General features: G+C 62.3%; 94 protein-coding genes. 72 read left to right on the plus strand and 22 right to left on the minus strand.

Features of this window, described 5'->3' with window-relative positions; genetic code table 11:
- Positions 1-4: 4 nt before the first annotated feature.
- The 5 genes from BJI47_RS06580 to BJI47_RS06600 all read left to right on the plus strand — a co-directional run bounded on the left by BJI47_RS06580 (position 5) and on the right by BJI47_RS06600 (position 32,779).
- A complete protein-coding gene (locus BJI47_RS06580) occupies positions 5-8,248 on the plus strand; it encodes a non-ribosomal peptide synthetase (protein ID WP_254900430.1) in 8,244 nt (2,747 codons plus the stop codon).
- 310 nt (positions 8,249-8,558) lie between these two features.
- Positions 8,559-15,929: a non-ribosomal peptide synthetase gene (locus tag BJI47_RS06585; protein ID WP_088943057.1), complete on the plus strand. Its 7,371-nt coding sequence runs from the start codon at positions 8,559-8,561 to the stop codon at positions 15,927-15,929.
- A gap of 435 nt (positions 15,930-16,364) precedes the next feature.
- Positions 16,365-22,280, plus strand: coding sequence for a non-ribosomal peptide synthetase (locus BJI47_RS06590; RefSeq protein ID WP_088942991.1), 5,916 nt, complete (start codon positions 16,365-16,367; stop codon positions 22,278-22,280).
- 293 nt (positions 22,281-22,573) lie between these two features.
- The gene (locus tag BJI47_RS06595) at positions 22,574-31,588 is read left to right on the plus strand and encodes a non-ribosomal peptide synthetase (RefSeq protein ID WP_088942992.1); all 9,015 of its coding nucleotides are present in this window, start codon (positions 22,574-22,576) and stop codon (positions 31,586-31,588) included.
- A 192-nt stretch (positions 31,589-31,780) separates the two neighbouring features.
- Positions 31,781-32,779: an alpha/beta hydrolase family protein gene (locus BJI47_RS06600; protein WP_176224706.1), complete on the plus strand. Its 999-nt coding sequence runs from the start codon at positions 31,781-31,783 to the stop codon at positions 32,777-32,779.
- Positions 32,780-32,873: 94 nt separating this feature from the next.
- Here the strand turns inward: BJI47_RS06600 and BJI47_RS06605 are convergent, their stop codons facing one another.
- From BJI47_RS06605 to BJI47_RS06635, 7 genes are all read right to left on the minus strand, one after another.
- A complete protein-coding gene (locus tag BJI47_RS06605; protein WP_088942994.1) occupies positions 32,874-33,764 on the minus strand; it encodes an alpha/beta fold hydrolase in 891 nt (296 codons plus the stop codon).
- A gap of 209 nt (positions 33,765-33,973) precedes the next feature.
- Positions 33,974-34,831, minus strand: a complete 858-nt coding sequence (locus BJI47_RS06610; protein WP_088942995.1) for an ABC transporter permease — start codon at positions 34,829-34,831, stop codon at positions 33,974-33,976.
- Complete coding sequence (locus BJI47_RS06615; protein ID WP_088942996.1) at positions 34,828-35,673, minus strand: ABC transporter permease; 846 nt, start codon at positions 35,671-35,673, stop codon at positions 34,828-34,830. Before BJI47_RS06615 ends, BJI47_RS06610 begins: the two co-directional genes overlap by 4 nt.
- Positions 35,670-36,713: an ATP-binding cassette domain-containing protein gene (locus BJI47_RS06620; protein ID WP_088942997.1), complete on the minus strand. Its 1,044-nt coding sequence runs from the start codon at positions 36,711-36,713 to the stop codon at positions 35,670-35,672. The genes BJI47_RS06615 and BJI47_RS06620 overlap by 4 nt, the downstream gene beginning before the upstream one ends.
- Positions 36,714-36,846: 133 nt before the next feature.
- Entirely contained in the window at positions 36,847-37,800 is a 954-nt protein-coding gene (locus BJI47_RS06625; RefSeq protein WP_088942998.1) for a diiron oxygenase, read from the minus strand.
- Complete coding sequence (locus BJI47_RS06630; protein WP_088942999.1) at positions 37,797-38,693, minus strand: prephenate dehydrogenase dimerization domain-containing protein; 897 nt, start codon at positions 38,691-38,693, stop codon at positions 37,797-37,799. The genes BJI47_RS06625 and BJI47_RS06630 overlap by 4 nt, the downstream gene beginning before the upstream one ends.
- 36 nt (positions 38,694-38,729) lie before the next feature.
- Positions 38,730-39,233: a hotdog fold domain-containing protein gene (locus tag BJI47_RS06635; protein WP_088943000.1), complete on the minus strand. Its 504-nt coding sequence runs from the start codon at positions 39,231-39,233 to the stop codon at positions 38,730-38,732.
- Positions 39,234-39,730: 497 nt separating this feature from the next.
- Between BJI47_RS06635 and rpsJ the strand changes: the two genes are divergently transcribed.
- Genes rpsJ through rpsQ form a run of 11 tightly spaced genes read left to right on the plus strand, consistent with a single transcriptional unit; the run spans position 39,731 to position 45,039 of the window.
- Positions 39,731-40,036: a 30S ribosomal protein S10 gene (gene rpsJ, locus BJI47_RS06640; protein ID WP_003938093.1), complete on the plus strand. Its 306-nt coding sequence runs from the start codon at positions 39,731-39,733 to the stop codon at positions 40,034-40,036.
- Between the two features lie 14 nt (positions 40,037-40,050).
- A complete protein-coding gene (gene rplC, locus BJI47_RS06645) occupies positions 40,051-40,716 on the plus strand; it encodes a 50S ribosomal protein L3 (RefSeq protein ID WP_088943058.1) in 666 nt (221 codons plus the stop codon).
- Entirely contained in the window at positions 40,713-41,390 is a 678-nt protein-coding gene (gene rplD, locus BJI47_RS06650) for a 50S ribosomal protein L4 (protein ID WP_088943001.1), read from the plus strand. The genes rplC and rplD overlap by 4 nt, the downstream gene beginning before the upstream one ends.
- Positions 41,387-41,692, plus strand: a complete 306-nt coding sequence (gene rplW, locus BJI47_RS06655) for a 50S ribosomal protein L23 (protein WP_027496310.1) — start codon at positions 41,387-41,389, stop codon at positions 41,690-41,692. Before rplD ends, rplW begins: the two co-directional genes overlap by 4 nt.
- 39 nt (positions 41,693-41,731) lie before the next feature.
- On the plus strand, positions 41,732-42,571 hold the full coding sequence (rplB, locus tag BJI47_RS06660) for a 50S ribosomal protein L2 (protein WP_088943002.1): 840 nt from the start codon (positions 41,732-41,734) through the stop codon (positions 42,569-42,571).
- Between the two features lie 13 nt (positions 42,572-42,584).
- Positions 42,585-42,866 (plus strand): 30S ribosomal protein S19, encoded by a 282-nt coding sequence (rpsS, locus tag BJI47_RS06665; RefSeq protein WP_008718309.1) that lies wholly within the window; start codon positions 42,585-42,587, stop codon positions 42,864-42,866.
- Positions 42,863-43,294 (plus strand): 50S ribosomal protein L22, encoded by a 432-nt coding sequence (gene rplV / locus BJI47_RS06670; RefSeq protein WP_084348485.1) that lies wholly within the window; start codon positions 42,863-42,865, stop codon positions 43,292-43,294. Before rpsS ends, rplV begins: the two co-directional genes overlap by 4 nt.
- Positions 43,294-44,100 (plus strand): 30S ribosomal protein S3, encoded by an 807-nt coding sequence (gene rpsC / locus BJI47_RS06675; RefSeq protein ID WP_088943003.1) that lies wholly within the window; start codon positions 43,294-43,296, stop codon positions 44,098-44,100. Before rplV ends, rpsC begins: the two co-directional genes overlap by 1 nt.
- Positions 44,101-44,102: 2 nt before the next feature.
- Positions 44,103-44,519 (plus strand): 50S ribosomal protein L16, encoded by a 417-nt coding sequence (gene rplP / locus BJI47_RS06680; RefSeq protein ID WP_084348483.1) that lies wholly within the window; start codon positions 44,103-44,105, stop codon positions 44,517-44,519.
- A complete protein-coding gene (gene rpmC, locus BJI47_RS06685) occupies positions 44,519-44,764 on the plus strand; it encodes a 50S ribosomal protein L29 (protein ID WP_072806568.1) in 246 nt (81 codons plus the stop codon). Before rplP ends, rpmC begins: the two co-directional genes overlap by 1 nt.
- Entirely contained in the window at positions 44,761-45,039 is a 279-nt protein-coding gene (rpsQ, locus tag BJI47_RS06690) for a 30S ribosomal protein S17 (RefSeq protein ID WP_084348482.1), read from the plus strand. Before rpmC ends, rpsQ begins: the two co-directional genes overlap by 4 nt.
- Before the next feature lie 145 nt (positions 45,040-45,184).
- Here rpsQ and BJI47_RS06695 read toward each other — a convergent pair whose 3' ends face one another.
- Genes BJI47_RS06695 through BJI47_RS06705 form a run of 3 tightly spaced genes read right to left on the minus strand, consistent with a single transcriptional unit; the run spans position 45,185 to position 50,057 of the window.
- Positions 45,185-48,361: a DUF87 domain-containing protein gene (locus tag BJI47_RS06695; protein ID WP_088943004.1), complete on the minus strand. Its 3,177-nt coding sequence runs from the start codon at positions 48,359-48,361 to the stop codon at positions 45,185-45,187.
- A complete protein-coding gene (locus BJI47_RS06700) occupies positions 48,361-48,990 on the minus strand; it encodes a hypothetical protein (protein WP_088943005.1) in 630 nt (209 codons plus the stop codon). The genes BJI47_RS06695 and BJI47_RS06700 overlap by 1 nt, the downstream gene beginning before the upstream one ends.
- Positions 48,987-50,057 (minus strand): endonuclease domain-containing protein, encoded by a 1,071-nt coding sequence (locus tag BJI47_RS06705; protein ID WP_088943006.1) that lies wholly within the window; start codon positions 50,055-50,057, stop codon positions 48,987-48,989. The genes BJI47_RS06700 and BJI47_RS06705 overlap by 4 nt, the downstream gene beginning before the upstream one ends.
- A 248-nt stretch (positions 50,058-50,305) precedes the next feature.
- Here BJI47_RS06705 and rplN point away from each other — a divergent pair, with 248 nt between their 5' ends.
- From rplN to BJI47_RS06815, 22 genes are all read left to right on the plus strand, one after another.
- Positions 50,306-50,674 (plus strand): 50S ribosomal protein L14, encoded by a 369-nt coding sequence (rplN, locus tag BJI47_RS06710; protein ID WP_084348479.1) that lies wholly within the window; start codon positions 50,306-50,308, stop codon positions 50,672-50,674.
- Positions 50,675-50,992, plus strand: a complete 318-nt coding sequence (rplX, locus tag BJI47_RS06715; protein ID WP_084348478.1) for a 50S ribosomal protein L24 — start codon at positions 50,675-50,677, stop codon at positions 50,990-50,992.
- A gap of 1 nt (position 50,993) precedes the next feature.
- Positions 50,994-51,566, plus strand: coding sequence for a 50S ribosomal protein L5 (rplE, locus tag BJI47_RS06720; protein ID WP_088943007.1), 573 nt, complete (start codon positions 50,994-50,996; stop codon positions 51,564-51,566).
- 4 nt (positions 51,567-51,570) lie between these two features.
- Positions 51,571-51,756, plus strand: a complete 186-nt coding sequence (locus tag BJI47_RS06725) for a type Z 30S ribosomal protein S14 (RefSeq protein WP_084348476.1) — start codon at positions 51,571-51,573, stop codon at positions 51,754-51,756.
- Positions 51,757-52,189: 433 nt separating this feature from the next.
- On the plus strand, positions 52,190-52,588 hold the full coding sequence (gene rpsH, locus BJI47_RS06730) for a 30S ribosomal protein S8 (protein WP_084348475.1): 399 nt from the start codon (positions 52,190-52,192) through the stop codon (positions 52,586-52,588).
- Positions 52,589-52,602: 14 nt separating this feature from the next.
- On the plus strand, positions 52,603-53,142 hold the full coding sequence (rplF, locus tag BJI47_RS06735) for a 50S ribosomal protein L6 (RefSeq protein WP_084348474.1): 540 nt from the start codon (positions 52,603-52,605) through the stop codon (positions 53,140-53,142).
- Between the two features lies 1 nt (position 53,143).
- On the plus strand, positions 53,144-53,560 hold the full coding sequence (gene rplR / locus BJI47_RS06740) for a 50S ribosomal protein L18 (RefSeq protein ID WP_088943008.1): 417 nt from the start codon (positions 53,144-53,146) through the stop codon (positions 53,558-53,560).
- Positions 53,561-53,594: 34 nt separating this feature from the next.
- On the plus strand, positions 53,595-54,266 hold the full coding sequence (gene rpsE / locus BJI47_RS06745) for a 30S ribosomal protein S5 (RefSeq protein ID WP_088943009.1): 672 nt from the start codon (positions 53,595-53,597) through the stop codon (positions 54,264-54,266).
- Positions 54,266-54,445 (plus strand): 50S ribosomal protein L30, encoded by a 180-nt coding sequence (rpmD, locus tag BJI47_RS06750; protein ID WP_084348471.1) that lies wholly within the window; start codon positions 54,266-54,268, stop codon positions 54,443-54,445. The genes rpsE and rpmD overlap by 1 nt, the downstream gene beginning before the upstream one ends.
- 2 nt (positions 54,446-54,447) lie before the next feature.
- Complete coding sequence (gene rplO, locus BJI47_RS06755) at positions 54,448-54,891, plus strand: 50S ribosomal protein L15 (RefSeq protein ID WP_088943010.1); 444 nt, start codon at positions 54,448-54,450, stop codon at positions 54,889-54,891.
- A 292-nt stretch (positions 54,892-55,183) separates the two neighbouring features.
- Entirely contained in the window at positions 55,184-56,506 is a 1,323-nt protein-coding gene (gene secY, locus BJI47_RS06760) for a preprotein translocase subunit SecY (RefSeq protein WP_088943059.1), read from the plus strand.
- Positions 56,503-57,057, plus strand: a complete 555-nt coding sequence (locus BJI47_RS06765) for an adenylate kinase (RefSeq protein ID WP_088943011.1) — start codon at positions 56,503-56,505, stop codon at positions 57,055-57,057. Before secY ends, BJI47_RS06765 begins: the two co-directional genes overlap by 4 nt.
- Entirely contained in the window at positions 57,057-57,851 is a 795-nt protein-coding gene (gene map, locus BJI47_RS06770; RefSeq protein WP_088943012.1) for a type I methionyl aminopeptidase, read from the plus strand. Before BJI47_RS06765 ends, map begins: the two co-directional genes overlap by 1 nt.
- A 416-nt stretch (positions 57,852-58,267) precedes the next feature.
- Positions 58,268-58,489 (plus strand): translation initiation factor IF-1, encoded by a 222-nt coding sequence (gene infA / locus BJI47_RS06775; protein WP_005140011.1) that lies wholly within the window; start codon positions 58,268-58,270, stop codon positions 58,487-58,489.
- A gap of 106 nt (positions 58,490-58,595) precedes the next feature.
- Positions 58,596-58,709 (plus strand): 50S ribosomal protein L36, encoded by a 114-nt coding sequence (gene rpmJ / locus BJI47_RS06780; RefSeq protein ID WP_025347279.1) that lies wholly within the window; start codon positions 58,596-58,598, stop codon positions 58,707-58,709.
- Between the two features lie 214 nt (positions 58,710-58,923).
- Positions 58,924-59,298, plus strand: a complete 375-nt coding sequence (gene rpsM / locus BJI47_RS06785; RefSeq protein ID WP_084348466.1) for a 30S ribosomal protein S13 — start codon at positions 58,924-58,926, stop codon at positions 59,296-59,298.
- Entirely contained in the window at positions 59,298-59,711 is a 414-nt protein-coding gene (gene rpsK / locus BJI47_RS06790; protein WP_084348465.1) for a 30S ribosomal protein S11, read from the plus strand. The genes rpsM and rpsK overlap by 1 nt, the downstream gene beginning before the upstream one ends.
- Before the next feature lie 21 nt (positions 59,712-59,732).
- On the plus strand, positions 59,733-60,338 hold the full coding sequence (gene rpsD, locus BJI47_RS06795; RefSeq protein WP_084348464.1) for a 30S ribosomal protein S4: 606 nt from the start codon (positions 59,733-59,735) through the stop codon (positions 60,336-60,338).
- Positions 60,339-60,435: 97 nt separating this feature from the next.
- The gene (locus BJI47_RS06800) at positions 60,436-61,500 is read left to right on the plus strand and encodes a DNA-directed RNA polymerase subunit alpha (protein WP_088943013.1); all 1,065 of its coding nucleotides are present in this window, start codon (positions 60,436-60,438) and stop codon (positions 61,498-61,500) included.
- A 34-nt stretch (positions 61,501-61,534) separates the two neighbouring features.
- Positions 61,535-62,125 carry a 50S ribosomal protein L17 gene (rplQ, locus tag BJI47_RS06805; protein ID WP_088943014.1) on the plus strand — a complete coding sequence of 197 codons (591 nt, stop codon included), beginning with the start codon at positions 61,535-61,537 and terminating at the stop codon, positions 62,123-62,125.
- 14 nt (positions 62,126-62,139) lie between these two features.
- On the plus strand, positions 62,140-63,021 hold the full coding sequence (truA, locus tag BJI47_RS06810) for a tRNA pseudouridine(38-40) synthase TruA (RefSeq protein WP_088943015.1): 882 nt from the start codon (positions 62,140-62,142) through the stop codon (positions 63,019-63,021).
- Positions 63,022-63,072: 51 nt separating this feature from the next.
- A complete protein-coding gene (locus BJI47_RS06815; RefSeq protein WP_088943016.1) occupies positions 63,073-63,630 on the plus strand; it encodes an NADPH-dependent FMN reductase in 558 nt (185 codons plus the stop codon).
- Here the strand turns inward: BJI47_RS06815 and eccE are convergent.
- A complete protein-coding gene (gene eccE / locus BJI47_RS06820) occupies positions 63,600-65,267 on the minus strand; it encodes a type VII secretion protein EccE (RefSeq protein ID WP_088943017.1) in 1,668 nt (555 codons plus the stop codon). The two genes, BJI47_RS06815 and eccE, sit on opposite strands and share 31 nt — an antisense overlap.
- Positions 65,268-65,551: 284 nt before the next feature.
- On the opposite strand from eccE, the gene eccB reads away from it, so the two are divergent.
- Positions 65,552-67,003, plus strand: coding sequence for a type VII secretion protein EccB (gene eccB, locus BJI47_RS06825; RefSeq protein ID WP_088943018.1), 1,452 nt, complete (start codon positions 65,552-65,554; stop codon positions 67,001-67,003).
- On the opposite strand, the gene mycP is transcribed toward eccB, so the two are convergent.
- From mycP to BJI47_RS06840, 3 genes are all read right to left on the minus strand, one after another.
- A complete protein-coding gene (gene mycP, locus BJI47_RS06830) occupies positions 66,952-68,391 on the minus strand; it encodes a type VII secretion-associated serine protease mycosin (RefSeq protein ID WP_303393526.1) in 1,440 nt (479 codons plus the stop codon). The two genes, eccB and mycP, sit on opposite strands and share 52 nt — an antisense overlap.
- 5 nt (positions 68,392-68,396) lie before the next feature.
- Positions 68,397-69,863 carry a type VII secretion integral membrane protein EccD gene (eccD, locus tag BJI47_RS06835; RefSeq protein WP_125458667.1) on the minus strand — a complete coding sequence of 489 codons (1,467 nt, stop codon included), beginning with the start codon at positions 69,861-69,863 and terminating at the stop codon, positions 68,397-68,399.
- Between the two features lie 137 nt (positions 69,864-70,000).
- Positions 70,001-70,990 carry an LLM class flavin-dependent oxidoreductase gene (locus BJI47_RS06840; RefSeq protein ID WP_088943061.1) on the minus strand — a complete coding sequence of 330 codons (990 nt, stop codon included), beginning with the start codon at positions 70,988-70,990 and terminating at the stop codon, positions 70,001-70,003.
- A 243-nt stretch (positions 70,991-71,233) separates the two neighbouring features.
- Between BJI47_RS06840 and eccCa the strand changes: the two genes are divergently transcribed.
- From eccCa to glmM, 8 genes are all read left to right on the plus strand, one after another.
- Positions 71,234-75,232, plus strand: coding sequence for a type VII secretion protein EccCa (gene eccCa / locus BJI47_RS06845; RefSeq protein ID WP_176224707.1), 3,999 nt, complete (start codon positions 71,234-71,236; stop codon positions 75,230-75,232).
- Positions 75,229-76,842 (plus strand): type VII secretion-associated protein, encoded by a 1,614-nt coding sequence (locus tag BJI47_RS06850; RefSeq protein ID WP_125458668.1) that lies wholly within the window; start codon positions 75,229-75,231, stop codon positions 76,840-76,842. Before eccCa ends, BJI47_RS06850 begins: the two co-directional genes overlap by 4 nt.
- Before the next feature lie 165 nt (positions 76,843-77,007).
- A complete protein-coding gene (locus BJI47_RS06855) occupies positions 77,008-77,316 on the plus strand; it encodes a WXG100 family type VII secretion target (RefSeq protein WP_088943022.1) in 309 nt (102 codons plus the stop codon).
- A 91-nt stretch (positions 77,317-77,407) separates the two neighbouring features.
- Positions 77,408-77,698, plus strand: coding sequence for a WXG100 family type VII secretion target (locus BJI47_RS06860; protein ID WP_084348455.1), 291 nt, complete (start codon positions 77,408-77,410; stop codon positions 77,696-77,698).
- Between the two features lie 134 nt (positions 77,699-77,832).
- On the plus strand, positions 77,833-78,180 hold the full coding sequence (locus BJI47_RS06865) for a TraR/DksA C4-type zinc finger protein (protein ID WP_088943023.1): 348 nt from the start codon (positions 77,833-77,835) through the stop codon (positions 78,178-78,180).
- Between the two features lie 164 nt (positions 78,181-78,344).
- Positions 78,345-78,788: a 50S ribosomal protein L13 gene (gene rplM, locus BJI47_RS06870; protein ID WP_088943062.1), complete on the plus strand. Its 444-nt coding sequence runs from the start codon at positions 78,345-78,347 to the stop codon at positions 78,786-78,788.
- Positions 78,785-79,321: a 30S ribosomal protein S9 gene (gene rpsI, locus BJI47_RS06875; protein ID WP_084348454.1), complete on the plus strand. Its 537-nt coding sequence runs from the start codon at positions 78,785-78,787 to the stop codon at positions 79,319-79,321. Before rplM ends, rpsI begins: the two co-directional genes overlap by 4 nt.
- A 110-nt stretch (positions 79,322-79,431) precedes the next feature.
- On the plus strand, positions 79,432-80,769 hold the full coding sequence (gene glmM / locus BJI47_RS06880; protein ID WP_088943024.1) for a phosphoglucosamine mutase: 1,338 nt from the start codon (positions 79,432-79,434) through the stop codon (positions 80,767-80,769).
- Positions 80,770-80,806: 37 nt separating this feature from the next.
- On the opposite strand, the gene BJI47_RS06885 is transcribed toward glmM, so the two are convergent.
- Positions 80,807-81,847, minus strand: coding sequence for an LLM class F420-dependent oxidoreductase (locus tag BJI47_RS06885; RefSeq protein WP_088943025.1), 1,041 nt, complete (start codon positions 81,845-81,847; stop codon positions 80,807-80,809).
- A gap of 149 nt (positions 81,848-81,996) precedes the next feature.
- On the opposite strand from BJI47_RS06885, the gene BJI47_RS06890 reads away from it, so the two are divergent.
- The 3 genes from BJI47_RS06890 to BJI47_RS06900 are packed head-to-tail and all read left to right on the plus strand — an operon-like array spanning position 81,997 to position 84,607.
- On the plus strand, positions 81,997-82,317 hold the full coding sequence (locus BJI47_RS06890; protein ID WP_088943026.1) for a type VII secretion target: 321 nt from the start codon (positions 81,997-81,999) through the stop codon (positions 82,315-82,317).
- Positions 82,314-84,293: a hypothetical protein gene (locus tag BJI47_RS06895; RefSeq protein WP_125458669.1), complete on the plus strand. Its 1,980-nt coding sequence runs from the start codon at positions 82,314-82,316 to the stop codon at positions 84,291-84,293. Before BJI47_RS06890 ends, BJI47_RS06895 begins: the two co-directional genes overlap by 4 nt.
- Positions 84,290-84,607 carry a hypothetical protein gene (locus tag BJI47_RS06900; RefSeq protein ID WP_088943028.1) on the plus strand — a complete coding sequence of 106 codons (318 nt, stop codon included), beginning with the start codon at positions 84,290-84,292 and terminating at the stop codon, positions 84,605-84,607. Before BJI47_RS06895 ends, BJI47_RS06900 begins: the two co-directional genes overlap by 4 nt.
- 6 nt (positions 84,608-84,613) lie before the next feature.
- Here BJI47_RS06900 and BJI47_RS06905 read toward each other — a convergent pair whose 3' ends face one another.
- Positions 84,614-85,468: a dienelactone hydrolase family protein gene (locus tag BJI47_RS06905; RefSeq protein ID WP_088943029.1), complete on the minus strand. Its 855-nt coding sequence runs from the start codon at positions 85,466-85,468 to the stop codon at positions 84,614-84,616.
- A 111-nt stretch (positions 85,469-85,579) separates the two neighbouring features.
- Between BJI47_RS06905 and glmS the strand changes: the two genes are divergently transcribed.
- From glmS to tsaD, 8 genes are all read left to right on the plus strand, one after another.
- Complete coding sequence (gene glmS / locus BJI47_RS06910; protein WP_088943030.1) at positions 85,580-87,442, plus strand: glutamine--fructose-6-phosphate transaminase (isomerizing); 1,863 nt, start codon at positions 85,580-85,582, stop codon at positions 87,440-87,442.
- 36 nt (positions 87,443-87,478) lie between these two features.
- The gene (locus tag BJI47_RS06915) at positions 87,479-88,912 is read left to right on the plus strand and encodes an NAD(P)H-hydrate dehydratase (protein ID WP_088943031.1); all 1,434 of its coding nucleotides are present in this window, start codon (positions 87,479-87,481) and stop codon (positions 88,910-88,912) included.
- A 128-nt stretch (positions 88,913-89,040) separates the two neighbouring features.
- Positions 89,041-90,237 carry an alanine racemase gene (gene alr / locus BJI47_RS06920; RefSeq protein ID WP_254900432.1) on the plus strand — a complete coding sequence of 399 codons (1,197 nt, stop codon included), beginning with the start codon at positions 89,041-89,043 and terminating at the stop codon, positions 90,235-90,237.
- Positions 90,234-91,274, plus strand: coding sequence for an alpha/beta fold hydrolase (locus BJI47_RS06925; protein WP_088943033.1), 1,041 nt, complete (start codon positions 90,234-90,236; stop codon positions 91,272-91,274). The genes alr and BJI47_RS06925 overlap by 4 nt, the downstream gene beginning before the upstream one ends.
- Before the next feature lie 19 nt (positions 91,275-91,293).
- On the plus strand, positions 91,294-91,779 hold the full coding sequence (gene tsaE, locus BJI47_RS06930; RefSeq protein ID WP_088943063.1) for a tRNA (adenosine(37)-N6)-threonylcarbamoyltransferase complex ATPase subunit type 1 TsaE: 486 nt from the start codon (positions 91,294-91,296) through the stop codon (positions 91,777-91,779).
- Between the two features lie 47 nt (positions 91,780-91,826).
- Positions 91,827-92,489: a tRNA (adenosine(37)-N6)-threonylcarbamoyltransferase complex dimerization subunit type 1 TsaB gene (tsaB, locus tag BJI47_RS06935; protein ID WP_088943034.1), complete on the plus strand. Its 663-nt coding sequence runs from the start codon at positions 91,827-91,829 to the stop codon at positions 92,487-92,489.
- Positions 92,486-92,962 carry a ribosomal protein S18-alanine N-acetyltransferase gene (rimI, locus tag BJI47_RS06940; RefSeq protein WP_088943035.1) on the plus strand — a complete coding sequence of 159 codons (477 nt, stop codon included), beginning with the start codon at positions 92,486-92,488 and terminating at the stop codon, positions 92,960-92,962. Before tsaB ends, rimI begins: the two co-directional genes overlap by 4 nt.
- Entirely contained in the window at positions 92,959-94,002 is a 1,044-nt protein-coding gene (gene tsaD / locus BJI47_RS06945) for a tRNA (adenosine(37)-N6)-threonylcarbamoyltransferase complex transferase subunit TsaD (RefSeq protein ID WP_088943036.1), read from the plus strand. Before rimI ends, tsaD begins: the two co-directional genes overlap by 4 nt.
- Here the strand turns inward: tsaD and BJI47_RS06950 are convergent.
- Positions 93,999-95,702 carry an Hsp70 family protein gene (locus BJI47_RS06950; RefSeq protein WP_088943037.1) on the minus strand — a complete coding sequence of 568 codons (1,704 nt, stop codon included), beginning with the start codon at positions 95,700-95,702 and terminating at the stop codon, positions 93,999-94,001. The genes tsaD and BJI47_RS06950 overlap by 4 nt on opposite strands.
- Before the next feature lie 219 nt (positions 95,703-95,921).
- On the opposite strand from BJI47_RS06950, the gene BJI47_RS06955 reads away from it, so the two are divergent.
- From BJI47_RS06955 to groL, 3 genes are all read left to right on the plus strand, one after another.
- Complete coding sequence (locus BJI47_RS06955; RefSeq protein ID WP_088943038.1) at positions 95,922-96,461, plus strand: potassium channel family protein; 540 nt, start codon at positions 95,922-95,924, stop codon at positions 96,459-96,461.
- A gap of 224 nt (positions 96,462-96,685) precedes the next feature.
- Positions 96,686-96,985 carry a co-chaperone GroES gene (gene groES, locus BJI47_RS06960; RefSeq protein ID WP_008718149.1) on the plus strand — a complete coding sequence of 100 codons (300 nt, stop codon included), beginning with the start codon at positions 96,686-96,688 and terminating at the stop codon, positions 96,983-96,985.
- Between the two features lie 96 nt (positions 96,986-97,081).
- Entirely contained in the window at positions 97,082-98,695 is a 1,614-nt protein-coding gene (groL, locus tag BJI47_RS06965; RefSeq protein WP_088943039.1) for a chaperonin GroEL, read from the plus strand.
- A 79-nt stretch (positions 98,696-98,774) separates the two neighbouring features.
- On the opposite strand, the gene BJI47_RS06970 is transcribed toward groL, so the two are convergent.
- Positions 98,775-99,068, minus strand: coding sequence for a WhiB family transcriptional regulator (locus tag BJI47_RS06970; protein WP_088943064.1), 294 nt, complete (start codon positions 99,066-99,068; stop codon positions 98,775-98,777).
- 280 nt (positions 99,069-99,348) lie between these two features.
- On the opposite strand from BJI47_RS06970, the gene BJI47_RS24475 reads away from it, so the two are divergent.
- The 4 genes from BJI47_RS24475 (at position 99,349) to BJI47_RS06985 (ending at position 102,417) form a co-directional block, all read left to right on the plus strand.
- Positions 99,349-99,474 (plus strand): hypothetical protein, encoded by a 126-nt coding sequence (locus BJI47_RS24475; RefSeq protein ID WP_254900425.1) that lies wholly within the window; start codon positions 99,349-99,351, stop codon positions 99,472-99,474.
- A 395-nt stretch (positions 99,475-99,869) separates the two neighbouring features.
- Entirely contained in the window at positions 99,870-100,709 is an 840-nt protein-coding gene (locus BJI47_RS06975; protein ID WP_254900426.1) for a hypothetical protein, read from the plus strand.
- A 123-nt stretch (positions 100,710-100,832) separates the two neighbouring features.
- A complete protein-coding gene (locus BJI47_RS06980; RefSeq protein WP_084348435.1) occupies positions 100,833-101,411 on the plus strand; it encodes a sigma-70 family RNA polymerase sigma factor in 579 nt (192 codons plus the stop codon).
- Positions 101,404-102,417 (plus strand): anti-sigma-D factor RsdA, encoded by a 1,014-nt coding sequence (locus BJI47_RS06985; RefSeq protein WP_088943040.1) that lies wholly within the window; start codon positions 101,404-101,406, stop codon positions 102,415-102,417. The genes BJI47_RS06980 and BJI47_RS06985 overlap by 8 nt, the downstream gene beginning before the upstream one ends.
- Before the next feature lie 127 nt (positions 102,418-102,544).
- Here BJI47_RS06985 and BJI47_RS06990 read toward each other — a convergent pair whose 3' ends face one another.
- On the minus strand, positions 102,545-102,949 hold the full coding sequence (locus tag BJI47_RS06990) for a DUF5319 domain-containing protein (RefSeq protein ID WP_084348502.1): 405 nt from the start codon (positions 102,947-102,949) through the stop codon (positions 102,545-102,547).
- A gap of 296 nt (positions 102,950-103,245) precedes the next feature.
- On the opposite strand from BJI47_RS06990, the gene guaB reads away from it, so the two are divergent.
- The 4 genes from guaB (at position 103,246) to guaA (ending at position 109,596) form a co-directional block, all read left to right on the plus strand.
- A complete protein-coding gene (gene guaB, locus BJI47_RS06995; protein ID WP_176224708.1) occupies positions 103,246-104,769 on the plus strand; it encodes an IMP dehydrogenase in 1,524 nt (507 codons plus the stop codon).
- Positions 104,770-104,832: 63 nt separating this feature from the next.
- Positions 104,833-105,972, plus strand: a complete 1,140-nt coding sequence (locus BJI47_RS07000; RefSeq protein WP_088943041.1) for a GuaB3 family IMP dehydrogenase-related protein — start codon at positions 104,833-104,835, stop codon at positions 105,970-105,972.
- Between the two features lie 236 nt (positions 105,973-106,208).
- Positions 106,209-107,939, plus strand: coding sequence for a GMC oxidoreductase (locus BJI47_RS07005; protein WP_088943042.1), 1,731 nt, complete (start codon positions 106,209-106,211; stop codon positions 107,937-107,939).
- 67 nt (positions 107,940-108,006) lie between these two features.
- Positions 108,007-109,596 (plus strand): glutamine-hydrolyzing GMP synthase, encoded by a 1,590-nt coding sequence (guaA, locus tag BJI47_RS07010; protein WP_088943043.1) that lies wholly within the window; start codon positions 108,007-108,009, stop codon positions 109,594-109,596.
- Between the two features lie 8 nt (positions 109,597-109,604).
- Here the strand turns inward: guaA and BJI47_RS07015 are convergent, their stop codons facing one another.
- Together BJI47_RS07015 and BJI47_RS07020 are read right to left on the minus strand one after the other, a co-directional pair.
- Positions 109,605-109,853 (minus strand): hypothetical protein, encoded by a 249-nt coding sequence (locus tag BJI47_RS07015; RefSeq protein WP_088943044.1) that lies wholly within the window; start codon positions 109,851-109,853, stop codon positions 109,605-109,607.
- Positions 109,846-111,213 carry a PspC domain-containing protein gene (locus tag BJI47_RS07020; protein WP_254900427.1) on the minus strand — a complete coding sequence of 456 codons (1,368 nt, stop codon included), beginning with the start codon at positions 111,211-111,213 and terminating at the stop codon, positions 109,846-109,848. The genes BJI47_RS07015 and BJI47_RS07020 overlap by 8 nt, the downstream gene beginning before the upstream one ends.
- A 138-nt stretch (positions 111,214-111,351) precedes the next feature.
- Here BJI47_RS07020 and BJI47_RS07025 point away from each other — a divergent pair, with 138 nt between their 5' ends.
- From BJI47_RS07025 to BJI47_RS07035, 3 genes are read left to right on the plus strand one after another with little or no spacing between them, the layout of a single operon-like run.
- The gene (locus BJI47_RS07025; protein ID WP_088943046.1) at positions 111,352-112,029 is read left to right on the plus strand and encodes an NADPH-dependent F420 reductase; all 678 of its coding nucleotides are present in this window, start codon (positions 111,352-111,354) and stop codon (positions 112,027-112,029) included.
- Between the two features lie 18 nt (positions 112,030-112,047).
- Entirely contained in the window at positions 112,048-113,382 is a 1,335-nt protein-coding gene (locus tag BJI47_RS07030; protein WP_088943047.1) for an ATP-binding protein, read from the plus strand.
- Entirely contained in the window at positions 113,379-114,026 is a 648-nt protein-coding gene (locus tag BJI47_RS07035; protein WP_088943048.1) for a response regulator transcription factor, read from the plus strand. Before BJI47_RS07030 ends, BJI47_RS07035 begins: the two co-directional genes overlap by 4 nt.
- An 8-nt stretch (positions 114,027-114,034) precedes the next feature.
- Here the strand turns inward: BJI47_RS07035 and BJI47_RS07040 are convergent, their stop codons facing one another.
- Positions 114,035-115,252, minus strand: a complete 1,218-nt coding sequence (locus BJI47_RS07040; protein ID WP_176224709.1) for a serine/threonine-protein kinase — start codon at positions 115,250-115,252, stop codon at positions 114,035-114,037.
- Positions 115,253-115,343 lie beyond the last annotated feature (91 nt).

The raw sequence follows: 115,343 nt of genomic DNA on the forward strand, positions 1-115,343 counted from the left end.
GTATGTGATTTTCACGTCGGGGTCGACGGGTCGGCCGAAGGGTGTGGCGGTCTCGCATGAGGCTGTGGTGAATCAGTTGGTGTGGAAGAGGTCCGAGTTCGGGTTGGGTGTCGGTGATGTGGTGTTGCTCAAGACTGCGGCGACGTTCGATTTGTCGGTGTGGGAGTTCTGGTCGGCGTTGGTCTCGGGTGCGGCGGTGGTGGTGGCGTCGGTGGAGGGGCATCGGGATGCGGCGTATCTGCATGAGTTGATGGTGGCGGAGTCGGTGACGACGTTGCATGTGGTTCCGTCGATGTTGTCGGCGTTGTTGGCGGTGTCGGGTGGTGTGTTGTCGAGTTCGTTGGTGCGGGTGTTGGCGATCGGTGAGGCGTTGCCGGGGGCGACTGCGCAGTGGTTCCGTCGGGGTAATGCGGGTGCGTTGTTCAATTTGTATGGTCCGACGGAGGCTGCGGTGTCGGTGACGGTGCATGAGGTGGGGGCGGGTGATGTTGCGGGTGTGCCTATTGGTGTGCCGGAGTGGAATACGGGTGTGTTGGTGCTCGATGAGCGGTTGCATCCGGTGCCGGTGGGTGTGTCGGGTGAGTTGTATTTGGCGGGTGTGCAGTTGGCGCGTGGGTATGTGGGTCGGGTGGATTTGACGGCGGAGCGGTTTGTGGCGAATCCGTTTGTCGGTGTTGCGGGTGTGGGTGTGGGTTCTCGGTTGTATCGGACGGGCGATGTGGTGCGGTGGGGTGGTTCTGGTGAGTTGGAGTATGTGGGGCGTAGTGATTTTCAGGTGAAGGTGCGTGGTTTCCGGATCGAGTTGGGGGAGATCGAGTCGGCGTTGCGTGGGGTGGATGGGGTGGTCGATGTTGCGGTGGTTGCTCGGGTGGATGAGTTTGCGGGGGATCAGTTGGTGGCGTATGTGGTTGGTGGTGTGGGTGTGTCTTTGGATGTGGGTGAGGTGAAGGTGGCGTTGGGTGCGGTGGTGCCGTCGTACATGGTGCCGTCGGCGTTTGTGGTGTTGGATGCGTTGCCGTTGACGGTGAATGGGAAGTTGGATCGGGCGGCGTTGCCGGCTCCGGTGTTCGAGGCTGTGGTGTTTCGGGCTCCGTCGACTCCGGTGGAGGAGGCGGTGGCGCGGGTGTTTTCGGAGGTGTTGGGTGTTGATCGTGTGGGTGTCGATGATGATTTCTTTGCGTTGGGTGGTAATTCGTTGATTGCGACGCAGGTGGTGTCGCGGTTGGGTGTGGCGTTGGATGCGGTGGTGCCGGTGCGGTTGGTGTTCGAGGCGCCGTCGGTGGGTGGCTTGGCGGTTCGGGTGGAGCAGTCGGTGGGGTCGGGGGATCGGGTTGCGTTGGTGGCGCGGGAGCGTCCGGGTGTGGTGCCGTTGTCGTTGGCGCAGCAGCGGATGTGGTTCCTGAACCGCTTCGACACCGAATCCGCGGTCAACAACATCCCGGTGGCAGTGCGGCTGTCGGGGGCACTCGATATCGATGCCCTCAACGCGGCGGTGCGAGATGTACTCGCTCGCCACGAGTCCTTGCGCACCGTGTATCCGGAAACCGATGGGATTGCGGCGCAGGTGATTCTCACTGTCTTGGCTGCGGCACCGACACTGGTACCGCGACAGGTGGATCAGGCCGACATTTCTCGGCGTGTCGAGCAGGTCATTTCCGCTGGATTCGATGTCACCAGCGAATTGCCGATGCGAGGCGAGCTGTTCCAGGTAGGCGCGGACGAATACGTGCTCGTTCTGGTCGCGCACCATATTTCGGCCGACGGTTGGTCGATGGGTCCGTTGACGCGCGATGTGATGGTGGCGTATGCGGCGCGTTCTGCAGGTGAGGCGCCTGGTTGGGCTCCGTTGCCGGTGCAGTACGCCGATTACGCGCTGTGGCAGCGTGAGCTTCTCGGTAGCGAGGACGATCCGGATTCGATTGCCTCGCAGCAGGTGTCGTATTGGAAGAGCGCATTGGCCGGTTTGCCGGACGAGCTGAACCTTCCGACCGACCGATCTCGCCCATCGATTCGCACCTATGAGGGCGGGAAAGTCCCGTTCCGAATCGATGCCGAGCTACATCGTGCGTTACTCGACGTTGCTCGAACGACGGGAAGTACACTGTTCATGGTCGTGCACACCGCGATGGCGGTGTTCCTCGCCCGCATGTCCGGCACCGATGACATCGCCATCGGCGCGCCGATCGCAGGCCGTGGCCAGTCCGAACTGGACGACATGGTGGGCATGTTCGTCAATACCCTGGTATTGCGTACGCATGTCGAGTCGGAGCGGTCGTTCGCTGAAATTCTCGCCCGAGCAAAAGAAGCGGATCTACAGGCCTTTGCGCATGCGGATATTCCGTTCGAGCGGCTCGTGGAGGTGCTCAACCCCGAACGGTCGACCACCCGTCATCCGTTGTTCCAGGTAGCGCTCTCGTTCGAGAATCTGCCCTCGACCGATCTTCAGTTACCGAACCTGCATGTCAGTGGCGTTCCGTTCGAGGCCAACATCGCGAAGTTCGATCTATCGCTCACACTTCGCGAGCATGTCCTCGCAGGCGGCGACCTCGATGGCATCTCAGCCGAGTTCTCCTACGCCACAGACATGTTCGATGAGTCGACGATAAGCGGCTTCGCAGTGAGATTTGTCCGATTGCTCGACGACGCGGTGGCGGATCTGTCGAAGCCGGTCGGTGATTTGGCGCTTCTGGGTGCAGGTGAGGCCGGCGCTCTGACACATGCGCATGGCGGAGCAGTAGCCTCGGCCTCGACGCTGCAGGAGATATTGACGGGTGGAGTCGCCCTCGACCCCGATGCCGTAGCAGTCCGTATATCGGGTCGTTCGGTGACGTATCGCGAACTGGACGAGACTTCCTCGCAGTTCGCGCGCGTGTTGATCGGTCGCGGAGTCGGACCGGATACCGTCGCTGCTCTTGCGTTCTCGCGATCGTACGAAATGCTCGTGAGCGTCTGGGCCGTTGCCAAGGCCGGCGGCGCTCACCTGCCCGTCGACCCGAACTACCCGTCGGAGCGAATCGAGCACATGCTGTCCGATTCGGCGGCCGTCGTACGCATCACGGCGTCGGCGCACCTCGCTGCGTTGCCTGCCGGGAGTTGGATGTTGCTCGACGGAGACGAACTCCGCGAAGAGATAGCTGCGCAATCCAGCGATCCGGTCACCGATAGCGACCGCACCGCGACTTTGACAACCGATCACCCTGCTTACGTGATCTACACGTCGGGTTCGACGGGGCTGCCGAAGGGCGTCGTGGTCACCCACGCGAGTTTGCGAGGGGTACTGGATTCGGCGATCGACTTGTACGGTGTGAGCCCGGAGAGTCGATTCCTGCACATCTGTTCACCCAGCTTCGACCCCTCTGTCCTGGAATGGATGGTTGCTTTCGCTGCTGGTGCGCGGTTGGTGATTGTTCCTTCGGACGTGATCGGCGGCCCCGATCTGGCAGAGATATTGGTCTCGGAGAAAGTGACCCACTCGATCATCACGCCTGCGGTATTGGGGACGATGGATCCCGAGGGCATGGACAATCTTCGGGTTCTCTCCGTCGGTGGCGATGTGACCACCGCCGAACTGCTCGCTCGCTGGGCGCCGGGGCGCCGGTACTTCAACGGTTACGGCCCGACGGAGACCACGATCATCTCCTCGTTCGCCGAGCTCGAACCGGGGCGGCCGGTCACTATCGGTGCACCGGTTCGGGGTACATCGGCGCTGGTCCTGGACAGGCGACTGCGGCCCGTCCCGGCTGGGGTGGCAGGAGAGCTCTATCTTGCGGGCGAAGGGCTCGCTCGTGGCTACCACCAGCGGGGTTCCCTGACTGCAACCAGATTCGTTGCGGACCCGTATTCGAGTACGGGTGCGCGGATGTACCGCACCGGCGACCTCGTCAGGTGGACCGGACCGGAGGTTCGGGAACTCGAGTTCGTCGGGCGCTCGGACTTCCAGGTCAAGATTCGTGGTTTCCGCGTCGAGCTGGGAGAGGTCGACGCGGCACTTGCCGCGCACCCATCGGTGGCGTTCTCGGCCACCCTCGGCAAGGACCTGCCCTCTGGTGCAACAGTTCTCGTGTCCTACGTGATGCCCGCGGTCGGTGCCTCGGTGGATCCGGTTGCGGTAACGGAATTCGTGCGACGGACATTGCCGTCGCACATGGTGCCGTCGTCGATCGTGATTCTGGACGAGGTTCCCTTGACCCCGGTCGGCAAACTCGATCGCCGCGCTCTTCCTGAACCGGTGTTCGAAGAGCAGGCGTATCGGGCTGCCGAAACCGAGATCGAGGAGATCATCGCCGAGGTCTTCGCCGATGTGTTGCGCGTGCCGAGGGTGGGAGTGGACGAGTCCTTCTTCGCGCTCGGAGGCGACAGCATCGTCTCGATTCAGCTCGTGTCGCGGGCCAAAGCTCGAGGTGTCTCCTTCACTCCGCGTGATGTGTTCGAACGCAAGTCGGTTTCCGGTCTCGCTGAAGTAGCGGTCCGACTCGAGGACGCGGACCGTGCCACGGTCTTGTCCGAACTGCCGGGTGGCGGTGTCGGCTCGATGCCACTGACTCCGATCATGCACAAGGTGACGGAAGCCGGCGGGCGCTTGGATCGATTCTCCCAGTCGGTGTCGGTCGGACTGCCTGCAGAAATCGATATGGCTCTTCTTACGGCCACCTTGACCGCAATCGTCGATCACCACGACATGTTCAGGGCGGCATACGCGAACGGTGAAATGGCCGTTCGGGAACAGGGCAGCGTGGATGTGGGCGCGGCCATCGACAGGGTTCGCGTGGACGGTTCGATCTCGGGTGCTGATCTCGAGGCTCTGGCCTCCGACAGACTGTCCGCCGCGATGGGGCGTCTGAATCCGGCCACGGGTGCGATGATCCAGTTCGTCTGGTTCGATTTCAGCACCGGAACACCCACCGCAGGCGACACCGATACCGTCGAGGAAAGTCGACGCGGTGTGCTGCTCATCGTGGCCCATCACTTCGTGGTGGACGGTGTCACGTGGCGGATCCTGCTTCCTGATCTCGCAGTCGCGTGGTCGCAACTCGCTGCAGGGCAGCAGGTATCGCTGCCGGTCGTTGGCACCTCGATGCGTCGGTGGTCGCATGGGCTGATCCAGGCAGCCGCAGTGCCGTCGCGACGTCAGGAACTGCCGATCTGGAAGTCCTTGGCGAACTTCGACGATCCGCTGGTGGGTCGCAGGCCGTTCGATCCGACGGTCGATGTCGCGGGGACCGTCGAGCGTGTCGAGGTAGAGGTTTCGGCCGCCACTACCGATGCGCTACTGACTCGCGTGCCGCGCCTCTACCGAGGGGGCGTCAACGACGGGTTGCTGGCAACCCTGGCATTGGCAGTGGCGCGGTGGCGTCGAGATCGTGGAATCTCAACCACGAGTGCGCTGTTCGCACTGGAAGGGCATGGCCGCGAGGAAGCGGTCGTTCCCGGGGCCGATCTGTCGCGGACCATCGGTTGGTTCACCAGTGCTTATCCCTTGGCGCTCGATTTGGATGGAATCGACATCGACGACGCGTTCGCCGGCGGTGCGACCGTCGGTGCGGTGGTCAAGACAGTCAAGGAGCAAATTCACCGTGTGCCCGATCGTGGGATGGGGTACGGACTGCTGAAGTATCTCGACGACGAGACCGCCGCGGAACTGGAAACGGTCCCGTCCGGTCAGATCAGCTTCAATTATCTGGGCCGGATTTCTTCGGCCGAGATTCCGGCTGAGCTGGCGGACTTCGGATGGGCTCCGACGGGTGCCCTCGGATCTTTGACCGCCTCGATGGACGAAGACATGCCCGCCAACTCGACCATCGATATCAACGCCATCGTGACCGACGGCCCCGATGGTCCGAGATTGGGTGCTACGTTCGCGTTCCCCAACGGGCTTGTGGACCGCGCGGACGTTTCCGAGTTGGCTGCTCTGTGGACCGAGGCGATGGAAGCCCTGTCCGGTCACAGCCGTACCGCAGAGGCGGGTGGCCTGACGCCGTCGGACCTGACGTTGATCGAATCCACTCAGGACGAGATCGATTCGTGGGAGTCTGCCTACCGAGGCGTCGAAGACGTGTGGCCTCTGACTCCGCTGCAGTCCGGGCTGTTGTTCCACGCGATGATGACCGAATCGACGGTGGACGTCTACACGATGCAGGCTGTGCTGGACCTGTCCGGCGTCGTCGATACCGATCGGCTGCGGGCTTCCGGGCAGGCGTTGCTCGATCGCCACAGCAATCTCCGAGCCGCGTTCGTCTCCGACAGTGACGGCCGACCGGTTCAGGTGGTTCTCGGCGCTCTGGAACTCCCCTTCGACGAGATCGACCTGATGGATGTTGCCGAGGACTCTCGACGCGCGGAGGCGAAGCGGATTCTTGTTGCTGCTCAGGCCGAGCGCTTCGATATGTCCGCGCCACCGCTGATCAGGTTCACGCTGATCAAGGTCGCCGCGGACGCATGGCACCTGGGCATCACCAGTCACCACATCCTGCTCGACGGGTGGTCCATGCCGTTGCTCATGCAGGATCTGCTGATGCTGTACGCAGTCCGTGCCGACACGTCGGTGCTGCCCAGGGTACGACCGTTCCGGAACTTCCTGTCCTGGCTCGACGGCCGTGACCGAGAAGATTCGCTCGATCGATGGGCGGCCGCCTTCCACGGGGTGTCGGAACCGACGCTGCTCACCGAAAGCGCACGCCCCTCGGGGGCGGTGCCGGGGATCGGCAAGATCGAGGTCTCCCTGTCCGAGGAGCGCACAGCGGTGCTGACCGCGATGGCCTCGAATCTGGGTGTCACGGTCAATACTGTCGTGCAAGCTGCGTGGGGGATCCTTCTGGGGCGTCTCACCGGACGCGCGGATGTGGTCTTCGGGGCTACCGTTTCGGGACGCCCTGCCGACCTTGCAGGCGTCGAGTCGATGGTTGGACTCTTCATCAATACGCTGCCGGTTCGTGTAGATGTCGGAGACGGACACTCGCGGGCAGAGACTCTGATGCAGTTGCAAGGGCAGCAGGCGGATCTGCTCGATCACCACTACGTGGGTCTGACCGAGATTCAGCAGCGCATCGGTGTGGACCGATTGTTCGACACGCTCCTGGTGTTCGAGTCCTACCCCATCGACCGCGACGCGATCGCTGCGGCGAGTTCGGTCGATGGCTTGCAGATCACCGGGGTGGGCGTCGACGACGCCACGCATTACCCGTTGACGGTTCTGACCGTCGTCGAGGCAAGACTCGAGCTGACGTTCAAGTACCTGGACACAGTCCTCGACGGTCGGTACGTCACCGACCTGAGCCGGTGGTTCCTTCGAATTCTCGATGCGATGATCGACGACCCGACCGCACGAGTGGGGACGATCGACTTGTTGGATGCGAACGAACGAGAGCAGGTCGTCATGGCCTCGACCGATCTGGATTCGGGCACGCAGGGTGCGCGTCGATCCGTGGGCTCGGATATGCAGGTGCTTCCACAGGTCCTCGCGGAGATCGTGGAAGACGACCCGGAGGCTCCCGCGATGGTGTCCGGTGAGGACGAGATCAGCTACCGGGTGCTCGACGTCGCCTCGTCCAGACTTGCTCGATCGTTGATCGATCGAGGCGTCGGACCCGGAATGTCGGTTGTGGTGCACCTCCCTCGTTCGACGACGGCGATCGAGGCCTTGTGGGCAGTAGCCAAGACCGGTGCTGCGGTCATTCCCTCGCAGCCCGGGGCACACAGTTCGGTCGCCGAAGGCACCTTCGGTGTCACAGTCGAGCAGTACCGCGACACGGCACCGGCGGGTCCGACCTGGCTCGTCGTCGACGATCCCGAATTCGCCCGGGAAACAGCTTCCCGACCGCGGCATCCGGTCTCGTACTCGGACCGATTGCAGTCTCTGTCCGGAGATCACACTGCTCTCACGTTGTCTTCGGGTTCGCTCAGTCAGTCGGAATTGATGCTTCGTATCGCGGAGTACGCCGATCGATTCGAACTGGGATACGACGCCCGTAGCTTCCACTACGGGTCGTTCGATTCCGACGCGTCAATCTTCGAGGCCTTCGCGGTGACGTCGAGAGGTGGCGCGCTGATCATGGGCGAGCCGGACGTCGCCTCGGTGGCCGACCTGTTGTTCGACTCGTGGGCGACACACGCGTTCGTGCCGATCGAGGTACTCGAGCAGTCGGGTCCGGAGGATCTCGACGACCTGGTAGTCGTGATCGTCACAGATGGGCCCGCGACGGGTGATGCAGTCGAGGTATGGACGGACGGGCGGACCGTGACTCACATGTGACCCTCGACCTGCGCTGTGGGCTCGTGAGGTAACGGAATACGCCTGAAACCGGATAGATGTCCGAGGCGTGCGAACCCGGTCACGGTCGGCTCGAATCGATCGTGTGGCGGTGAGCTGAGCCGGGCTCGCTAAACTTGCTCTGCGCGTTCTACCCCGGGACGGCCGTTCGACAGTGGGCTGTCAGTTCAGCCATGTCTTTTCGGCGTCTCGGGGAGAGTCCGAGCCGAGACCATCGAACTTTTCGACAACGAAGGTGATCCGCATACATGACGTTCCGTACCCGGCCAGATCGAACACAGGGCTCGACGACATGAGTGCGAGTGAATCCCGCAGTCGGGTCGACGGTGCTACCCGTGGAAGCGGTCGCCGGTCACGAGGAGAACGTCCCAGCCGTCGCCACGGCGTCCGGACAGAGCTACTTCCGCAGCTGCTGACGAGTGCCGTCGAAACAGCAGGCGATTCGATTGCGCTGATGTCCTCAGGAATCTCGCTCAGCTACCGCGAGCTCGACGAACGGTCGTCGAAGCTGGCCAGAGCGCTCATCGAACGAGGGGTCGGTCCCGGCGACCGAGTCGCGCTGGCTCTTCCGAGGTCGGTCGAATCCGTCCTCGCGGTGTGGGCAGTCGCCAAAAGCGGAGCGGCATTCGTACCGGTGGATCCGAATTATCCTCCCGATCGAACACAGCACATGGTGACCGATTCGGGAGCCGTACTCGGTCTCACCCTCGAATCGTTCGCAGCAGGCCTTCCCAGCGGTGTCGACTGGCTCGCGCTGGACGAGCCGAGCCTTGCAGCGGCCGTCGAGTGTTACCCAGCGCACCCGATCTCCTATGCGGATCGGGTGCGACCACTGCTCGAGTCGCATGCGGCCTACATCATCTACACGTCCGGATCGACAGGGCTGCCCAAGGGCGTCGTGGTGACCCATTCCGGTCTCGGACCGCTCGTGGCGGCGGAGCGACCGCACTATGGTCTCTCATCCGACTCTCGGATGCTGCACGTCTGTTCGCCCAGTTTCGACGTGTCGGTCCTCGAATTACTGCTCGCGTTCACCTCCGGCGCGACGCTCGTGGTGGCTCCGCCGTCGATCGGGGGCGGCGAGGAATTGGCCGATCTGCTCCGTGAGAAGCAGGTCACTCACGTACTCATCACGCCGGGAGCGCTGGGTTCGGTCGACCCGAACGGCCTTCCCGACCTCGAAGCGGTCGTCGTGGCCGGCGACACCTTCACCGGTGAACTGGTGACGAGATGGGTCGGCGCCGAACGAGGCGCGGGATTGCCGCAGCGACTGTTCTTCAACGGTTATGGACCTACCGAAGCGACCATCCTGGCAACAAGTACGGTGCCTCTAGTGGTGGGCGAAGCGCCGGTCATCGGCACACCGATCCCAGGTGTCGGTGCATTCGTGCTCGACAACCGGCTCCGTCCAGTTCCGGCAGGAGTCAGTGGCGAGCTCTACCTAGCGGGTGCGCAGCTCGCCGAGGGATACAACAAGCGATCAGCGTTGACTTCGGAACGATTCGTCGCCAATCCGTTCCCCGAAGCGACGGCAACCGGGCAGAATGCCTCGGGAACCGGCACCCGCTTGTATCGCACCGGAGATGTCGTCCGACGTGACTCCGAGGGCATCATCCACTACCTCGGCCGTAGTGACTTTCAGGTCAAGATTCGTGGCTTCCGGATCGAGTTGGGTGAAGTCGACAGCACGCTCGCCACTCATCCGCATGTGCAGTTCGCTGCTACCGTCGGCCGCGAACTTCCGTCCGGTGAAACAGCATTGGTGTCGTACGTACAACCCACTGCAGGTGTGGACTTCGACACCGACGAGCTTGTCGAACACCTCGGCCGCACGTTGCCCGCACACATGATTCCGGCCCAGATCATCGAGCTGGATTCGGTTCCGCTCACTCCGGTCGGCAAGCTCGACCGGGCAGCATTACCGGAGCCGGTCTTTGCCGGCAAGGAATTCGTGGCGCCGGTCACCGAGTTGGAGATAACTGTCGCAGAGATCTTTGCCGAGGTGCTCGGAGTCGAGCGCGTCGGCAGAACCGACTCGTTCCTCGATCTGGGCGGAAACTCCCTCGTTGCAACCCGGTTGGTTGCGCGTCTCGGCGCGGCCCTGGACGTCAAAGTGCCGGTTCCGCTGCTCTTCGGAAATCCAGCTGTCGGTGACCTCGCTCGTGAGATCGAGTTGCGATCACTTGGTGACGCACATGCTGCTCTGGCTCCACGCGACCGGCCCGACCGGATTCCGCTCTCGCTCGCCCAGCAGCGGATGTGGTTCCTGAACAGATTCGATACCGCATCCGCGGTGAACAATATCCCGGTTGCGATTCGGTTGTCCGGCCGGCTCGATACGAGCGCGTTGTTCCATTCCATCCGCGACCTGATCGAACGACACGAATCTCTTCGAACGTCGTACCCGGACCACGACGGCGTCGGATTTCAGAGCATCGGTTCCGTGGACGACGTTCTTGCAGAGCTCACTCCGGTCATCGTCGATCCGGATGATGTCACCGCCGTTGTGATGGATACGGTGTCGAGCGGATTCGATGTCACAACCCAAGTGCCCCTTCGGGTGCGGCTGCTCCAGGTCTCGGCCGAGGAGCACATTCTGGTTTTCGTGGTACATCACATCTCCGGCGACGGAGTTTCGATGGGGCCCCTGACTCGCGACGTAATGACGGCATATCACGCCCGAACGCAGAACACGGTGCCCGACCTCGCGCCGTTACCCGTTCAGTACGCGGACTACACCCTGTGGCAGCGCGACATACTCGGATCCGAACTAGAGTCGGATTCGGTCATCTCCGATCAGATCGAGTACTGGACGAAGGCGTTGGCGGACCTTCCGACGGAGCTATCGCTGCCGTTCGATCGCCCCCGGCCTGCGGTCGCGTCGAATCTCGGTGCCACACATACGTTCACAATCGATGCCGATACGCATCGGCAGATGCGGTCTTTGGCGACGGCATCGGGCGCCAGCGTGTTCATGGTTGTTCACGCGGCACTCGCCGTGTTGCTGTCACGGCTTTCGGACTCCACCGATATCGTCGTGGGCACACCCGTAGCGGGTCGCGGTGACGAGGCCCTCGACAACCTCATCGGCATGTTCGTCAATACGCTCGTGCTTCGTACCGATACCTCGCCGAACCTCCGTTTCCGTGAACTGTTGGACGCCGCACGTGGGGTGGATCTCGAGGCGTTTGCTCATGCCGATCTGCCGTTCGAGCGGCTGGTGGAGATTCTGGATCCAGAACGAAGTGCTGCACGCCACCCGATATTTCAGGTCATGTTGACCTACCAGAACATGGAGCCGTCTCGGTTCGCCCTGCCGGACCTGACCGTGACGGGCGTGGACCTCGACGTCGCGATAGCCAAGTTCGATCTGCAATTGGCTATCACCGAGATGGCGTCGGACACTGGTGGCGAAGGCCCGCTGGCTGTCGAATTGACCTATGCGCGCGAGGTTTTCGACGACGCAACTGCTGTCAGTTTTGCTCGCCGGCTGACCGCGATAGTCAGCGCAGTAGTCGCGGATGCCGATGTGGTGATCGGCGATATCGAGATCGTGGACGAGGCCGAGCGTGCGGCGCTGAGCGCTGAGGGCACCGAACTCGTCGATGTCGGTGATGCAACGCTCGTGGCGCGGTTCGATGCTGCCGTACGCGCGAACCCGGGGGCGCCCGCCGTCACCAGTGGCGATGTCACCCTTACCTATGCGGAGCTGGACGGCAAAGCAAATCGGATTGCACGGGCGTTGTCGGCGACCGGTGTGCGACCGGAAAGCCTGGTAGCTGTGGCGCTGCCGCGGTCGGCAGATCTGATCGCGGCGATTCTCGGGGTTCTGAAAGCCGGTGCGGGGTACCTCCCGATCGACACGAGCAACCCGCTCGATCGCATCTCGTACATTCTCGGGGATGCAGTCCCCGGTGCCGTGATCACGTCACAGGCGGAACTCGACTCGATCGGCGCGTTCGACTGTCCCATGGTCGACGTCGATTCCGCGTTGGTCACCGAGCTCGACGGATCCGCACTCTCCGGTTCCGAGCTGCCGAGAAGTGCTTCCGCCGACAACGTCGCGTATGTCATCTACACATCCGGTTCGACTGGACTCCCGAAGGGTGTTGCAGTCACCCACCGAAACGTCACAACGCTGTTCGCGGCCGCGGCGCAGCGGTTCGAGTTCAGCAGCGAAGACGTATGGACCATGTTCCATTCCTACGCATTCGACTTCTCCGTCTGGGAGATCTGGGGACCGTTGCTGTCCGGTGGACGGCTGGTGACAGTGGACTACTACACCTCTCGCTCGCCCGAGAAGTTCCTCGAACTGCTCGCACGTGAAAGCGTCACCGTACTCAATCAGACACCGTCGGCATTCGCTCAGCTGGCTGAGGCGGAACGTTCGGCGGGGGACCGTGCACCGTCGCTTTCCCTGCGCTACATAGTGTTCGGCGGCGAGGCGCTCGATTTGAGCTCGTTGGAGCGTTGGTATGCCCGTCATCCGAACGGTCCACAATTGGTCAACATGTACGGCATCACCGAGACCACCGTGCACGTGTCCTTCCTGGCTCTCTCTCGGGAGGCAGCGCACAGGGCGCGAGCAAGCGTGATCGGCGACGCGTTGCCAGGGTTGACGGTTCGTGTTCTCGATTCGCGGCTGGGCCTCGCACCCGTCGGCGTGGCAGGAGAGCTGTACGTGAGCGGCGGACAACTTGCCCGCGGTTACCTCGGCAAGTCGGCACTCACCTCGACTCGGTTCGTGGCCGACCCGCTCGGACCGAGTGGAACGGTGATGTACCGGACCGGCGACCGAGGCCGCTGGAATACTGGTGGACAGCTCGAATATGCCGGGCGCAGTGATTCTCAGGTTCAGCTGCGTGGGTTCCGCATCGAACTCGGTGAAGTCGAATCGGCTTTGCTCCGAGATCCCGACGTCGCCCAGGCGGTGGCGATGGTTCGACGAGACCTGCGTCAGGGCGCCGACACCGAAGGCCGTGCGGGTGAGTCTCTCGTCGCGTACGTCGTGCCCTCGGCTGGAGCGTCCATCGACATCAACCGATTGCGTTCTGTTGCAGCACAATTCTTGACCACTTACATGGTGCCGGATCTGATCGAAATCCTGGACGAATTGCCGTTGACGGTCAATGGCAAGCTGGACCATCGGGCACTGCCGGTCCCGGTGTACGCATCGGGGTCACCCTTTCGTGCGCCGGGCACACCTGCCGAAAAGGCAGTCGCCGAAGTATTCGCAACGGTTCTTTCCCAGGAGGTGGTCGGGGCGGACGACTCCTTCTTCGAGCTCGGCGGCAATTCGCTCGATGCAACCCGCGTCATAGCCAGGCTGAATGCGGCACTCGACAGTGATGTGTCCGTTCGAGAGCTGTTCGAAGCTCCGACTGTGGCAGCTCTGGCGTCGTGCGCCAGTCGTCATCTCGGTGTAGGTGGCCGAAGGACGCTGGTTGCTGCCGAACGTCCCGAGCGAATTCCGCTTTCGCTTGCCCAGCAACGGATGTGGTTCCTCAACCGCCTCGATCCAGGCTCGTCGGTGTACAACATTCCACTGGCGATCCGACTGGCCGGTGAACTCGATCTCGAGGCACTCGACAGTGCCATCCGCGATGTGATCGACAGGCATGAGAGCCTGCGAACGAGTTATCCGACCGACGCGGACGGCCCATTTCAGCAGATAGGCGAAGTCGCCGATGTCGGACTCGACCTTGCACCGATTGCATGTGCGAGCGAAACCGAACTGATCGATCGGGTTCGCGGCACCATCTCACGTGGCTTCGATGTGTCCACCGACATACCGGTCAGGGCCGAACTGTTCGCGCTCACCGAAACCGATCATGTGCTTGCAGTATCGGTTCATCACATTTCGGCAGACGGGGTGTCCATGGCACCTCTCGCACGAGATGTGATGACGGCGTACGTCGCACGGATCTCCGGTTCGGCCCCTGCCTGGGCTCCGCTGACCGTGCAGTACGCGGACTATGCGCTGTGGCAGCACGACGTACTGGGTGACGCAGAGCAGGCCGACTCGATCGCAGCCGGTCAACTCCGTTTTTGGACGGAACAACTGGTGGGTGTTCCGGACGAGCTGGATCTGTCTACAGACCGGCCGCGTCCGCCCCAGCAGTCGATGCGCGGACGATCCTGGGCCACGTCGCTGACTCCGGAGCTGACCGATTCGCTGAACCGGATCGCGCGGGCCAACAATGCATCGTTGTTCATGGTGGTGCATAGCGCGCTTGCAGTCCTGTTGGCTCGGATGAGCGGCGGACGCGACATCGTGATCGGCACTGCAGTGGCCGGTCGTGGTGACGCCGCGCTCGATGGGCTGGTCGGAATGTTCGTCAACACGCTCGCCCTGCGGGTGGACGTCGATCCCGCGGATCGATTCGATGACCTTCTCGACCGAGTTCGGAGCGTCGACCTCGGGGCTTTCGCCAACGCGGACGTCCCCTTCGAGAGGGTAGTCGACGCAGTGTCCCCGACCCGCTCGGTCGCCCGACATCCGATCTTCCAGGTGGTTCTGTCGCTACAGAATCAGGAGCAGGCCACACTCGAACTTCCAGGTTTGTCCATCTCGGTTCTCGACGGCGCCGAACTGGCGGCCAAGTTCGATCTTCAGGTCACGGTCGAACGCGTGGGCGATCGGTTACAGGTCGTGTTCACTTATGCGACAGATCTGTTCGACGAAGACTCGATTTCGCGCTTCGGGGAGCGTTTCACCCTGGTGCTCGACGCGATTGCCGGCAGCACCGAGGTGATCGTCGGTGACATCGACATCCAATCCGATACGGAGGTCGAGCAAGGGCATGTTCTGACAGCTGCACCGTCGGTCGATGTCGCAGCAACCGTCGGTGTGGAAGGGGCAGCCCTCGCCCAAGTGTTGCGCGCTGTGGTCGACGAAGACCCCGACGCGCCTGCCATCTCGATCGGCGATGTCGACATCACTTTCGGCGAGGTGGACGAACGGTCTTCGCAGCTGGCACGTGAGCTGATCTCGCGGGGTGTGGGACCTGGGGACGCGGTCGTCGTCGCCATCGAGCGGTCGGTCGAGCAGATTGTCACGCTCTGGGCTGTTGCCAAAAGCGGTGGTGCAGTAGCGGGCCCCATGTCGAGTACCGCGGTCTTGAGTATCGCGTCAACGGTAGAGGCGGTCGAGAGTTCGGTCGGCGAGTGGATCGTGCTGAGTGATGACTCGGTGATCAGGACCCTTGCCGAGCGATCCTCGCGCCCAGTGGCGTATTCGGAACGAGTGCGACTTCTTCGCCCAGATGATCCGTTCGCCTTCTTCGATGGGGTCGACCCACCTCTCTGCCACGGCGAAGTCGTCACGATCGCAGAGTCGCTACGAGGACTCCTCGGGGTGAGTTTCGAATCGCGTACGTACGGGACCGCGAGGTTCGGCACCAGATGGTCTCTGCTGGAGTTTGCGCTTGCAGCGTCAGCAGGCTCGGCGATGGTCGTGTCGGCGCCTGGTGAGCCCGAGGATCCCGCGGCCGTGATCGGCGAGCAATGGGTGACCCATGCGTTCGTCTCTCGTGCCCAGAGTGCGGCCCTGGAAGAAGGTATCGAGGCGGAAGACCTCGTGTCCGTCATTCTCACCGAGAATCCGGTCGATACGGAGCTTCCGGCGTCGGAGTCCAGTTCAGGCTGGACGATCTTCGGCTGACCGGCCGGCCGCCCTGCACGAGCGCATCGCGGCAGCGTGTGAACACTCGCGGAAACCTGCACTGTGATTGTTTCTTGCACGTTTGTCGTGCGTACACTTCTATCTCGGTTGCATTTCGGCCAATAAACCAGTGCAATTCGGTAATAGAAGGCGTCAACATAGTCAGTGGTGCCGATAGCCGAAAATAGTGCGGCCCGCCGCTCGCGCTCAGAACGCATTGCGGGGCCTGTCGGGGTCAGGTGGCCCTGTTCACGCAGGGCGCGAGTGACGGCAGATCGGTGGGCGCTTGGTAGCCTTCAGAGTAGATTCAGGACTTGTAAAACAGACTTTTCATTTTGATTGGGTCACAAATTTCCGCTATAACAGCGCAATCACGACACAATCTCGACGCTGAGTCAGTCCGTATCCCGACCGATTGCGAGGTACTGCCCACCGATGAATGCGAAAAACCCGAACTCGGGCGACATCGAATCCGACGTCGCCCCTGATCTGTCGCCCGCAGGACCGGTGAGATCCGGTCGATCCAGCGGGCGTAACAAGGACAGGCGCAAGCCTCGCACTCGTAGGGCGCGCGTTGCTCTTCTGCCGGATTTGTTGGCGGCGGCGGTGGAGCGGAGCCCAGAATCGTCGGCGGTGGTGTGTGGGTCTGCTGAGATCTCCTATCGGGTGTTGGATTCGCGGTCCTCGCGGTTGGCTCGGGTGTTGGTGGCTTCGGGCGTGGAGGTAGACGGGTTCGTCGGTGTGGCGTTGCCGCGGTCGGTGGATTCGGTGGTGTCGGTGTGGGGTGTGGCCAAGTCCGGTAGTGCTGTGGTGCCGTTCGATCCGGGGTATCCGGCGGAGCGGTTGGAGCGGATGGTGGTGGATTCGGGTGTGCGGATCGGTGTGACGGTGCGTGAGTTCGTGGGGTTGTTGCCGTCGAGTGTGGAGTGGATCGTGCTGGATGACCCGGCAGTGGAGGTGTCATTGGCATCGGTGTCGGGTGATCCGCTCACGGCGGTGGATCGGATCGGTCGGTTGCGGGCGGAGTCGGCTGCCTATGTCGTGTATACCTCGGGGTCTACTGGAGTTCCGAAGGGTGTGGTGGTGACGCAGGCGGGGTTGGCCAATTTCGCGGTGGAGCAGCGTGATCGGTATGGGTTGACCGGGGAGTCGCGGACGCTGCATTTCGCGTCTCCGAGTTTCGATGCGTCGATGTTGGAGTTGTTGTTGGCGGTGGGTGCGTCGTCGACGATGGTGGTGGCGGAGGCGTCGGTGTTCGGTGGGGTGGAGTTGTGGGAGTTGTTGGTTTCGGAGCGGGTGTCGCATGCGTTTGTAACTCCGGCTGCGTTGGCGTCGGTGGACCCGGAGGGGTTGGTCGATCTTCGAGTTGTGGTGGTGGGTGGCGAGGCTTGGTCACCTGATTTGTTGGGTCGGTGGGCGGTGGAGCGTGGTGGCGGTGTTGGTGTTCGTGAGTTTTTCAATGGTTATGGTCCGACGGAGACGACGATCATGTCCAATATTTCGGATGCGTTGGTGGCGGGGGACGTGGTGTCGATCGGTGCGCCGATCCGCGGGATGTCCGCCGCCGTACTCGATGATCGGTTGCGTCCCGTGCTCGGCGGCGCGAAAGGCGAACTGTACCTGTGGGGCCCCGGTGTGGCGCGTGGCTACCACAGTCGCATGGGGCTCACAGCAGGACGATTCGTAGCCAATCCTCTGGTCGATGACGGCACACGGATGTATCGCACGGGCGATGTCATTCGCCGCCTGCCCGATTCGCACGATATCGAGTACGTGGGGCGCAGTGATTTTCAGGTGAAGGTGCGTGGTTTCCGGATCGAGCTGGGCGAGATCGATGCTGTCTTGACCTCGCATCCGGGGGTCGAGTTCGCGGTGACGGTCGCGCGTTCGGGGGAGCAGGGAGTGGCGGGTGCGACGGTGCTGGTGTCGTATGTGTTGCCTGCGGTGGGTACGGATCTGGATGTTACGGAGATTCGGGGGTGGGTGAAGGAGCGGTTGCCGCGACACATGGTGCCTTCGCAGGTGGTCGCTCTCGACGAGTTGCCGTTGACTCCGGTGGGGAAGTTGGACCGTGCTGCTTTGCCGGAGCCTGCCGCTGTGGTGCGCCAGTTCCGCGCGCCGGTGTCGGAGTCGGAGTCCGTGGTGGCGAGTGTGTTCGAGGATGTGCTCGATGTCGATCGGGTGGGGCTCGACGACGACTTCTTCGAGTTGGGCGGCAACTCACTCATTGCAACGCAGGTTGCGTCGCGATTGAGTTCGGCGCTCGGGCGCGCGGTGTCGGTCCGAACTCTGTTCGAGAGCTCGTCCGTGGGATCACTCGCCGCATCGGTGCACGATGCTTCGGAGATCGTCCAGCGGCAACCGCTGACGATGTCCGAACGTCCTTCTCGTATCCCGCTGTCCCTTGCGCAGCAACGGTATTGGTTCCTCAATCAGTTCGACACCTCGTCGGTGGTTGACAACATCCCGATCGCGGTACGGCTGTCGGGAGCTCTCGACGTCGCGGCACTTCAGACCGCCGTCGCAGACGTCGTCGACCGGCACGAGGTACTTCGAACCCTGTACCCGAACGAGCCGCTCGGTCCTTCGCAATCGGTTCTGCCTGCGGGGAGCGCCGTTCCCGACCTGACGCCAGTGTCAGTGCGACCCGAGGACGTTCCTTCCCGTGTGCGCGAGGCAGTGACGAGACAGTTCGACGTCACCGAGGCGCCACCGGTATTCGTCAGGCTGTATGCCGTCGATCAGGCGAGCAGCGATCGCAACGGTGAGTACGTGTTGGTGATCGTCGTACATCACATCAGTGCGGACGGATCCTCTCTCCCCGTGCTCGTGCGGGACGTCATGCTGGCATATTCGGCTCGTGCAGCCGGACATGCTCCGCAGTGGTCGCCGTTGCCAGTGCGCTACGCCGACTTCGCTCTGTGGCAGCGTGAAGTGCTCGGCGACGAGTCCGATCCCGACTCGATGCTCAGTACACAGATCGCATACTGGCAGAAGCACCTACGCGGAGTCGCTCCCGTGATGGACCTGCCTACCGATCGGCGCCGACCCGAACAGCAGTCGTTTGCAGGCGCGGTAGTGCGTACGACCCTCACCGACGAGGTACACCGAACTCTCGTCAGTGTCGCGCACGCGCACGAGGCCTCACTGTTCATGGTCGTCCACACGGCTTTGGCAGCATTCCTGAGTCGGATGAGCAATTCCGGCGACGTCGTCGTGGGTACTCCCATCGCAGGTCGTGTCGATCAAGCGCTGGACGGACTCATCGGCATGTTCGTCAACACCCTCGTGCTCAGGACTCAGGTCGACTCGAGTGCCAGCTTCGCGGAGGCGCTCGCCGACGTACGGGACGTGGATCTCGCGGCATTCGCGCATTCGGATGTGCCCTTCGAGCGCGTCGTCGAAGCCATCAATCCACCACGATCCTCCGAATACAGCCCACTCTTTCAGGTCGGCTTCTCGTTTCAGAACATCGCACAGGAGGCGCTCGAGCTTCCGGATCTGGCCGTTCGGCCGGTAGAATTCGAATCGAACGTTGCCAAGTCCGATGTGCACTTCACCATCACCGAAAGTCCGGCACGCAGTGGCGATTCTGTGTTCGGTATCGAACTGGCATATGCCACAGATCTTTTCGACGAGAGTACGGCGCAATCGATGCTCGATCGATTCGTACGCGTCCTCGACGCCGTGGCCGTAAATCCACTGGTGCTGATCGGCGACATCGCACTGATGACCGAGCCCGAACGTCGATCGATGGTGTTCTCCGCTACTCGGACGGCGCATCCGGTCGGTGAGTCGACTTTGATGTCGATGTACGAGGCGCGAGTGGCCGAAACCCCGGACGCCGAAGCTGTTGTTGCCGAAGGGCAACGAATGACGTTCCGGCAGTTCGATTCGCGGGTCAACGCGACGGCTCGATACCTGATCGATCGTGGAATCGGACCGGAGTCGAGTGTCGCACTGTCGATCCCACGAGGTGTCGACCTGTTGGTGGTTATGTATGCGGTAGTCAAGACCGGTGCCGCTTACGTTCCACTCGATAGTGAGCATCCGGCGGATCGCAACGCCTACATCGTCGAGACCGCCGCGCCTGCGCTTCTCGTCACCGGTCCGGGTGACAGCGGAAACTGGCAGAGCACGGCACCGACGGTGTCGGTGGACGAGATCGACTCCTCCGAGTACTCCGACGGGCCCCTCGACGACTCCGAGCGTCCCGCGCCGGTGCGACCGGACAACACGGCTTACGTTATTTTCACCTCTGGGTCGACCGGAAAGCCCAAGGGCGTGGCGGTCTCCCACCGAGCGATCGTCAATCAGTTGCAGTGGCTGCGTGCCAACTTCCATACGGGGCCCGGCGATGTCGTGCTGATACACACCGCGGTCACGTTCGATGTATCCGTGTGGGAATACTGGGGTGCGCTCGCTGCAGGAAGCGCGGTAGTCATTGCCGCTCCCCGATCACATCCGGATCCTGCTTATCTTCTCGGCTTGATGCGCTCGGAGAATGTGACGACCCTCGGTGTGGTGCCGGCGATGCTGAACACCCTTCTGATGCAGGCCGAAGGTGTACTGCCCCGATCCATCCTGCGCGTCTACGCTATCGGGGAGGAGCTTGCCGCGGGGCTCGCACAGTGGTTCCGCCGAGGCAACGAGGGAAAGCTCTTCAATCTCTACGGGCCGACCGAGGCCGCGGTGTCAGTGACCTGTCACGAGGTTGTGTCGGAAGATGTCGGCGGCGTGCCGATCGGCCGTCCGATGTGGAACACCGGCACTCTCGTGTTGGATTCCCGAATGAACCTCGTTCCGGCAGGAGTCGGCGGAGATCTGTACCTCACCGGCGTCCAACTGGCGCGCGGATACACCTCACGAACGGCACTGACTGCCGAGCGTTTCGTCGCCGATCCGTTCGGACCGAACGGATCCCGAATGTACCGAACCGGTGATCTCGCCCGATGGAATCGCGAAGGTGAGCTCGAGTACCTCGGTCGATCGGACGAGCAGGTGAAGGTACACGGCTACCGGATCGAGCTGGGCGAGATCGAGTCGGTACTTCGCACCCACCCTGACGTGACCGAGGCAGCCGTCGTCGCGCGAGAGGACGGAAATTCGGGTCACCGGCTGGTTGCCTACGTCGTTCCGGGGGCAGATCGATCGATCGATCGAGACTCGCTGCAGGCGCTGGCAGCCGAGGAGTTGCCGTCGTACATGAAGCCCGCAGCCATTGTCGTTCTCGATCGACTTCCATTGAATCCGAGCGGCAAGGTGGATCGTCGGGCCCTTCCCGATCCCGTATTCGACAAGGTGCACTACAAGGCGCCGAGCAGTGAGACCGAAGCTCTGGTTGCACGGGTGTTCGCCGATACTCTCGGCACCGAGGACGTCGGCGTGGATGACGACTTCTTCGATCTCGGTGGCAACTCGATGGTCGCCGTCCGAATTGTGGGCGCGCTGAGTTCGGCGGTAGGTCACGATGTACCTCTTCCCTGGGTTTTCGGAAGTTCGACACCCGCAGAGCTGGCCGCACGCATCGACCGCGAACCTGCGACGTCGAGTGCCGGACGCGTTACCGGCGGACCACTCGACGTTCTCGTCACGCTCCGTGAGGGAAGCGCGGACCAGGCGCTTTTCTGCTTCCATCCGATCACGGGCACCGCGTGGGCGTTCGCAGGATTGGCGCCGCACCTCGATGCCGATCGGCCTGTCTACGGTCTTCAATCTCCAGCTCTGTCCGGTGCTGCACTCCCGACCTCGATCGAGGACTGGGCCGAGCTGTACGTAAACGAGATTCGCGCCGTACAGCCGGTCGGGCCCTACCACCTGCTCGGATGGTCGATGGGTGGTGTGATTGCGCACGCAGCTGCGGTTCGGCTTCGTACCTTGGGGGAGAGCGTCGAGACGCTCGCCGTGATGGATGCGACCCTCGGTACGGCCGAAGGTCGTACGACGGCGATACCGACAATGGCCGATCTTGTGGGTGAGTTCGGTGGGGAAACAGATCGCGATGTCGCAGATTTCGATGTACAGGCCGCGGTGGATCTGGTTGCGACCCTGCCGCCACCTTTCGACTCGTTGACCCGAGAACGGATCCAGATCATTTTTGGCGGGATTCGGCACTCCGCCGAACTCTTGGAGGCATATCGGCCGAGTAGCTTCGACGGGGATCTGCTGTACTTCACCGCCGAACTCGACGACCCCTCGGGCGAGTCGGGCGCGTCTACCTGGAAGTCGGCTGTCGACCCCGAAAATATCGTCAACTACCCAGTGGAGACGACCCACTGGAAGATGGCCTCGCACACATCGTTGGAGTTGATCGGACCGATACTGAACAAGTGGGTCCTCGGCGGTCGCTGATTCGCCGGGGGACTTCGTGCACGATCGCGGGGGCACGTACTCTGGTTTTTCATTCGAGTGAATGATTTTTCCGGCCATAACAGCCTTCGTGCCCGTTATGACCCTCGGTAACATCTGCTTGTCCTGAGCGATGGGGTATACATGGACGACAATTTGTCGTTGTATACCTGTACGGGGCGACTGGAGGAACTCGGTCTTAACGAGTACCCGGCTTGTCCTCGGATCGAGATCAAAGGGTGAGTCTTGTTCAAGTCTGAGTTGTCGATTTCTGTGACCGTCGAAGTCGAGCTTCGATGAGTGGCGACGGCCAGAACAGCTCGGCCAGCACTACATCCCCAGGGACCTCGCGCTCGAAGGCCCGGCCTCGGCGAGCTTCGCGCGTCCGACGTCCGCGTATCCCACTTCTGCCCGACATTCTGCTTGCTGCGGTCGAGTCCGACCCGTCGGCTTCCGCACTGTCTTCCGACGGAACCGACCTCTCGTATGCCGAGGTGGACGCGTGGTCGAGCCGTCTGGCACGTGCCCTGATCGGGCGCGGTCTCGGCGCCGACGACGTCGTGGCCGTTGCTATGACGAGGTCGGCGTCTTCCGTTCGGTCGGTGTGGGGTATTGCCAAATCAGGCGCCACCTTCCTGCCCGTGGATCCGAACTATCCTGCCGATCGCATCGAGCACATGCTCACCGATTCGGGCGCTCGTTTCGGTGTGACCCTGTCGGAATTCGTCGATGCTCTGCCAACGACGGTGGATTGGCTCGTCCTCGACGACCAGGCTTTCGTCGCCGAGTTGGTCGGCAACGACGACTCGCCAGTGCTGGCAGCCGACCGCGTGCGGCCCCTACACGCGACGCATGGCTGCTACATGATTTACACCTCGGGCTCGACCGGAGTACCGAAGGGTGTGGTCGTCACCCATGCGGGCCTGAGTGATCTCGCCGTCGAGTTGCGCGAACTGTACTCCCTCACGAGCTCGTCGCGAACCCTGCACTTCGCCTCGCCCAGCTTCGACGCGTCGGTATTCGAGTTGCTCATGGCAGTGACGGCGTCGTCGACAATGGTCATTGCGCCCCCCTCGGTATACGGCGGACGCGAGCTTGCCGAGCTGTTGCGAGTGGAGCGAGTCACTCACGCCATCATCACGCCGGCGGCACTGGCGTCGGTAGATCCTGACGGATTGGTCGATCTCGAGACCGTCATCTCCGGTGGAGAGGCGTGTCCGCCCGAGCTTGTGAGTAGATGGACCGTGGACCGGCCGGCCGGCCGGCGAAGGTTCTTCAACGCATACGGTCCGACCGAAGTCACTGTCATGGCCACGTGCAGCGATGCACTCGCGCCCGGTACTTCGGTCTCGATCGGTGGTCCTATACGTGGCGTCTCCGCGGCTGTACTGGACGAGCGGTTACATCCGGCTGTTGCAGGCACCAAGGGAGAACTGTATCTCTGGGGTGCGGCACTGGCCCGCGGCTACTACGGTCGAACGTCGCTGACGGCGGACCGATTCGTTGCGAACCCGTTCGCAACCGACGGTTCACGAATGTATCGCACCGGAGATGTGGTCAGGTGGCGCAAGGCGGCCGATGTGCTCGAATATTTGGGCCGTAGTGACTTTCAAGTCAAAATCCGAGGATTCCGTATCGAGCTCGGTGAGATCGATGCGGCACTGACCGCTCACAGTGGAGTCGATTTTGCCGTGACTGTGGCACGTGAGGGTGTCGGCGGCACAGCGGGCGCAGGAGCAGACTCCGGTGGCGGCGCGGGTTCGACCATGCTCGTGTCCTATGTTCGTGGAGTCGAAGGCGTCGTTTTGAACGCGACGGAGTTGACACAGTTCGTTGCTGAAGGACTTCCCCGACACATGGTGCCGACGGCGATTGTGCTGATCGATGAGATTCCCTTGACACCGGGGGGCAAGCTGAATCGCGCGGCATTACCGGATCCGGTGCTCATTGCACGTGAGTTCCGCGCGCCGACGAACCCGGTCGAGGAGACTGTGGCTCGGGTGTTCGCGGAGGTGCTGGGCGTCGAGCGCGTCGGGTTGGATGATGATTTCTTCGCACTGGGTGGTAATTCGTTGATAGCGACACAGCTGGTGGCACGGTTGGGTGCAGCGTTGGATACGCAGGTGCCGGTTCGGGTGATGTTCGAGGCGTCGACCGTGGAGGCATTGGCGGTGCGGTTCGAGGAGCATGTAGGTGAGGGTGCGCAGACGGCGCTGACCCGCAGGGAACGACCGAACCGTATTCCGTTGTCGTTCGCACAGCAGCGGATGTGGTTTTTCAACCAGTTCGATCCGGAGTCGGCGGCGTTCAACATTCCGTTGGCGATGAGGTTGTCCGGTGACCTGGATGTCAGCGCCCTCCAGTCTGCACTGATCGACGTCATCAACCGGCACGAAGCGTTGCGAACGATGTTCCCGGACTCGGACGAGGGTCCGTCGCAGGTGATCGTGCCGGTATCGGCGCTGTTACTGGATCTGGGTCCGGAGTGGGTGGTTCCGGAGCAGGCGCATGCCCGGGTATTCGAGTTCGTCGGCCGCGGTTTCGACGTGGCTAGGGAGGTTCCGCTTCGCGTCAAGCTCTTTCAGCTTGGTGAGCACGACTTCGTGCTCGCGTTCGTCGTGCACCATATCTCCGGCGACGGTGGCTCGACGGCCCCGATGTCGCGGGATATAGCTGTGGCGTATGCCGCTCGCCGCGAGGGGCAAGAGCCGGGTTGGTCCCCACTCGAGGTGCAGTATGCGGATTACACCTTGTGGCAGCAGGAGGTACTCGGTAGCGAGGGTGATCCGGACTCGTTGATCTCACGGCAGCTTCGGTACTGGACGGAGGCGTTGGCGGATCTGCCGGATCTCCTGGAGCTTCCCACGGATCGTCCGCGTCCTCCAGTGCAGTCATCACGGGGCGCAGCCGTTACCTTCACGGTGGCGAAGGACCTTGCTGATCGGATCGATCAGATTGCGCGCGAGAACAACTTGACCCTGTTCATGGTGGTTCACGCGGCGCTGACGGTGCTGCTCGCGCGTCTCAGTGGTGCCGACGATATACCCATCGGAATTCAGGTCGCAGGACGTGGCGAGGCAGCACTCGATGACCTGGTGGGCATGTTCGGTAATACGTTGATTCTGCGCAACCGCGTTCACAGTGCGTCGTCATTCGCCGAGATTCTGAGCGGAACCAGGGAAGTCGGACTGGCTGGTTTCGGTAATCCGGACGTTCCTTTGGAACGACTGCTGGAGACACTCAACCCGACGCGTTCGACTGCCTATTCGGCGCTGTTCCAGGTTCTGCTGGTGGTCCACAACTTCGTTCAGTCCGAGGTGTCGCTGCCCGGTTTGCACATCGCGCCGTTGGAAACGGGCGTCATCGGTGCGAAACTCGATCTCGAGTGGCATCTGACCGAGTTGTTCGATGCCGAAGGACTACGGAGCGGGATCTCGGGCACCATCACGTACGCGACGGATCTGTTCGAGGAATCCACGGTCGCGGGATTCGCTACAAAACTCGTTGCGATCTTCGAGGCGGTGACGCGCGATGCGACGGTCGCGGTCGGCGAGATCGATTTGCGCAGCAACGCCGAACGCGAGGCGATGAAGCTGTGGAACGACACGTCGGTTCCGGTGCCGGATCGAACATTGTCGAATCTGTTCGGCGAGCAGGTACGCCGAACGCCGGGTGCGACGGCGGTGGTGTTCGAGGGTGAGTCGTTGACTTATGCCGACCTCGACGGCCGGGTGAATAGGTTGGCACGCCGGTTGATCGCGGAGGGAGTGGGGCCCGAGTCGTTGGTAGGGCTGGGGATGCGTAGGTCATTGGACTTGATCGTCGGTATCTATGCGGTACTCCGGGCGGGCGGCGGGTATGTGCCGTTGGATCCGGATCAGCCTCGTGAACGAAACGACTATGTTCTGAATACGGCGTCGCCGGTGTGTGTGTTGTCCTCGACCAGAGACGATTTCGATGCCTCCGGCCATCGAGTTCTCAACATCGATGTGTTGGATCTGTCGGAGCACTCGATCACTGAGATATTGGAGTCCGAACTCGTGGCGCCGCTACGCCCGGAGAACGTGGCGTACGTAATCTTCACGTCCGGGTCGACAGGCCGGCCGAAGGGTGTGGCGGTGAGTCATCGTTCGGTGGTGAACCAGATGGCGTGGATGCGGGATCGATACGGGCTCGGGATCGAGGATTCGGTATTGCAGAAGACTCCGGTCACGTTCGACGCGTCGGTCTGGGAGTTGTTCTACCCGTTGCTGGTTGGTGCTCGGTTGGTGGTGGCGGCGCCCGGTGGACACCGTGATCCGGCGTATCTCGTCCGGATGGTGGAGCAGTGGAGCGTCACGATTTTGGAGTTCGTGCCCTCGATGCTGGCGTTGTTCCTGGCGGCGGAATCGGCGTTGCAGTTGCCGGCGTCGTTGCGGTATCTGTCAGTCGGTGGGGAGGCGTTCCCGCCGGAGTTGGCGGCGCGGTTGGGGGACCGAACGGATGCGGTGGTCGACAACACCTACGGGCCGACGGAGGCGACCGTGACCTCGACGGTGTACCGAGTCGAACCGGGGAGTGTGGGTAGGGTGCCGATCGGTACCCCGATCCGGAATACGCAGGCGTTCGTTTTCGACAGCCGCTTGCAGATGGCACCGATTGGTGTTGCAGGCGAGTTGTATCTTGCTGGTGTGCAGTTGGCCCGCGGATATTATGGCCGCGTCGATCTGACGGCGGAGCGGTTCGTGGCGAATCCTTTCGGTGAGCCGGGTGCGCGGTTGTATCGCACTGGTGATCTGGTGCGGTGGAACAACAATGGTGACCTCGAGTATTTGGGGCGGACCGATTTTCAGGTGAAGTTGCGTGGTCTACGGATCGAGCTGGGTGAGATCGAGGCGGCGTTGGTGGCGCAGGATTCGGTGGCACAGGCGGTGGCAATTGTTCATGACGGTGACTTCGGTCAGCAACTGGTCGGATATGTGGTGCCGAAGACTGGCCGGGAGGTCGACACGGAGGCGGTGCGGGCCGCTGCAGGGGAGTTGTTGCCTCGGTACATGGTTCCGGATGTTCTGATGGTTCTCGTCGCGTTGCCGATCGCGGCGTCCGGTAAGTTGGATCGAAAGGCCTTGCCGGTACCGGAGTTCGCGGTTCGGGGGTTTCGGGCGCCGACGAACCCGGTCGAGGAGACCGTGGCTCGGGTGTTCGCGGAGGTGCTGGGGGTAGAGCGCGTCGGGTTGGATGATGATTTCTTCGCGTTGGGTGGTAATTCGCTGATCGCGACGCAGGTGGTGGCCCGGTTGGGTGCGGCGTTGGATACGCGGGTGCCGGTTCGGGTGATGTTCGAGGCATCGACGGTGGAGGCGTTGTCGGTGCGGGTCGAGGAGCATGTAGGTGAGGGTGCGCGGACGGCGCTGACCCGCAGGGAACGACCGGACCGTATTCCCTTGTCGTTGGCGCAGCAGCGGATGTGGTTCCTCAACCAGTTCGATCCGGAGTCGGCGGCCTACAACATTCCGTTCGCGGTCCGGTTGTCGGGTGAGCTGGATGTGGTTGCGTGGCAGGAGTCAGTACGTGATGTATTCGCCCGGCACGAGGCGTTGCGGACGGTGTTCCCGGATTCGACTGAGGGTCCCTCGCAGGTCATCGTGCCGGTGTCGGCGGTGCCGGTGGATCTGACGCCGGTGCCGGTCGCGGGTGAGGAGGAGTTACGCAGCCGTGCGGTGGCGTTGCTGACGCGGGGTTTCGATGTCACCGCTGCGGTGCCGGTGCGTGGAGCGTTGTTCCGGGTTTCGGAGTCCGAGCACGTGCTGGCGATGGTGGTGCACCACATCTGTGCAGACGGTGTCTCGACGGGGCCGTTGGCCCGGGACATTGTGGTGGCATATGCATCGCGGCGGGCCGGGCGCGAGCCGGGTTGGGCGCCCCTCGAGGTGCAATACGCGGATTACACGTTGTGGCAGCGGGAGGTTCTCGGTTCGGAGGATGATCCGGGGTCGCTCCTCTCGCAGCAGATCGAGTACTGGTCGGGTGCGCTGGCGGGTCTGCCGGATGTGTTGGCGTTGCCGACGGATCGGCCTCGGCCGGCGGTGCGGTCTGGGGTGGGTGCGAGTGTGGACTTCACAGTTCCGTCCACGACGGCACAGCGGTTGCGGTCGTTGGCCCGGAAGCAAGGTGCGACACCGTTCATGGTGGCGCACGCGGCGTTGACGGTGCTGCTCGCAAAGTTGAGCGGCACCACGGATATCGCGATCGGATCACCGATCGCGGGCCGAGGTGAGGCGGCGCTGGACGATTTGGTCGGGATGTTCGTGAACACGTTGGTGTTGCGGGCCGAGTACGAGCCCGGTCAGTCGTTCACCGAGTTGGTGGGCCGGGTGCGCGACACGGATCTCGAGGCATTTGCGCGGGCGGACGTGCCGTTCGAGCGGTTGGTGGAGAACCTGAATCCGACTCGTTCGCAGGCGTTTTCGCCGTTGTTCCAGGTGGTGTTGGCGTTCCAGAACTTCACCCGGTCGGGCGTGGATCTTCCGGGGTTGACTATCGCACCGGTCGAGGTCGAGTGGGAAGCGGTGCAGTTCGATCTGTCGGTGACCCTCGCCGAGCGCGACGGTGGCGAGGGCGGGTATGTGGGGGTGTTTTCCTACGCGGCCGACATCTTCGATGCTGCGTCGGTGCAGCGGATCGCGGAGCGGTTCGTGCGGCTACTCGAGTCCGTGGCGGCGGATCCGTCGGCTCCGGTGGGGGACATCGACTTGCTGGAGGTGGAAGAGCGGAAGCAGGTGCTCGTCGACGCGAAGCCTGCGCCGTTGCGGGTGCCGACGCGGACGTTGCCGGAGATTTTTGCCGCGGGAGTGGCGGCGAATCTGTCGGGTGTCGCGTTGACCTCCGGCGGCGTGGAGATGTCGTATTCTGAACTTGATGTCCGATCGAACAGGCTTGCCCGCCTACTGATCTCGCTGGGCATCGGCCCGGAGGTCTTCGTGGCGTTGTCCTTCTCTAGATCCATCGAATCGGTGGTGGCGGTGTGGGCGGTCGCGAAGGCGGGCGGTGGTTTCGTGCCGGTGGATCCGAAGTTGCCGGTTGAGCGGATCGAGTACATGTTGGCCGATTCCGGAGTGGTGATCGGTTTGACCAGCGCCGACACCGGATCGCTTCCAGGTCTGATCGACTGGTTAGTTATCGATTCAAACGAGGTTCGGGATTCGTGCGGCAAATACGCGTCTGCGGTGGTGACCGAATCCGAGCGCACCGCACCGGTCGCGTTGTCGAATACGGCGTACATGATCTACACGTCAGGGTCGACGGGCATCCCGAAGGGTGTCGTCGTCACTCACAGTGGGCTGGAATCGTTCTGTGGAGATGCCCGGGTGGAGCTGGGGTTGTCGGCGACTTCGCGGATGTTGCGGTATTCGTCGTCGAGTTTCGACGCGTCGGTGTTCGAAATGATCGCAGGGTTCAGCGCCGGGGCCACCATGGTGGTGGCCCCGCCGGAGGTCATCGGAGGGAGCGAGCTGGCAGACCTGCTTCGCGAGGAAAGGGTCACGCACGTCATCACGGCACCCGCGGCCTTGGGCACGATCGACCCTGCCGGGTTGGCTGATCTGCGGGCGGTGGTGGTCGGCGGAGACGTGTGCCCGCCGGAGCTAGTGGCGAAGTTCGCGCCCGTCTGCCGTTTCTTCAACAGCTACGGTCCCACCGAATCCACGATCGTGATCACGATTACCGAGGCCCTCGCCCCGCTGCACCGGGTCACGATCGGTACCCCGATCGAGGGTGCCGGGGTGGTGGTCCTCGATTCGCGGTTGCGTCCGGTTTCGGTGGGTGTGGTCGGTGAACTGTATCTATCGGGTGGTGGGTTGGCTCGCGGCTACCACGCGCGGGGTGCGCTCACCTCTGACAGATTCGTGGCCAATCCGTTTGCGGGGCTGGGCGAACGGATGTACCGGACTGGTGATCTGGTGCGCTGGACGACAAACGGAGAATTGGACTTCGTTGGCCGAGGCGACGCGCAGGTGCAACTGCGGGGTCTGCGTATAGAGCTCGGTGAGATCGAGGCGACCCTGAGCAGGTGTGAGGGTGTGGCACAGGCGGTGGCGGTGTTGCATCGTGATCCATCTCTGGGTGAGCAGTTGGTGGGTTACGTGGTGACCGAGACGGACGTCGCCCTGGATCCTGAGATTCTGCGCGCCAGGGTGGGTGTGTCGTTGCCGGCCTACATGGTGCCGTCTCAGGTGATCGTTCTCGACGCGTTACCGATCGCAGCGTCCGGCAAGTTGGATCGAAAGGCGTTGCCGGTGCCGGAGTTCGTGGTTCGGGAGTTCCGCGCACCGACGAGCCCGGTCGAGGAGACTGTGGCTCGGGTGTTCGCGAAGGTGCTGGGGGTGGAGCGAGTCGGGTTGGACGATGATTTCTTCGCGCTGGGTGGAAATTCGTTGATCGCTACACAGGTGGTGTCCCAGTTCAGAATCGAACTGGAGACAACTGTGCCGCTCCAGTGGATGTTCTCGGATCCCACGGTGGAAACACTTGCCCGTCGGATCGAGGCCGGTGTCGCGGGCGCGGCCGAGGAAGGTTTCGGTCCGGTTCTCGCGATACGCGCGGACAGGGGCCAAGGTGCGCCGCTGTTCTGCATTCACCCGATGTACGGATTGGCGTGGTGCTATGCGGGACTTGCTCAATACCTCGGAAGCGATCGTCCGATTTACGGGATTCAGTCACCCGCTCTGTCCGAGGACACAGAACTACCACGTTCGGTCGAAGAGCTGGCATCTCGATACGTCGACGAGATCAGGCGTCTCCAGCCGAAGGGACCGTATCGGTTGATGGGATGGTCTCTGGGCGGGGTGATCGCGCACGCTATGGCCGTCGAACTCGAGAGAGTGGGTGAGAGTGTCTGCACGTTGGCCATGCTGGACGGCCATCTCGACGTCGGTGTCGATGATTTTCGGACGGAGCTGAGAGAGGCGTTGGCGGAGGTGGGAATCGACGTCAGTGGCATCGAAAACGGGAACCTCTCGGAAGGTGATGCCGATCGTTTGCTGCGGGCAATTCCGTCGGATCTGGCAGTGATCGACCGTGATCGTTTGCAGCGCATCTTCGCGAGTGCAGTTCGGTCCGTGGAGTTGATCAGTGAATACCGTCCGACCAAGTTCAGTGGTGACCTGCTGTACTTCGGTGCGACCGAACATCTGCCATCCGAGGTCGGCGCCGCTCAGCGATGGGCGCCCTACGTCGGCGACATCGTTGAACAGTCTGTTTCAGGTTCGCACTCGCAGATGACGTCACCGCAGGCGCTGTCCGAGATCGGACCCGTGTTGGACTCGTTCTTGTAACGGTTGTCAGGATCAACCCGACAAACACCACAGCATTGATCCGTGTCGAGGACGTCGCCCACGTGTGGCTAGTGTGGGTGAACACTCGGGACGAAGGTGAGCTCAATAGATGAAACAGAAGAGGCATAGATGAATCAGAAGCGGCCGAGATCGATCCGGCGTCGTTGTACGCTCGTCGCGGTAGCAGCCGCCATGGCGGCCAGTACATTCGCTACTGCCGCACCGGCATTCGCGGACCCGCTGACCGAGTCCGGTGAGATCGTTGAATCGGCTACCGCCCCGGACGGTTCGCGCATCACCAAGACGGAGGTCCTGGACGACCAGCATTTGATCGTTTACGTGTACTCCGCGGCGATGGACAAAGAGATCCCAGTCGATGTGTGGCGCCCTGCAGACACGAGTGTTCCTCGTCCGACTCTCTATCTTCTGAATGGTGCGGGCGGTGGCGAAGACAGTGCAACCTGGCGCTTCCGCACGGATGCGATCGACTTCTTTGCAGACAAGAACGTCAACGTGGTGTCCCCGGTCGGCGGCAAGTGGAGTTATTACACCGACTGGAAGCAGGCCGACCCAGTTCTCGGCGTGCACAAGTGGACAACGTTCCTCACCGAGGAACTGCCTCCGCTGATCGATGCCGGTCTCGGTACGAACGGCGTCAACTCGATTGCCGGTGTGTCCTCCTCTGGTACCTCGGTTATGCAACTGGCAATCAAGGCGCCGGGTCTGTACAAGGGCCTTGCTGCGTACAGCGGGTGTGCTCAGACCAGCGACCCAATCGGCCAGCGGTTCGTGAAGCTCACCACCGAAACCTGGGGTGGCGGAGATACGCGCAACATGTGGGGGCCGACCGACGATCCGATGTGGGTCGAGAACGATCCCTACGTACATGCAGAAAGCCTCCGCGGTCTCGAGCTCTACATCTCCAATGGCAACGGACTACCAGGGGAGTACGACACTCTGAACGGTCCTGAGATCGAGGGAAAGCCAGACGTGCTGGCGAACCAAATCGTCGTCGGTGGAGTCATCGAAGCCGCAACGAACTACTGCACCCACAACATGGCCAACCGTTTGGGTGAACTCGGTATACCTGCCACGTTCAACTTCCGTGATTCCGGGAGCCATTCGTGGGGTTACTGGCAGGACGATCTGAAGAACTCGTGGCCTGTGCTCGCACGAGCGCTCGGAGTCTGAAAGTAGATTCACACATGAAGAAGGCCCCATCCGGGAAGATTACGGATGGGGCCTTCTTCATGTGAACAGCAGCAGCGGCGACGCTATTGCCTCGTCAGGAACACGGGGCTGCGTTCCTGGCCGAGAAAGTCGGGTCCAGTGCAGATTGGACGATGTAGGTGACACGGTCGTCGAAGGTCAAGCCCTGATGTGGAACTGTGTTGGACTCACAGCCGTCCTGAACCCACATATTGCGGACCTCGGCTGAACCGCTCGGATCGAGGAAAGTTCGCTCGGGAGGAGTGACGACTTTGTCGAACTTAGTGCCCACCACCGTGTACCGCACTCCCGGTTCTACTTCACCGCCCGCATTCAACCGTTGCAAAAACGGAGAGCTGATCAATTGCTGACGACCGGCGGTGCCGAGGCCGGTCAAACCGAAGAGCAGCTCCGAAATGATTGTCTGATCCAGTCCAGCGGCCGCAAGGAGCAGATATATCTGCTCGATGCCACCGAAGTCGGTCCCGTGATTGGTGCCACCGAGCGTGACCAAGTTCTCGACTTTATCGAAGCCACCGTTGAACTTGAGGTACTGGCGGGCGAGGGTTCCACCCTGTGAGTGGCCGACGATGTCTACCTTCGGCGCACCCGTTCGAGCAAGTACCGCGTCGATGAAGGTTGCCAAACGCGCCGCCGAAGTCGGGATGTCACCGAGGCCCCAGATTACTTGGTTCGGGTCGAGTAGCGTCTGCACGGCACCGTAGTCGAGTGCGTACACGCAGTAGCCTTCACCGGCTAGTGCAGGTGCCATCGTTTGCCACGTCGTGGCCATATCCACACCGGTGCCATGTACGAGGACAACTGGACGGGGGTGTGCTTCGGATGGAACGCATGACCAGTCGTTAGCGCCTGCCGGGGCCGGCCCCATGTCGGAGAACTCGGGTGGCAACGGGGAAACAGACTCCTCCGCGACAGCCAACGGAGCCGCAACTGCTGTACTGCCCATCGAGATAAACGCCGCGGACGCGAGAGCTATAGCGACCCTGCCTCTGTGTTTCGGCACGTACAACGACCCTTCGTTCGGTTCGACTACTCGGAAGTAGCGGCTCAAAGCAAAAACCAGAGGCGAGGTTCGTCTCCGGTTCGTCTCTCACGATAACAGCGCCGGTTGCAGGTAAAACAACCTGAAAGCTTAGATAAGTGAACTTTTACCTACTATCCAGACTCGGCCGCACGCTTGTAGCCTCGGATTGCGGGGTACAAAAACACCGCCACCATGCCTACTGCCCAGGCAAGCGTCTGCAACACCGGGACCAATACCGGCCCTCCCAGTGACAAGCCGCGCATTGCATCGACCGCGCACGACATGGGCTGAGCGGCTACGACAGGCTGAAGCCACGGTGGGTACGCAGCGACCGGTACGAAACCGGAATTGAAGAACATCAGCAATGTGCAGGCGATGGACACGACTTCGACGAGCGGGGAGTCGCCGGCGATGGTCGCAAGGAAAGTCACCATCACCGCAAAGCCGATCCCGAACGCGATCGGTAGCAACAAGAGCGCAATAGCAGAAGGAATGCCCTGGTTGAAGCGGAAACCGAGAGCCATGCCCACCGCTACTATGACGATTGTCGTTGTCAACACTCGAATAGCTTCGGCCATCATGCGGCCGACCAGACCGGATGCTCTGTGGGTGGGCGTAGTCGCGAACCGACTGAGCAACCCACTCGTCTTCTCGCCCTTCAGTCCGACGGCACTGACAATCGATCCGAACATCGCGCCGACCAGCGCGATCATGGGAACTGTCCCGTACACGCTCGGTGAGCCCGTTGCCGCGGAAATCGAGTTGCCGAGCACGACCCTGAACATGAGAAGCGTCAAGGCAGGGTAGAGCAGTGCCTGGATCATCGTCGATGGGTCACGAGTCCATCGAATGAGAAGCCGTTTGCACTGAATCAGACTGTGCGCCCAGAGCGCACGCGCAGAATCTTCTGCGTAGTCGAGGGTCGGCTCCGGGAAAGTCAGTCGGCTTACCGGCACTGTGCCACCGGCGTCGACGGTCGAGGTAGTCATGCGCGCCTCGAACTAGCCCACAGGGCCAGGGGAATGAATACCGCCAGTAGGCCCGCTATCCAGATGAGCGAAGGCCACAGCACGTGGAAACTGACGCCGCCCTCGGCCATATCGCGCATCGAGAAGGAGAATTGAGAAATCGGCTGATTTCGCACCCAAGGTCGGATCCATTCGGGAAATCCGGACTCGGGAACGAATCCGCACGAGGCCATGCCGAGGATCAACTGCGGGAGCGTGAGCATTTGGCTGGTGGATTCAGGACTCTTCGACAGAGTGCCGATCGCGTCTGCGCCGACGGAGAGCATCGTGCTGATCGCCAATGCGAATGCGCAGAACAGAATGGCCTGTCCCAGACCCGCGCTGAACCGGAAGCCGATGACGTAACCGAAGCCGAGAGCGGCCGTCAAAGACACCACCGATCGGACGACCCCGGAGGTTATACGTGACAGCAGCGGCACCGCGCCGACTACGGGCATGGTCTGCAACCGTGTGTTGAGCCCACTCAACGATTCGGAAGAAGCACGTTGTGACGCCGAGATGGCCGTGAACGCCATCGCCTGCAACACGATGATCGGCATCAAGAACTGGGCGTAATCGATGCCCTGCAGTTGCATGACGAACTTGAGTGGTAGGTAGAAGCCGACGGTGAAGATGAGCGGGGCAATGACCGCAACGACCAGTTCGCCCTGACGCAACATGGTCCACACGGATCGGGCCGTCAACACCTGCCACTGCACGAATCCGGTTGGCCGGCCCTGTCGCCGGACTGCGGTGGAGGACGCCGAAGAACCGCTGACAAGGTCCGAATCGGTTGCACGCACGCGCGCGCTCGTCGCTGTCATCGGTACTCGACTTCGGTTCCGGATCGGGCAACAGGGGACGTCGGAGGCCCGGTGTCGGTAGAGACCGGTACCTCGCCATCACCTGAATGCGAGTGTCCGGTCAGAGTGAGGAACACATCATCGAGTGACGGTCGGCGAAGCGCGATGTCGGCGAGGGCGATCCCAGCGGTGTCGATGCGCCGCAAAATTTCGGACAAAGTTCCTGCGCCGTCCGGGGCAGGGACCGAGAGTCTCACCGCGTCCGGCCCGAGATCGACGCGATTGGCCGGCGGAAGGAGCTCGCCGAGCACGTTGGCCACATGCTGCAACTGCGACGGGTCGAGGGGGACTACTTCGCAGTAGCTGCCACCGGTTCGAGCTTTCAACTCGTCCGAGGTCCCCTCGGCAATGACGGTGCCCTTGTCGATCACAATGATGTTGTCGCTCAATACATCGGCTTCTTCGAGATATTGAGTGGTGAGCAGGACTGTGATTCCCTGGGCTTTCAGCGCTTCCACGAGCGACCAGACGCCTTGGCGGCTCCGGGGATCGAGTCCGGTAGTCGGCTCGTCCAGAAACACGACCTGGGGACGGACGACGAGACCGCATGCGATGTCGATTCGTCGTCGCATGCCACCGGAATAGCCCCGCACGGGACGCTTACCGGTGTCGGCCAGATCGAACTCTTCGAGAAGTGCGATTGCCCGCGTCTTCGACGCCTTCTTGTCCAAGCCCATCAGGCGGCCGAACAACTCGATGTTCTCTCGGCCGGACAAAGTGTCGTCGAGTGCCGCGTACTGGCCGGTCATCATGATCGACCGACGCACCGATGCGGCATCCGTGACAACGTCGTGTCCGGCGACGAGAGCTCGTCCCGAGTCGGGGCTGAGCAATGTCGAGAGGACCTTGACCACGGTGGTCTTACCGGCGCCGTTCGGGCCGAGTACTCCGAGAACCGTCCCTTTTGGTGCCGAGAAACTGATCCCGCGGAGAGCATGAACGTCACCGAACGATTTGTGGACGTCCTCCACAAGTACAGCTACGTCCTCGGATAGGGGCATCGATACTCCGTGCGGTCGGTTCTGGAGCGGGCAGAAGGGCGGTGGAGCAAATTGGGAGGGGCATCCTTCATGCACTCATCGGGTGCACCCCGTCGAAACGTTACCTGCCGGTTGCTCCGAGGCAATTTTGCGCCTAAGCCCAATTGATACCGATTTCGTCTTTTACGTCGAGTTTTTTGCACAAAGATCGAATGCCGCCGTAGTCCTGAACCAATTGCCTGCGACTACCGTCCGTCTCGACTTCGCGAAGCATGCGATCCCCGCCGACAACGCCTTCTTGGTTGAGAATCGCAGACCACGTCGAGAAATCGTTGCTCGAAAAGGCGTCCATTCCGTCGGCGAGACCGTCGAGAAACACCCGACGATCTCCCGAATTCAGGGAATCGAACACAATGGCAGCCATCTCGTCGGCGATCGACGCATGGCAGTACTCGTCTCGATTGTGTAGCGCGACAGTTGCGCGATTCACCGGTTGGATGAGTTCGTTGTCTTCGATCAGATTCAGATAGGACGTAATCGATATCTCGGCCACCGTCATGAAAGCCAGTGAGTTGAGCGCAGCCTCGTTGGAATCGACGGCTCTCGCCTGAGTGGCGTGCCTTCTGCGGACTGTGCCGCTGAGTGGGAGGTACCGCTCCGGCAGTTTCCACCCCCTCTTGCGGCGCGTCAGCGCGCTCGCATTCAGGTGCATGAGTGTGTGGTATTGCTCGTCCACCATGGCCTGTGTGACGGCGATCGCCAGTACGTCGCCCATGCCGATGTCGAACGCATCCTGAGCCAGCAGGGCAAAACCTGGATGTACGACGTGCTGTTCCACGTCCATGACGTTCTTGTTGAAGGCGATCCAGCCCCACGCTCGCAACTTTGCCCGTGTGGTGTCCGAAAGAGTGCGGTAGACGTCGTGATCGGCGAACGGAATCAAAGCCTCGGGGTAGTCGTGCTTCGAGGTGTCGAAAAGATCGTCCAAGTCCGGCTCACTCTTCTTGACAGTGGCACGCTTGCTCCAGTTACCTGCCAGTCGTGACACGATCGCACTTTCGACGACGTCGTCCGCGTCGAAGTCCGGTAGTGACGGCTTCTCGATCATGATCGATCCCCCTCGCGTGCGGTGCCACGAACGATACCGAAAAGATGGGCGCACAGAGCCCGGTATTCATCGTGGTTCGGGACCGCAGCGCCGGCCTGCGTCATGAAAGCGGTGAAAGCGGTCTCGGACTCCGAGGCGACGATCTCGTTCAATTCACGAAGCGATTCGGCGAGCGCGCTTCTGGCACGCCCGGCGTAGGGGTTACCCGACTGGACATCCCAGTACACCTCCGGTTCGCCACCGGCGACGCGATCGACAAGAGCTAGCAGCGTGGTTGCCGGCGGTGGAGCGAGAGAATCGATCAGTCTCGGGTCCACTTCGAGCTTTGCCAGGGCCGAACCGAACGCAAGGACTGCGGCGTGGGTCAGCGCCTGTGTCGCTGCAGCCAGTCGATCGTGCTGCTCGGCGTCGACGTGCACGACTCGGCCGCCCCAGTCGGAGATCCGTCCGAGGAAGTTTTCGACTGCGCCACCGTCGCGGTGGACCACGGCGGCAACTGGGCGGCCGTCCATCCCGAGAGATGGAGCGAACATGGGGTTGATGCCCAGAATCGAACCGGGCGGGTCGGCGGAGGCGACCTTCCGGGCGAAGGCGGACTTGACGGACAGCGTCTCCACCAGAAGTGAACGGTCGTGGAGGAAGGTCAGTTCGGTCTCGAGTGCCACCGATTCCGGTACCGCGAGCACGACCAGCGGGGCAGCGCTCAGCACGGCTCGTACTTCGACGTCGGGGCTGACGATGTCGCCGAGGAGGTGTTCGATACCGGGCCTTGCCACGCCCGGCGTCGCCGGATCGACGGTGAGCACCGAGTCGCCGTCAGCGGCGAGTAGGGATGCGATCAATCGCCCCACGTCACCGCTGCCGCCGATGACCACTGCGTCGAACCTCGTCATACGAGCAGTATTGCCCCTTCCGGTGACCGGCATCGTTCAACGGTTGCGGGAGATCCAGACCGTGATGTCGGCGTGCACCACTTCGAGTCCGTGGGCATCGGTGATCGACACTGGCACGACGAGATCGAAGCCCCCTTCGGTGGAGTCGTCGATCGCGTCGAAGTCGGGAAGTTCGGCCAACTCTGCGACAGCAATCAACGACGTGGTGGCTTTTGCCAGATAGCGGACGTTCATCTCTTTGGGTATCCAGCGATGGGTTGTCGGTACCGTCGCCTCGGCAAGCATTCCCATCGCGGTTTCGGCAAGATTGCATGCGGCGATGGCATGGAAGGTCCCGAGGTGGTTTCGGATTCCCCACCACTTCGGAGCCGTCACGGTGCATTTGCCCGGTGCCATCGAGCGCACCCGGGGGAGAACAGAGCCGAAGTAGGGCACACGCACACACATCGCGAGCGAGAACACAGCCGATCCCACTGTGTTCCGAGGCAGTCGTAGCCAGGCGCGATAGGCGAGTCCGGTGTTGGGTTGCGTCGTATCCATGGACCTACCTTACTGCTGAGTAAGTTCGACTGGTGAGCGAGCTGTGAGTGTGTACGAGGCCTGATTTGTGCTCGAGTCCTGTCTGCGGCATACTGGTCGGGTTGCCTGGACACGGGCGCGGTCTTTCGCGGCCGCACCTGGGTGAAGTAGTTCCAAGCAGTTGGATCAAGTAGTACGAAGAACCAGCACTCCAAGTGAGTGCGTCCGGTTATGCAGCTTCGGAAGCGAAGACCCCCGGGTCGGACATTGTGAAGTAGCGGTCGAAATGTCAGTAGAAATACGACACGCCCGACCGCGTGGACCGGAGAACCATGACAGATGAACAGCGGCAACGGATCGGGTAACGCCTGATCGCCAACGTTCGGTTCGTCGTGTGAGCACGAAGGCAGTTCGAGTTCGACGGCTCTCGGGTCGGCTGGACTCGGGGACTGTGCATACGAGGTGGAGCAGGCCGAACGGCCGGTTCTACGAAAAGCGGCAAGAAAAGGACACTAAGCGTGGCGGGACAAAAGATCCGCATCAGGCTCAAGGCCTACGACCATGAGGCGATCGATGCGTCAGCACGCAAGATCGTCGAGACGGTCACCCGTACGGGTGCCCGCGTCGTCGGACCGGTGCCGTTGCCGACCGAAAAGAACGTGTACTGCGTCATCCGTTCGCCCCACAAGTACAAGGATTCGCGCGAACACTTCGAGATGCGCACTCACAAGCGGCTCATTGACATCCTCGACCCGACGCCGAAGACGGTCGACGCGCTCATGCGCATCGATTTGCCTGCCAGTGTCGATGTCAACATCCAGTGAGCGCGGAGACAACGATGACTGATAACAAGAATCGGCCTGCGACAGGAATTCTGGGCACCAAGCTCGGAATGACCCAGGTCTTCGACGAAAACAATCGCGTCGTCCCGGTGACCGTGATCAAGGCTGGCCCCAATGTGGTCACCCAGATTCGCACCATGGAACGCGACGGCTACAGCGCCGTCCAGGTCGCATTCGGTGCGATCGACCCGCGCAAGGTCAACAAGCCGATCACCGGCCAGTTCGAAAAGGCAGGCGTCACGCCCCGTCGTCACGTCGTGGAGTTCCGCGTCGCCGATGCCTCCAAGTTCGAGGTAGGCCAGGAGCTCACCGCTGCAGTGTTCGAGGACGGCGCATACGTCGACGTCACCGGCACCAGCAAGGGCAAGGGCTTCGCCGGAACCATGAAGCGTCACGGCTTCAAGGGTCAGGGAGCCAGCCACGGTACACAGGCTGTGCACCGTCGCCCAGGATCTATCGGTGGCTGCGCCACTCCGGGTCGCGTATTCAAGGGAATGCGTATGTCCGGACGTATGGGCGGCGATCGTGTAACCACGCAGAACCTCTCGGTCCACAAGGTGGACAGCGAGAACGGGCTTCTGCTGATCAAGGGAGCAATCCCGGGCCGTCGCGGCAACGTCGTGATCGTCAAGTCTGCATTGAAGGGTGGTGCACGGGCATGACCAGCCTCGACAAGAAGACCGAAACCAACCTGACGCTGAACGTCAAGGAGCTCGGCGGCAAGACCAACGGAACCGTTGATCTGCCTGCCGCGATCTTCGACGCGCCTGCCAACATCGCGCTCCTGCATCAGGTCGTCGTTGCGCAGCTCGCAGCAGCTCGTCAGGGAACCCACTCCACGAAGACTCGTGGCGAGGTTCGCGGTGGCGGCAAGAAGCCATACCGTCAGAAGGGAACCGGTCGCGCCCGTCAGGGCTCGACGCGTGCACCTCAGTTCGTCGGCGGCGGCACGGTCCACGGACCGAAGCCGCGTGACTACAGCCAGCGCACACCCAAGAAGATGATTGCTGCCGCTCTGCGCGGTGCCCTCTCCGATCGGGCTCGCAGCGAGCGCATTCACGTCATCACCGAACTGGTTGCCGGGCAGGTTCCTTCCACAAAGGGTGCCAAGACGTTCCTCGCCGAGCTCTCCGACCGTAAAAAGGTCCTGCTCGTCGTCGGCCGCGAAGACACCGCAGCGTGGAAGAGCGTCCAGAACCTGGACGGCGTGCACCCCATCGCACCCGACCAGCTCAACACGTACGACGTGCTCGAAGCTGATGACGTCATCTTCAGCGTGGAAGCGCTGAATACGTTCATCGCAGGTCCTGCGAAGAACGAGGAGGATAGCAAGTGACCACCATCGCCGATCCCCGCGACATCTTGCTGGCGCCGGTCATCTCCGAGAAGTCCTATGGGCTGATCGAAGAAGGTACATACACCTTCCTGGTGCACCCGGACTCGAACAAGACGCAGATCAAGATCGCCGTCGAGAAAATTTTCGACGTCACCGTGACCAGCGTCAATACGATGAACCGTCAGGGCAAGCGAAAGCGGACCCGATTCGGTTACGGCAAGCGCAAGGACACCAAGCGCGCGCTCGTAACGCTCTCCGCCGACAGCAAGCCCATCGAGATCTTCGGAGGTCCGGTCGCGTAAGCGACTGGGACTCTTCGGATATAGAGGACGAGAAGACTCATGGCAATCCGTAAGTACAAGCCGACCACTCCGGGCCGTCGTGGTTCGAGCGTCTCCGATTTCGCGGAGATCACTCGCAGCACACCCGAGAAGTCGCTGGTTCGCCCCCTGCACGGTCGCGGTGGACGTAACGCACACGGTCGTATCACCACCCGGCACAAGGGTGGCGGACACAAGCGCGCGTACCGTCTGATCGATTTCCGTCGCAACGACAAAGACGGCGTGCCGGCCAAGGTCGCTCACATCGAGTACGACCCGAACCGCACAGCCAATATCGCATTGCTGCACTTCGCAGACGGCGAGAAGCGCTACATCGTTGCACCCAAGGGCATCGCTCAGGGTTCTCCGATCGAATCGGGCGCCAACGCCGACATCAAGCCGGGCAACAACCTGCCTTTGCGCAACATCCCGACGGGTACGACCATTCACGCGGTCGAGCTTCGTCCGGGCGGCGGCGCGAAGATGGCACGTTCTGCCGGTGCGAGCATCCAGCTCCTCGGTAAGGAAGGCGCCTACGCCACATTGCGTATGCCTTCCGGTGAAATCCGTCGCGTCGACGTGCGCTGCCGCGCAACTGTCGGCGAGGTCGGCAACGCCGAGCAGTCGAACATCAACTGGGGCAAGGCCGGCCGCATGCGTTGGAAGGGCAAGCGCCCCTCCGTCCGTGGTGTCGTCATGAACCCGGTCGACCACCCGCACGGTGGTGGTGAGGGTAAGACCTCCGGTGGCCGCCACCCGGTCAGCCCGTGGGGACAGGCCGAAGGCCGTACCCGCAGTAGGAAGAAGGCGAGCGACAAGCTCATCGTCCGTCGTCGCCGTACCGGCAAGAACAAGCGCTAGGAGGGAGTTCAGAATGCCACGCAGCCTGAAGAAAGGCCCGTTCGTAGACGATCACCTCCTCGCGAAGGTCGACGTCCAGAACGATAAGGGAACCAAGCAGGTCATCAAGACCTGGTCCCGCCGCTCGACAATTCTCCCCGACTTCATCGGACACACGTTCGCGGTGCACGACGGCCGCAAGCACGTGCCGGTGTTCGTATCCGACTCGATGGTCGGACACAAGCTCGGAGAGTTCGCACCGACCCGCACGTTCAAGGGTCATATCAAGGACGACCGGAAGGCGAAGAGGCGATGAGTAAGACCGAAACCGCCAATCCGACTGCCAACCCGACCGCAAAGGCAATCGCGAAGCATGTTCGCGTGACGCCGATGAAGGCTCGTCGTGTCGTGGACATGGTTCGCGGGCGCTCCGTCGAGGACGCGCTCAACATCCTGAAGTTCGCGCCACAGGCAGCCAGCGAGCCGGTCGCCAAGGTGATCGCTTCAGCAGCGGCAAACGCAGAGAACAACCTCGATCTCGATCCCAGCACGCTGATCGTGGCGACTGCATTCGTGGACGAGGGTGCAACCCTCAAGCGATTCCAGCCGCGCGCTCAGGGCCGGGCATTCCGGATCCGCAAGCGCACGAGTCACATCACGGTGATCGTCGAGAGCCTGCCCAAGACCGGCGGAACGAGTCGTAACCGTCGTAAGGGCCAGGCGTCCAAGGAAGGGGCTCAGTAGTGGGTCAGAAAATCAACCCGCACGGCTTCCGCTTGGGTATCACCACTGACTGGAAGTCGCGTTGGTACGCAGACAAGCAGTACTCGGAGTACGTCAAGGAAGACGTCGCCATCCGCAAGCTTCTTGCCACCGGCATGGAGCGCGCGGGTATCGCGAAGGTCGAAATCGAGCGCACCCGTGATCGTGTCCGCGTGGACATCCACACGGCACGTCCGGGAATCGTCATCGGCCGTCGTGGCGCCGAGGCGGACCGTATCCGCGGAGCTCTCGAGAAGCTGACCGGCAAGCAGGTTCAGCTCAACATCCTCGAGGTCAAGAACGCCGAGTCCGAGGCTCAGCTCGTGGCACAGGGTGTTGCCGAGCAGCTCAGCAACCGCGTCGCTTTCCGTCGTGCAATGCGTAAGGCCATCCAGTCGGCCATGCGTCAGCCGAACGTCAAGGGCATCCGTGTCCAGTGCTCCGGCCGTCTCGGCGGCGCCGAGATGTCCCGGTCGGAGTTCTACCGCGAAGGTCGTGTGCCGCTGCACACTCTTCGTGCGGATATCGACTACGGGCTGTACGAGGCCAAGACCACCTTCGGTCGTATCGGCGTGAAGGTCTGGATCTACAAGGGCGACATCGTCGGTGGCAAGCGCGAGCTCGCTGCTGCGGCTCCAGCTGCCGGCGGACCCGAGCGCCCGCGTCGCGAACGTCCGTCACGTCCGCGTCGCTCCGGTGCCTCGGGCACCACCGCGACCAGCACTGAAGCCGGTCGCGCAGCATCCGCCGAGGCTCCGGCCTCGTCCGAGCCGAAACAGGAGGGCTGACGATGTTGATCCCACGGCGGGTCAAACACCGCAAGCAGCACCACCCTCGACGTTCGGGTGCCGCCAAGGGCGGAACCGCTGTGACGTTCGGTGACTACGGCATTCAGGCTCTCGAGCCCGCCTACATCACGAACCGTCAGATCGAGGCTGCTCGTATCGCGATCACTCGCCACATCAAGCGTGGTGGCAAGGTCTGGATCAACATCTTCCCGGACCGCCCCCTCACCAAGAAGCCTGCCGAGACCCGCATGGGTTCCGGCAAGGGTTCGCCCGAGTGGTGGATTGCGAACGTCAAGCCGGGCCGTGTGCTCTTCGAGCTCTCGTACCCGGACGACACCGTTGCGCGTGAGGCACTTACTCGCGCCATCCACAAGCTGCCTATCAAGGCACGCATTATCACCCGGGAGGAGCAGTTCTGATGGCTACCGGAACCCCAGCCGCAGAGCTCCGTGAGCTCACCGGTGAAGAATTGGTCAACAAGCTGCGCGAGTCGAAGGAAGAACTCTTCAACCTTCGCTTCCAGATGGCGACCGGACAGTTGGACAACAACCGTCGCCTGCGCGTAGTACGCCACGAGATTGCTCGTATCTACACGGTGCTGCGTGAGCGCGAGCTCGGTCTGGCCACCGGTCCTGCCGAGGACACTGCAGGTGACGCGGCATGAGCGAGGAAAAGACAGTGACTGAAACACGCAACAACCGCAAGATTCGGATCGGCTATGTCGTCTCCGACAAGATGGAGAAGACGATCGTGGTCGAGCTCGAAGACAGGGTCAAGCACCCTCTCTACAGCAAGATCATCCGTCGCACCACGAAGGTCAAGGCTCATGACGAGAACGGTGTCGCCGGTGTAGGCGACCGCGTTCAGCTCATGGAGACCCGTCCGCTGTCCGCCACGAAGCACTGGCGTCTGGTAGAGGTTCTCGAAAAGGCCAAGTAGGTAGCAACACAACAAAGCCCCCGTCCGCTGTGCGGACGGGGGCTTTGCTGTGTGCAGACGAGCACGCTGTATTCACGGTAGGCCGCGCACAGCGGCGCTGTCGTCTTCGTGGGCGGACGTCTCCAGTGCGATTAGTCCGCCTACCTCATCCTCGCGCCAATTGGATGACCTCTTCTTCGGTCGGCGGACTCTTCGGGTGATAGGACAGGCAGAGCCTGGTTTTGGTGCGTACGAACGAGGACTCTTCGACCGCTGCGTAGAACTCGCCGGCGGGGAGCTTGCCGATGTCGGGGATCGTTCCGCCCTTGACCCGCGCAACTTCCTTGGCAGCCTCGATTTGTACCGGTGCGTTGAGTCGACCGTAGAACTGTGTGCCACAGTTTCCCGGGATCTTGTTGTTGAGACCCTTCGGTGCCTGTGTCGCGAAGACCATCCCCAATCCGTACTTCCTGGCCTGCGACACCAGCGCAAGAGTGCTGTGGAGGCAGATCGTCGTACGATCCGATGGGGCGAAGTTCTGAGCCTCGTCGAGCACGAACAATCCACCGAGCGGTCGATCGCCGGCCGGGTTTTTCTTGATCCATGCGAACAGTGCCATCTGAAGCTGATTGACGAAGTTCTCCTTTTGCGATGCCGTCGTCAGTCCAGACATGTTGATGACCGAGATTCGTGCGCCCTTCCCCGCGTTGGGAGTGAGCAGCATGCCTGGATCTGCCGACGATCCCGCACCGCCGAACAGGGGATCGGTAGTGGTGGACGCTTTCAAGTTTTCTGCGAGGTCGGCAGCAATCTTCACGCCGTTCTTGAGGGTGCTGGCACCGTCCGGAAAGTTCTCGAGGAGGTCGATGAAATCGTCCAGACTTCCCTGCGAACGATGGCCGAAGTCGACCAGCGCTTGGCGAAGCACCGCCATCATCTGTCGACTCTTGGCCGTCCCGCCCACTGCCATTGCCTGTGGAGCCAACGAGGACAAGGCACTCTCCACCGCGGAATCGAATTCGTCTGGATCGTCGATGACCTCCGCGAAATTCGGCAAAGGCTGAAAGCTCAGTGCACGACCGGCACTACGACGAGGTGTCCACACGACTACCTCGCTGTCGGAGAAATAGTCCGAGGCCTTGGCTTCGTCGTCGCCCGTCCAGTTGCGAGTACCGCTGGGCCACTCGACGCCCAGCCTCGACAGGTCGTTGTTGGGATCGAGCACTATTGCCGAGACACCTTTGAGAGCACACTCCTCGAGAAGGCGACGGATGAGAACCGTTTTGCCGGACCCGGAGCCGGCGAAGATAGCGGTGTGCTTACGGAGTGTCTCCAGTTCGACACTGACCTCGGGTCCACCTTCTGTCGGTGTCCCCAGCGGAATCGCCGTGTCCGAGATTGGCTGTGCTGGCGGCCCCGGCGCGGCCGGTACCGGAGCCTGTTCTCCGGTTCGCGCGTCGGTGACAGGAAACAGGCTGGGGTCGGTAGCCGGTGGGCGAACGACGGTATTCGCTCCCGCGGTTTCGTCGAGAACCGGCGTCCTCGGAAGCACGTCGCGGAACAGGGCAATCTTGTGCGCGGGCTGCCTGGCAACCAGCCACGCCTGCAGGTTCTCGTCCTTCTCGGCGGCAAGGGTTTTCAAGGCGGACAGTGCGAGGACATCGCTTTCGGTGAACGAGACGACGATCCCGCCCGCATCCTCGAAGGCTTGCACCGTCTTTGCGGTCTTGGGCCCACTAGGCCAGGGCGAAGAGCGCAGGATCACCAGACGTCGCTTGTCGGTTCCCTGCGTCAATCCAGCAGCAGTACAGGCCTTTTGGATCCTGTTCTGGACGGAGATCGGATGGGTGGCGGCAATCGCGCGAAAGCCCCAGTGCTCTTGGTCGTCCGTGACGTCGTCCAGGATTCTCCGTATCCGCCCGTGAAGGGACGGTTTACGCCCGGGTTCGGCATCGCGGGTGAATTTCTGTTGGACGGTGCCGGTTTCGGTGATCCAGGCATCGAGTCCAGCGCCGAGTAGAGAGGGCACCGTGTCGTCCTCGGCGTCGGCGTCGAGTGCTGAGAGATCGCCAACTGCAAGCAGTTCCGCGAATCGGGAATCGAGTTGTGCGAAATTGCCGGGGGGAGGGGGTGTCGCTACCGCCGGCGGCGCGACGGCTGGATTCAGGGTCGTAAGTTCGGTGATGTCGTTGTTGCGTAGGCAATGTTGGATGTGATCGTCCACGGTGCGCAGCAAGGTGCGCGGATTGTAAAGATTTACATCGTCGAATGCTTCGGTCGCGATGGGCCACGTCGGATGTGGAGGAGTGAATCCAGCCTCTTCGTATCGGGCGGCGAAGCGTTTGGCGACGATCTCGACGCCGATCTCTCTCGTCGGAATCTGGTGCAGCGACTCTGCTACGTGAAAGCGGTCTTTCACCGACTCGACCGTGTTGTCGGCGATGAAAGTCCACGCACTGGGTAGTAGTGAAATGACCGCAACGGTACGAACGAGGTTCTGTCGCAACCCCATCAGTCCGTGAGCGATATTGTCGAGTTGGGTGCCCTGTTCTGCTGTGAATACTCCTTTCGGATCGCTCTGCATGCGTGACTGCGCTATGAGGGTGTCGATCTGATCGACAGCAACGACTGTGGGCGCACTCAGCGAAAGCAGCCACGAAATATCCACGGCCACTTGTTGTGAGGTCAGCACGGCATTGGGGAGACCCCAGTACGTCCGCTGCTCGTGGTCGAGTGCATCGTTCGATCGCAAGAACGCGTCGCCCAGATCCTGTAGGTCGAAGTCAGCGCTCGCTGCCAACACCAGTGCCCGCAGTGTGTGACGTGCTTGTTTGAGGTCCGGGTACTTGCGACGCAGTCGATCGATGAACTGCGATATCAAATCGGGGCTGACGGTGCGCTCGCCCTGCAGAGCCCGGCACTCCATGCGGCCGAGTCCGACGTCGGTTCCGAGATCCCAGAGAAGCTTCTCGAGTTGGCTGTCGAAACCTGGTGTCGGTCTTTCGATGTCGGTGAGTATTCCGTGGAGGACCGAGTCCCAGAAAACTTTCTCGTCGAGCAATTCGATAAGGAAGAAGTAACCGCCGGCGTCTTGAACTTTTTCACGAACCTGGCCCAACATGTGAGTCTTGCCCGACCCGGCGGCTCCCTGGATCACCACTCCCAGCGGTTTCGAGGTCGAGCGCCTGTCAGCTTCGTCGAACGACCGCATGACGCTGCTCAGTGAGTTCTCGTTCATGCCACCGACGTGAAGTTCGTTGGTGCGCCAGACGTCGTCGGGGGTGGGGGCCCAGGTCAACTGAACGGAGGAGAGCGCTGCGTACTGCTCGGCGTCCATGGTCATCAGCGGTCGATTTTCATCATGTGACGCGACTGGCCGCCGATATGGAGTGCTGCTGTGCGGTCGGCGTCGGTCAAGGTGGCCTGGTTGGCTTCGGGGATCAGGTTGATCTCCTGGGCGCGGTAGAGCGAACTCAGAGCAGCGTCCAGCACCGATCGATCCATGGTTCGCAGGGCCTCGCGAAGTCGCGTCAGCGAGACCCATGCACGCGGGTCACTGGCAAGGCGGTGATAGCTGTCGCGAACCAGGTTTTCAGGGTCCGCGCCCTTCTGTGCTGTGTCTGCTGTTGCCGGTAGGAACACTTCATTGGGTTCGATCCCGACGCGATCGAAGTATCGGCGCATCGCGCGCAGCAGGGTGTACAAAGTCTTGCCGCCACTGCGGCTCGCCTGTGACGGGGCGGGAGCCCCGAACTCCTGGCTTCCGCGGGCCCATCCCTTGTCGGTGAGGTCGACAACAATTCCGCGGCCGACCTTCTCGACCCCGATCAGTTCGGCCCCGAGCAGCTTGTCTCGCGACTTGGCGCTCAGTTCGGAGCCGAGGACCCTCAACTCTGTGAGCTTCAGTGGCCGAGATTCCGCCATCAGTACGAGCAGTGTGGTCCGTTCGACGAATGTCAGCTCGGTGGTCACTGGTGTGATCCTTCTTTCGTGGCGGTAAGTGCGTTCGAAGCGGCGTTCCGGATGAGGCGGTGTCGGTAGAGCGCAGCCTGTATCTCATCGACAACCTGCCATACGTCTGCATGCACGCGCTCGTTGGGAATACGCAGAATCTCGAAGCCCACGCCACGAAGAATTTCGTCACGCCTGTCGTCCTTGGCCCTACTCCAGGCGGACCGATGTTCGTGACCGTCCAACTCGACGGCGAACAGGTCGTCGAGCCACACGATGTCGAGGAAGTACTTCTGCGCGATGTCGTTGTACTGGAAAGGATGATTGAGTCGCCGATTCGTGGCCCACGAATGCTTGGAAAGCTCTCGGTCGACGCTTTTCTCGACGTAGCTGCCCGGATGGGGTCTTCCAGCGACGGCCCAATACTCGACTGTGGGCCTCGTTCGAGAGCGCTGGCCGGTGTCGCCCACGCCGAGCAGATCCGGTGGCAACGTCACGAACACGCTGGACAGCCGGTCGACGGAGGGCAGTGGATTGTCGACGAGCCACACAGCGAACCCGCGGGCGGCTAGCCACTCCGATGCGGCCGCGAGGGCACGCTGCTGCATCGGTGACTGCTCGTCCGAATCCAGCAGAAGCGCGACCTGTTCACGTTGCCAACTGGCACCGAGGACGCCGGCCAAACCTTCCGCCACCTCGGCGTCGGAGAACGGACGTCCCATTGCATTGTTGCCGAGGGATCGTTCGGCGAGATCCGCCAGGAACGGGCCGTAGTGATCGCTGGTCGCGGCCAAGCGGCGTGCGTGGATCCGAACCGCTGCGAAATCCAGCGAGCTACGGCCGGTGATCGACGAAGCGTCTGGCAACCACGCAGGGAACAGTTCGATCGCGATCGTGGTCAAGGCCGAGAGCACCTGCTCGATCACCGCGGACTGACGAATCCTCGGCTCGACATGAACTCGAATCAAGGCAGGAGCCGTGTCAGACAGATCTTCGAGTGCGACGGCGATCGCATCGCCGGGAGCGCCCACGAGGCAGACGGCTCGATCGCGGGGGAGACTCCAACTGTCGACGTGCCCAGTTGTCATGCCGCAGTCACCGGTCCGCTCCTGCGATGCGCATACACATCCGAAACCATACCCGTGGTCCGTTTCTCTTCGCGCAGCGAGTTGCCTCTTTCGGACTCGCCGATTTGGACTCCTTCGGCCGTTTCCCCTACACTTGACCGGTTGCCTGAGGCAGTGGTGTGTCTTCGTGCCACTGCCGCCTGGCAGCCGACCGCGCGCGTCGGGACGGAAATCCGCCGCGTAAGCAAATCCAGGTCTAGGAGAAGTTAGTGATTCAGCAGGAGTCGCGAGTACGCGTCGCTGACAACACGGGCGCGAAGGAAATCCTTTGCATCCGCGTTCTCGGTGGCTCGTCACGTCGCTACGCCGGAATCGGCGACATCATCGTAGCTACGGTGAAAGATGCCATTCCCGGTGGAAACATCAAAAAGGGCGAGATCGTCAAAGCCGTGATCGTCCGCACCGTCAAGGAGCGTCGCCGTCCGGATGGCTCGTACATCCGTTTCGACGAGAACGCTGCCGTGCTGATCAAGCCGGACAATGATCCTCGTGGAACCCGCATCTTCGGCCCGGTCGGCCGCGAGCTGCGCGAGAAGAAGTTCATGAAGATCGTTTCGCTCGCCCCGGAGGTGCTGTAAATGAAGGTGCACAAGGGCGACACAGTTCTCGTGATCGCAGGCAAAGACAAGGGTGCGAAGGGCAAGGTCATTCAGTCCTACCCGGACAATGACAAGGTTCTCGTCGAGGGCGTCAACCGCATCAAGAAGCACACTGCGGTCTCTTCCAACCAGCGTGGCGCGTCCTCGGGCGGCATCGTCACGCAGGAAGCCCCGATCCACGTATCGAACGTTGCAGTAGTCGATTCGGACGGAAACCCGACGCGTGTGGGTTACCGGACCGACGAGGAGACCGGCAAGCGCGTTCGGATTTCCCGGAAGAACGGGAAGGACATCTGAGATGACTACCACTGAGAACAACGCGGGCGTACAGCCTCGCCTCAAGGCGCGCTACCGCGCCGAGATCAAAGACGCCCTGAACACCGAGTTTGCATACGAAAACGTCATGCAGATCCCCGGTGTCGTCAAGGTCGTCGTCAACATGGGTGTCGGCGACGCCGCCCGTGACGCCAAGCTGATCAACGGTGCAGTTGCCGACCTCGCAGCGATCACCGGTCAGAAGCCGGAAATCCGCAAGGCCCGCAAGTCCATCGCTCAGTTCAAGCTCCGTGAAGGCATGCCCATCGGCGCCCGCGTCACACTTCGTGGCGACCGCATGTGGGAATTCCTGGACCGGCTGACCTCCATTGCCCTTCCCCGAATCAGGGACTTCCGCGGCCTCTCCGGCACGCAGTTCGACGGCAACGGAAACTACACGTTCGGCCTCAACGAGCAGTCGATGTTCCATGAGATCGACGTGGACCAGATCGATCGTCCGCGCGGCATGGACATCACCGTGGTGACCACCGCAACCAACAACGAAGAAGGCCGTGCGTTGCTCAAGCACCTCGGCTTCCCGTTCAAGGAGAACTGAGTCCATGGCGAAGAAGGCATTGGTCAACAAGGCCAACAAGAAGCCGAAGTTCGCGGTGCAAGGTTACACACGTTGCAACCGCTGCGGCCGTCCCCGCGCAGTATTCCGCAAGTTCGGCCTGTGCCGAATCTGTGTTCGCGAGATGGCACACGCTGGAGAACTTCCCGGCGTTCGCAAGAGCTCCTGGTGATCTGAGGCCCTCGGGCCTCGTTCGACCAAGTTGATGGGTGTGGGTTCCGTTCTAGGAACCCACACCCATTTTCTGTATGCCCTGTCGGAGGTATCTTCGGGGCCGCGGCACCCAGTGCCACGGCAGCTCGATTTGGAATCGGATGCTCGCGTGTCTACACTTAACCGGTTGCCTGGGTCCCGTCGTGTCTGCACACGGCCCGAGCAGCTCGAGTTTCCGGCATGACGCTAGAGACACTCGGCAGTGCGCGCGCGCATCTCGATGTGCCATCGAGTCGTGCATTGCCGGGAGCGCAACCCCTGACCGGCAACAGTCGGTCAGGACATGTTCACTTCGCTGTAGGCCCACGATGTGACGAGTCAGGCCCTGTACGGGGCACCAGCTCGCGCGTGCTGCATGGGAACCGCTACGAGAAAGGTGCACAGGTCACACCATGACGATGACCGATCCAATTGCAGACTTCTTGACCCGTCTGCGCAACGCCAATTCGGCGTACCACGACGAGGTGAAGCTTCCCCACTCGAAGTTGAAGGCGAATATCGCCGACATCCTCAAGCGCGAGGGCTACATCGCAGATTTCCGCACCGAGGACGCCGAGGTGGGCAAGACCCTCATCGTCGACCTCAAATACGGACCCAGCCGCGAGCGCAGCCTCGCAGGCATCCGTCGTATCTCGAAGCCCGGTCTTCGCGTATACGCAAAATCCACCAATCTGCCCAAGGTTCTCGGCGGCCTGGGCGTGGCGATCATCTCCACGTCCACAGGCTTGCTCACGGAGCGTCAGGCGGCCAAGCAGGGTGTGGGCGGAGAAGTCCTCGCCTACGTCTGGTAGGGGAGGCCACCACCATGTCACGTATTGGAAAATTGCCGGTCACGGTCCCCGCGGGCGTTGACATCACGATCGACGGGCAGAACATCGCGGTCAAGGGCCCCAAGGGTGCCCTCGAGTTGACGATCGCCGAACCCATTCAAATTGCTCGGTCGGAAGATGGCACTCTCGCTGTCACCCGTCCGGACGACGATCGTCGTAGTCGCTCGCTGCATGGCCTCTCGCGCACGCTAGTCGCAAACCTCATCACCGGTGTCACCAACGGTTACACCACCAAGATGGAGATCCACGGCGTCGGTTACCGCGTTGTGGTGAAGGGCAAGGACCTCGAGTTCGCGCTCGGTTACAGCCACCCCGTGCTGATCGAAGCACCTGAGGGCATCACGTTCACGGTCGAGTCGCCTACGCGATTCACCATCATCGGCATCGATAAGCAGAAGGTCGGCCAGATCGCGGCCAACGTCCGTCGTCTGCGGCGCCCCGACCCGTACAAGGGTAAGGGCATCCGCTACGAGGGTGAAGTTATCCGCCGCAAGGTCGGGAAGACGGGTAAGTGATATGAGCCAGCAAACAGCAGACAAAGCGAACGTCGTGAAGCGCACTCCGCGCGGCACGGACGTGTCGACGAAGCGTCGCCTGTCGAAGGCACGCCGTCATTTCCGCCTTCGGAAGAAGATCTCCGGAACGCCCGAGCGTCCTCGCTTGGTCGTCAACCGTTCTTCGCGTCACATTCACGTCCAGCTGGTCGACGATCTTGCGGGCCGTACGCTCGCGAGCGCCTCGAGCATCGAAGCCGACGTGCGTGCACTCGATGGCGACAAGAAGGCCGTCAGCGCCAAGGTGGGCGAGCTCATCGCCAGCCGCGCGAAGGCTGCTGGAATCGACGCTGTCGTATTCGACCGCGGCGGAAACAGCTACAGCGGCCGCATCGCGGCTCTGGCAGAAGCAGCTCGCGAAGGCGGGTTGACGTTCTGATGATGACAATGACCGAATACGGAAGGACAGCCTGATGCCGGGACGTCAACGGCGTGACGGCGGAAGCGGCCCCGCCGGACAGAACAGTGGCCCGAACGCAGCCGGCGGTGACAACAGCCAGCGTGGTGACAATCGCGGTGGTCGTGACCGTCGCGACAACTCGCGTGGCGGAAACGCTGCCGACAAGTCGAACTTCATCGAGCGCGTGGTTGCCATCAACCGCGTCTCCAAGGTGGTCAAGGGTGGTCGTCGCTTCAGCTTCACCGCCCTCGTCATCGTCGGAGACGGCAACGGTTTGGTCGGCGTCGGCTACGGCAAGGCCAAGGAAGTTCCTGCAGCAATCCAGAAGGGCGTCGAGGAAGCTCGCAAGAGTTTCTTCCGCGTTCCGATGATCGCTGGCACCATCACGCACCCGATCCAGGGTGAAGCGGCAGCAGGCGTCGTCATGTTGCGTCCGGCCAGCCCCGGTACCGGCGTCATCGCCGGTGGTGCGGTCCGCGCCGTGCTGGAGTGCGCTGGGATCCGCGACGTGCTGTCGAAGTCGCTCGGTAGCGACAACGCCATCAACGTCGTACATGCCACCGTCGCAGCACTCAAGGGTCTGCAGCGTCCCGAGGAAGTCGCGGCTCGCCGCGGTCTGACCCTCGAAGAGGTTGCACCCGCCGGAATGCTGCGTGCGCGTGCACAGGCAGGAGCGGTCAAGTAATGGCCCAGCTCAAGGTCACCCAGATCAGAAGCACCATCGGCCAGCGCGCAACACAGCGTGACACCTTGCGGACTCTCGGACTCAAAGGCATTCGCCAGACGGTCCTCCGCGAGGACAACTCGCAAAATCGCGGTCTGGTCAACAAGGTGCGCCACCTCGTAACAGTTGAGGAGGTCTAACCATGACCATCAAACTCCATCATCTGCGCCCAGCGCCCGGAGCCAAGTCGACGAAGATTCGCGTCGGCCGTGGTGAAGGTGGCAAGCGCGGTAAAACCGCAGGTCGCGGTACCAAGGGAACCGGTGCTCGCAAGAACGTGCCGGCACGCTTCGAGGGCGGGCAGATGCCTCTCCAGATGCGGCTTCCGAAGCTCAAGGGGTTCACCAACCCCAACCGCGTCGTGTTCCAGGTTGTCAACCTTCGCGACATCGAGCGGCTCTTCCCCGAAGGTGGACAGGTCAGCGTTGCTGACTTGATCGCCAAGGGTGCAGTCCGTAAGAACGAGCCCGTCAAGGTGCTCGGCGACGGCAAGATATCGGTCAAGGTCGATATCTCCGCCAACAAGTTCACGGGTTCGGCCAAGGAAAAGATCGCCGCAGCCGGCGGTTCTGTAACCGAGGTCTAGACACATTCGACTTTGGTCGAGTGAGCTCATCGTGTGTCGATGGCCGCAGCGACAAGCCTTCTCAGGCCACCGCTGCGGCCATCGCTGCCTCACCGGTATCTTTACACGTGCGGCAGGTAGGGCGGCGACTGGCCGACAGGTCGACTGCTGCACACTGTTAGAGTTCTAGAGTTCACGGAAGTGCTTTTCATGCGGACGATTCCTATCGTTCGCAGTCCATGATCGAGTGTCGCCGAGGCCCGTAACGGCTCCGCAGACACCGACCACCAACGCAGTCGTGCCAGGAGGATCTTTGCTTTCCGCCTTCGTGTCGGCCCTCAGGACTCCTGACCTGAGACGGAAGATCCTTTTCACCCTCGGGTTGGTTGCCCTGTATCGCTTCGGCGCTACGCTCCCATCCCCAGGCGTGGATTACGCCAACGTCAAGGCGTGCATCGATGAGGTATCAGGCGGCGATCAAGCCGGTATCTACTCGCTGATCAACCTGTTCTCCGGTGGCGCGCTGCTACAGCTGTCCGTGTTTGCAATCGGCATCATGCCGTACATCACGGCTAGCATCATCGTGCAGTTGTTGACTGTCGTCATTCCCAAGTTCGAGGAACTCCGCAAGGAGGGCCAGTCGGGCCAGGCGAAAATGACCCAGTACACGCGTTACCTGTCGATCGCCTTGGCGATCCTGCAGGCGACCGGTCTGGTGGCACTCGCATCCCGCGGCCAACTCCTCCAGGGGTGTCAACAGGACATCATTGCCGACCAAAGCATTTTCGGTCTGATCATCATTGTCCTCGTCATGACTGCAGGTGCAGCAGTGGTGATGTGGTTCGGCGAGGTCATCACCGAGCGCGGAGTCGGAAACGGCATGTCGCTGCTGATCTTCGCTGGCATCGCCTCGCGCATCCCGTCCGAAGGCAAGTCCATCCTCGATAGCCGCGGCGGCCTCGTATTCGGTCTGGTGTGTGTTGCTGCACTACTCATCATCGCCGGAGTTGTGTTCGTCGAGCAGGGGCAGCGTCGAATCCCGGTGCAGTACGCCAAGCGGATGGTCGGCCGTAAGATGTACGGCGGATCGTCGACCTACCTTCCGCTGAAGGTCAACCAGGCTGGTGTCATCCCGGTGATCTTCGCGTCTTCGCTCCTGTATCTGCCCAACCTGATCGCACAGCTCACCTCAGCCAGTACTGCGACGGACCCGAGCTGGTGGCAGCGACTCATCAACGAGTACCTGGTCAACCCGGCGAACCCGGTCTACATTGCCATCTACTTCGGACTCATTGTCTTCTTCACTTACTTCTACGTCGCGATCACGTTCAATCCAGAGGAACGCGCGGACGAGATGAAGAAGTTCGGCGGTTTCATCCCGGGAATTCGACCGGGTAAGCCGACCGCCGACTACCTGAACTACGTGCTCAGCCGCATCACGTTGCCGGGCGCTATCTACCTGGGCACCATTGCCGTGCTGCCCAACCTTTTCCTCGACATCGGGAGCTCCGGCGGCGCACAAAACCTGCCGTTCGGTGGCACTGCTGTGCTGATCATGGTCAGCGTCGGCCTCGATACCGTGAAGCAGATCGAAAGTCAGCTGATGCAGCGCAACTACGAAGGGTTCCTCAAGTGAGACTTGTTCTTCTTGGTCCTCCCGGTGCCGGCAAGGGCACCCAAGCCGAGATCCTGTCCGAGAAGCTGGGTGTACCTCACATCTCGACAGGCGATCTCTTTCGCGCGAACATCGGCGAGAAGACCGCCCTCGGGATCGAGGCGAAGAAGTATCTCGATGCCGGAGACCTCGTACCGAGCGAACTGACCGTCGATATGGTTCGTAGTCGCCTGGCCGAACCTGACGCAGTCAACGGCTTTCTCCTCGACGGATTTCCGCGCTCGGTGGGTCAAGCAGAATCGCTCGTCACCATCCTTGCCGATATGGGTGCCAAGCTCGATGGTGTGTTGTCGTTCGTAGTAGACGAAGACGTCGTGGTTGCTCGCATGCTCTCGCGTGGGCGCGCCGACGACAAAGAGGACGTCATCCGCAACCGGCTCAAGGTCTACCGCGACGAGACGGCGCCGCTGCTCGACTACTACACGGACCGGATCCTCACCGTCGATGCAATCGGTGAGGTCGAAGAAGTCAGCGCACGTGCGTTGAAGGCGATCGAGGATCTCGACAACTGATGGCTTTCGGTCGTAAACGCAAGGTAGTGCCGTTCCGCAGCGCTGGCGAGTTGGACGCGATGGCGGCAGCAGGTGCGATCGTCGGTGCAGCGCTGGTGGCCGTGCGGGACGCGGCCAAGCCGGGGGTGTCGACACTCGAGTTGGACAGAGTGGCCGAGGCTGTCATTCGTGACGCCGGTGCAGTCCCTTCCTTCCTTGGGTATCACGGGTTCACCGGAAGTATCTGCTCGTCCGTCAACGATCGAGTCGTGCACGGAATTCCGTCGGCCGAGGACATCCTCGTTGTCGGAGATCTGATCTCGATCGACTGCGGTGCAGTTCTCGATGGTTGGCACGGCGACTCGGCGTGGACGTTCGGAATCGGAGACCTCATCGAGGCCGACGCGTTGCTCAGCGAAGCGACGCGGCTGTCGATGGAAGCTGGAATCGCGGCGATGCTCCCAGGAAATCGGCTCACCGACATTTCGCACGCTATCGAAAACGGAACACGCGCGGCGGAAAAGGCTCACGGTCGTGCTTACGGAATTGTCGACGGTTACGGCGGTCACGGCATCGGTCGCGAAATGCACATGGACCCATTCCTGGCGAACGAAGGCGCTCCGGGTAAGGGGCCCGAATTGGTCGTGGGATCGACATTGGCAATCGAGCCGATGCTCACACTCGGTACCTACGAGACCGAGATCCTGTCCGATGATTGGACCGTGGTGACCACCGACGGCTCGCGAGCGGCGCATTGGGAGCACACCGTTGCGGTCACGGACGACGGACCCCGGATCCTGACTCTGCGCCCCTGAATTGCTTCGGCCGGTGGGTGGTAGTTCGCTCGCTTGGCGTTCGGCGATCTGATGCGAGTGATCGGTGTCTCGCTTGCACAGCGCATCAGGTGCGGCATATCAACATTCAGGTGGGCGAGTCATTGCTTCTTTCCTTCACTTGTAGATGAGCCCATTTGGCCTGGTGAGGGTTTGCCGGTAACATAGGTCGACGGTGCGCCATGCGTGCCGGTTGCTCGCATGCCTACGTAAGTTGGCTGACGGTCGACCGGCCGATACTGCCAGCTCAGACGATTGATATTGCTGCTCGTGCAATAGGATGTCGCCGGTTCTGAAAGTTGACGTCGCCAGCTTCGGCTGAGCGGCGGCGTGAGCATCACGGTAAACGAATCACATATGCAATCAACCAGGTGTACAAAGCCAGGATCGCGGAGGATATGGCAAAGAAAGACGGCGCCATCGAGGTAGAGGGCCGAGTTGTCGAACCCTTGCCCAATGCGATGTTTCGCATCGAGCTCGAAAACGGCCACAAGGTACTCGCTCACATCAGTGGGAAGATGCGACAGCACTACATCCGTATCCTTCCCGAGGATCGCGTCGTAGTGGAGCTCTCTCCATATGACCTCACGCGTGGGCGCATCGTTTACCGCTACAAGTAAGAGCTTCTTCGGCCAGGTCCGGTCGAAGAGAACCATGCTCGAACGTGTTGATTCGTTCTTCGTGAACGGGCCGATGCGCACGAGCTACACACAGGAGATCAACGACGTGAAGGTTCAGCCGAGCGTCAAGAAGATCTGCGAAAAATGCAAGGTGATCCGCCGTAACGGGCGAGTCATGGTGATCTGCGACAACCTGCGTCACAAGCAGCGTCAGGGATAACCACCGAGCACTTCGCTTTCTGCTTGGCACATAGCTAGAAGATGACCTCCCAGCACCAACCGCGACATACGCGTTGCGGCATACCCCCGGCACGGAGGCCGGGGCCCCACTGAGTTTTAGAAGACGGTTGCTTCGAGAAGGATCTGTTTTCAGCAGTACAGAGGCACAGGGGACGGACTGGGAGCAGACCTCCGGACACGAAAAGGATTGCCACATGGCACGTCTCGCAGGTGTTGATCTTCCGCGCGAAAAGCGCATGGAGATCGCACTGACATACATTTACGGCGTTGGCCGTACCCGTTCCAAGGAAATTCTGGTTGCAACAGGGGTCAATCCCGACCTGCGCAGCAAGGACCTGTCCGATGAAGATCTGGGCAAGCTCCGCGAGTACATCGAGGAGTCCCTCAAAGTCGAGGGCGACCTGCGCCGCGAGGTTCAGGCCGACATCCGTCGCAAGATCGAAATCGGCTGCTACCAGGGCCTTCGCCACCGTCGTGGTCTGCCCGTCCGAGGACAGCGCACCAAGACCAATGCGCGCACCCGCAAGGGCCCCAAGCGCACCATTGCCGGCAAGAAGAAGGCGAAGTAATGCCCCCTAAAGCACGCGGTACAGGTCCTAAGAAGACACAGAAGACGCGTCGCAGGGACAAGAAGAACGTCCCGCACGGATCTGCTCACATCAAGAGCACGTTCAACAACACGATCGTCTCGATCACCGACCCCGCAGGCAACGTCATCTCCTGGGCTTCCTCGGGTCACGTGGGCTTCAAGGGCTCGCGTAAGTCGACGCCGTTCGCGGCCCAGCTTGCAGCCGAGAGTGCTGCACGCAAGGCGCAGGAACACGGTGTCAAGAAGGTCGACGTGTTCGTCAAGGGTCCCGGTTCCGGCCGTGAGACCGCTATTCGTTCGCTTCAGGCCGCAGGCCTGGAGGTCGGCACCATCTCCGATGTCACCCCCCAGCCGCACAACGGTTGCCGTCCGCCGAAGCGGCGTCGGGTCTAGCGGGAAGGAAAGGTTTAGAAAATGGCACGTTATACCGGTCCTATCACCCGCAAGTCTCGTCGTCTGCGCGTTGACCTTGTTGGAGGCGACCAAGCATTCGAGCGTCGTCCCTACCCGCCCGGCCAGCACGGCCGCGCGCGGATCAAGGAGAGCGAGTACCTGCTCCAGCTGCAGGAGAAGCAGAAGGCTCGCTTCACCTACGGCGTGATGGAGAAGCAGTTCCGTCTCTACTACAAGGAAGCCAACCGTCGCCCCGGCAAGACCGGTGAGAACTTGTTGACAATCCTCGAGACACGCCTCGACAACGTCGTGTATCGCGCTGGTCTGGCACGCACTCGTCGTCAGGCACGCCAGCTGGTCACCCACGGTCACTTCCTTGTGAACAACAAGCGAGTGGACATCCCCAGCTACCGCGTCTCGCAGTACGACATCATCGATGTCCGCGAGAAGTCCGCGCAGACACTGCCGATCCAGATCGCTCGTGAGAGCTACGGGGATCGTCCGGTGGCCGCATGGTTGCAGGTAGTTCCTAACCGTCTTCGCATCCTCGTTCACCGGGTGCCGGAGCGCGCACAGATCGATGTGCCGCTCCAGGAGCAGCTCATCGTCGAGTTCTACTCGAAGTAAGACGCACCACGCATGTGAGCTCTCGACAAGTTCACATGCGTATGCGTCTCCATACCTGGACGTCAAATAGCGGACGTCCGTACAGGAGGACCACACAATGCTCATTTCACAGCGCCCGACGCTGACCGAAGAGGTCATCGCCGACAACCGCTCGAAATTCGTCATCGAGCCGCTCGAGCCTGGCTTCGGTTACACACTCGGCAACTCGCTCCGCCGTACCCTGCTGTCGTCGATCCCCGGCGCTGCTGTCACCAGCATCCGTATCGACGGCGTCCTCCACGAATTCACTACTGTTCCGGGAGTCAAGGAAGATGTCACCGACATCATCCTGAATCTCAAGGGCCTCGTCGTGAGCTCCGAAGAAGACGAGCCGGTCACCATGTACGTCCGCAAACAGGGCCCAGGCGCTGTTACCGCAGGCGACATCGTTCCTCCGGCCGGCGTCACGGTGAACAATCCGGATCTGCATATCGCGACTTTGAACGACAAAGGCAAGCTGGAGATCGAGCTCGTAGTCGAGCGCGGTCGTGGCTATGTCCCTGCCGTCCAGAACAAGGCATCAGGCGCCGAGATCGGCCGTATCCCGGTCGACTCGATCTACTCGCCCGTGCTCAAGGTCACTTACAAGGTGGAGGCCACTCGCGTCGAACAGCGCACCGACTTCGATCGGCTCGTTCTCGACGTGGAGACCAAGAACTCCATCACCGCGCGGGACGCGCTCGCTTCGGCGGGCAAGACCCTGGTTGAGCTCTTCGGCCTCGCCCGTGAGCTGAACGTCGAAGCAGAAGGAATCGAGATCGGACCCTCGCCCGCCGAGGCCGATCACATCGCTTCCTTCGGACTCCCCATCGAGGATCTGGACCTCACGGTCCGTTCCTACAACTGCCTCAAGCGCGAGGGTGTTCACACCGTCGGCGAGCTGGTTGGTCGTACCGAGTCCGATCTGCTGGACATTCGTAACTTCGGACAGAAGTCCATCGACGAGGTAAAGGTCAAGCTGCACTCGCTTGGTCTTTCACTCAAGGACAGCCCCGCGTCCTTCGATCCGACGACCGTGCCCGGATACGACGCCACCACGGGTACGTGGAGCGACACCGACGCCGGATCCTTCGCTGAAGGCGAAGGCACCGAGCAGGACTACGCCGAGACAGAACAGCTGTAACCAGCTCGCTGGAGCTCTTACTAGGAGATTCAACATGCCCAAGCCCACCAAGGGCCGCCGTCTCGGCGGGTCGGCGTCGCACCAGAAGGCCATCCTGGCCAACCTCGCGACGGCACTCTTCGAGCACGGCCGCATCACCACTACCGAGTCGAAGGCCAAGCGCCTTCGTCCCCACGCCGAGAAGCTCGTGACCCATGCAAAGCATGGCGATCTCGCTCATCGTCGTGAGGTTCTCAAGATCATCAACAACAAAGATGTCGTACACAAGCTCTTCGCCGAGATCGGGCCGTTTTTCGCCGATCGCGACGGTGGCTACACGCGCATCATCAAGACAGTTCCCCGCAAGGGTGACAACTCGCCGATGGCCATCATCGAGCTCGTCAACGAGCAGACGGTGTCCAACGAAGCAGATCGCGCTCGTCGCGTGAAGGCTTCGCAGGCTGCTCCAGCTGCCGAGGCACCTGCCGCGGACAACGTCGTCGAGGCTGTCGAAGCCGACGCGACCGAGGCCGAGGTCGAGAACGCCGAAGCTGTAGTCGATGGCATCGAGGACAACGACGCTCACGCGTCGGACGCCGCCGATGCCGAGGCTGTGTCGACTGAAACCGAAGCCAAGAAGGACTAGTCCTCTTGAGTTTCATGCACGACCGAAGCGGACCCGCCATTCCTTCCGAGGACGGCGGGTCCGCTTCTTTGCGGTCCGCTACCCGACTCCGCTTGGACATTGCGTACGACGGCACGGATTTCTCCGGCTGGGCACGACAGCCCGGCATCAGGACTGTGTGTGGAGTGCTGGAAGACGCATTTTCGACCGTGCTGAGGCAGCGCATCGAGCTGACGGTCGCGGGCCGTACCGACGCCGGTGTGCACGCTTTCGGGCAGGTTGCACACTTCGATGTTGTCGGCGGTATCGACGAGCCGGAGCGATTGGTACGCCGGATGGCTAGGTTCTTGCCCACCGATGTTCGGGTGAAGGCGATTTCGGTCGTTTCGGAAGATTTCGATGCGCGGTTCTCGGCGCTTCGCCGACACTACGAATACAGGTTCAGTACCGCGCGCTACGGAGTCGACCCACTGGAAGTACGAGGCGTGGTGGGATGGGCGCGAGAGATCGACCTCGACGCGATCCGTGATGCATCGTCGAGGTTGTTGGGCCTGCACGATTTCGCGGCCTTCTGTAAGCGCAGGGATGGCGCGACCACCGTTCGCGAGCTCCAACGATTCGACTGGGAACGCACTGCAGACCGCGTCAGTGCCTACGTCAGCGCCGACGCGTTCTGCTGGTCCATGGTTCGCAGTCTCGTAGGAGCGATGCAAGCAGTGGGTGAAGGTCGTCGGACTCCGGAGTGGACCGAGGAGCTTCTGAATACGCGATCGCGGTCGAGTGAAGTAACCGTTGCGCCGGCGCACGGACTGTCGCTGATGGCGGTCGACTATCCGGCCGAGGATGACCTCGTAGCGCGGAACCGGGCGACACGCGAAGTGCGCTCGGCGATCACGCAGCCGGACGGGTGCTGTTAGCCGATCGGTCGGTTGATGGTGGGACCGGGCTACTAGACTTTCAGTGTGACCATGGACCCGATCGGACTTGCCGTCGTTCTAGCCAGTGTCCGGCCAGGACGCGTCGGGCCCGTTGTTGCTGATTGGTTCTTACGGACCGTTTCCGAGCGCAACGACGTCGTGGCTACGAAGATCGACCTGATGGATGCCGCGCTCCCCGCGGACTTGTCGCCGTCTCCTGCAGGGGAGGAGTTCGCAGCAGCGATCGGTGCGGTCGACGCGGTGGTGGTAGTGACGCCCGAATACAACCATGGATATCCTGGGGCGCTCAAGACGGCACTCGATACTGTGAAATATCAGTGGCGGGGCAAGTCGATCGGATTCGTGTCGTACGGCGGACTCGGTGGAGGACTGCGCGCAACGGAGCAACTGCGTCAGGTCGCTGCAGAGTTGCACATGGTGGCGGTCCGCGACAGTGTCGGTTTTCACCGGGTACGCACTGCGTTCGATGAGAACGGTCATACCGACGACAGTGCTGCGGTCGACGCTGCCGGCCGTATGTTGAGCCAATTGCATTGGTGGGCAACGGCATCGAAAGTTCAGTCGAGAGCGTTTCCGTATCCTGGCTGAGTGAGATCGGCGGCGCTTCGCACGCTGCGGGGCCTGCCGATGAATGCGGTTTCCTGCGAAATCGTCACGAGCATCAACTCGGTTTCGTTTCGACCGGCGCGCACCATGATGCGGTCACCTGCGGCGCCGGGTTGGACGATGGAAAGGTCGGGATCCGACATCGGTTCGCGAGGTGGTCTTTCGGTCACGGTCATCACCGTGGTGTCGCCGGGTTGCGAGCGCGCGGGCACCACGACGGCGTCGGCGAAATCCTGCACGAGTACGTCGAATCCTCCTGTGCCTCGGTGTGGGCCGCCGTCGATGAGTAGCCTGTCCGGTGTCGCGATCGAGTCGACGAGGGGCCCCCATGCGTGTGGTCGATCGGACCTGATCAGAACGTGTGCGCCGGTGGCCAGTGCGCGAAATACGAGTTGCTGAGCCAAATACAGTTCGCCTGCCACCAGCACGGTGTCGACGTCTCTTCCATATATCCGTGCTGCGACGCCATGGCCTGTGGTGTCCGACCCGAGAAGCTGGCCGCACCCGGAGATCGGGATGTCCAGGCGCTCGACAATGTCGTGAGGAAGGTCTCGGATAGGTTCTGCATGGTCACGAGCGATGATTGCGAGTGGGAGGGACGCGATCAATGCTTCACGGTGGCGCCCGTTCATCGATATCGCGCCGGGCAGGTCGGGTCGGGGAGCGGCCCCACGGTTCACGAAACGGCATGCGCCACTGATGCGTACACGGGTGGAGCTCGAGCCCGCGGTCAGGCGAAACGCGATCGTTGTCGACAGCGACGGAATTGCCCACAACTCGGTGAGGACAGCGGTATCGATTTTGCGACAGTCGAACCCGAATCCGGTGTCGATGACACCCGGAAGTGGTGCGGATCCCCAGTTCTCGGTCAGGCGGTTGGCGGCGACACCCCGACACATGTGGGAAGCCGTGGACTGAATCTCGCTGCGCACCAGCATTCGCGAACTGATTCCCCTCGCCTCGAGGGCGCGGGCGACTCGCTCCGATGCGACCCACACAGCACGCGATGCCCCCAGTCGGCCCCCTCCGCGTGCGTCGATCGCAGCACGATTGTGCGAGATCTCCAGCGTGACGGTGACCCACACAGTGCGCGTCGCGACTGCTGGTAGCGGCCCGATCAACCGTTCGTAGACGTCGGTTGCCGGTGTACCCGATGCTGTTCGCATTCCGTGAGCGACGATGTCGATGCTGCTCACGGAAATATCGTGTTGAGTGAGACCCTCTGCCAGCGTAGGGAGGTCGAGTCGGGTATCGGTGGATGCTTCCGCACGCCCGAGCCTTGTCATCGCCGCACGGGAAGGGTGTAGTTCGAGAACGCAAGATACGGTGTCGCCTCGCCAGTGAATTCCCGCTGCTCGACCATCGTCTTCCGAGTAGTCTTGCGTTACACCAGGATTCGACCTCGTACGCGAAGCGTAACGAGACGCCGTGGTTGCCCAGTCGAGGACCGGCCGCCCAGCGATCACCAGAAATGAAACTGCCGTTGCGGGTGCGGCCACCGACACGATGACTGCAAGCGAGACGTCGAACGCCACCGCGATCGTAACGCCGAAAGCAAGGACCGACTCGAGTGCGACCAGTCTGGCGATCCTGGGAATGCGCAGCGAAACGAAGTACATCGAGGAACGCGCGGAAATTTGACGGTTACTACCCGACCCAGAACTGCCACGAGAACGTGTTGGCGCAGACAAAATTTACTTTTCCTCCCCCCGAAGGCCACGTAGTCGAGCAGCAGAGCAGCTCGTCGACTCGTGTCCGAGACTGTACCGGGTTTCCCTGCGCGCTGCCCTCGTCAGGATGCCACGGGCGCGGAGGACAGTTCCCATCGTTTGGGGGCTGTAGTCTTTCGCGCGGGATGGGCTCGTATGGGGATCGAGCTCGCAGCGCAGCAGGGGGGGATCTCGTGGCGGCAACGCCCACAACGAAGTGGCAGGTCGGCGGGTATCGATTTCTCGTCCGACGGATGGAACACGCCTTGGTGCGTCGCGATGTGCGCATGCTGCACGATCCGATGCGCTCACAATCGAGGGCTTTGGCAGTAGGCCTTGTGGTTGCGTGTCTGGGTCTTGCAGGATGCGCCGCGTTGGCATTGCTTCGGCCCCAGGACAAAATCGGCGACGCGGCGATCGCGGTAGGTAAGGACTCGGGTGCGATGTTCGTCCGAGTGGAGGAAGCGTTTCATCCGGTTCTGAATCTGGCCTCGGCACGGTTGATCGTCGGTAGCCCGGACAGCCCTGTCATCGTCAAGGAATCCGAGCTGGCCGAACTTGATCGGGGTTCGTTGGTTGGGATACCCGGAGCGCCGTCGAGCCTCCCGCATGAGGAGTCCGGCTTGCCGGAGTCCTGGACCGTGTGCGACACACTCGACTCCACGGGTGCCGTCGCCGGTACGACCGTGGTGGTGGGGGATCCGCACTACGACGAGAGAATCGGTCCACTCGACGACGGCGAAGCCTTCCTCTGGAACACGACGGACGGAACGTATCTGGTGTACGACGGCGTCCGAGCGCGGATCGATCTGGGTGATCGCTCGGTCGTGCGCGCGCTGGGGCTAGAGGGCGCGCGACCATCGAGTGTCAGTGACGGACTTGCGAATGCTGTTCCTGTGGTCCCGGCGATCGTGCCACCGGCGATCGCGCGTGCAGGCGAGATTCCGACCTTCCCGATTGCGGGGAAGACGATCGGTTCGGTCGTGAAGGTGTCGGGTGTCGACGTTCGGTACTACGTCGTGTTGGAAAACGGTATCCAGGCGATCACGGAGTCGACGGCGCAGCTGATCAAGTTTGCCGATTCGCAGGGCAGCCCCGAGATCGATTCCCTCAACCCCGACGTGTTGCCTTCGGCGCCGACGGTGACAGGGTTGCCGGTCGAGATGTATCCGCGGGAGGCCCCGAGGATCGTGGATACGGCCGCCGAGCCGGTCGGATGCTTGACGTGGGTTCCCCAGGCTGCCCCCGACGGTGGTCCTACTGCGCAGTTGGTCATGTCGGCTGGGCGCACTCTTCCTATCGTCGATTCGGCGCGTCCGGTGCGTCTTGCGCAGGCAGACGGGGGAGGAGCGGCTGCCGATGAGGTCTACCTCGAGCCTGGCAGCGGTGGTTTCGTGCAGACCACCGGCATCGAGCCGACGAGTGTGCGACAGGACGCGTCGTTCTTCGTTGCCGATACCGGAGTTCGGTTCGGCGTGCCCGACGCTGATGCCGTCGATGCGTTGGGTCTCGGTGTTCCTGCCCCTGCGCCGTGGCAGATCGTCCAATTGTTGGGCACTGGGCCCACATTGAGTCGTGCCGCGGCACTGACTGCTCACGACGGTGTCGGACCCGATCCCGATGCGGCGCGACTCCCGGCAGGGTGACCGTTGGGGTTTCGGCGCCGAAGTGGCATCGCGATTCCCAACCCCAGCAGGAGTACGACCCCTACGAGGATGGATCCCGTCGTAGCGATCGTCCGTGGCCGAAGATCCGGTGGGTCGGGTACGACGGGCGCCTGCATCGACACCGGGTCGACCGCGGCTGCCGATGCGATTCCCTCCACTTGTGCGGTTACGGCCGCGAGTGGATCGACGATTCCGTGACCGATCAGCGGATTCCAACCATCTGCAGGCTTGTGCGCTGTGGCCTCGATACGTTCGATCACTTGCATCGCGGTCAACTCCGGCCGGTGAGCCCGAATCAGCGCTGCTACTGCGGAGACAAGGGGAGCGGCGAAGCTGGTGCCCTGGATCGGCACAGTATTGCCCTGCCCGTCGACTGTGCCATTGGTCAACCCACTGCCCGTCGGGGACAGTGAGGTCATCGAGGTGCCCGGCGCTGCTACGTCCACCCAGGGGCCACCGAGGGTGAAGGCAGAGGGTCGGCCGTCCGGGTCTACCGAGCCGACGGTCAATACCTGCTCGTCGAACCACGCAGGGGTGGCGATGGTTGCGATTCGATCCCATTGCTCGGCCTCGGGATCGGCTGGCTCGGGTGGAGGGTTTTGACTGCGACATTGAGCTTCACCGCTACCACCGGTATTGCCGGCGGCCGCGACGACAACCACGTTGCGGATGCGAGCGGCATAGTCGATCGCGGCGCCGAGGGGCCCGTCGGCGATCCCCTTACCGCTCGGAACGCACGCGACCTCGGAGATGTTGATGACGGAAGCGCCGGAATCTGCGGCGGTGCGCACGGCCTGCGCCATCGTCATGACGTTGCCATATCCGGATGCGTTGTCTGCTGGTGTCTCCGCATCCTCGTCCCCTGCAGTTCTCTCACGTTGAAATGCGTTGCTGGACTGACGTATCGACAAGATTTGGGCGTCGGGAGCTCCACCGGCGAAACCGCTGCCGGGGACACTCTGTGCAGCGATGAGTCCCGCCACCAAAGTTCCGTGCGCATCACAGTCCGACAACCCGTCGCCGGTGAATACATAATCTCCTCCCGGCCGGAGTCCGGGTAGTCGAGGGTGTGGTGAGACCCCGGTATCGATGACAGCGACTATTTGACCGGCACCACGCGTGATCGGCCACACGGCACGGAAATCGAGTATGCCCTGTGCATCGGGTACGGCCGGCCCGTCGGGGGTGGGCGAAGCGGGCACGCAGAGATTTCGTTGTTCGGTTGGCTCCGGTGGCGCAGGTGGAGCCGGTTCGGGGAGCAGCGCGGGGTCGATGAACGGCCTGTCCGCGGATGCCGCTCCGCCGCCGAGAAAGGACACAGCCACGACGACCGCGACGCCGATCGCGCCGATCGTCCGTGGCGTCAGGGCTCTCACAACCCGCGCATCGCGGCGTACAAGCCGCAGACCCAGCAGACGATGGGAACGATCGCAGCGATCGCCGCGTACTCGACGAGTTCTCCGGCGCGTCGGAGCACCGGCGAATACTCGCGTTGTGGAACGAACGATCCGAAGACGAGTGCTATGACAGCGACACCGATGGCAGCCGCGAAGGGTGTGACCGGTCGATCGGAGATGGCAAACATCGATGCCGTCGACACCGCGAGGACGATGAACGATCCGGCAGCAACAACCGGGACTGCATGGTCGAGTTCGGCGAACGTGCGACCGCGAAGGACGAGGACGAACGCAGTCAGCAACGCCAGGACGACTCCTGGCCAATAGATCTCGGCAATCGGATGACCGGCAAATGCCGCACAGAGCGCCCCGACGGTCGCGGCAGCCGAACAAGCGCAGACAAAACCGGTCAAATAGCTACGGGCTGCGCGTGACACGTCCTCCAGATCTTGGAATGAATGCGAATCCGCTTCGCTCTCTCCGTCGAGCGATGCACCAGCGGTCGGCACCGGCGGCAACGGCATTCGCGCCTGCATCATCGACATCCTTGGTGCGGCGGCAAGCCCCAACAACGCCACTGCGGTGGCGCCGGCACCGATGGCGGACGGTGAAAGAGAGCCGAACAGCATTACCGCAGAAGCTGAAACAGCAATGCCTGAAAGCGCAGCAATACCGGTGAAAAATGCCTCTCCGTGTCCGCCGAGGCGGAGGGCAAGTACCGCGACCGCTCCCGCGACAGCGGCACCGAGCATCAGATGCGCACCGCCCAGCGCACCTGGCACGAAAAGTACACCCGAGGTGAACATCAGTGGCAGAGCGCATCCCGACAAGAAAACTCCGGTTCGCTCGTCCGAGTAGGCACGTCCGACTATCGAGCCGGCGACCAAGAACAGCAGTCCGACAAATGCAGCTGCGATAGCAAGGAAGATATCCGCGGTATACCCGGGACCCCGAGACAACGGCTCTCGAAGAAGACCTGAACAGGCAATCAGAAGTGCGACAGCGGCGATACCGAACCCGACCGACTGGGCAGTCCGAGGCGTCCACAGTCGACTCTCGGTAGCTCCCGACACTGCAACGGCATGCATAAGGTCGTCGAACAGCGGTGACGGCGCGGGAGAGTCGGCATCGCCGAGGACAAGAAGTTCACCGTCGCGGACAACCGCGTCGCTCAGCGTCTGTGTCGCCTCCAGCGGCGGTTGTCCGACTCTGGAAAGAACCCACGACGCCGGCCGACTGCTCTCGGTGTCTGCTCCCTCGCCGCGCACTGCGCGGTTCCCGGCCAGATCGACGATTCCCGGGATCAGCAGCGCGATCGGCACATCGGTGGGAAGCGCCATATCCACTTGCACCGATCGGGCGAGAATCGTCAGTCGGCACAGCTCCATCGCCGCGATCGGCTCGGACGCACCGACCGAACGCCGATGCTCGTTCCCTGGCATCAAGTTCCCCCCGGAATTGATTTGCGGCAATCGCCGCGGGCATTCCGCACGAATGCCGGCAGCGAGAGACTGTACCGTCCCCGTGCCCTGAAGGATGTGTCAGCTACCGCGAACCAAGTGGAAGCGGGATGTCGAGATCAGACTGGGGCCAGTTCGCTGACATCGGCGAGGAGCTCGAACGAGCGCAACCACGAGTGTCGATCCACGACGCCGGATGCAACGATCAGCTCGTCGGCGTTCGCGTGGCGCGCGAATCCATCCAAGTACTCACGGACTACCTCGGGCGTGCCGACTGCCGAATACGTCGTCATTTGGTTGATCTGGCGTCCCTGGGGCGAATCGAGCAACATATCGGCTTCTTCGTCTGTGAACTTACGGCCGCGACCGAGAAGTAGGCTCACTCGGCTTCGCTTGGTGGCGAGGAATTGTCGCTGAGCGTCCTCGTCGGTATCGGCGGCGATGACATTGACGCCTGCAATCACGTGTGGCGATTCCAGCTGCGCTGATGGCTTGAAGTCACGTCGATAGATTGCGACGGCCTGCTCGAGTGCGTCGGGTGCGAAATGCGATGCGAACGCGAACGGGAGTCCGAGCGCGGCGGCCAACTGGGCGCCGAAAAGCGAAGAACCGAGAATGTAGAGCGGTACGTGCGTCCCTGCTCCTGGGGTGGCGCGCACTCCGGGAATCAACGATTCGTCTGACAGGTATGCCTGCAGCTCCTGCACATCTTGCGGGAATCGCTCGGCCGACGACGGGTCGCGGCGCATCGCACGCATGGTGGCTTGGTCGCTGCCGGGTGCACGTCCGAGACCGAGATCGATCCGGTCAGGGTGCAGAGTGGCCAAGGTGCCGAACTGTTCCGCGATGGTCAGCGGAGCATGGTTGGGCAGCATCACGCCACCGGATCCCAACCGGATACGGCTGGTGTTCGCAGCGACGTGCCCGATCAGAACGCTGGTCGCCGACGAGGCGATTGTGGTCATGTTGTGGTGCTCGGCATACCAAATGCGTTGGTAGCCCCATTCTTCGGCTCGCTGCGCGAGCTCCACGCTGGCGTCGAAACTGTCTTTGACGCTCTCGCCTTCGCCGATGAAGGCCAAATCGAGAATCGAGAGTGGAACGGACACGGTGTACGCCTGCCTTTCGCGGAGGAGCTCGAGTACGAAGTGACACACCGGTAAGAGTGTGAGTACTCACTTCCTCCGGTAATCAACCGTGCGAGAGGTAGTCCTATTCCGCCTCGGTAAGCAGCGTGTGGTCGGTGGCAGTGGAGCACCGAATGGGTTAGCCTTTCGCGAAACATACTGCTCGTTGGGGAAACGTGAAGTATGCGCGGTAATGGGGATACCGACCGGTGGGGGCATCGAGGCGTGAATACTGTTCGGTTCGTTCGTGGTGCGCGGCGTGAAGTACCGCGCACTCCAGGCGGAGAAGTGACGCTTCAGACGCCGCCGGAGATACCTCGGGTGGTCCCGGGAAACTTGCTGATGAAGCTCATGCCGCTGGTCATGGTGGCAGCAATGGTCGGCATGGTCGCGTTGATGTTCACCTCCGGCATGGCCGCCAACCCGATGATGCTGATGTTTCCGGCGATGATGCTGGTATCGATGCTGGGCATGGTCGCCGGTGGTGGCCGCGGCGGTGGCGCCAGAACAGCGGAGTCGAACGAAGACCGCAAGGACTATCTGCGCTACCTCGACCAACTACGCAGAGACGTGGCAACCACCGCGACCAGCCAGCGTGAAGCGCTCGAGTGGTCGCACCCTGACCCGGAGATTCTGTGGTCGTATGCGGGCTCTCCGCGGATGTGGGAGCGCCGAAGCTCGGATCCGGACTTCTGCCATGTTCGGATAGGTAGAGGAGACCAGCGACTGGCGACGCGTCTCGTCCCCCCGGAGACTGGGCCGGTCGAAGAACTCGAACCCGTCTCTGCGGTGTCACTGCGGCGGTTCGTACGGGCACATTCCGTTGTCGGGAGTCTCCCCACCGCGGTGTCGCTTCGCGGATTCGCTGCCATTTCCGTGTCCGGCGATCGTGATTCCTCGCGGGCCATGGTCCGTTCGATGGTGGCGGCGCTCTGTATGTTCCACGATCCCGACCAGTTGCGGCTCGCAGTGGTCTGCGGCCTCGATACGGTTGCGTTCTGGGATTGGACCAAATGGCTTCCCCACACTCAGCACGATGTAGCCAGGGACGGTGTCGGCACTGCACGGATGATCTACGGATCGTTCCTCGAACTCGAATCCTCGCTCGGCGAACACCTCTCGCTGCGCAACAGATTCGCCCGTGGAGGCTCGCCGTCCGCGGGAGTCCCGCAGCTCGTGATCATCGTCGACGGTGGCCTACTCGACAACACTGCGACCGATCTTTCGCGAACCGGGGTCGATTCGGTGACGATCGTCGATCTCTCCGACTTCTGCACCGGACTTGCCGCCAGTCGAGGCATTCGTCTGTTCGCCGAGAACGGTTCGATCGGTGCAGTCAGCGGCTCACGCGTCGAGGTATTCGGGGTCTCGGACGCGATGAGCGTCGCACAGGCAGAAACCGTGGCGCGAAGGCTGTCTCCGTATCGAACCGCAGTCGATGTCGGTATCGATTCCGGCGGAGAAGATACTGACTCGATCTCGAGCTGGAATTATCTTGTCGGAATCGCCGACGTCGGTCTCCTCGACCCGAGTCGGGCGTGGGTGACCCGTCGGGGCCGTGATCGCCTTCGTGTACCTATCGGAATTGCACCCGACGGAAGCTCGGTCGAGATCGACCTGAAAGAGTCGGCCGAGAACGGTATGGGGCCGCACGGATTGTGCATCGGCGCAACAGGTTCGGGGAAGTCGGAATTCCTCAGGACACTCGTCCTGGGTCTCATCGCCACACACGACCCGGACCAGCTCAATCTGGTACTCGTCGACTTCAAAGGTGGTGCGACGTTCGCCGGTCTCGAGGAGGCGCCACATGTTGCTGCGGTGATCACCAACCTCTCCGAAGACCTGTCGCTGGTCGATCGGATGAAGGACGCCATTGCGGGGGAGATGAATCGCCGTCAGGAGCTACTCCGCGATTCGGGCAACTACGCCAATGTGTCCGACTACGAGAAGGCACGGGCTGCCGGTGCCGCGCTCGCTCCATTGCCTGCTTTGTTCATCGTCGTCGACGAGTTCTCGGAGTTGCTGAGCCAACAGCCCGAGTTCGCAGATCTCTTCGTCGCTGTCGGGCGGTTGGGGCGGTCGCTGCACATGCACCTTCTGCTGGCGAGTCAACGCTTGGAGGAAGGGAAGCTGCGCGGGCTGGACAGTCACCTTTCGTATCGGATCGGGTTGAAGACGTTCTCTGCCAACGAGTCTCGCTCGGTTCTCGGCGTTCCGGATGCGTATCATCTACCGGCACAACCTGGCGCCGGGTATCTCAAATGCGATTCTGCCGAGATCGTTCGCTTCGCAGCTGCATACGTGTCCGGGCCCTACGTTCGCCCTCGAGATGCGGTACGGGGGATCAGCGACAGTTCTGCGACGGTTCGACCGCGGATCTTCAGCGCCTATCCGGTGCAGACGGATGCGGTCGAACCGTCGGTCGACGATATCGGCGCCCCGTACGACGAGCACCTGCAGGAGGAAGAAGCCAGGCCCGACAGCCGAACGGTGCTCGATGTCGTGGTCGAACGACTTCAGGGCAGCGGTTTTGCGGCCCACGAGGTTTGGTTGCCGCCGCTCGATCTACCGCCCACGCTCGATCGAATGATTCCCGATTCGGTTCTGTCGGCACCGGTTGCGGCGATCGCATCGCTACGGGCACCGATCGGCATAGTGGACCGCCCATTCGATCAACGGCGCGATCTACTGGTGGTGGACTTGTCGGCGGCCCAAGGCCACCTCGCGATCGTCGGAGGGCCACAGTCCGGGAAGTCGACAGCGCTGCGAACACTGATCATGTCGTTCGCCCTGACCCACACTCCTGCGCAGGTGCAGTTCTACTGCCTCGATTTCGGTGGAGGAACGCTCGGCGGACTCGCCTCCCTTCCCCACGTCGGATCGGTCGCGAGCAGGCTGGACGTCGACCGGGTTCGACGGACGGTCGCCGAAGTCGCGGCAGTGATCGGACGACGCGAGAGAGTATTCCAACAACGGGGTATCGACTCGATCGTCGAATTTCGTCGTCGTCGCGCCGAGCAATTGATCGACGACGAGGATGGTTTCGGAGACGTCTTCCTGGTGGTGGATGGCTGGGGCAGTATTCGATCCGACTTCGAAGCTCTCGAGCCTCAGCTTGCCGCGCTGACAGCGCAGGGGTTGTCGTACGGCGTTCACCTCATCCTCACCGCGTCGCGGTGGGCCGAGATTCGTCCGGCAACCAAGGATCTTGTCGGAACCCGGATCGAACTCAAGCTGGGTGATGCGTCCGATTCCGAGTTCGGGAGAGTGAAGGCCGCACGGGTTCCCGACAGTAGGCCCGGTCGCGGAATCACGAAGGAGGGGTTGCACCTCCTTGTCGGATTGCCGCGTGTCGACGGCGCGCCGTCGACCGTCGATCTCGGTGTCGGCATTCAGCATGCGGTGGCAGCTGTTGCGCAGGCCTACGTCGGTCTTTCGGTGCCACCTGTGCGCATGCTTCCCGAAAGCCTGCCGCGAGGTGAGCTTGTCGATCTACTTGTCGGCCGCTGGCCACGCTCACGCGGGCCGGTGCCGGAATTGCGGGTTCCCATCGGAATCGATGAGGCAGAACTCGATCCGGTGACACTCGATTTCGCCGAGCAAGCGCACTTCCTGGTATTCGGTGACACCGAGTGCGGGAAGACGGCGTTGCTCGAGTCGATCTGCATTTCGCTTGTCGAGGCCAATACGCCGGCGCAGGTGAAATTGATACTCGCCGACTACCGCCGCACGATGCTCGGCACCGTCGACACCGACCATCTCGCGGGATATGCAGCCTCGCAGGCGGTTCTGATGACGATGATGACCGAGCTCGCCGCCAAACTCGCCGATCGGATGCCTGGGCCCGACGTCACCCAGCAGCAACTTCGTGAGCGGACCTGGTGGAGTGGACCGGAGATTTTCGTGATCGTCGACGACTACGACCTGGTGGCCACATCGACGGGAAACCCGTTGACCGTTCTCGTCGAGTACCTTCCACATGCCCGCGACATCGGGTTGCACGTGATTGTCTCGCGGAGATCGGGCGGGGCATCGCGAGCGTTGTACGACCCCGTCATTTCACGTATGCGCGATCTCGTGTCGCCTGGTCTGGTCATGAGCGGCAGTCGTGACGAGGGGAATCTGATCGGTTCGGTCAAGCCGAGCGCCATGCCGCCCGGGCGTGGCACGCTGGTCGACAGGCGAGGCCAGTCGCTCGTTCAGCTGGCGTGGACAGCGCGATGATCAGCGAAAGCAGCTACGCAGCAGTAAGTCTCGGTGACGGCCCGGTGTCGGTGTTGACGGTTTCGGGGCTCGGCTCGGCCGAGTTCGAGTTTCGACCTACGGTGTCGATGCGTGACGGAACGCCCGAGTACCTGGTCGCCGAACTCGGACGCGATACCTCATCGGAGGTGACGCACTCCAACCCCATGAGCTTCGTCGACGACGCCGAGTGCCTCGTCGGTTCGACCGTTCTACCCACGGCAGCGGTGGTGCACGGTGTCCTCGATGCATCGCTCGCTGCGGCCGGTGCACCCCCGATCGTCGACGTCCTCGAAATTGCATGCCCCTCGCACTGGGGTCCCGTTGCTGTGCGCGAAGTTCGCGCTGCCGCCATGCCTCTGGCGCGTGAGGTGATCGTGGTCGATGCGGCGAGCGCGGCAGCCCACTCCGCGGGTCAGCGAGCGCCTTCGTACGCCATCGTCGTCGAACTGGCCGAACTCGAATCGGTGGTGTGTGCGGTCACCGCCGATGGCCGAGGCGGTTACACCAGGACCTGCAGATGGGATGTGCGGGGCACGCGTGACTTGGGTGGTGATCGAGGGGCCGAGGCTTCGATTCTCGACCGGGTCTCGTCGTTCGTTGCCACGCAACGCCATCGGGAGGGGGTGGATGTATTCGTACTGGAGACGACTGCTGGCAGTGACGTGAAGGTACTCGACGAATCACCGTATCGGGTCCACCGACTGCGCGGGGTGGACATCGTTCGGTCCATGGCGGCTCGCGCAGGGCTCTCGATTCCAGCAGACGGACTGGGGCAGTCGAGGGCGGATCCAGCGGATGAAGCTGGTTCGTCGGAGAGCTTCGAAGGCGAGCCGGAGGATCGCTGGGCGAGGATGACGCCCATGCCTGTCCGCGCAGCAGCCTGGCTGGAAGAGTTCGATACCGGCGCGGTGTCGGGTGCTCGGCGTCGTCGGAAGGTGAAGCAGGCGGCAGCGGTGGCGGTCGCGCTGGCGATGAGCTCGGCGGTGTTGGTGGCCGTCGTCTCGATGCGTGGAGAACCGGATCGGCTCGCTGACCCCTCCCGCGCGGAGGCAGCATCGGTGACCATCCCGTCCGCGTCGATGGCCGGTCCTGCAACCTCGACCTCACCGACGCCGAGCACTGCCGCACCCACTACTTCGGCGTCGAGAGGAGTTGGCGACGGACCGTCGACGAAATACACCTACGGCCGCGTCGGACTTCGGATTCCGGACGGTTGGTCGCACCGGGAGGAGGCCGAGCGATCGATTCTCGTGCCGTCGGATCTGCCCGATCGCAGAATCGTGATCACTACGACCGTTCTGCGTCCAGATGCGTCGTTCGACGAAGTTGCCGACGACCTGTCCGCGATGGTGGCTGCCCGTGCTTCCGATGGCGTGCTCGGCGACCTGATACGGGCGAGGGATGTCGACGGGCGAGTCGCGTTGTCTTACACAGAATCTCCTGATATCGACTCGACGGTGAACTGGCAGATCTTCGTCGAGGACGATCTGCAGATCAGCATCGGTTGTCAGAGTCGGCGTGGTGAGCAACACCTGTTCGATGCCGAATGCGCCGGGGTCGTCTCCACTTTGACGGTCGCACCCGAGTGAACTGGGAACGATTCGTTCAAAAATTTTCACAACCATGGAACCGAAGGGCATCGTGCGTGCGTCCAACCAGATGTAGGGGGGAATCGCACGTGCTCCGAAGGCGAACCGCTGCCCAGTCCGGGTACTCGACCGAGTACCCGGAACCGAAGACATCGAGGAGTTGACATGGCAGAAGCCAATATCGAAACCATGATCGCCGTGGCCGCAAAGGTCGACGGCCTTCGTGACCAGATCGGAGGGCTGCTGAGGCTGCTTCGCTCGGATGTCGACCTTGCGGCATCGGGAATTTGGAAAGGACAGGCGTCGACCTCGTTCGGTCAGGTCATGACCAACTGGGATTCGAGCGCATTCAAACTCGAGAATGCGCTCGCGGGCATCAGCCAGTCGATCAAGACCAGTGGTATCGAGTACGACCAGTCCGAGCAGGACAACGTCTCGTCGATCAATGCAGTCGCGGGCACGCTGAACCTGTGATGTCCGAGCGTGCTTCGCGATTGCGAAGCACTCGAACACATCTCACGAGAGTCCACCACTTGCATCACCGAACGGAAACGAGGAACTGACTATGGACGGCGAAATCAGATACAACTTCGGCTCGATCACCGATCTGGCCGGCGGTATGACCAACAAATGGCAGTCGCTCAACGACAAACTCGACGAGATCAAGTCCTCGATTCAACCTCTCGTTGCGACGTGGCAGGGTGCCGATGCCGACGCTTACCAAGTCAAGCAAGGGGAATGGAACTCGGCGCAGACCGAGCTCACCACGGTCCTGCAGAGCCTGATCGGCGCGGTCAACTCCGGCAACCAGAAGATGATGGAACAGGAAGCTATGAACCGGTCCCGTTTCTCGTGAGGTAGTCGTGCTGCCATGTGCCCCGGCATTGCGCTCGATGCCGGGGCTGTGCGGTGTCCGCGGGACCACACCCGAGTACTGATCGGCACTCGTCTCGGGTTGCTTCCACGTCGTCGTACCTGTGAGGTGGAAGCGTGGACCCCGCCGAAGCACGCAGGCTCATAGCCGATGCGCGGAGTGCCGCGCAGAGTCGGCTGGAGTCTTTGCGTGCACAGTTCGATGTGATCGTGGCGGGCTCCGAGTGGACCACCGATGACGACGAGCACGATCCGGAAGGATCGACGATCGCCTTCGAGCGAGCAAAGGTGATCGGGCTGGCGCGTGATGCAGAGGATGAAGTCCGTGAGCTCGATGCAGCTCAGGAACGCGTCGCATCGGGTTCTTATGGAGTGTGCGAGCGGTGCGGTTCGGCTATCGCCGATCCCCGCTTGGAGGCGCTCCCCGCGGCTCGGCGCTGCATAGATTGCGTGCGACTTCGGTGAAGGCGTTTTGACCTGCTGCAGCTCCAACCGGTATTGTCCCACGATGGCGTGGATGAGATCGTCGCGCGCGTTGTGCGGCGATCACTTGCTCTCGGGTCTCAACTGGCCGCCGAGGGGATAGACACGTCTTGGCCAGCAGCGACATCATGAAGACAGGAATTTCTGTGTCTACATACAGCCCGAAGGCCGGGGACACCACCCGGACTTGGCATGTGATCGACGCTACGGACGTTGTACTCGGTCGGCTCGCCGTCCAGGCAGCCAACTTACTCCGTGGCAAGCACAAGCCCACCTATGCAGCCAACGTCGACGGTGGCGACTTCGTCGTCATCATCAACGCAGAGAAGGTTGCCATCAGCGGTAACAAGCGCGATGGCAAGTTTCTTTACCACCACTCCGGCCACCCGGGCGGATTGAAGTCGCGCACGGTCGGCGAGGTTCTCGAGAGGACCCCCGATCGACTCGTGGAAAAAGCCGTCATCGGCATGATCCCCAAGAACAAGCTCGGCAGTGCCATCGCGGGCAAGCTGAAGGTCTACGCGGGACCGAACCACCCGCATACAGCTCAGCAGCCCGTTCCGTTCGAGATCAAGCAGGTGTCCCAGTGACGGCGCCGGAGGGAAATGACGTGACGTCGCAGGAGAACACCGAAGAGGTCGTCGAGATCGCCGCGGACGAGTTCGTGGCTGTCGAAGAGCCTGAGGTAGTCGACGAGATCGAAGCCGCTGCTGCAGCGCCTGCACCGATCCTGTTCGATCGCCCGATCCAGACGGTCGGTCGTCGTAAGGAAGCCGTCGCTCGCGTGCGGTTCTCCTCGGGCAGCGGTGGGTTCAAGCTCAATGGCCGTAGCCTCGAAGACTACTTCCCGAACAAGGTGCACCAGCAGCTGATCAAGGCTCCGTTGGTCCTCGTCGATCGGGCAGAGTCCTTCGATATCGTCGCCCTGCTTCACGGTGGCGGCCCGTCCGGACAGGCAGGCGCATTGCGTCTGGCTATCGCGCGCGCCCTCATCGAGCTCACCCCGGAAGATCGTCCGCCGCTCAAGGCTGCCGGTTTCCTCACGCGTGATGCGCGTTCGGTGGAGCGCAAGAAGTACGGTCTGAAGAAGGCACGTAAGGCGTCGCAGTACTCCAAGCGCTGACGTTCTTTACAGTTCTACCCGCGAGGGCAGGCGTCCAGAATTCTCGGATGCCTGCCCTCGCGGCGTTTGAAAATCAATTTTTTGTTCTGGCGAAGGGGGATGAACTCCAGATGACTCGACTGTTCGGTACCGATGGCGTGCGGGGGCTGGCCAACGGCCTGTTGACTCCGGAGTTGGCGGTGAGGGTGGCCAGGGCGGCCGCAACCGTACTGACATCGGCTTCAGCGACGGAACGCCCCGTCGCGGTGGTGGGTCGCGACCCGCGAGCGAGTGGTGAGATGCTCGCAGCTGCGGTGACCGCAGGTCTGACCGCGTCGGGAGTCGACGTGCTCGACGTCGGGGTCCTCCCGACGCCCGCCGTTGCGTATCTGACATCGGCGCGCGGTGCGCAACTGGGTGTCATGATCTCCGCCTCCCACAATCCGATGCCGGACAACGGAATCAAGATTTTCGCGGCAGGCGGTCACAAGCTCGACGATGACGTCGAAGATCGAATCGAGACCCTCGTATCCGGAGACGGTGCAATGCCCGCACCTACAGGTTCGGGTATCGGGCGCGTCCGAGTGATGACGGGTGCTGCCGAGGAATACGCGGCGCATCTCGGTTCGGCACTGCCGATTCGGCTCGACGGGCTCACCGTGGTCGTCGATTGTGCGAACGGCGCTGCGTCCGCCGTCGCACCCTCGGTGTACGCCGAAGCTGGGGCGAAGGTGATCGCGATCAACGCGGACCCGGACGGCCTCAACATCAACGACGGCTGCGGATCCACGCACTTGGAAGATGTGCAGACGGCCGTGGTGTCCCATGGAGCGGACCTGGGCATCGCTCACGACGGCGACGCCGATCGATGCCTCGCCGTCGACGCCTCCGGACGCATTGTCGATGGCGACGCCATCATGGCGGTACTGGCCATCGGAATGAAGGAATCCGGCGAGCTCACCGAGAACACGCTGGTCGCCACCGTCATGAGCAATCTCGGTCTGCACATCGCGATGCGCGCCGCTGATATCGAGATGCGTACCACAGCAGTAGGTGACCGGTATGTTCTCGAGGATTTGAGATCTGGGGGCTATGCCTTGGGGGGCGAGCAAAGCGGCCACGTAGTCATTCCCGAGTTCGGGACCACCGGTGATGGAACTCTGACCGCGCTGCGAATCATGGGCAGAATGTCAGAGACCGGTCGTTCTTTGGCTGATCTGGCCTCGGCAATGACCACGCTTCCGCAGGTGCTCATCAATGTGAAGGTATCGGACAAGGCAGCTGTGGCGACCGCACCTTCGGTGCTCGAAGGTGTGGCCGAGGTAGAGCGCATGCTAGGTGATACCGGTCGAGTGTTGTTGCGTCCCAGCGGTACCGAGCAGCTGGTGCGGGTGATGGTGGAGGCGGCCGAGCCGGACCTCGCCCGTCGACTCGCCGAGGAGTTGGCGAATCGGGTCGGGCAGGTCTGACTCGGGCCGTCCCGGAGCTCAGTGTTTCTCGATCGACTCAATCCGTCAGAGCACGAAGCGCGGTCAACTGTGCGACACGGCCTGCGGTGTTCTCAGCCAGGGGTAGGACGTTCAGTGTCGTGACTCCGGCCTCGGCGAATGCCGCGACGCGTTCCTTCACGTAGCTTTCCGGCCCGATCAGGTTGATGGCGCGCACGAGCTCGTCGGGCACCGCGGCGGTTGCTTCTTCTTTTCTGCCTGCCAGATACAGGTCCTGAATCTTCTCGGCCTCGGCTTCGTATCCGTACCGTCGAGCGAGATCGTTGTAGAAGTTCTTTCCCTTGGCGCCCATTCCGCCGATGTACAGGGCGAGGTGGGGCTTGACCCACGGAAGGTACTTCTCCGCGTCCTCGCCGATGGCGAGAGTCGGGCTTGCGAAGACCTCCAGGTCGCCCAGGGACGGGTCTCGCTTGGCCTTGCCTGCGCTCAGCGCGTCTCCCCACACCTGATCCGCTTTTTCCGGGAAGTAGAAGATCGGCTGCCAGCCCTCGGCGATTTCTGCAGTGAGCTCGACGTTCTTTGGTCCGAGTGCGGCGATGACTACCGGGATCTTCTCGCGCACAGGATGATTGATCAATTTGAGCGGCTTGCCCAGGCCAGTGCCCTTGTCTGCGGGCAAGGGGATCTGGTAGTGCTTGCCCTGGTGGACAACCTTCTCGCGACGCCACACCTGACGGCAGATCTCGATGACCTCGCGGGTCCGGGCGATGGGCGCGTCGTACTTCACGCCGTGGAAACCCTCGACGACCTGGGGGCCGGACGCGCCGAGGCCGAGAACGAAGCGACCGTCGGAGACGTAGTCGAGGCCGGCCGCAGTCATCGCGGTCAACGATGGTGTGCGGGTGTAGATCTGGAAGATGCCCGACGCGATCTTGATCGTCGACGTCTTCGCCGCCAGAAAGCCGAGTTGGCTGACAGCGTCGAAGGAGTAGGCCTCGGGAACGAAGATGATATCGAGGCCCGACTTCTCGAGTTCTTCTACCTCGGCCACGGTTTCTTTGAATCCGCCCGAGTAGTTGAGCGTGGTTCCGATATGCATGAGACTCCTCGCAGGTGTGAGCGTGTTATCTGTAACCCGAGCTGTATGCCTGGGACGTTACCGGTACCGGAGGGAACCGATCCCATGCGGGCTGCGTCGAACATGACAGGGGTATTTCGCCCGACGGACGTGGAAGCGTGGTGTGCGAGATGTGTGACGAGTTGGACATCGATGCGGAGGCAGTCGGTGCTGTGGCCGGAGGTCTCGGCGACAGCGCCCAGGAAATTTCGTCGGCTGCCGAGTTTGCGAGCGGGCTCACGTTCGGTCCGGCGGTCGCCGGCCGGATCTACGGCGACCTCGGTGTGCGCATTGCAGCAGCCGGCGGACTTGTGGGGTCATCGCTACGACGCTGGAGTGAGGCGTCCGAAGACACCGCCGACCGGCTCCGTACCACCGTCGACGGATATCGATTTGTCGACGAAGAGCTGTCGACGTCCCTGCACGAACACCGAATCGAATCGCCTCGATGACATCACCGACGATGCCGGGCGTGGAGTCTGTGGTCTCTATCGACAGCCTTCTCGACGGCGGCGCCCGTGGCTTGCTGTATTTCGAACGTCACCTCCCGACGCTGTATCGGATCGATGGTTCTCCGGAATGGACGTACGCCGAAATGTGCGCACGCTACGACGAGCAACGAGGGTTGGATATTGCGGCCTTGACTGCTGATGCCGACGTGTTGGGCCGAGTGCTCGAGGTTGCACGCTCGCAGATCGAGGAACAGCGGCGTCTGTGCGCGGTGCTGGGCCGTTCGTGGTCGGGCCCAGCAGGTGAGGCTGCGATGTCGGATCTGGAATCGGACCTGCAGTGCGCGCTCTCGCGTGTGGACTCGATCGATCAGCTCTACCAATCGATGAACACCGCGGCAGATGTCATCGGTGATCTCGTACGGGACAAGGCGGCCGTCGTGGGATCGATCGACTTCTCTCGAGTCGGCGGCCAACCGGTGGAGTCGATCAACGCGATTTCGTACGTCGCCGGTCTGGAGCTCGATTCTTTCCGCGGTATCGGTCCGGTCGCGAATGCCTTTCTGGTTGCGGTCGAGGCTGCGCTGCCGGAGGTCGCGGAGGTGGTCGACACCCGGGTACCCCTCGACAGTGTCGGCCTGAGCAAGGTTCAAAGCGTGTGCGATTCGTGGCTCGACGATGTTTTCCGGCCGGCGGTCACCGAGACCTGCCTTGCATTCATGGAAATCTGCACGGCCACCGACGTTGGCGTTCGGGACCTGCTGGCAATCGTGGCGAACGTGGCGGAGGCCATCGACGATTCCGAAATTCCGTCCACCGATCTGGACGACTCGGCCCTAGACCGACCCGACCCTGGGCGTCGAACTGCGCCCGAGGATCCCCAGGCTTCGGCCCCGTGCACCGTTCCACAGTCTGTATTGGCACAGTCGGTTCAGCCGCTGCCCGTTCAGCCGCTGCCCGTTCCGCCGCAGTCCGCACCACCGCAACAGGCTGTGCCGGCAACAGCCCCCACGGCCAGTAGCATTCCAGTTTCGCAACCGCAGCGGAGTCCGGACATCGACACCGGAAGTGGCACTGGCCTCTCCGGTTCAGCCCGCGCACCCGACTCGGTGGCAGCAATCGAGTCGGCGGTGCAACGTGCACTGGAACCGCTCACTGCCGACATTCGGTCGGCTATAGATCGCATTCTCGATTCCGAGGCCGGTGGCACAGCGGCCCCGCCGAACGATCGAGGAGAGGACGCGATTTCGAGTGAGTCTGTGCCGGAGCGGTATGCACCAGCTTCCGTGGAGCCGACCGAGGTCGATGCGGAACCAGCGAGCGCCGACACACCTCTGTCGACTGCTGACCCGGCGGGACCGGATTCGGGTGGAATGTCGCCTGAACGAGGGCATCTCGAAGCCGAATTCGATGGGCACCGCGCGAAGATCGCGGTGGCACAAGATGGAAGGGTGTTGTTGGAACTCGGCAGCCCGGACGGCGGAGTACGCCGATTCGAACTTCGGATGGGGCCGCTCGGACTTCCCGTGATCGTCGAAACTCTCGAAGCTCCGCCCGCGGCCTCCGGATCGGCTTCCGAACAGCGAATGCCCGAACAGTCGCTCCCCGTGCACGTTATCCCCGAACAACGAGATCCGGACCGACCTGCGGGCGAATCGGACGTAGAGGAGTCGGAGGCGGAACCGGAGGCAGAGCAGTCATCGGTTGTTCCGCCTGAAGTACCCGAGCCTGAGCCTGCACCCGTCGCACCGGACGTCGGTACGTCCGAGGATTCCGAACCCGAAGGTTTTTTACCTCAGATGTGCGCGCCGGACGAGGGGAGTGCCGAGGATGAAGCCGTCCCGACAGGACCGCCGATACACACTCCGTCGCAACCCCGGACACCGGCAGAGGGTCCGGCACCTACAGCGACGGATCTGGACGCAGGGAGACCATCATTCGACTCAGGTGCACACCTTGCCGAAGCCGGGCCGCTGTGACCAGCGGTGCGAACACGTGGAGAAACGAAATTCAGCGCGTGCGGGCCGAGCACCGTGCCGCACTGAATCTGGTATCGGATCGACTCGACACGATAGCGCGTGCGGCGGCAGGCGTCGTGCCGTCACCGGCTGCAATCGACGATCACGGCACACGTCCGGGATCGAGTGGAGTGTCGAACGAGAACGTCGAGGAAGATCGATCCGTGGACGTATACCGGTCGTATCTGGTGCCTGCGAATCTGGATACGCGGGTGCAGGAAGCGGTGCCCGCAACCCGGGCCGAGGACGACCCGCCTTCGAGCTGGCTGAGGTGAAGAGAGTCAGCGACCGATCACTGCACGCACAGCCGAGAGTGCACTCGGCTTCGGCTGCTCCGCAATCGGTGCGTGGGGATCGATAACTCGCGTGTTCTTCAATTCCGCTGCACCGGCGAGCTCTTCGTACTTCTTGTCGCCGGAAACGTGGAACAAAAGGAATGCAGTCAGTAGCGCGCGGACGATCTCGACCGTCGACTTCTCGGTACCGCCGAAGCCGAGGGGGCTGAGTAGCCGTCTTCCCTCGACCATGCCGTCGGACGACGCTTTGTCGATGCGTCGGAAGGTCGAGGGCCCTGCCCAGGCGCCGGCGAGGGCGAGTGTGTTGTCGTTCAGGGAATCGGTCATGGCTGCATCTCCCAGCACCAGACCGGGCACCGACAAGGATTGTGCTGCGTCCTCCGCGCTCGGCACCGTCGGTGCCGGAAAGAGCGCGGCGACGGCTTTGATGTCCGAGCGTGATGCGGCTGTGAGAACTGCGACGCTCGCTCCCATGCCGTGGCCGGCAACAGCGAGTTTGTCGGGGTGCACACTGATATCGCCGGTTCCCAACCGCACTCCGGTCATGATGTCGAGCACTGTGCCGAGGTCTGCGGCGAGACCGCGGTGTGAGGGAAGCGGCCCGCGTTCGGTGTCGGGCGCCGCGGCGACGATGCCCCAGGACGCAAGGTGCTTCAGGGTGTTCGTGTAGTGGTTGCCGCGCAGGAGCCAGCCGTGCCCGAAGGCAACTCCGGGCAGGTTGTAGCCCTCCGCCGGGGTGTAGACGACGCCGGGTTGACCGGCGAGGGCGAGGTCGCCGCGGAGCACTTTGTGCGGACCGCGCTTGCTGAGTTCTGCTGCGAGCTTCTTTGGTGTCGCCACGGGTGTAGACGCTATCGGATCGGGTGTGACCGGCGGGGGTACGGGGCCGAGTAGAGCTTCTCGCGTTCTCCCGCGAGGATCTCCGTCGGTCTCCGAGTACCCTCAAGCACCATGTGCGGAATCGTGGGATATGTCGGCCACCGCCAAGCTCTGGGTGTAGTGGTCGAGGCGCTTCGGCGTATGGAATACAGGGGATACGACTCAGCGGGGATTGCGATACTCGACGGTGCCGGAAACACTGCCGTCGAACGCAAGGCGGGTCGGCTGGCGAATCTGGAGGCCGAACTGGAAGAAGTCGGCGCCGAGAGGTTCGTCGGGTCGACGGGCATGGGTCACACCCGGTGGGCAACTCACGGTCGGCCGACCGATCGAAACGCGCATCCACATCGTGACGTGTCGGGATCGGTCGCGGTCGTGCACAACGGGATCATCGAAAACTTCGGACCACTCCGTGCCGAACTCGAAGCCCGGGGCATCGAGTTCTCCAGTGACACCGACACCGAGGTGGCAGTCCACCTCGTCTCGTGCGCGTATGAGGAGGGCCCGACGAAGGGCGATTTCGTCGCCAGCGCGAAAGCGGTGTTGCGCAGACTCGAGGGCGCATTCACGCTCGTGTTCACCCATTCCGATCATGCCGACACCATTGTCGCCGCGCGTCGGTCGACGCCGCTGGTCGTCGGCGTAGGTGTCGACGAGATGTTCGTGGGTTCGGATGTGGCTGCATTCATCGAGCACACGCGCGAAGCTGTCGAACTCGGCCAGGACCAGGTAGTCGTCATCACAGCCGGTGGATACGAGATCACCGACTTCGACGGCAACGTGGCGTCGGGACGCCCTTTCCATATCGATTGGGATCTGGCTGCGGCAGAAAAGGGTGGCTACGACTACTTCATGCTCAAGGAGATCCAGGAGCAGCCCACTGCCATCGCGGACACCTTGCTCGGGCATTTCGAGAATCAGCGGATCGTCTTGGACGAGCAGCGGTTGTCGGATCAGGAACTTCGTGAGGTCGACAAGATATTCGTCGTAGCGTGTGGAAGTTCCTATCATTCCGGGTTGCTTGCGAAGTACGCCATCGAGCACTGGACGCGGATTCCGGTCGAGGTCGAACTCGCCAGCGAGTTTCGTTACCGAGATCCGGTCCTCGATCGATCCACGCTCGTGGTCGCGATTTCGCAGTCCGGCGAAACTGCGGACACGCTCGAAGCCGTGCGCCATGCGAAAGATCAGGGCGCGCGAGTTCTCGCCGTGTGCAATACCAACGGCTCGCAGATTCCGCGCGAGGCCGACGCAGTCTTGTACACGCGAACGGGTCCAGAGATCGGCGTCGCGTCGACCAAGGCATTCCTCGCTCAAGTCACTGCCAACTACCTGGTCGGGCTTGCCTTGGCGCAGGCTCGCGGAACGAAGTACCCCGACGAAGTCGCACGGGAGTTCGCAGATCTCGAAGCGATGCCCGAGCTCGTGCAGAAAGTGCTCGATGCGGTGGAACCGGTGCGCGAGCTTGCACGAGAATTGGCAACTTCGCCGACGATTCTGTTCCTCGGCCGCCACGTCGGATATCCGGTGGCACTCGAAGGCGCCCTCAAGCTCAAGGAACTTGCCTACATGCACGCCGAGGGCTTCGCTGCAGGTGAACTCAAACATGGTCCCATCGCGCTGATCGAGGACGGGTTGCCCGTAATCGTGGTCATGCCCTCGCCGAAGGGGCGCGCGGTTCTTCACTCGAAGATGCTCAGCAACATTCGTGAGATCCAGGCTCGTGGTGCTCGAACAGTAGTGATCGCGGAGGAGGGCGACGAAGCTGTTCGTCCCTTTGCCGATCATCTGATCGAGATCCCGGTGGCTCCGACTCTCCTGCAGCCTTTGCTGTCGACTGTGCCACTGCAGGTCTTTGCTGCCGAAGTGGCCCAGAGCAGGGGATACGACGTCGACAAGCCGAGGAACCTGGCGAAGTCCGTCACTGTCGAGTAGGAGCAACGTACGTGAACGTCCGACGGGAGACTGTTTATGCGGCACTACTTCACGCCTGAGCAGATTCGCGACGCGGAACGACCCCTCCTCGAGGCGTTGCCGCCGGGGGTTCTGATGCGCCGTGCAGCCTACGGTCTGGCGACGGTAGTGGCGCGGGAGTTGGCGGGCCGGACAGGCGGGGTCGCCGGTCGGCGGGTGAGCATTCTCGTCGGGTCCGGTGACAACGGAGGCGACGGACTGTGGGCCGGTGCCATCCTGCGCACCCGTGGGGTAGCGGTGAGTGCGGTCCTGCTGAAGCCGGACCGCACGCACCCGGAAGGCCTTGCGGCGTTTCGGCGCGCCGGAGGCAAGGTCGTTCCTGCACCGGACAATCCCGACCTGGTCATCGATGCCATCGTCGGCATCTCCGGCACCGGGCCGCTGCGCTCCGATGCGGCAGCCATCGTTGCCGCACTCGATGCTCCGATCGTGTCCGCTGACATTCCCAGCGGTGTCGATCCGACGACGGGCGGCGTGGACGGTCCAGCTGTTCGAGCTGCGGTGACCGTGACCTTCGGTGCGCGCAAACCCGTGCATGTGCTTGCGGTGCCGCATTGCGGCAGAGTCGAACTCGTGGAGATCGGGTTGACCTTGCCCGATCCCTACATTCGCGCGTTGGAGCCTGCCGACGTCGGCGCCCTCTGGCCGATTCCTGCAGCCGAGGACGACAAGTATTCGCAGGGTGTCGTAGGGATCGCCGCGGGCAGTGAGCGATATCCGGGGGCTGCATTGTTATGCACCGGAGCGGCGGTGGCCGCGACGTCGGGCATGGTGCGGTACGTGGGGAGCGCGGCAGCTGAGGTTGTATCCCACTATCCCGAGGTCATCGTCTCGGCCGATCCGTCTAGTGCTGGACGCGTGCAGGCATGGGTGGTCGGTCCCGGGTTCGACACCGGGGAAAGATCGAGGGAGTGGTTGTCCGACATCCTCTCCTCCGATCTGCCCGTGGTGGTCGACGCAGATGCCCTGACCGTTCTGGCGTCGGAACCAGAGCTGGTTCGCTCGCGCTCGGCACCGACGTTGCTGACACCGCATGCCGGTGAATTCGAGCGGTTGACCGGCCGGATGCCCGGCACAGACAAAGTGTTTGCGGTGCGTGAGCTGGCATCGAACTGGGGTGTGACCGTTCTGCTCAAGGGCCGAGCGACGGTGGTCGCCGACCCGGATGGCAGGGTCTTCGTCAATGATGCGGGTGGATCCGCAGCGTCGACGGCAGGATCGGGAGATGTTCTGTCCGGAGTGCTGGGGGCGTTGCTGGCCACCGGCCTCGAAGCGTCCGTTGCTGCAGCGTGTGGTGCCCGGGCGCACTCGTTGGCGGCGGCGACGGCCGCGCATGGGTCCGGCGGCGAGTTCGCGGCACCGATCTCGGCTGGTCCTCTCCTGTCCGCGCTGCCCGAGGCCATTCGAATTCTGCGTTCCGTCACGGTGTGAGGCGTCGGATCAGACGGCTACAGTGTTTCCGGTCACGATCGGCGCGAAGTGGAACGAGGACCTCGGTGCACCGAGTACGGAGTCATGTCTTGCGAGTGGCATCATCGAACGTTGTGGACAGCGAACTCGTGCCGGTAGACGACGTGACAGCAGTGGGCTCCGGTACAGGTGCGACAGCCACCATCGATCTCGACGCGATCGCCCACAACGTCGCTGTGCTCCGTGAATACGCTGGTGACGCTTCGATGATGGCCGTCGTGAAGGCGGATGGCTACAACCACGGTGCGTTGGCGGTTGCAACAGTGGCGCTGAACGCGGGAGTCGAAGAACTGGGTGTCACGACAATCGACGAAGCGCTCACACTGCGCAGGGCCGGCATCACTGCCCCGATTCTTGCCTGGCTGCACCGACACGACACCGATTTTGCTCCGGCGATCTCGGCTGGGGTCGGGATCGGTGTCTCCTCGGCAGCCCAACTGTCGGCAGTAGTAGCCGACGCTCGCATTGCGCACGTCCCCGCCGTCGTGTCGTTGAAGGTCGACACCGGTTTGAACCGAAACGGGATTCCCGTCGAACAGTGGGACGAGGTGATCGAGGCACTGGGTAGGGCGGTCTCGGAGGAGACCGTCCATTTACGCGGAATCTTCTCCCATCTGGCGTGCGCGGACAGTCCGCAGCATCCTGCCAACGATCGCCAAGCGGACAATTTGCGTTCCGCGCTCGCACGCGTGCGTGCAGCCGGTCTGCAGTCCGAGCGGGTACATCTGTCCAACTCGGCGGCCACTGTTACTCGTCCCGATCTCCGTTTCGACATGGTCCGGCCCGGTATTGCGATGTACGGGTTGTCGCCGATACCCGAACTCGGTGATTTCGGCCTGCGACCCGCGATGACGGTGTCGGCGCCAGTAGCGTTGGTGAAGAAGGTCGGGGCCGGTGAGGGTGTGTCCTACGGGCACACCTGGACTGCTCGGAAGGACACCACGGTTGCGCTCATCCCGATGGGATATGCCGACGGAGTGGTGCGCCATCTGAGCGGGCGTTTCGACGTCCAGATCGGTTCGAGACTGTTTCCTTCGGTCGGGCGGGTATGCATGGACCAGTGCGTGGTGGATCTCGGGCCGAGCGGGGCAGGGGTCACCGAAGGCGATACCGCGATCCTGTTCGGATCCGGCGACGGCGGGGGACCGCGTGCACAGGACTGGGCGGATCGGTTGGACACCATCCACTACGAGATAGTGACCGGAATTCGCGGCCGTGTACGCCGGTCGTACCGGGGTCTCGGTGCGGGGCAGCCGGGGAAGACTTCCGGTGAGGTAACCCGATGAATCTGCTCGGACATCTAGGCATAGTCAACAGCGTCGGGATAGCCCTGCGCGAAACCGTGCTGCGTTCGAACAAGGATCCTCTGGCCAATGAGAACCTCGAGCTGATGGACGCCGATCGCGGATCGATCGTCACCGCCGACGACGGAGTTCCACTCGCGGTTCGCGAAGTCGGGCCCACCGACGCACCTATCACCGCGGTCTTCGTACACGGGTACTGCCTTCGCATGTCCTCGTGGCACTTTCAGCGCCAAGCGTTGGAGAAAGAGTGGGGCTCGTCGGTCCGAATGGTCTTCTACGACCAGCGCGGCCATGGCAAGTCCGGCGAACCGACGCCCGAAAGCTGCACCATCGAACAGCTCGGATCCGATCTCGACGCAGTCATTCGGGCAGTGGCACCGCGCGGTCATCTCGTCCTCATCGGCCACTCGATGGGTGGAATGACGATTCTGTCGTTGACGCGTCAGCGTCCGGACTTGGTCAAGGAAAGGGTCATCGGCGTTGCCTTGCTATCGACGACGGCGGCTGGACTGGCCGAAACGGGCCTGGGTAAAAGCCTGAACAATCCCGTCATCGATGCATTTCGCCTTGCCGTCCGCGCCTCGCCTGGCGTGGTCCAGCTCGGACGCGGAACTGTGCGGGCGCTTATCTCGCCGGTGCTACGTGCGGCGTCGTACGGAACGCGGGTGAGTCCGCGCTTGGTCGCGTTCTCACAATCGATGATCGACGACACTTCCGTGGTGACGATCGTCAACTTCCTGAAAACCCTCGAGCTGCACAACGAGAAGGATGCGTTGTCGCACCTGACCCGCATTCCGGTGACCGTCATGTGCGGCGACGAAGACTGGATAATCCCGCTCGCGAGCACGTTGGCGATGGCTGAAGCGCTGCCCGAAGCAGAGGTGGTTCGGGTTCCTCAAGCCGGTCATCTCGTGCAGCTCGAGTTTCCGGACAAAGTCAACGCCGCCCTCGTCCGCCTCCTCACCCGAGCGAGCGCCGTGCGGGCACGTCGACGAAGCGGATGGAGGGGCATTGGCTGAGTCCACGTCGCCGTCCACATTGCATTTCGACGGGCGCTCACTGACCTTGCCGAAGGCGGCCGACACGGAGGACTTCGGATACCGGCTGGCTCAAACCCTCGTCGCCGGCGACCTCGTGATTCTCGATGGACCGCTGGGTGCGGGGAAGACCGCCATGACGCGTGGCATTGCGTCCGGGCTCGGGGTACAGGGCAGGGTCAGCTCGCCGACGTTCGTCATTGCGCGCGAACACCGGGCCGGGGTTCGGCCGAACGGTGCTGTCCCCGTGTCGTTGATTCACGTGGACGCGTACCGGCTGGGAATGACGGGCCAGTCTGCCCTCGACGAACTGGATGCGTTGGACCTAGACACCGATCTGGAGGCTGCCGTGGTCGTCGTCGAATGGGGTGAAGGGTTGGTCGAGAAGCTCACCGATTCTCATGTGTCGGTCCGTATTCGACGCGATCTCGACACCGATGACAGATACGTCGAATTGAACCGAGTCCAACATTCGGTGCAGGACTGACGGTGCCGCGGCAGGCCCGTTGTGACATGCGGGTACTCTGAGAAACCGTGCTCGTTCTCGCTGTCGATACCTCCACGCCCGCAGTCACCGCCGGTGTGGTTCGCGTCACCGACGGACACCCACGTACCCTGTCCCAGCGAATCGTGGTCGACCCCCGGCTTCACGCCGAGGTTCTCACGCCCAATATTCTCCAATGTCTGGCCGACGCCGCACTCACTCCGCAAGATCTCCAGGCCGTCGTCGTCGGTGTCGGCCCCGGCCCGTTCACCGGGCTTCGTGTCGGAATGGCAACAGCCTCCGCATTCGCCGACGCACTGGGCATCCCGATCCACGGCGTCTGCAGCCTCGACGCGATTGCCGCCGAACTTTCCGACGAGCCCGATCTGCTGGTCGTCACCGATGCCAGGCGCCGCGAGGTGTATTGGGCGCGGTACCGATATGCGGTCCGGTACGCAGGCCCGGAAGTCGTTGCTCCTACTCTGCTCGATGTTGCCGGGGCGAGTGCTGCGGCGGGTTCTCCGCCTCATGTCGCGTTGTTCGAAGTGCCTGTAAGAGAAGTGGTGTCGCCGTCGCCGCATGGTTTGGTACTGGCGGCTCTCGATCATCTGGCATCCGGATCCGCGCCTGCACCGATCGTGCCGCTCTACCTTCGTAGGCCGGACGCGAAAACTCTCGAGGAGCGCGCAGCGGCGAAGGCGGTGACACCTTGACCGTAATTCTGTCGCCACTGATCAGTGCCGATGCCGATCGTTGCGCCGAACTCGAGCGCGTGTTGTTCCCCGGGGACGGCCCATGGACCGCACAGGCGTTTCTGTCGGAACTTGCTGCGCCCCAAAATCATTACATTGCCGCGCGCGAGGGCGGCACGCTGGTGGGTTACGCCGGGGTCGCCTTGCTGGGCAAGGGGGAGTCGGCGGAGTCCGAAGTGCACACCATCGGAGTTGATCCTCTCGCTCACCGCCGCGGCATCGGTGGGGCTTTGTTGGCCGATTTGCTCGCGGTAGCCGACAGTCACGGCGGGCCGGTATTTCTCGAAGTGCGTACCGACAACGAACCGGCTATCGAGCTCTACACCCGTACCGAGTTCGTGGTGGTCGGGACGCGGCGCAAGTACTACCAGCCGAGCGGTGCGGACGCTTACACGATGCGGCGCGAAGTCGGGAATGGAGGCACGCTCTCGTGATCGTGTTGGGTATCGAAAGTTCTTGTGACGAAACAGGCGTGGGTGTCGTCCGGTGGCGTGATTCCGGTGTGTGCGAGTTGCTTGCCGACGAGGTTGCGTCCAGCGTCGACGAGCACGCACGATACGGCGGTGTTGTCCCAGAGGTAGCGTCACGCGCACATCTCGAGGCGATGGTTCCTACGATGCGGCGTGCACTCGCAACTGCCGACATCGATCGGCCCGACGCGGTGGCCGTGACGATCGGCCCCGGATTGGCGGGTGCCCTGCTCGTAGGCGTCGCCGCAGCCAAAGCGTATGCGGCCGCGTGGGGTGTGCCGTTCTACGCCGTCAATCATTTGGGTGGGCATGTGGCGGTCGATACCCTCGAGCACGGACCGATGCCCTCGTGCGTCGCGTTACTGGTCTCCGGCGGGCATACGCACCTGTTGCACGTAGATGATCTCGGTGCTCCGATCGTCGAGTTGGGTACCACTGTCGACGACGCAGCGGGTGAAGCGTTCGACAAGGTTGCCAGGTTGCTCGGGTTGGGTTACCCGGGCGGCCCAGCGCTCGATGATGCTGCGCGAGAAGGTGATGCGCATGCTATTGCGTTTCCGCGAGGCATGACGGGCCCGCGAGACGCGCGGTACGACTTCTCGTTCTCCGGGGTGAAGACGGCGGTCGCCAGGTTCGTCGAGGCACGTCGGCGCGCAGGAGATGCCATTCCCGTCGCCGACATTGCTGCGTCTTTTCAGGAGTCCGTCGCCGATGTGCTGACCATGAAGGCGGTGCGCGCAGCTCAGGATGTCGATGTGAACACACTCGTGTTGGGGGGCGGAGCCACCGCCAACTCGAGAATTCGCTCGTTGGTCGAAACTAGGTGCAGCGCAGCGGGATTGAACTTGAGGATTCCAAAGCATCGGTTGTGCACCGACAATGGAGTCATGATCGCTACGCTCGGCGCGCACCTGATAGCGGGTGGTGCAGAGGCATCCGATCTGCGAGCGGCGACCGACCCGGGGCTCCCGGTGTCGACCAGCCTGATATCTGGCCGCGCCTAGTTCGTCGTGACTGCACCGGTCTCGGCCGCCGCGCTGTCTGGGGATCCATCGATGGGTGCACCCGGGTTCGCTGGAACAACAGCGGGTGGAGACCACACGGTCGGTGGAGGCATCAACTCCGGCGACGCCTGAGGTGCGGGTGAACTGCCGACGTCCGTCGTGGGGGCAACGTCCGGTGTAACCGGCGGGAGGACCGCAACGGACTCGGTCGACGTCACCGAAGGTCGTCCGGTCGGGGTCGTTTCAGGCGGGGCGGACTGAGGCGGGGTGACTTGAGGACGGGTCGACTCAGGCACTGTCGATTCCGGAATGCTCGGAGTCGGCAAGGGCGGCACAGTCGTGGTGCTGTCGGGGAGCGGAACGATCTCGCCCAAATTCGGCAGAGCGGGAAACGGAATCAACGGAAGATCCGGCGCCGGGTGCAGCGTCGGCGTGGGCGTCGATGCCGCCGGCCAACTGGTGGGCGTCGGCGCCACGTCTGTGACGCTGCCGCGCTCGGATGTGGCCGATACCGATGCCGACGTCGAGTTGCCAGTCGAGACCTCGGCGGAGGTTGTCGTGGCCCGCGGATCGGCCGCGTCGGTGGTGATGTCTGCGATCGAGGTGTTGCTCTGATTGCTGTGCTGCTCGGACGGAACTTCGGTGCCTGCGGGGGAGTAACCGGCGTCATCGGAGGGATTCAATGCCTGAATTCCGTAGACGAGGACTATTCCGGCGACAAGGAGAGCTCCGACCAACGCTCCGGAGTAACGACCGACCGATCGAGCAGGCGAGCCGGCAGTGGCACCGACCGTGGGGTAGAGACCCTGAGCAGCGGTAAGGGCGACATGGGCGGCACCTGTAGCAAGGGCGGCATCGGGTTCGTCGACGGTAAGAACCGGAAGTCCGAGTTCGGACTCGAAGACGGTCCGCACCAGCGGTATAAGGGCGCCGCCGCCGATGAGTACCACCGCTTCGGGTGCACGGCCCGTACGATCGGCCGCCTGCGTGAGACGACGCACCACCTTCGTCACCGACGGGCGGATCAGCGCGTCGAATTCCGTCCGGGCCACGGTGGTAGTGACCCCGTCGTGGTCGATGGATGCCGAATCGTATGTCGAAAGGTGTTCTTTGACCGTGCGGTACCGCGCAGAATCGTTGCTGCGGGCGTCCTCTCGCGCTCGAGTTTCGCGTTCCGATCTACCCCGTACGAGATCTTTGACGAGACTGTTGACCACGTCACCACCGAAGTCGACGCTGCGTTCGTAGGCGTGGACGACACCGGATTGGGCGTCGATGATCGTCACGGTCGAGCCCGAGGCACCCAGGTCGACAACCGAGACGGTGCCGTAGCGCGCGATGAGCCCCGACTCGGCGAGGAACGCGTAGGAAGCCACAGATTCGGGAATCAAGGAGAGCGCACGATGTGAATTGCCAAGTGCCGAACGAATAGACGATGCCTGCTCGGGAGTGCGATACGACACGGCGATTGAGTCCGGTTCGCGCCGTCCAGTCGAATGTGCGCCTTGCCCGGCGGGTGCCGGCACAAGGGGCCTCATCAAGTCTATTGCCGATGCGACCAGCCGGCCTATGTCGGTATTGGCTTCACTGTCTGCGGACACGGTGCGGTATTCGACGGTGTGCGAACCCTGCTCATCGACCACGACCAGGGCAGCGCACACGACTTCGGTTCCGGTAGAAACCCCTATTGCAACCTTCATCGTGCACCTCCCACCCTGTTCGAAATCGACTACATGTCCGGACGCTGTTGCGGCTCCGTGTCACGGCAGCGGAGTGCGTCGTCGAAGTCGACTGTCGGGACTATATCGTCTCGTTATCCGAACGTTACAGAATTTTTCGAAGGAACGTGAACCTCCGCGCAGAGATACCGCTATGACAAGGAGGTCTGCGTTTCGATCAATTCTCTCGAGGGGCCGAATGTGGCTGGTTCTACGCGCTATTCCAAGCTGAGCGACAAGGAACGGCGTGTACTTCTGTTCCGCGCACTGTTTCGACCCGTCGTCACAGCCGCTCTTCTGACTGCCTTCTACTTCGCCGCTCCGATGGACGACGTCGCCGACGTCGGTTCCATCACCATCCTGGCCGCAGTCCTGATCGGGGTGGGGATCGTGTCCGTGTGGCAGGTCACGAAAGTATTGAAGGCCGATTATCCGACGATTCAAGCGATCGAAGCTACCGCGGCAATCGTTCCGGTATATCTCATCGGATTCTCTACCGTTTACTACATGATGTCCGAAGCGTCGTACGAAAATTTCACCGAACCGGTGTCGCGGATGGGGAGTCTTTATTTCACCTTGTCGGTGTTTTCCACCGTCGGGTTCGGTGACATCGCTGCGTCCACCGATCCTGCCCGTGCTGTCGTTTCGCTACAGATCATCGGAAATCTAGTGCTCATCGCGCTCGGCGGGCGACTCCTCTTGGCCGCGATCAGAAGAGGGCAAGCGCGAAACGCCGACTGATCGGCGCGCGCGGCAGGGCCGGGTCTTCGGCATCGGAGAACCCAGACCTTGAGTGCTGGCACTCGCGTGTATAGAGTGCTAGTTGGCACTGAGTGAGTTCTCGGCACCCGCGACGACGGGAACGAGCGCGGAGCTACGAACGTAGAAATGCAGAACTGCACCAACAAACAGCTGTCCGGGGATCCGACCCCGGATGCGTACCCCATAACAATGGAGGGCTCAACGTGGCGAGCGTGAAAATCAAGCCGCTCGAGGACAAGATCCTCGTCCAGGCCAATGAGGCCGAGACGACGACCGCCTCCGGTCTGGTCATCCCCGACACAGCCAAGGAGAAGCCTCAGGAAGGCACCGTCGTCGCAGTCGGCGAAGGCCGTGTCACCGAAAAGGGCAACCGGATCCCGGTCGACGTCAAAGAAGGCGACACCGTCATCTACAGCAAGTACGGCGGCACCGAGATCAAGTACGCCGGCGAGGAGTACCTGATTCTGTCGGCACGCGACGTGCTGGCCGTCATCGCCAAGTAAGTCATATACGCACCCCGCCCCGGAACCCGATTCACTTCGGTCCCGGGGCGGAGTGCGTTCGATCGAGTCCCGACTCGAAGGAGAAACACCGAAAACATGGCAAAGCAAATCCGATTCAACGAGGAAGCTCGCCGCGCCCTCGAGCGTGGAGTCGACAAACTCGCCGACGCGGTCAAGGTGACGCTCGGACCCCGTGGACGGCACGTTGTGCTGGCCAAGGCTTTCGGTGGCCCAACGGTCACCAATGATGGCGTCTCGATCGCCCGTGAGATCGACCTCGAAGATCCGTTCGAGAACCTCGGTGCCCAGCTCGTCAAGAGCGTCGCGACCAAGACCAACGACGTCGCAGGCGACGGAACCACCACCGCAACCGTGCTTGCACAGGCACTCGTTCGCGGCGGACTCAAGAACATCGCCGCCGGCGCGAATCCGATCGCTCTCGGATCGGGAATCGCCAAGGCTGCCGACAAGGTTGCCGAGGCGCTCCGCGCTGCCGCAACTCCCGTCGAGGGCAAAGAGGCCATCGCCCAGGTTGCAACAGTGTCCTCACGCGACCCCGAGATCGGCGAACTGGTCGGCGAGGCACTCACCCGTGTCGGCTCCGACGGCGTGGTGACGGTGGAAGAGTCCTCGACTCTGAGCACCGAACTCGTGGTCACCGAAGGGGTGCAGTTCGACAAGGGTTACCTGTCGCCGTACTTCGTAACCGACCTCGATGCGCAGCAGGCTGTTCTCGAGGACGCATACATCCTGCTCTTCCGCGAGAAGATCACCTCCCTTCCCGACTTCCTTCCGCTGTTGGAGAAGGTCGCCGAGAGTGGCAAGCCGCTACTGATCATCGCCGAGGACATCGAGGGCGAAGTTCTCTCGACACTCGTGGTGAATTCCATCCGCAAGACCATCAAGGCCGCAGCCGTCAAGGCACCGTTCTTCGGTGATCGTCGCAAGGCGTTCCTCGACGACCTGGCAGTGGTGACGGCAGCTCAGGTCATCACGGCAGACGTCGGCCTCAGCCTCAAGGAAGCAGGACTCGAGCTTCTCGGTCAGGCGCGTCGGGTTGTCGTCACCAAGGACGACACCACGATCGTCGACGGAGCAGGCACGCAGGTCGACATCGATGCACGTGTCGGCCAGTTGCGTCGCGAGATCGAAAACACCGACTCGGACTGGGATCGGGAGAAGCTCGAAGAGCGCCTGGCGAAGCTGTCCGGTGGCATTGCGGTCATCAAGGTGGGCGCAGCAACCGAGACCGAGCTCAAGGAACGCAAGTTCCGCGTCGACGACGCGGTCAATGCGGCTAAGGCTGCGGTCGAAGAAGGCATCGTTCCCGGTGGAGGATCGGCACTGACGCAGGCTGCTCTGTCGCTCGTGGACAATCTCGGGTTGACGGGCGACGAAGCTACCGGTGTCGCAGTCATGCGTACGGCCCTGAATGCGCCGCTCTTCTGGATCGCAGCCAACGCTGGTGTCGACGGTTCCGTCGTGATCAGCAAGGTCGCCGAACTCCCCAAGGGTCACGGCTTCAACGCCGCGACTCTGACCTATGGAGATCTACTCGCCGACGGCGTGGTGGACCCGGTCAAGGTGACTCGCTCAGCTGTCGTCAATGCGGCCTCGGTCGCACGGATGATTCTGACGACCGAAAGCGCGATCGTCGAGAAGCCGGTCGACTACGAAGAGCCCGCAGGCGGGCACGGACACAACCACTGATCGACACGCTGTACGGATAGACGCGATGGACCCCCTCCGAAACGGAGGGGGTCCATCGCGTTTGTCGCATGTTCTTCGGCTACACCGCGATTCGGCTGCGGTGGTGACGGACGTGGATATCCCGCTCGTTCTCCGACATTCCACCCCAGATTCCGTATGGTTCGGAAACGCTGAGCGCATGTGCACGACACTGTACGAGTACTGGGCAACTGCGGCACATCTCCTTGGCGCGCATCTCTCGCTGAGCGCGAGCGCGGCCTCGCTCCCCATCCGGGTGGAAGAACATCGACGAGTCGACTCCACGGCACAGGCCGTGCATCTGCCAATCCCAGACGTCGGCATTGGGCCCAGGGAGGTGGTTCGGCTGTGGCATGACTACTCCTAGGGTGCAGGCTCGCGTCCTTGTGAAGTCGGCGAGTGTGGAAGAGCGGCAAGCGGGGCTGACATCGGTGTCGACGTGAACTTTCCATACAAGGCCCGTGAAAGAACTGAGCATGATTGAAGTCCGGGTCGGTACGCGTTCACCGACCTTGTCGGAACATCCACAACGTTATGTGAGGCAAGGAAAACGAGTCAATAGTTTTTCATCGTGTCAAGGTGCATAGGCAATCGCGAAAGTTTAACTTGTTGTTTATTTACTTCGGAACAATCTCGTGCATGGCGGTACGGTCGACGCAGTTGTAGTGGCCGCCGTGCCTACGGGCAAGTGCCACACCCTCGACGTGCGACACAAGATCATGTGCCTGGTGGACGGCCACAAGATCAGCAGCGAGAACTGACCTGTAAAATCCGGCATTCTTGCTGGTGGAGCCGTTGAGGTCCGGCTACGCACTCGCGAAGAGTTTCTCGCCAGTCTGTGCCCGGTGACTGACTTGGGCACCAGTTGACAAGCAGATTGCGTTGGACTAGTCCGTATCCAAAAGGTTCTCTTCGGCACTCAGTGGTTGCCGGCGGCATACAAAAATAGTTTAACCTTCCGTTCACGAACAGTCGGCATTACTCATGCATTCGTCGCCGGAGAAATGTTGATTCTGTGGAACAAATCGCGGAATAGTTCGAATTCGGTTTGCGAAACAAGGAAATGGTCGAGCTATCCCGAACAAAGACGCATTCGCTCTGCTCTGGGGGGATCCAACCTTCGGCCCATGATGTTGCTCGAAGGTACTCTTGCTCGGTGCACCTGGCCGATACAGAACGTGTCCCGACGGCGGTAGATATCCTGGAGTCGGCCGCGTTCGGGGCGAATCCCGGTCTGTGGCCGCTCCCGTCGGCCCACGATCCGAATGCGATGTGGCTTCGAGCGATCGCGCTGGGGGGACAGGGGCGGTATGCGCTGGGTCGCGCCGAACTGGACACGCTCGAGAACGCACTTCCGGCGGGGCGCACAGTGCTCTCGCTTGCTGGATCGACACGCGCGTCGTGGTGGAGACAGATCGGAGATCACCGAACTGCAGAGCGATTCGACGGACTCGCCATTGCTCTGGTGGGCGCGACCGGCGGAGTCGGCTGCCCCTTGCTGATAGAGGCGCGATGTGACGCGCTCACCGGGCTGGCCGCGGACGCGCTGGGTTCGGGGCGATTCGTCTTGTCCTCGGCATTTCTCGACAGATGCAGAAGTACGCTCGCGCAGTACCCGAGTTGGGATCTGTGGCGACCACAGCTGAGACTTCGGTGGGTCGCGGCAGAGCTGGCAATGTTCTCGGGCGATGGACCCGCGGCTGTGCGACACGCACTCGATGCGCGCGAACGCGCGACCGATATCGTTTCGTTACGGCACCGAGTGAAGACCGATCTGATCGCTGCTGCCGCATACAGCTCGGTGGGGGACCTCGACGGTGCTCGTGCGCTCGCCTGTTCGGTGCTCGATACCTGCTCGGAGCTAGGACTTCTCCCTTTGCGTTGGGCGAGCGCCATGCTGTTGCACGGCATCGGCGAGGGGAGCACCGCAGAGAAGGTCGTCGCCGAAAGTGCTGCACTTCTCGGCCGACGCGGTGGTGACGTTATCGCTGTGTGACTACGCGGACCGCGCGGTTCGATTATGAATGGGGAGGGTCGCTATCCTTACTAGGTTCCACCTGCGGGTGGGAGCGCCAGTCGATCCGGGCGGCGTCACTGTAACGCGGGGAATCCTTGAGCGATGAACAACACGGGTGAGGAGTTGGACTCCTTCGTCGTCGCTGCTGCGCAGGGCGAAAGAGCTGCCCTCTCCCGGGTATTGGAAATCATCCGTCCACTGGTCGTGCGGTATTGCCGCGCTCGAGTGGGGTCCGCCGAGCGTGGTCAACTCTCGGCAGACGATGTTGCGCAGGAGGTCTGCTTGGCAGTCATGACCGCCTTGCCTCGCTATCAGGATCAGGGCAGACCGTTCATGGCCTTCGTCTACGGCATCGCCGCTCACAAGGTTGCAGATGCACACCGAAGCGCATCACGTAACAAATCGGACCCAGCCGCCGAAGTACCAGATGTCGTCTCCACCGAACACGGACCCGAGCAACGAGCATTGGAATCCGAGTCGAGCCGACAGATGACTGCACTGCTGGGAACCCTCCCGGCGAAGCATCGCGAGATTCTCGTGCTTCGCCTTGTCGTCGGTTTGTCGGCGGAGGAAACTGCGGCAGCAGTCGGTAGTACTGCAGGCGCTGTCCGCGTGGCTCAACATCGAGCCCTCGCGAAGTTGAAAAACGAAGTTGTGAAAGCGGGTGAAATGTATGGCTAGAAACAACGGCCGTGATGGCATTCCCCGTATCGGTCGACCCGACGGGTCGTCGTCCCCATCGTCCGCCGATGCCCCCTACACCGATGCGGGTCCCGTCGACATCGCTGCGGTGCGTCGCGACGACCAATTCATCGAGTCTCTTCGGAATGACGGTCCGGTGTCCACGGACAACGCAGACGAGTACCGCCTGGCCTTGCTTCTGGCCGGTTGGAGAGCCGAGGTCATCTCGCCTGCGCTGCCCAGCGGCCCGAGCGTCGACGACGTTGTTGTCGCTGTCGAACAGGAGATCGCTGCCGCGGATCTGTCTCGGCGAAACTCCCGTCGGGGTCGATCCACCTTTCTACGTCCGATCGCGGGTGCTGCCGCAGCGATCGCCGTCGTGATGGGCGGGTTGGTCGTTTTCTCTTACAACTCCGCGCCTGGCGATCCGCTGTGGAGCGTCAAGTCGGTAGTGTTCGCTCAGCAGGCGAATTCGACGGTGGCGCAGATCGATACGACATCCAAGTTGGAGCAGGCAGAGCAGTTGATTGCCGCCGGTGATGTCGAGGGCGCACGCACCTTGCTCGACGGTGCGACTTCGACCACGGATTCGGTCATCGACCGCGGCCAACGAACTGATCTCGAAATGTGGCTGCAGCGTCTGATGGACCAACTGCAAGCGTTGATGCCGACGCTTCCGGTGCTCCCGCCGTTTGTGCCACCCGCGACGGATTCGATTGTTCCGCTGCCGGAGAACGTCCCTTCCGACATCCCTCCGATGCAAGCGCCGCCGCATGAGTTGCCGCTTCCACCGGTACTGACTTCTCCGGTCGAGGTTCCGCCACCGCCGCCACCGGTTTCTACTCCCACAGGACTGCCGCCGACGTCGGTGCCCCCGGTCACCGTAACGGCGCCGTCTTCGCCGACGGTCGTCAAGGAACCGAGTCCCACTACGGCTGCAGCCAGTGGGTCGAACGGCGGGGAAGGTACTTCGCAACAGCGCGACGGGACACTCGACGGCAGTTAGGGCCCAGCGCAGTCACGTCAGGGCGGATACGTCGTAGAAGACGGACACGATAAGAAAGGCCCGACACGAAGTTCTCGTGTCGGGCCTTTCTTCGTTGTTGTGGGAGTCGATCAGATTTCGGTGTAGGTCAGCTGTCGAACCCGTCGCTGTGCAGGGCATCGTTCATCGAGGCATCTGCGAAGCCGCGGCAGTAGTCCCACGTCACATACGCGTCCGGTACTGGGTCGTATGCGGGTTCGTGGGGACGGACCGTACCGTCGACCAGCAGTTGGAGCAGGTTCGCCCTAAGCATGTCCCAGTCGTGATAGTGGTCTTGCTGGCAGTCTTCGCAGCACACGACGAGACCGCGAATACCGCGGTGGCCGAGCAGCGCTTCGTAGACGGCCAGATCGGCCAGATCCTCCTCGACGGCTAGCCGCTCCTGAGGATCCAACGGCTGTCCCGGCTCGATAGCGTCGAGGGCGGCCGATGGGTCGGCGGGGTCACCGGCGAAGGGATCCGGAGGTAAACCTGGAGGCAATTGATCGCGCACGCCTCCACGGTACGCAGGACTGGTGGGTATGCGCCAGCCGTTCACCCTCGAGTTGCCGACAAACATGCTCGATTCGTCTGCTTTCGCCGATTCCGGCGAGGCTCACAGAGCGTTCGGGGCGGCTTCACAGTGCGCGTTCACGCTGGCTGCGAGGAGCCGATACCATGGAACAAAGCGCCGCGGCCGAGCGCGCGCATCATGTACTCCATCCGTTCTTTTTCCACACGCGTATCGCATATCGCGTCTCCCCGACGCGGCCCGATACGCACCCAGGCTCTAGGGAGGGCCAGATCCACATGAGTAGTCCAGGAGCCCATGTCCGTACCGGTGGCGACGATCCCAACAAGGTCGCCATGCTCGGTCTCACCTTCGATGACGTCCTACTGCTACCCGCTGCGTCGGATCTGATTCCGAGCGCGGTGGATACATCGAGCCAGATAACCCGAGACATCAGACTTCGAGTGCCCCTCGTCAGCTCGGCGATGGATACCGTCACCGAGGCGCGCATGGCAATTGCCATGGCGCGCGCAGGTGGCATGGGAGTGCTGCACCGGAACTTGTCGCTGCTGGACCAAGCCGCACAGGTGGAGACCGTCAAGCGGTCGGAGGCAGGCATGGTGACCGATCCGGTGACATGCAAGCCCACCGACACTCTCGCCGAAGTAGACGCGATGTGTGCGCGGTTCCGCATCTCCGGCCTGCCGGTGACCGACGAGACCGGTGCGCTGGTCGGCATCATCACCAACCGCGACATGCGTTTCGAGGTCGACCAGAATCGCCGAGTCGACGAGGTCATGACCAAAGCGCCACTCATCACCGCCCGGGAGGGCGTGACGGCGGACGCAGCCCTGGGGCTCCTCCGGCGTCACAAGATCGAGAAGCTACCGATCGTCGACGGCCAGGGTGCGCTTACTGGCTTGATCACGGTCAAGGATTTCGTCAAGACGGAGCAGCATCCGTTCGCCACCAAGGATCGCGACGGGCGATTGCTCGTCGGTGCAGCGGTGGGCGTCGGTCAGGATGCATGGGCGCGCTCGATGGCGCTTTCCGATGCGGGGGTGGACGTCCTCATCGTCGACACCGCACACGGGCACAACTCCCAGGTCCTCGAGATGGTCAGCAAGCTCAAAGCCGAGATCGGCGAGCGCGTTCAGATCGTCGGCGGCAACATTGCCACTCGCGCGGGCGCGCTTGCGTTGGTCGAAGCGGGTGCGGATGCGGTGAAGGTCGGGGTCGGACCCGGATCGATCTGCACCACTCGCGTCGTTGCGGGTGTGGGCGCACCTCAGATCACAGCGATCCTCGAAGCCGTTGCAGTTTGTAAACCGCACGGCGTCCCGGTGATCGCCGATGGCGGGCTTCAGTTTTCCGGCGACATTGCCAAGGCCCTTGCTGCAGGCGCGTCGACCGCGATGCTCGGATCACTTCTGGCAGGCACCGCCGAGTCGCCAGGTGAGCTGATTCTCGTCAACGGCAAGCAGTTCAAGAGCTACCGCGGAATGGGTTCGCTCGGGGCAATGCAGGGCCGTGGTGCTGCCAAGTCGTTCTCCAAGGATCGCTACTTCCAGGACGATGTGCTCGCCGAGGACAAGCTGGTGCCGGAGGGCATCGAGGGGCGCGTGCCGTTCCGAGGGCCGTTGTCTCAGGTAATTCATCAGCTCACCGGCGGTTTGCGTGCAGCGATGGGTTACACCGGGTCCAACTCCATCGAGGAACTGCAGAACGCGCAGTTCGTACAGATCACTGCTGCGGGTCTGAAGGAAAGCCACCCGCACGACATCACGATGACTGCGGAAGCTCCCAACTACACCACTCGGTGATGCGCCGCGCCGATCCGGCGTGCTGAAGCATTCACCTGTAACTCACGAGAAAGGGGCGCACCCGTGCGCGACCTCGTTGAAATCGGCATGGGCAGAGAAGCCCGGCGTACCTACCAGCTCGAGGACATCGACATCGTGCCGTCCCGGCGTACACGGTCGTCGAAGGAGGTCTCGACGGCCTGGCAGCTCGATGCATACCGCTTCGATATTCCGGTGTTGGCTCACCCCACCGATGCTCTGGTCTCACCCGAGTTCGCTATCGAACTCGGTAAACAGGGCGGGCTCGGCGTCATCAACGGCGAAGGGTTGTGGGCGCGGCATTCCGATGTCCAAGCGAAGATCGACGAGCTGGTTGCTATCGCCGGAAGCGATTTCGACGCCGATGCGCCCGTAGCGTTTCTGCAGAAGCTGCATGCGGCTCCACTGCAGCCGGAACTACTCGCAGCCGCCATCGCGCAGGTTCGTGCCTCGGGGGTAACGGTGGCAGTTCGGGTGAGTCCTCAGCGCGCGAGAAGCTTGACTCCTGCTCTGATTGCGGCCGGCATCGATCTGCTGGTGATTCAGGGCACGATCATCTCAGCCGAGCATGTTGCGCACAGTGACGACGAACCATTGAACCTCAAGACGTTCATCGCAGATCTCGACGTTCCCGTGATCGCAGGTGGCGTCAGCGACCATCGCACTGCCCTGCATCTGATGCGGACAGGTGCGGCGGGCGTCATCGTCGGGTACGGATCTGTGGAGGGTGGCACAACGACGGGCGAGGTCCTGGGGATCGGAGTGCCGATGGCGACTGCGATCGCAGACGCCGCTGCTGCACGGCGGGATTATCTCGACGAAACCGGTGGACGCTATGTCCACGTGATCGCCGATGGTGACATCACCACTTCGGGTGGGTTGGCGAAGGCCATCGCGTGTGGTGCGGACGCTGCGGTGCTCGGGGCTCCACTTGCTGCCGCAGCGGAGGCTCCCGGTAGGGGTTGGTACTGGCCGTCGGCGGCTGCGCATCCGTCGATGCCTCGCGGTGCGCTGTTGCCGGTTGCGGCAGGGGAGCGCCCGAGTCTCGATCAGGTTCTTCACGGGCCCTCGAGTGAGCCGTACGGTTCGATCAATCTGGTTGGTGGACTGCGTCGTTCGATGGCAAAGTCCGGCTATTCCGATTTGAAGGAGTTTCAGAAGGTGGGCCTGAACGTCAGAGGCTGAGCTCCGTCTCTACCGAAAGGCGCGCACCCTGATCGTTGGGGGTGCGCGCCTTTGTGCATCTCGGCCCCGAAGATGGTGCTAACTGCGGTTACAGGTAAGGTGGCGAGTGTCAACTGTCACAGCCGTATGGTCAGTTCATGCCTTCTGTCACCTATCATGTGGTCCAGATCACCTGGTAGGTGTAGCAGGGCGGCAAACGAGGCTGGTGACAGTACGTACGAGGTGGAGGTCGAAGGATGCGAAAGACCGATTACGACGTTGTGATCGTTGGATCCGGTTTCGGTGGCAGCGTCACCGCGTTGCGGCTCGTGGAGAAGGGCTACAGCGTAGGCATTCTCGAAGCCGGTCGCCGGTACGAGGACAAGGATTTCGCGAAGACCAGCTGGGACCTCCAGCGTTTTCTGTGGGCCCCCAAGCTCGGGTGCTACGGCATTCAGCGGGTTCACTTGCTGCGTGACTGCCTGATCCTCGCGGGCGCGGGTGTCGGGGGCGGTTCGCTCAACTATGCCAACACGCTCTATCAGCCGCCGGAGTCGTTCTTCAACGACAAGCAGTGGGCTCACATCACCGACTGGAACAGTGAGCTCACCCCGTTCTACGACCAGGCCACTCGCATGCTCGGGGTGGTCCGCAACCCCCACATGACACCTGCAGACGAAGTCATGAAGTCCGTCGCCGAGGATATGGGCGTAGGCGAGACGTTCATCCAGACCCCGGTAGGTGTGTTTTTCGGTGACGAGGCGGGCAAGAAGGTCGCCGATCCCTATTTCGGCGGCGTGGGGCCCGAGCGCACCGGCTGCATCGAGTGCGGCGAGTGCATGACCGGGTGCAGGCACGGGGCGAAGAACACACTCCTGAAGAATTACCTCGCGCTCGCGGAACGTGCCGGAGCCGACATCATCCCCATGACAACCGTGAGCGGTCTTCGGTCGCTTCCGGATGGTACATGGGACGTTGCCACCGAGCGGACCGGAGCGTGGGTACGCAAGGCCGCCAAGACGTACACCGCCGCCCACGTCGTAATGGCCGCAGGGACCTGGGGTACGCAAAATCTGCTGCATCGAATGAAGGACGACGGCGCTTTGCCGTTGCTGTCGAGCACGCTCGGTGAGTTGACACGTACCAACTCGGAATCCATCGTCGGCGCAGCCAAGTTGAAGGTCGATCCGGCAATGGATCTGACGCGCGGCGTGGCAATCACGTCGTCGTTCCACCCGTCGCCGAACACTCACATCGAGCCCGTGCGTTACGGCAAGGGTTCGAACGCGATGGGCTTGCTGCAGACCCTGATGACCGACGGGGGAGGACGTATCCCGCGGTGGCTGAAATTCCTTCTCACTGCGCTGGCACGTCCTCTCGACTTCGTGCGAATCGTCAGCGTCAAGAACTGGAGCGAGCGCACCATCATCGCGTTGGTGATGCAGAACCTCGACAACTCGATCACCACGTTCACCAAGCGCGGCCTGTTCGGACGCAAGGTCTCGAGCAGACAGGGCCACGGCGAGCCGAATCCGACGTGGATCCCCGAGGGTAACGATGCGACGCGTCGGGTAGCGAAGAAGATCGGCGGCGTTGCCGGCGGAACGTGGGGCGAGCTGTTCAACATCCCGCTGACCGCGCACTTCCTCGGCGGCTGCGCGATCGCCTCGGATGCCGAGCACGGAGTCATCGACCCGTATCAGCGTGTGTACGGCTACCCGACGATGAGCATCGTCGACGGCTCGGCCGTATCGGCCAACCTCGGAGTCAATCCTTCACTCACCATCAGCGCGCAAGCAGAGCGGTCCGCAGCGTTGTGGCCGAACAAGGGCGAGCAGGATCTACGTCCACGTCAGGGTGAGCCGTACCGACGGATCGACCCGATCGCGCCCGTCAGCCCAGTTGTCCCCGTATCGGCGCCCGCGGCGTTGCGTCTGCCGATCGTGGAGATTCGATCATCGAAGACCGCCATGTCGGAAGGTGCGTGATCCTTCGCCGCGTCGCCGCGGTCGAGTGCTGCGTCACTCTCCCGGGCCTGCCCACTAAGCTGATCGGGTGACCGCCACGCCGCAGCCTGATCCAGCCCAGCCTCGCCCCGTACTCGTCGTCGATTTCGGCGCTCAATACGCGCAGCTCATCGCGCGTCGAGTCCGTGAGGCACACGTGTACTCGGAAGTGATCTCACACACGGCAACCGTCGAGGAGATCGCCGCCAAAAATCCGATCGCCCTGGTGCTCTCCGGTGGCCCGTCGAGCGTGTACGCAGAAGGCGCCCCGGCGCTCGACGCCAAGGTCTTCGATCTCGATGTGCCCGTCTTCGGTATCTGCTACGGATTCCAGGCCATGGCCCAAGCTCTCGGCGGCACGGTTTCGCACACCGGGACCAGGGAGTACGGACGCACTCAACTCTCCGTCGACGGCGGAGTCCTCCATGACGGCCTGCCTGTGACGCAACCGGTCTGGATGAGCCACGGTGACGCAGTCACCGAGGCGCCCGACGGATTCACCGTCACTGCAAGCACTGCCGGTGCGCCCGTAGCTGCGTTCGAGAACACGGAGAGGCGTCTTGCCGGAGTGCAGTATCACCCCGAGGTGATGCACTCGCCGCACGGCCAGCAAGTCCTCCGTCGATTCCTCTACGAGACAGCGGGAATCAAGCCCGAGTGGACGGCAGCCAATATCGCCGACGCACTCGTCGAACGCGTCCAGGAACAGGTCGGTGACAGTGGACGCGCCATTTGTGGATTGTCGGGAGGCGTCGACTCCGCAGTGGCAGCAGCGCTGGTGCAGCGCGCAATCGGCGACCGGCTGACCTGTGTGTTCGTCGATCACGGTCTGCTGCGCGAAGGCGAACGCGAGCAGGTTCAGCAAGACTTCGTTGCTGCTACCGGCGCCAAGCTCGTCACCGTCGATGCGGTAGATACGTTCCTGGGTGCGCTCGAAGGAGTGTCCGACCCGGAGGAGAAGCGCAAGATCATCGGCCGCGAGTTCATTCGCAGCTTCGAAGGCGCAGTGTCCGAGGTTCTCGGTGAGAACGCCGAGCAGGGGAGCGGCGTCGACTTCCTCGTGCAGGGAACTTTGTACCCCGACGTCGTCGAGTCCGGTGGCGGTTCCGGAACCGCGAACATCAAAAGCCATCACAATGTCGGCGGTTTGCCCGACGATCTCCAGTTCACCCTCGTCGAACCGCTACGTGCGCTGTTCAAGGACGAGGTGAGGGCCGTGGGGCGTGAGCTGGGCCTGCCGGAGGATCTCGTCGCACGCCAGCCGTTCCCCGGACCGGGACTGGCCATCCGCATCGTCGGTGAAATCACCCGCGACCGCCTCGCCACGCTCCGTCATGCCGATTCCATCGTGCGTGAGGAACTGACGATGGCAGATCTCGACGGCCAGATATGGCAGTGCCCGGTCGTGTTGCTCGCGGATGTGCGCAGCGTCGGTGTTCAGGGTGACGGTCGTACCTACGGCCATCCGATCGTTCTTCGGCCGGTGTCCAGCGAAGACGCAATGACTGCCGACTGGACGCGGTTGCCGTACGAGGTCCTGGAGACGATCTCGACCCGGGTGACCAACGAGGTACCGGAGGTCAACCGAGTCGTTCTCGATGTGACGAGCAAGCCGCCCGGCACTATCGAGTGGGAGTGAGAATGGTGCTACTGCTTACCCTTTCGTCCAGGGGCAAGTAGCAGCACCACTCCCACCACGATCGCCACCACCACGAAGACCCAGCGGAACTGCACGTTGCCGAGCGAGACGATGGCGCTCGGGCCGACCAATGCGCAGACGCTGACGATCGCCGCCGCGAGTCCGACGAGGAAGAGTAGAGCGGACGGCCGTGTTCGGGCGTGATTCTCCACGGCGGTGTCGTCGTCGCTGTCGCCGTACTGCCAGGATTCAGCCACGGAGTACCTCCAGATTGCCGGCCCGTGCTGATCCCTCTATGGTCAGGATCGACGTGTTGTCGGGCGAATTGCCTTGCTGCACACCGGTGGGGCCGCATTTCGTACTGGCCGCGACGGACGTGCAATCGGTTCGGATGTTCATCTGGTCGGGGACGGAAATCGTTGCGTTCCCTGCCGTCACGTCGACAGAGATCGTTCGGTCCTCGGTGAGGTCGAGACCGCGCAGATCGAGTTGGAGATCGCCGCCCTGCACGGTGTATTCGGATTGGAGATCGGCCATCGTCGTCGGCCGGTATCGCTGTTGGCCGGTGTACTGGCTGTCGAAGGAGATGGGTCCGATTATCGAAGCGAACACCACGAATGCCGTCAATGGGCCGGTCACTATCAGTAGTCCGTAGCCCTTACGCAGGAACGCGCCGAGCATCAAGCCGGTCGCGACCACCGCGAGGGCGACTGCGGCGATCCGCGCCGGGGTGAGCCACATCGATTCACTGCTTGCGGCAATGGCTGCGGTAAGAGCAGCGGCCAGCAAGGCGAGGCCGATGAAGCTCGATGTCCACCGTGAGTGTTTCTTCTTCTCGATAGTCTCGGGCGCACGTGTTGCTGTGGGTTCGGGGAGGTCCCAGGCAAACGGAGCGACTCCGAGTGGATCCCACGAGGGAGGTATCGGTGGCTCGGAAAGATCCTGCGGGAGAGTGGATTTGGTGAGATCGACCCCCTTCGCCGGCGGTGGAGTGGGGGCATAACTCTTGGGGAGCGTCGTGTACGGGGTGTACCCGCCTCGACCGGCATCGTACTGCGGAGTGCGATACTGCGCTGCTCCCCACGAGTTGGGCTGGGAAGCGGCGTTGTACGGCGTGTCGAAGGAGATCGGAAAAGTCGACTGTGCGTAGGCTGCAGCTCCGCCTGGGGGATAAGCGGTGGATCCGTCCGGGAAAAACTCCGGCGGCTCCGGACGACGCTGATGCAGAAGCCACAGGCCGCCCAGGAGAGCGAGCGTACTGACCAGCCCTGAACCGTCGATACCGAATCCGGCGGGACCGATCGTCGTGACGGCGATGATCAGCGCGACTACCAGAACGATCGTCTTCGTGCTGGTGCCCTTGCCGACCAGTGATTGTGCCGCAGAGGCGGAATCGCCCGCTTTGCTCAACAGTAACCATGCGGCGAGGTACAGAACGATTCCGGCGCCGCCGAAGATGGTCCCCACGACGAGTGCGACACGAACGAGAACAGGGTCGACGCCGTAGCGGTATCCGATGCCGGCCGCGACACCCGCGATATGGCCCCGCTGCGGCAACCGGTAGGGGCGGGTGCGCCACATCTGTTGGAGCTGCTGGGAGGCGGTTGCGTTGCTCATGTAGACCATCGTGGCGGTTTGCTGTGTCGAGCACATCAGGGATAGCCCTGATATTCACGCCGGGGTAGGAATGAATCGGCCTTCGACGGAGGTTGTGCTTGACAGAAAAGTCATTCGCACAACGAAGGAGTTCTCGAAGTGAAGATCGGAATCATTGGCGCAGGATCCATCGGTGGCACATTGACACGGCGGCTCAGCGCGCTCGGGCACGAGGTTCGGGTATCGAACTCGAGATCTCCTGAGACGTTGTCCGAGTTGGCAGCCGAGACCGGCGCACACGCAGTGTGGAGTTCCGAAGCGGCTCTCGATGCCGATCTGGTGATCGTGAGCATCCCGCAGAAAAACGTTCCCGACCTGGCCGCAGGCATCGTCGACACCGCCAAAGACGGTGCCCCGATCATCGAGACCAACAACTACTACCCTCAGCAACGCGACGGCCTCATCGCCGACATCGAGAACGGCAAGCCGGAAAGCGTTTGGGTAGCAGAGCATCTCGGCTCGCGCGGTGCCGATGTCGTGAAGGTATTCAACGGAATTTATTGGAAGCACCTCCTGGAGAAGGGGCAGCCGAAGAGTGCAGCAGATCGGATCGCGCTCCCCGTCGCCGGTGCAGACGGACCCGGCAAGGCTTTGGTGTTCGACGTCGTCGAGCAGTTGGGCTTCGAACCCGTCGACGGCGGCGCGCTAGCGGATTCGTGGCGCCAGCATCCAGGTACTCCCGTGTATGGAAAGGACTTCGATGCAGACGGCGTGAAGGCAGCGCTGGCGGAGGCCACGACCGAGCGGGCACCGGAATGGAGCGCTGCTCCTGCCTAGAGATCAGGGGAGACCCTGATGCGCGGGGTGACCGATTCGTGCCAGGATCGAATCGTGCACCCTGTCGACCCGCCCGCTTCCGTCGGGAGCTACGAACCCGCCAAGTTCCATCGGCGTGGTGGTGGACGCATAGTGGGCGGAGTCGCCGGCGGTGTTGCCGACCATCTCGGGGTGGACGTATTCAAAGTCCGCGTCGCATTTGCATTGCTGGCGATCATGGCGGGGGCGGGAATCCTCGCGTACGGCCTCTTGTGGATTTTCAGCCCTGTCGGAACGGACGTGGATCGTCCGAGTAGCGACGAACGACAGCGGGCTTTCGGGCTTGCCGCCATCGGGCTCGGGTTGGCTGCCGGGTTGGCGTGGCTGCTCGACGGCACTGCTGCGGCGGTCCTCGCTCCGGTTGTGGTCGTTGTTGTCGGCGCCGCGTTGGTCTGGCGCGAATTCGATTCCGAAGGACCGCGTTCGATTCTCGGCATGCCGAAGAAGCCGACGGTGCTCAGTTGGGCACGTGTGGTCGGCGGTGCGACGCTGATCGTCCTCGGACTCGGTGTCGTCGTATTGGCTCGCGTCGACCTGGCCTCGGTGCGTTCGTCGTTGCTGGCAGTGATCGTCACTCTGGTCGGTGCCACGCTGCTGACGGTTCCGGTGTGGCTGCGGATGTGGCGGGCGCTGAACGCCGAAAGGTCTGCTCGCATCCGCAACGACGAACGCGAAGAAATCGCCTCTCACCTGCACGACTCGGTGTTACAGACGCTGGCTCTGATACAGAAGCAGTCGGATCACCCGCAGGAAGTGATGCGATTGGCACGCGGGCAAGAGCGCGAACTGCGCAAGTGGTTGTTCGAAGCCCGCGACGCCGACCACACGAGCCTCGCCGAGGCATTGAAGACGATCTCGGGCGAGGTCGAGGATCAGTACGGCGTCACTGTGCGTCCCATCACTGTCGGCGATGTCCAGCTGGCGCTCGAAGATTCCGATTCCGGTTTGCCCCGAGAGCATTTCACCGCGCTGCTCGGTGCTACCCGCGAGGCGCTGGTCAATGCAGCGAAACATTCGGGCGAAATCAACATCGACTTGTTCGCCGAGACCGAGCCCGAGCGGGTCAGCGTGTTCGTTCGTGACCGCGGCAGCGGATTCGACGAGAACCTCGTAACGATGGACCGTCAGGGACTCGCCAAGTCGATTCGAGGGAGAATCGAGCGACGCGGCGGTGAGGTCTCGATACGCTCGAGTGTGGGTAAGGGAACCGAAGTTCGCATTCTGATGCCCCGTGAGCACATCTCGACGAACTCTTCGAAGAACGACCGGACCGAGCCATCACGCCAACCGACACCGCAGGAGCAGCCCAGGTGACCGACACCTTTCGTGTCTTTCTCGTCGACGACCATGCAGTCTTTCGTTCCGGGGTTCGCACCGAGTTGGGTCGCGAAAGTGACATCGAGGTCGTGGGTGAAGCGGGCGGGGTCGCCGACGCGGTCGCCGGTATCGAGTCGACCAAGCCCGATGTCGTGCTGCTCGATGTCCACATGCCAGATGGTGGCGGGGTCGCCGTTCTCGGACGCATCACCGCCGGTCCTGTCTGTTTGGCGTTGTCTGTCTCCGACGCGGCCGAAGACGTGATCGCCGTCATCCGTGCAGGTGCGCGTGGCTACGTCACGAAAACGATCTCGGGGTCCGAACTCGCCGACGGCGTACGACGCGTTGCCGGTGGAGACGCGGTGTTCTCCCCGCGTCTCGCGGGCTTCGTACTCGACTCGTTCACGGGTAAGTCGAATGTCCCCGAACCGCCACTCGATCCCGAACTCGATTCGCTCACCCCTCGCGAGCTCGAAGTTCTGCGCCTATTGGCGCGCGGCTATACCTACCGAGAGATCGCCGAGGACCTGTTCATCTCGGTGAAGACCGTCGAGACGCATGCCTCGAACGTGCTGCGGAAGACGCAGCAGTCCAATCGCAACGCGTTGACCAGGTGGGCTCACAAGCGACGTATCGATTGATCATTTTTTCAGAGTAGGGCGATGATCAGCACGATCACGAGTCCCACAGTGATGATCAACGCAGCAAGGACTGCCTCGGGCGGGACGTCGATCCGGTCGTCGACTATGTCGTCGATACGATCGAGTACCACCTCGAGTGGGTTCTTCTTCCGCGGCGGATCGAATGGTGGTGGAGCGTACGGCGCCGGTGTCTGACCATCGGTTTGTTCGCTGAAACGAACGGCAGGCAGGCCGGCAATGGTGTTTCCGAATTCTCGCGAAGGACGCCGCGATTCCGATACCGGGGTGGAGCGATGAGCCCAGGCCGGAACGACCCCGCTGGCCGAGGTTACCGGGACTCCTCGTAGCCCGGCGATGTTTGCCCGGCCGCTGATCGCATGTCGAATGATCTCGTCGCGTGCCTGAGCCATGGTCGGCCTGCGAGCAGGATCGGGTTCGAGCATGTGCAGCAATGGCTCGGTCAGGTCACCGCATCGAGTGGGTGGAATTATCTGTCCCTTGGCCACGCGATGCAGCAGCGCAATGGAGTCCTGGTCGATGTCGAACGGCGGCTTGCCTTCGATCGCGGTATAGAGCGTCGCCCCGAGAGAGAAGACGTCACTTGCTTCGGTGGGATCTTGTCCCCGGGCCACTTCTGGAGCGAAATAGGCAGGAGTTCCGGTGATGACACTCGAATCCGACTCTTCGACATCACCTTTGGCGCGCGAGATGCCGAAATCGCTGATCTTGACGATACCGAGGGTGCGTCCACGGTCGGCGATCAGGATGTTGCCCGGCTTGATGTCGCGATGGACGATACCGGCCTCGTGTGCTTCGGTGAGTGCGTCGGCGACCTGAGCGCCGATCTGCGCAACTTCGTACGGTGGCAGTGTTTCGGCGGTGTTGAGTGCCTGCGCGAGGCTCCTCGACGGCATGTATTCCATCACGAGCCAGGGCTCGCCGTCTTCGATCGCGACGTCGTACATGGAGATGGCGTGCAGGCTCGACAGCCGCGCTGCGATTCTGCCTTCACGCATGGCTCGATTGCGTACTTCGCGTGCGGCGCGCTCACTGAGGCGGGCAGTGGACGTGACCTGTTTGACGGCCACTTTCCGGTCGAGCAGCGTGTCCTGAGCGAGCCAGACCGCGCCCATTCCGCCCCCACCCAGCTTGTACGCGAGTCGGTACCTGCCTGCGAGTAGGAAGTCGGGTCCGACGACCCTGACGGTGCGCTGCTTCTCGGTCACGATCACAGGTTAGTTGACTATCGACGTCCCTGCCGACAGCACTGTCGGCAGTCCGTTGGCGACCCCTCCACCTGGGCTTTCGTATCCGTCT

The organism is Rhodococcus sp. 1168, assembly GCF_002091955.1.
GTDB lineage: Bacteria > Actinomycetota > Actinomycetes > Mycobacteriales > Mycobacteriaceae > Rhodococcoides.

Bases quoted from the DNA above. Each gene is read 5' to 3' on its own strand.
- BJI47_RS06585 (WP_088943057.1), top strand. From the start codon at position 8,559: ATGAGTGCGAGTGAATCCCGCAGTCGGGTCGACGGTGCTACCCGTGGA.
- BJI47_RS06590 (WP_088942991.1), top strand. From the start codon at position 16,365: ATGAATGCGAAAAACCCGAACTCGGGCGACATCGAATCCGACGTCGCC.
- BJI47_RS06595 (WP_088942992.1), top strand. From the start codon at position 22,574: ATGAGTGGCGACGGCCAGAACAGCTCGGCCAGCACTACATCCCCAGGG.
- BJI47_RS06600 (WP_176224706.1), top strand. From the start codon at position 31,781: ATGGCGGCCAGTACATTCGCTACTGCCGCACCGGCATTCGCGGACCCG.
- BJI47_RS06605 (WP_088942994.1), bottom strand. From the start codon at position 33,764: ATGGGCAGTACAGCAGTTGCGGCTCCGTTGGCTGTCGCGGAGGAGTCT.
- BJI47_RS06610 (WP_088942995.1), bottom strand. From the start codon at position 34,831: ATGACTACCTCGACCGTCGACGCCGGTGGCACAGTGCCGGTAAGCCGA.
- BJI47_RS06615 (WP_088942996.1), bottom strand. From the start codon at position 35,673: ATGACAGCGACGAGCGCGCGCGTGCGTGCAACCGATTCGGACCTTGTC.
- BJI47_RS06620 (WP_088942997.1), bottom strand. From the start codon at position 36,713: ATGCCCCTATCCGAGGACGTAGCTGTACTTGTGGAGGACGTCCACAAA.
- BJI47_RS06625 (WP_088942998.1), bottom strand. From the start codon at position 37,800: ATGATCGAGAAGCCGTCACTACCGGACTTCGACGCGGACGACGTCGTC.
- BJI47_RS06630 (WP_088942999.1), bottom strand. From the start codon at position 38,693: ATGACGAGGTTCGACGCAGTGGTCATCGGCGGCAGCGGTGACGTGGGG.
- BJI47_RS06635 (WP_088943000.1), bottom strand. From the start codon at position 39,233: ATGGATACGACGCAACCCAACACCGGACTCGCCTATCGCGCCTGGCTA.
- rplC (WP_088943058.1), top strand. From the start codon at position 40,051: ATGACTGATAACAAGAATCGGCCTGCGACAGGAATTCTGGGCACCAAG.
- rplD (WP_088943001.1), top strand. From the start codon at position 40,713: ATGACCAGCCTCGACAAGAAGACCGAAACCAACCTGACGCTGAACGTC.
- rplB (WP_088943002.1), top strand. From the start codon at position 41,732: ATGGCAATCCGTAAGTACAAGCCGACCACTCCGGGCCGTCGTGGTTCG.
- rpsS (WP_008718309.1), top strand. From the start codon at position 42,585: ATGCCACGCAGCCTGAAGAAAGGCCCGTTCGTAGACGATCACCTCCTC.
- rplV (WP_084348485.1), top strand. From the start codon at position 42,863: ATGAGTAAGACCGAAACCGCCAATCCGACTGCCAACCCGACCGCAAAG.
- rplP (WP_084348483.1), top strand. From the start codon at position 44,103: ATGTTGATCCCACGGCGGGTCAAACACCGCAAGCAGCACCACCCTCGA.
- rpmC (WP_072806568.1), top strand. From the start codon at position 44,519: ATGGCTACCGGAACCCCAGCCGCAGAGCTCCGTGAGCTCACCGGTGAA.
- rpsQ (WP_084348482.1), top strand. From the start codon at position 44,761: ATGAGCGAGGAAAAGACAGTGACTGAAACACGCAACAACCGCAAGATT.
- BJI47_RS06695 (WP_088943004.1), bottom strand. From the start codon at position 48,361: ATGACCATGGACGCCGAGCAGTACGCAGCGCTCTCCTCCGTTCAGTTG.
- BJI47_RS06705 (WP_088943006.1), bottom strand. From the start codon at position 50,057: ATGACAACTGGGCACGTCGACAGTTGGAGTCTCCCCCGCGATCGAGCC.
- rplX (WP_084348478.1), top strand. From the start codon at position 50,675: ATGAAGGTGCACAAGGGCGACACAGTTCTCGTGATCGCAGGCAAAGAC.
- rplE (WP_088943007.1), top strand. From the start codon at position 50,994: ATGACTACCACTGAGAACAACGCGGGCGTACAGCCTCGCCTCAAGGCG.
- BJI47_RS06725 (WP_084348476.1), top strand. From the start codon at position 51,571: ATGGCGAAGAAGGCATTGGTCAACAAGGCCAACAAGAAGCCGAAGTTC.
- rpsH (WP_084348475.1), top strand. From the start codon at position 52,190: ATGACGATGACCGATCCAATTGCAGACTTCTTGACCCGTCTGCGCAAC.
- rplF (WP_084348474.1), top strand. From the start codon at position 52,603: ATGTCACGTATTGGAAAATTGCCGGTCACGGTCCCCGCGGGCGTTGAC.
- rplR (WP_088943008.1), top strand. From the start codon at position 53,144: ATGAGCCAGCAAACAGCAGACAAAGCGAACGTCGTGAAGCGCACTCCG.
- rpsE (WP_088943009.1), top strand. From the start codon at position 53,595: ATGCCGGGACGTCAACGGCGTGACGGCGGAAGCGGCCCCGCCGGACAG.
- rpmD (WP_084348471.1), top strand. From the start codon at position 54,266: ATGGCCCAGCTCAAGGTCACCCAGATCAGAAGCACCATCGGCCAGCGC.
- rplO (WP_088943010.1), top strand. From the start codon at position 54,448: ATGACCATCAAACTCCATCATCTGCGCCCAGCGCCCGGAGCCAAGTCG.
- map (WP_088943012.1), top strand. From the start codon at position 57,057: ATGGCTTTCGGTCGTAAACGCAAGGTAGTGCCGTTCCGCAGCGCTGGC.
- infA (WP_005140011.1), top strand. From the start codon at position 58,268: ATGGCAAAGAAAGACGGCGCCATCGAGGTAGAGGGCCGAGTTGTCGAA.
- rpsM (WP_084348466.1), top strand. From the start codon at position 58,924: ATGGCACGTCTCGCAGGTGTTGATCTTCCGCGCGAAAAGCGCATGGAG.
- rpsK (WP_084348465.1), top strand. From the start codon at position 59,298: ATGCCCCCTAAAGCACGCGGTACAGGTCCTAAGAAGACACAGAAGACG.
- rpsD (WP_084348464.1), top strand. From the start codon at position 59,733: ATGGCACGTTATACCGGTCCTATCACCCGCAAGTCTCGTCGTCTGCGC.
- BJI47_RS06800 (WP_088943013.1), top strand. From the start codon at position 60,436: ATGCTCATTTCACAGCGCCCGACGCTGACCGAAGAGGTCATCGCCGAC.
- rplQ (WP_088943014.1), top strand. From the start codon at position 61,535: ATGCCCAAGCCCACCAAGGGCCGCCGTCTCGGCGGGTCGGCGTCGCAC.
- truA (WP_088943015.1), top strand. From the start codon at position 62,140: ATGCACGACCGAAGCGGACCCGCCATTCCTTCCGAGGACGGCGGGTCC.
- BJI47_RS06815 (WP_088943016.1), top strand. From the start codon at position 63,073: ATGGACCCGATCGGACTTGCCGTCGTTCTAGCCAGTGTCCGGCCAGGA.
- eccE (WP_088943017.1), bottom strand. From the start codon at position 65,267: ATGTACTTCGTTTCGCTGCGCATTCCCAGGATCGCCAGACTGGTCGCA.
- eccD (WP_125458667.1), bottom strand. From the start codon at position 69,863: ATGCCAGGGAACGAGCATCGGCGTTCGGTCGGTGCGTCCGAGCCGATC.
- BJI47_RS06850 (WP_125458668.1), top strand. From the start codon at position 75,229: ATGATCAGCGAAAGCAGCTACGCAGCAGTAAGTCTCGGTGACGGCCCG.
- BJI47_RS06855 (WP_088943022.1), top strand. From the start codon at position 77,008: ATGGCAGAAGCCAATATCGAAACCATGATCGCCGTGGCCGCAAAGGTC.
- BJI47_RS06860 (WP_084348455.1), top strand. From the start codon at position 77,408: ATGGACGGCGAAATCAGATACAACTTCGGCTCGATCACCGATCTGGCC.
- glmM (WP_088943024.1), top strand. From the start codon at position 79,432: ATGACTCGACTGTTCGGTACCGATGGCGTGCGGGGGCTGGCCAACGGC.
- BJI47_RS06885 (WP_088943025.1), bottom strand. From the start codon at position 81,847: ATGCATATCGGAACCACGCTCAACTACTCGGGCGGATTCAAAGAAACC.
- BJI47_RS06890 (WP_088943026.1), top strand. From the start codon at position 81,997: ATGTGTGACGAGTTGGACATCGATGCGGAGGCAGTCGGTGCTGTGGCC.
- BJI47_RS06895 (WP_125458669.1), top strand. From the start codon at position 82,314: ATGACATCACCGACGATGCCGGGCGTGGAGTCTGTGGTCTCTATCGAC.
- glmS (WP_088943030.1), top strand. From the start codon at position 85,580: ATGTGCGGAATCGTGGGATATGTCGGCCACCGCCAAGCTCTGGGTGTA.
- BJI47_RS06915 (WP_088943031.1), top strand. From the start codon at position 87,479: ATGCGGCACTACTTCACGCCTGAGCAGATTCGCGACGCGGAACGACCC.
- BJI47_RS06925 (WP_088943033.1), top strand. From the start codon at position 90,234: ATGAATCTGCTCGGACATCTAGGCATAGTCAACAGCGTCGGGATAGCC.
- BJI47_RS06950 (WP_088943037.1), bottom strand. From the start codon at position 95,702: ATGAAGGTTGCAATAGGGGTTTCTACCGGAACCGAAGTCGTGTGCGCT.
- groL (WP_088943039.1), top strand. From the start codon at position 97,082: ATGGCAAAGCAAATCCGATTCAACGAGGAAGCTCGCCGCGCCCTCGAG.
- BJI47_RS06970 (WP_088943064.1), bottom strand. From the start codon at position 99,068: ATGCCACAGCCGAACCACCTCCCTGGGCCCAATGCCGACGTCTGGGAT.
- BJI47_RS06980 (WP_084348435.1), top strand. From the start codon at position 100,833: ATGAACAACACGGGTGAGGAGTTGGACTCCTTCGTCGTCGCTGCTGCG.
- BJI47_RS06985 (WP_088943040.1), top strand. From the start codon at position 101,404: ATGGCTAGAAACAACGGCCGTGATGGCATTCCCCGTATCGGTCGACCC.
- guaB (WP_176224708.1), top strand. From the start codon at position 103,246: ATGAGTAGTCCAGGAGCCCATGTCCGTACCGGTGGCGACGATCCCAAC.
- BJI47_RS07005 (WP_088943042.1), top strand. From the start codon at position 106,209: ATGCGAAAGACCGATTACGACGTTGTGATCGTTGGATCCGGTTTCGGT.
- BJI47_RS07020 (WP_254900427.1), bottom strand. From the start codon at position 111,213: ATGAGCAACGCAACCGCCTCCCAGCAGCTCCAACAGATGTGGCGCACC.
- BJI47_RS07030 (WP_088943047.1), top strand. From the start codon at position 112,048: ATGCGCGGGGTGACCGATTCGTGCCAGGATCGAATCGTGCACCCTGTC.